Genomic DNA, 107,339 nt, shown 5'->3' with positions numbered 1-107,339 from the left:
CCGCAGCGATCTGGCACAACTGGCACACCGGCCAACCGATCATGCGATCCCTGACCGCCTACGACCACTGACCCCTTGGAATCGATCATCTAGATCTAGACGTGTCCAGGGTCTGAGAACACCGCCGGGCGGTAGCCCTGGCGCATTTGCCGGTGGGGGTCCATCGTTAGCCTCATGGCGCAGACCCCGCACGGGACAGACCGGGACCTTCAAGCGGGCATCGCTGACCTACTGAAACGCATGGCCGGCCAGACCGCGCACGTCGGCGTCTCGGTCAGGGGCGGGATGGTGATGCTCTTCGGCGAGGTGGGCAGCACCGCCGAACGCCTACAGACCAGGCAGGCGGCGATGGGCGTGCTCGGTGTGCGCGGTGTCGCCGACGAGATGGTCGTCCGCGAGCCGGGCGCCCTCGGCGCATCCGACGCCGACCTCACCAAACTCGCCAACCGGCTACTGGCCACAGACGCCGCGGTCCCGGCAGGTGCCGTCCGGGCCGGCGTGCGTGGCTGCGTGCTCACACTCTCGGGCGCGGTAGCCGTGACCGGACAGCGGGACGCCGCCGCACGCGCGGTCCAGAACCTCCCAGGCATCGTCGGTCTGTGCAACGACATCCGCGTCGCCAGGCCGGCGTCAGATGACGAGCGGCGCCTGAGCTGACGACATCGCCGTGCGGCGGCTGGTGAACCACCTCATCCAGACCGGACAGGCGTACAGTCAAAAGCCTCCCGGATCGGCGACATCCCAGCTCCGAGGTGCCCGCCACGCCGGATTCTGAAAGGCGGACCCATGTCCGTCCCCCGCCCGACCGGACCAGCCACAGAGCACGGCGGATCACGCTCGGCTTGGGTACCCGCGTGAAGGATGCGCGCGCCGCCGCGCTGGCCCGCTATCTCTACCAGCGGGCCGCTGCCTTCTCGTTGTCCGCCGATGTCAACGACGCCCACGGGACCGCTCACGCCGGCATGGCGCTGCTCGACGCGGCGGCACTCGCCGAGCAGCTCCGGTCCACGGATGAGAGCCTCAGGACCCTGTCCGAGGCAGGACGCTTCGAAACGATGCCAGACGGCAAGGCGGTCTTTCTGGAAACCAGCGAGCTCCGCGCAGCCATTCAACGGCCCCTGCTCGGCAGCCGGATGACCGGCCAGGAGATCCTCGCCTTGGTGGTCGAGACCGCCGGCCGCCGCCGGTAGGCAGCGAGAGGCTCAGCCGGCGCGGCCCGCTCGGCGTGCCGTGTGTTCGGCGCGGGCTGGTGCGCCGACCTGGTGCAGGTGTTGCAGGGCTTGGCGGTAGGAGGTGATGAGGCTGGTCTGCTCGTAGGCGACACCGATCTCGGCGCAGTACGCCTGCACGATCGGCTGAGCCTTGCGCAGGTTCGGGCTGGGCATGGCGGGGAACAGGTGGTGCTCGATCTGGTAGTTCAGGCCGCCCAGAGCCGTGTCGGTCAGCCAGCCGCCGCGGACGTTTCGGGAGGTCAGCACCTGCTTGCGAAGGTAGTCTTCGTCGCCAACCGGGTGCGGCATGCCTTTGTGGTTGGGTGCGAATGTCATGCCCAGATAGACGCCGAACAGCGCCTGATGCAGGAGCAGGAAGGCGACGGCCTGCGGCGGCGACAGGACGACCAGCAATGCCGCCAGGTATCCGACGGCGTGCAGGATCAGCAGCGCGCTCTCGAGGCGGCGGTGTTTGACCGTGCCGTTGCGCAAGGCCTTGACGCTGGAGACTTTCAGGTCGGCGGCGAGCAGGGTGAGCAGCGGGAAGAACAGACCGGCCTGGTGTCGGGTGATGAAGCCCTTCAGCCCGCGCCGGCCCAGGGCCGACCTGGTGGCCCAGATGAGCACCTCGGGCGCGACGTCGGGGTCGAGGTCGTCGTGGTTGGGGTTGTTGTGGTGGCGGGTGTGCTTGTCCATCCACCAGCCGTAGCTCATCCCGACGCCGAGGTTTCCGGCAAGCCGCCCGGCGACTTCGCTGGGGCGTTTGGTGCGGAACACCTGGCGATGTGCCAGATCATGCGCCACGAGCGCCACCTGGGCGAAGGTGACGGCGAGGAACGCGGCCGTGATCATCTGCCACCAGGAGGAGCCGATGACGAAGAACGCTGCCCATCCGCCGAGGAACATGAGCGTGACCACGCTCAGCCGCGCGATGTAGTAGGCAGGCCGGCGCCGCATCAGCCCGTGGCCGTTGATCCGGCGGGACAGCACGGCGAAGTCGCTGCCGGTCGTCGTCGTTCGCGACGGTGGCATGGTGATCGTCATGGTTCTATCAAACCGGCCGCTGCTCGCATCGTCAGGAGCGCTATGACCTGCGGCCCGGTGGTGCTAGCACTACCATTGAAACGCCCCATGGCGGGCACTATGTGAGCGTGCAGATGTCTGAAACCGGCGTGCGGATGGTGCGGTGGGTCCGACGCGGTGTGCGCTCGGTGCTGGCCGAACTTGCCGCGATCGGTCTGGCGTTCACCAACATTCCGCTGTTCGCCGCATCGGTGGTCGCGTTGGCCCTGGCACCGGTGCCGTTTCTCGGCCTGGCGCTGACGCCGTGGACAATGACACTGGTCCGGATGCGCGCCGATCTCGAGCGCAGACGTGCCTCACGCACCGGTGTCCTGGTGACCGGCCCGTACCATCCGCCCCCGGAACGCGCTGTGGCCGGTGGCTGGCAACGCTTCCGATGGATCGTGACGGACCCGGCCACCTGGCGCGACCTGGCCTGGCTCATGCCCGGCGCGATCGTCGGATTCGCGCTCGGCCTGGTCGCGGTGCTCGTGCCGCTGTACGGCCTGGCCGGCCTGACGTTGACGCCGTTGTGGATCTGGCTCGACGCCGGCTGGTACGGCTACGGCGTCATCTGGTCCATCGACACGTTCAGCGAGGGCTTGCTCTGCCTGCCGCAAGGTGTCCTCATCCTCGCCGCGGGCCTGTGGGTAGCGCCCTGGCTGCGACGCGTCGACGCCCTCTTCGCAAGACTCCTCCTCGCGCCCACCACAGCCGCCGAACTCCGGCTACGGGTCACCCAGTTGACCCTTACCCGCGCTGACACGGTAGACGCCCAAGCCGCCGAGCTGCGCCGCATCGAACGCGACCTGCATGACGGCGTACAGGCCCGCCTCGTCTCGCTGCGGATGGTGATCGGCTTGGCCGACACGCTCATCGACCGGAACCCGGCCCAGGCCCACAAGCTGCTCGCCGAAGCACGAGAATCCAGCGGCGCGGCGCTGGTCGAGCTGCGGCACCTCGTCCGCGGCATTCACCCACCGGTACTCGCCGAACGTGGACTCGGCGGCGCGGTCCACGCGCTGGCGCTCAGCATGCCGGTCCCGATCACGATCGACATCGACCTGCCCGGACGACCCGGCACCCCCGTCGAGTCCGCCGCGTACTTCGCCGTCGCCGAGGCGCTGACCAACATGGTCCGTCACAGCCAGGCCCACACCGGATCGGTGTCCGTACGGTACGCCCACGGGGCGCTGACCATGACGGTCACCGACGATGGCGCCGGCGGCGCCGATCCCGCCGCCGGCACAGGGCTGCACGGCATCGAACGCCGCCTCGCCGCGTTCGATGGCACGATGGCTCTGTCGAGCCCGCCCGGAGGACCCACCGTCATCACCATGGAGCTGCCGTGCGCGTTGTCATCGCCGAGGACCACGCCCTCCTCCGCGACGGACTGACCCGCCTACTACAGGCGTTCGACTTCGACGTGGTCGCCGCCGTCGACAACGGCCCAGCACTGTTCCCGACCCTGATCACTCACAAACCCCACGTCGCGATCATCGACGTGCGCCTCCCGCCGACATTCACGGACGAAGGCCTACAGGCCGCGATCGCGGCGCGAGCCCGAATGCCCGGTTTCCCGGTCCTCATGCTCTCCCAGCACGTCGAGCCCATGTACGCCCGCGAACTGCTCACCGCCCCGAACGGCGGCGTGGGCTACCTACTCAAAGATCGTGTCTCCGACGTCGAGGAGTTCGTCGACGCCGTCCGACGGGTCGCCGCCGGCGGCACCGCCATGGACCCCGAAGTGATCTCACAACTGCTCGTCCGCCGAGAACCCCTGGCGGTGCTCACCACCCGTGAACGTGAAGTGCTCGGTGTCATGGCCGAAGGCCGCTCCAACGCCGCGATCGCCGCCAAGCTCCGTATCACCGAGAAGGCCGTAAGCAAGCACATCAACAACATTCTCACCAAATTGGACATGCCACCGTCCGACGACGACAACCGCCGCGTCCTCGCCGTCCTGGCATACCTCAACGCCTGAGCGCCTGATCCTCCAGGATGGACCGGATGGTGTCGGCGTCGCCGGTGTTGTGGGCCTGTAGGAGCGCGGCGAACCGGTCGGCGGGCAGGACCGGCACGCCGAGCTGCTCCGCCTTGTCGGCCTTGCTGCCGGCGCCGTCACCGACCACGACCAGGTCGGTGCGTTTGGACACCGAGCCGGAGGACTTGCCGCCCAGCGTCTCGACGGCCTCGTTGCCCTCGTTGCGGGTCAGGCCCGGCACCGATCCGGTGACCACCACGGTCATCGGGGTGCCGTCGGGCTTGCACAACGGCAGCAGCCCGGCGGGCACCGCGGGGGCCTCCAGAGCCGGGCTGCCGGGCTCGGTCATGTTGACGCCGCGCTCGGTGAGCTTGGCGATCACCGGGGCCAGCTCGGCCAGCTCCGCGGCGATGGTCACGGCGCGTTCGGGGCCGATGCCGTCGACCCGCTGGAGGTCTTCGGCGGTGGCGGCGGTCAGTGCCGCCATGGTGCCGAAGTGCCGGGCGAGCCGCCGCGAGATCGACCGGCCGGTCATGCGCACGCCCAGGCCGGTCAGCACGCGCGACAGTGGCCGCTGCTTGGACGCCTCGATGTTGGCCACGAGCTTGCCGGCCGAGACCTCACCCATGCGGTCGAGCCCGACGAGCGTGGCCACCTCCAGGTCGTACAGGTCGGCCGGGTCGGTGACGAGCCCTGCGGCCACCAGCATGTTGATGATCTTGTCGCCGAGGCCCTCGATATCCATCGAGTCGCGGGCGGTGTAGTACGCCAGCGACTCGTGGGCGCCGCAGGCCCGGCCCCGCGTGCAGCGCCACCGCTTCTGGGACCGGTCGATCTCGCCGTCGCACCGCGGGCAGACGGCCGGCGGCTCGAACGCCACCGAGTCGGCGGGACGGTCGTCGAGCTTGGCGCCGGTGATCTCGGGGATGACGTCGCCGGCGCGCCGCACGAACACCGTGTCGCCGACGCGCACGTTGCGGCGGGCCAGGTCGTCGAAGTTGTGCAGGGTGGCGGACGTGACGGTGACGCCGCTGACCACCACCGGCTCCAGGACGGCGACCGGCGTGATGATGCCGGTGCGCCCCACCTGGACCTCGATGCCGAGCAGCCGGGTGGTGCGGGTGTCGGCGGGAAACTTGTACGCGATGCCCCAGCGTGGCGCGCGGCTAGAGAAACCGGCCTGCTCGCGATCGGCGGGCAGATCGGCCTTGATCACCGCACCGTCGACGCCGAACCCCAGCTCGCCCCGGCGCGCCTCCAGCGTCGCGACCGCGGCCAGAACCTCGTCGAGGCTCGCGCACAGCGGCATCCCCGCCGAGGACGTCGCCGTGGTCGCCACGCCGAGCTCGCTGAGGCGCGCCATCGCCGCCGAGTGCGGCACCGGCTCGCTGTCGCCGCCCTCGGGCCTCTGCACCGCGTATGCCAGGAAGGACAGCGGCGCGTCGTAGGCACGGTCGACGGCGCGCAGCGTGCCGGCCGCGGCGCTGCGCGGGTGCGCGAACGCCGGCTCGCCCTGCCCGGTGCGCAACCGGTTGGCCTCGACGAAGTCGGCGTCGGTCATGAAGACCTCGCCGCGGATCTCGACGGTGACCGGCTCGGCCAGCCGGGCCGGCAGGCCGACCGCCCGTCGGGCCTGCCCGGTCACGTCCTCCCCCGCGCGGCCGTCGCCGCGCGTGGCCACCAAGGTCAGCGCGCCGTCGACGTAGCGCGCCGCGATCGCCAGACCATCGATCTTCGGCTCCACCGTGTATCCGCCAGCCGGGCGGCCCAGCAGCCGCTCCAGCCGGGCGCCCCACCGCCGCAGCGTCTCCTCGTCGAAGACGTTGTCGAGGCTGAGCATCGGCGAGCTGTGCTCGATATCGCCGATCACCCCGGCGCCGGCGGCGACCACCTCGGTGGGCGTGTCTTCGGCCTTCCACTCCGGGTGCGCCGCCTCGGTCGCCGCGACCCGCGCGATCAGCGCGTCGTAGGTCGCGTCGTCCATGCGCAGCTCGGAACCGCTGTAATACGTCGTGGCGGCCGCCCTGATCTCGGCGATCGCCTCCTCGTAGGCACCCGGCGACTCGAACGGCTCCGCGCGCGCCGCGTCGACGACCGGCCCCACCTCAGCGACCGCCATGATGACCTCCCCGTGTCATTCCGCTCGCCACAGCGTAGTGCCGCCCCCTGACATTGCGTGGTCGTGATACCTAGAACTACTATGCATCGCAGTTCTAGGGTTGGGAGTCGGATGTACATCACGAAGGACCTCGTCGCGGCCTCCGCGACGCCGCTGGTGCTGGGGATCCTCGCCGAGGGCGAGAATTACGGCTACGCGATCCTCAAGCAGGTCAACGAGCTGTCCGGCGGCGAGCTGGAGTGGACCGACGGCCTGCTGTACCCGCTGCTGCACCGCCTGGAGCGGCTCGGCCACGTGGTGTCGGCCTGGCAGACCCCGCCCGGTGAACGCCGCCGCAAGTACTACCGCATCACCGACCAGGGCCTGGCCGAGCTCGCCGAGCAGCGCCGGCAGTGGGCCACCGTCGTCGACGCGCTGCGAGGCGTCTGGAACGCCGCCCAGTCCGTCAAGCCGATCCCGGCGCCGGCGTGGGAGGCGGGGCGATGAGCGTGGACGAACTCGAAGGCCAGATCGCCGAATGGCGTGCCTACACGCACCGCCGCCGCGAGCTGCACAACACCGACGTCGAGGAGCTGGAGGACCACCTCCGCAGCCGCATCTCCGAGCTGACCGAGGCCGGCCTGCGAGCCGACGAGGCGTTCCTGATCGCCGTCAAGCGCATGGGCAGCCTCGACGAGCTGTCGCGGGAGTTCGCCCGCGAGCACTCCGAACGGCTGTGGAAACAGCTCGTACTGCCCGCCGAACCGGACACGCCCGCCGCCACCCGCTCCCGGCGCGAGCTGATCGTCATGGTGCTCTGCGCGGCCGCGGCGGCGCTCGCGGTGAAAGCCCCTGCCCTGTTCGGGCAGGACATGGCGGGCGACGGCGACGTGTTCTACGCGCGAAACGCGAGCCTGTTCGCCCTGCCAGCATTGTCCGTGTACTTCGCGTGGCAGCGCCGGGTCAGCCCGCGTGTGATCGGTGTACTGGCACTACTGTTCGCCGTCGGCGCGGTCGCCGCGAACGCGTACCCGCTCGACGAGGACTCGCAGTCCCTCATACTCTCGGCGATCCACCTGCCGCTCGCGCTGTGGCTGGTCGTCGGCATAGCCTACGTCGGCGGCGACTGGCGTTCCGACCGGCGGCGGATGGACTTCATCCGGTTCACCGGCGAGTGGCTGATCTACTTCGTCCTCATTGGACTGGGCGGCGGCGTGCTGATGGCCTTCACGGCGGGCACCTTCCGGGCCATCGGCCTGAACGCCGAGGAGTTCATCAGCCAATGGCTCCTGCCCTGCGGCGCGGCGGCCGCCGTCGTCGTGGCAGCATGGCTCGTCGAGGCCAAGCAGAGCGTCATCGAAAACATGGCGCCGGTGCTCACCCGCGTCTTCACACCACTGTTCGCGGCCACGCTCCTCGCCTTCCTGGTCGCCATCATCTGGACCACCAACGGCATCGACGTCGAACGCGACGTGCTCATCATCTTCGACCTGCTGCTGGTCGTCGTGCTCGGCCTGCTGCTGTACGCCATCTCCGCCCGCGACCTGACAGCCCGGCCCGGCCTCTTCGACCACGTCCAACTGGCACTCGTCGTCAGCGCCTTGATAATCGACGCGCTCGTACTGCTGGCGATCACCGGCCGAATCACCGAGTGGGGCTTCAGTCCCAACAAGACGGCCGCGCTCGGCGAGAACCTGATCCTGCTCACCAACCTGGCATGGTCGGCGTGGCTATTCCTGTCCTTCGTACGCGGGCGGGCGCCCTTCGCCCGCCTGGAACACTGGCAAACCCGCTACCTCGTCGTGTACGCCGCCTGGGCCTGGACAGTGGTCCTAGCCTTCCCCTTAATCTTCAACTTCACCTAACCCCTACGCCGCTTCCCCACGCCCGTGGGCGCCACACGCACCGCCCGCCCCTCCCGCCCTTCCCGCTCTCCCCGCCGATCAAGGGCGAATGCACGTGGTTGGATCTCTTCTCCGCGCGCGTCCGCTCCCAGGTCAGCCCGGCACGGCGTGTCGCCACGCCCTGTACGCCGATCAAGGGCGAATACACGTGGTTGGATCTCTTTCCGCGTGTATTCGCCCTTGATCCATGCAAAAGCCCTTGATCGGCGCAACCCCCGCGCGCCCCACGCCACGCCGCGCCCTCCGCGCGCCACGCCCGCGCGCCACCCCCACGCCACGCCGCGCCCTCCGCGCGCCACGCCCGCGCGCCACCCCCGCGCCACGCCGCGCCCTCCGCGCGCCGCGCGCCGCGCCCGCGCCCTCCGCGCGCCACGTCCGCGCCACGCCGCCCCGCGCGCGGCGTCCCCTCCCGCCGATCAAGGGCGAATGCACGCGGCACCCGCCGTGACCGACGCGAACTGAGTACGGGCTGAGCCGCCGTGTCCGGCGGTGTTCAGTATCGCGAGCGTCGCGGAACGGACGGTGCGAGCATGACCTCCCGTCCCTTCGCCCACCGCGGAGCATCGATGATCGTCTCCATTATCCGAAGGTTGGCCATCCTCGGCACAGCCGTGTCGTGCGCGCTCGTCGTCGCGGCCCCCGCGCACGCCGCCACACCACTGCCCACGCCCGGAACACCGGTCGCGACGGCGGTCACCACCACGAGCGTGTCGTTCTCCTGGACGCCCTCGGCTGGTCCCGTCGCCGACTACACGATCCAGACCATCGACATGGTCGGCAGGCCCTGGCGCGTCCTCGCCACCACGTCCGGCACCGCGTACACGCACGCGAACCTCAACCCCGACTCGGTCTACGAGTACCGCGTCATCGCCAATCCGGTCGCCGGCTCGGACCACACCGCCAGCAACCCGACGCCCCTGCTTTGGGTCCGCACGCGACCACTACCCGACTCCGTAGCGCCGACCACACCCGGTGTCCCGCGCGCCTTTCCGGTCAGCACGACCTGGGCGACGCTGACGTTCGGCTTCTCGACCGACAACAACCGGGTCGACGCGTACTGGGCGCAGCGCCAGGTCGACGGCGTGTGGACCGACTGGTCGACCAACAACATCACGACGGTCTACCTGCGCGACCTGACGCCGGGCACCACGTACACGGTCGCGGTCGTCGCGGTCGACGCCAACGGCAACCGCTCGCCCCGCTCCGACCCGCTCACCTTCACCGCCCGCGCGCTCGAACCAGCGCCGACGTGCCGCGTGCAACTGCAGACATTCGGTCAGCAGTACCAGATCGGGGTCACGATCGAGAACATGACCGAGGCCACCATCGTGGAGAACTGGACGGTGACGTTCACGTTCCCCGCCGGGCAGACCATCATGTACAGCTTCAGCGCGACCGTCACCCGTGATGGCACCGTGGGCACGGCGACACCGCGGTCGTACATCGCGCGCATCGGGCCGGGCGGCACCGGGAGCTTCGGATTCCTCGCCAACAATACGACCGGTTCGCCGTCGCCCAGTGGCTTCACGCTCAACACCAGCACGGGCACGCACCCCTGCCCGATCACGTAGTGCGGTCGCGGGCCGATGGCCGGAGCACCGCCGACCCCGGCGCCGCGGCCGCCGCCGTAACCCGCGCCGATCAAGGACATTCGCATCGATCAAGGGCAAACGCACGCCGAAAGAGATCCAACCACGTGCATTCGCCCTTGATCGGCGGGGAGAGCGGCGTGCGCGCCCGCGCCGAGCGGGGAGCGCGGGGCGCGCCCGCGCGGATAGGGCGCGCGGGCGGGTGGGAAGGTGAGGTTAGCGGTGGATGAGGTCGAGGAGGCGGGCGGTTGTGGTGCCCAGGCCGGTCGGGCCGGTGGGTGCGGGTGGGCCGACGAGGCGCCATCGGAGCTCGGATTCGGTGTATCGGCTGGTCTTCTGGTGCCACAGCAGCACACCCGACATCCAGTCTTTCAGCTCCTGGATGTATCCATCGAGCGCCGCCCGCGCGGGCGCCTCGAGCGCGAAACTGTCGCACAGCAACGGAATCTCGGTGTCGACAAGGTACTGGAACTGCCGCATCCGCCCGGTCATCAGATCGTTGGCGATCGCGATCGCCCGTGGGGCGTCGCAGTCCAGGAAGTTCTGGATGACGAGCACCCCGTTGTTCAGCTCGCCTTCGAACTCGATCTCCTTCTGGTACGAGAAGATGTCGTTGACCAGGCAGCAGTAGTCGGCGGCGGCGTTGTCGAGTGCGCGCATCGGCCGCGACCGGTAGACCTCCGGCGGCAGTGCCTGGCCGCGGGTGAGGCGTGCCAGGCCCATCGTGAGGTCTGAGCCGAAGGTCAGCCGGCGCATCTCAAGGTAGTCGACCGGATCGGGGATGCGATGCTGGATGTGGTTGGCCAGCTCCCACAGCCAGCTTCGACACATATCCATGATGGACTGTCTGAACTGGAGTCTGCCCGCCGTCGACATTGTGCCCGCGGTGCGTGGCCACAGGTCGGCCAGGCCGCGTTCGACGGCGTTCAGCGGTGGTGGTGTCGCGGTGCCGTCGATCGGCAGGAACGCCTCCAGCCGCTCGGTGAACAGTTTCGCCCCCACCATGTCGCGGGCGCGCCCGAACACCGCCGGGAAGTAGTCGTCGGCGTAGGTGCCCCAGGTGAGCCAGCCGGTCGACACGTCCACGTCGTCGGGCGTACCGGTGGGGTTGATGGCCGCGGCGCAGAGCGCGAAGTCGAAGCCGCGCAGGGTTTCCTCGTTCCAGAGGCCGGCGCCGGTCACTCCCGGCATCGCGTCAAGAAAGCCCATGGCGCGCGCCCATGGGACCACCGCGCGACGCGCGGCGTCCAGGTGCGGGCTGATCGTGTACTGGTACGGCATCGTCATGTCCGGCAGGCGGGACGGGCCGACGCCCTGGTGTGGCACGTGGGTGAAGCTCGCGAAGCGCAACCGGCTGGCCGACATCCCGATGCCGAGCGACTGACCGTGCGCGCCGCTGTTCATGTAGCGGCTGGAGCGCAGGTGCCATTCGTGGCCGCCGGACTGCCAGTCTTGCAGCCCTTTGACGTAGGCCAGTACGGCGGCGCACTGAGCCGGATCGAGGCCATGCTCCACGAACAACGGTGGGAGTTCGGTGAATACGGTGTTTTCGAACTGTTGCAGCCGGGAGGTGAGCAGGTCGTTGACGGCGTTGGCGGCCTCCTGCGGTCCACAGTCGAGGAAGTGTTCGAGTACCAGCACGCCGTTGTTGATTTCCCCTTCCGACTCGGTCTCCCGCTGGTAGGAGAAGATGTCGTTGCGCAGGTGTACGCCGTCGGAGAAGGTGTCCTTCAGCACCCGCATCGGCCGGGTCGCGGCGATCGCGGCCGGCACCTCGGCGCCGACGGCGTATTCGACGAGGTCGGCCGACCAGGGGGCCCCGCCCACCTTCCGGCGCATCTCGACATACTCCACCGGGTTCGGCAGGCGCTTGTCGTTGATGTTGTGCAGTTCCCACAGCGACTCGGCGAGCAGATGGTGGGTGCTGGTCGCGAAGCGTTCCCGCCACGCCGTCGACATCGCCGGGATGGTGCGGGCCCACAGGTCGGCCAGTCCACGTTCGACGGAGTTCGTCGGTTCCGGTGTGGAGCCACCATCGACCGGCATGTAGAGGTGCAGCCGGTCCAGGTACGCCGTGGCGCCGGCCAGGTCGCCGGTGCGCTTGTAGAACTGGAGGAAGTGGTCGTCGAAGAAGAACACCCACACGTACCAGTCGGTCACCAGGTCGAGCGCGTCGCCCCCGCAGTCGGGGTGCGTGTAGGCGCACAGCAGGGCGTAGTCATGCGAGTCGAAGTCGTGCTCGTCCCAGACCTGGGAGCCTTCGATCATCGTCATGTCCCGGGCCCATGCCTTGGAGTGCGTCCGCGCGCGCTCCAGGTGGGGATTCAGTCGCGCCGGGTGCGGCACGTAGAACGTGGGCAGTGTGAACGGCTGGCTCATAAGTCGATCTCATCAGCCGCGCCCGCCGAAGGACATGGTCAATCACTCGTTGGAGTGGGGTGAACGTCCGCAGCAGGTTCTCAGCAGGTCAGGTCCTGTGCGGGCAGGCGCCCGTCGGTCAGGTACCCGGTGACGGCACCGGTCAGGCAGGCGTTGCCCTGGCCACTCAGCAACGGCACGTGCGCCCGCTTGTCCACTGTGACAAGCCGCGAACCCGCGATCGCGCGGGCGGTCGCGACGGAGTTGTCCAGCGGCACCGAGGCGTCGTGTGTCGCGGCGAGCACGAGCGCCGCCGGTGCGCGGTTGCGCCGCAGCGGCACGGTGTTGTCTTCGCTGACCGGCCAGTAGGCGCACGGGTTCACATTGGCCATGGAGGGTCCGTAGACCGGGTACCGGTTGCCAAGGGTGGCCAGGGCCTGCCGGTAGGTCCGCGGATCGCGCGGCCAGGCGTTGTCGCCGCAGCGATAGGCCAGGTTCGCCGCGGTGTGGTTGTCGGCCGGTACGCCGGGTGTGCCGGGCAGCGCGGCGGGTCGTGGGTCGATCGGGATCGGTGGGGGCGCACCGGAGAAGATGGCGGCGAGGTCGGTGGCGACCACGGGCCAGAGCTGCTCGAAGATGGTCGCTACGACGGCCAGGTAGCCGAGTTCGCCGGCGGTCCACGCGTGGTCGCCGGCCGGTATCGGTGTGACCGCCGCCCGCGCGAAGGCCAGCCGCACCGTCTCGCCGACCGCGGCCGGCGTGGCGCCGAGCCCGAACGTGGCGTGGTTGGCGGCGACGTACGCGGTGAACGCCGCGTAGTTGTCCTCGAACGCCGGGATGCGCGCCAGCTCGTACCGATGCCAGGCGCTGTCGTAGTCGACCGGACTGTCCAGCACGAACCGGTCGACGCGGTGCGGAAACAGCGTGCTGTACGCGGCGCCCAGCATCGCGGCGTACGAGCCGCCGAGGAAGGACACCGTTCGCTCGCCGAGGGCGGCCCGGATGACGTCCATGTCGCGAGCGGCCTGTGCGGTGGTGGCGAACGGCAACGCCCAGCCGGCATGCCGGGCGCAGTCGCGCGCGTACGCCCGCGCCTCGCGTGCGGTGTCCTCAAAGGACTGGTAGGTGGCGGTGCGTATCCAGTACCCGCCCGGCTCCTCTTCCGGTTGCCCGCAGGTGATCGGGGTGCTGCGTTCGATGAACCGCATGTCGAAACCGACGATGTCGTATCTCGCCAGCACCGCCGGATCGACCGTTCGCGCGAGATTCAGCGGCTCCGGGACGCCCGCGTTGCCCGGCCCGCCGCCGGTCGTGAAAAGCACACCGCGTCGCGTTGTCGGGTCCGCCGCGGGCAACCGGGAGACCGCGATCTCGATGGTCCGGCCGCCGGGGCGCGCGTGGTCGAGCGGCACCCGCACGGTGGCGCACCGCAGGCGCGGGTCGTCGACGCCCGGGCAGGCGAGCCAGTCGAGGCGCTGACCGCCGGCCAGCGCGGGCACCGCCGGAGCGGCGAGCACCACGCCCGCGACGGCGGCCACGATCCGGGTGACAGCACGCATCGCGCCTCCATACATCGACAGGCATACATAGGCTATCAGTGGGGCGAGTGGGGTCGAAGGTCTGGGGAAGGCGGTGGGTGAGGCCGCGGGAGCGACGGTCTTGCGCACGGCGGACGTCGCGGTAGCTCAAGCCTGTGATCTATTCCCCGGCGTGCCCGCCTGATCGGGACCCGGGCGGCGGGCCGGCGGCGAAGGCGGCCGGGGTGAGACCGGTGCGGTCGCGGAAGAAGCGGCCGAAGTTCGCGGGGTCGGTGAAGCCGAGGTGGGCGGCCACGGTCCGGGCATCCCACCGGGCATTTGCGAGCAGGCGCCGGGCTTCCAGGAGGCGTCGCTCGTCGATGAGTTCGCGTACTCCCCTGCCGGTGGCGTCCCGGGCGGCGCGGCTGAGGGTGCGGACCGAGCAGCGGAGCAGCTCGGCGTAGTCCGCGGCTTGGTGCAGCTGGCGATAGTGCAGCTCCAAGGCGTCCAAGAAGTGTCCGTACCTATCGGCGCGGCCGGTGCCGGCCGGGGCCGTACCGGTGGGGGCGATGTCCGGCGAGTTGGACAGGCGCAGCAGCAGCGATTCGAGGAGGCTGCACCGCAGGGCGTGGTGGATGTCGAGGCGGCGGCGCCCCAGTGCGCGGTGTTCGTCCAGGAGCTGCAGTGCCGTCTGCTGTAGCCAGGCGGTGTCGTCGGGGTGCGGGCTGAGCACGGCGGGGGCCTCGTGCGCGGTCAGCGGAGCCAGCAGACGGGCGAGGTCGGGCCGCAGCACGTCCGGTTCGAACAGGATGAACAGGCCGCGGGCCGCGCCGGGCGGATGCCAGCACTGCGCGTGCCCGGGACGCACCCACAGCCACTGGCCGGGGGCGACGGTCCGCGTGACGTAGTCGACGTCGTGCCGCAGCTCACCCTCGGTCACCGCGATGAGGTAGTGGAACGTGGCTCGGCCCGGACGGGGCGGATTCCACGGCCAGTCGTCATGCCGGGCGAAGAAGTCCTCGACGGTATTCACCTCAAGGCCGTAGGGCGTGCCGACCGGGGGCTGGAAACCGTACAGCGGGACCGCGGCCGGCCCGGCCTGCCTGCGCGACCCGGAATGTCGCCTGTCGACCATCACGTGTCCGCAGCCTACCGGCCCTCTCGGCGGCTTCGACGCAACGATGGGACGTGCCACAGTCCGTCACCACCGGAGAGGGCTCAGCACCCATGAACGGATCGGCCCTGCACAAGAGCGCCGCCAACTGCGCGGAGGAACTCCCCGGCGCGCAGCTGGAGCACCCCTTCGGCCCCGACTGGGAGGTCTTCAAGGTGGGCGGGAAGGTGTTCATGCTGATGACCGAGGTCCCGGGGCGTCCCGTCGTGATCCTCAAGGCGGACCCCGGCGAGGCCCTCGCCCTGCGCGAGCAGTACCGCCACATCACCCCCGGCTACCACATGAACAAGAGGCACTGGATCACCGTGGATGCCGGAGAAGGCATCGACGAGGAACTCGTCAGGGAGTTGGTCACCGACTCCTACCGGCTCGTCGTCGCCCGCCTGCCCAAGGCCGATCGGGAACAATGACGGCTCCGGTATCGCAGCGAGACCCAGCAGGCATCGGCTCAGGAGCTGGTCGTGGTGATGTCCTCGACGATCTCGCAGGTGTTGGAGACCGGATCGAGGCCGTTGACGTGGCTGGCCAGGCGGCGTAGCTGCGACGTGAAGGCTTCGTGCTCGGCCTGGGGCAGGCCGGCGAGCAGGTGGGCCTCGACCTGGGCGAGCCGGGTGTCGAGCTCCTGGAGCAGTTCGTGCCCGTGCGGGGTGGCCACGAGGTGCCGGATCCGCCGATCACCCGGTGCGAGCCTGCGTTCCACGAGCCCGGCCCGCTCCAGGTCGTCGACCAGGTAGGTCATCCCCGTGCGGTCGATCCCGAGCTGTTTTCCCAGCGCGGCCTGGCTGTTGGGTGCCGCCCGCGCGGCCATGAAGAGCACCTGGTAGCCGCGGTGCCCGCCGGGCACGCCATCGGTCACCGTGATCGCCGACCGCAGGTAGACGCGGAAGACCACGCCCAAGGCCCACCCGAGGCCGTCGTCAACGCTCATGCCGACCATCCTACGGTGAGACCTGCAGCACAAGAGATCGTCCGGAATACGGAACATCTGCTGCACTGACGACATGCCCGACTATGGCCACGACCTTCAATTCGGCATCTTCGTTCCGCCCGGCGCCGACACCGCGGGCGATGCGCTTCGCCTGGCCCGGCTGGCCGACACCGCCGGTCTCGACCTGGTCAGCGTGATAGATCACCCCTACCGGGGCGAGCTGCTCGACGCCTGGACACTGCTGTCGGTGATCGCGGCCCGGACCACCAGGGTCAGCGTCTTCCCGAACGTCGCCAACCTCCCGCTACGGGCACCGGCGGTCCTCGCCCGGGCGGCGGCGAGCCTGGACATCCTCAGCGGCGGCCGGGTCGAGCTCGGGCTGGGCGCCGGGGCGTTCTGGGACGGGATCGCCACGATGGGCGGCCCCAGCCGCACGGCAGGCGAGTCGGTCACCGCGCTCGACGAGGCGATCGCCGTGATCCGAGCACTGTGGACGCCCGGGCACCACGGCCGGGTGGAGGGGAAACACTACCGGCTCGCCGGCGCGCGTCCGGGCCCCGCCGCCGCGCACCCGATCGGCATCTGGCTCGGCGCGTACAAGAGGCGCATGCTGCGGCTCACCGGCCGGGCCGCGGACGGCTGGCTGCCCAGCAACCCGTACCTGCCGCCGGACCAGCTCACCGCCGCCAACCGCGTCATCGACGAGGCCGCGGCCGACGCCGGGCGCGACCCCGTCGCGATCCGCCGGCTCTACAACAGCTCAGGTTCGTTCGCCGGCCGCGGGCAGGCGTTCCTGCAAGGCCCGCCGAAGGTGTGGGTCGAGCAGCTCGCCGAACTCGCGGTCACCGAGGGCATGAGCGGGGAGCTGGCGCAGGTGCGCGACCTGGTCGAGCAGGTCGCCGCCCGGCTCGCCACTCCTACCCCTCAGAGGTCTGACAGATGAACGTGTTCCTGTGGATCGTCCAAGCCATCGTGGCCGCCATGTTCGCCATGACCGGTGTCCAGAAGCTCACCCAGTCCGAGGAGAAACTCGCCACCCTCCAAGGCATCCCCCCGAACGCGCTACGGCTGCTCGGCATCGCCGAAATACTGGGCGCGCTCGGGCTCATCCTGCCCGCCGCCACCGGCATCGCACCGGCCCTGACCCCGACCGCCGCGACCGGCCTGGCGATCATCATGGTGGGCGCCGTCACCATCCACATCCGCCGGCGCGAGCCGGCCGCCGGCGTGGTCACCGCGGGCCTGTTCGCGCTCGCCGTCGTCGTCGCCTGGGGCCGGTTCGGACCCTACGGGTCGTAAGCCCGACCCGGCGGGTGCGCGTGGTCGACCTGCTCGCCGAGCTACGCGAGACGCCGAACTGGCGGCGATACGTGCCGCCCTGGTGGAACGCAAGGTACTGTTCTTCCGCGACCAGGACCTCGACCCGGACACGCAGATCGGGCTGGGCCGGCGGCTCGGCGAGCTGACGGCCTCCCATCCGGTCGTAGGCGGGGTCGACGACGACCATCCCGAGATCTGCGCGCTCGACAGCGCCGACAACGGCTTCGCCGACGTCTGGCACACCGACGTCACCTTCATGCCCCGCCCGCCGCTCGGCTCGATCCTGCGCGCCGTGGTCCTGCCGCCCAGTGGCGGCGACACGACCTGGGCGGACAGCCAGATCGCCTACGAGTCGCTGGCCGAGCCGGTACAGCGGCTGGTCGACCAGCTCTCCGCGGTGCACGACGGCAACCGCGAGTTCGGCTACTACCTGGCCCAGCGGCGTGGCGGGAAAGGCAGCGTCTGGGACGGCGAGGTAGTGACCCGTCTGGACCCTGTGGAGCACCCGGTCGCGCGCGTCCACCCGGAGACCGGACGGAAGGGCATCTTCGTCAACTCCGGCTTCACCTCACACATCGTCGGTGTCTCCGAAGCGGAGAGCCGCGGCATCCTCGACCTGCTCTACGCCCACCTGACCAAACCCGAACACCTCGTGCGGCACCGCTGGCGCCCCGGCGACGTCGCGACGTGGGACAACCGGAGCACCGCCCACTACGCCAACCGCGACTACGGCACCGCGCACCGGGTCATGCACCGCATCACGCTACGCGGCGACCGCCCGTACGGACCGGCCGCTCAGCGCTGACACCGCCCGCCACGGCGTATCAGACCGCACTGCACGGGTAGCCTCCCGTGGTGACCACACCGGCTGGCGACTACACCGCGACCCTGCCGCGCAAGCGAATGGGCGCCGCAGTGCTGCTACGCGACCGCACCGACCGGATCCTGGTCGTGGAGCCGGTGGACTGGGTACCGCCACGCGCTGGCCGCACCGAGGGGATCATGTTCGTCTTCGACGGCGGTGTCCTGGACCCTGCCACGGTGCGGTTCCACCTGCCGGCCGACGAGCTACGCGGTTGGGCCTGGTCGACGCTGCCCGAGGCGCAACAGCGGCTCTCGCCGCTGCTGGCTCGGCGTGCCGCCGCCGCGCTGCAGGCGGTCGCCGGCGGCGTCAGCTGGTTCAGCCGGCGTTCCGGATCGGCACCGCAACGGTCCGGGCGCCCCTACGATCCGTACCAGGAGGACTGATCTTTGACTCAGCAGCTTGCGGAGTTGTGCGGTCTGGTCCCACCGCCGGCCGAACCCGTGCGCGCCGACTGGGACGAGGTGGAGCACGACCTCGGGCTGCGCCTACCCACCGACTACAAGGGACTGGTTGACCGGTACGGCGACAGCGAGCTCGGGGAGTTCATACGGCTGCTCGACCCGAGGACACTGGCACCCACCGCGCGCGAGATCCTGGACGACGAGATCCCACTGCGCGCGCAGTGGCCCCACCAGTACCCGTATCCGTTCCACCCGGAGCCCGGCGGCCTGCTGGGCTGGGCGACCAGCCGCAACGGCGACTGGCTCTGCTGGCTGACCGACGGCGACCCGCACGCGTGGCCCGTGATCCTGTGGCAGCGCCGTCCTATGTGGTACCACCGGCATGAGGTGCGCGCGACCGGCTTCCTTCACGGATGGCTGACCGGCCGCATCACGACCCTCGTGCTGCCCGCGCAGGGGTAGCCGCCCGGGGCGATCCGGGCGGCGTCGCGTACACGTCACGGTTGTTCTCGGCACGGGTGTTGCCAGGCATCCAGAACGCACCACCCGCGCTCGCGCCGTGTCAGCCGCCGGCGATCAGCCGGTGCTGGGTGTGGAGTCGGACGCTGTCCGGAGCCGGGCCAGCGCCTGTGGCGTGAGGTGCCGGGCGAGCGTGTCCAAGGCCTCCACGACCTCAGCGATCCGCTGCGGGTCATCGGCGCCCAGCGCAGCGGCGAGGGCGCCGTCGATCGGCGTCGAGCGGACCTGCACGACGCGCGTGGAGACCTGCGCCGCCGGCCGCACCAGCAGCCGACGCCGGTCGGCGGGGTCCACCGCCGTGTCGATCGCGCCGGCCTCGCGGAGCCGGGCGATGCACGCGGACACCTTGCTCTGCGGGAACCCGGTCCGCTCGGCGATCTGTCCGACCGAGCTGTCCGGGTGCGCGCGGATGTCAGTGGCGACGATGAGCACCGACCGGTGGCTGGTGGAGTACGCACCGAACCCTTCGGTCGGGATGGCCTCCTCGCCGATCTTCATCAACGTCCGACCGAGCAGGAACAACTCGATTCCGTTCACGTGACCAACGATACATCCGATCAGATGCATCAGACTAGATGCATCTGATCGGATGCATTAACGTGATCTTCCACGCCACCAAACCCGGAGGACCGATGACCAGCACCCAACCCGCCACGACCGGAACGCTGCCGGTCCCCGGCGCCACCCTCTACTACGAGGTCCGCGGCACCGGCCCGCTGCTGCTGATCAGCCAAAGCGGCGAGGGCGACGCCAACCGCAGCACCGACCTGGTCCACCAGTTGTGCGCCGACTACACCGTGGTCACCTACGACCGCCGCGGCCTGTCTCGCAGCACCCTCACCGACCCCGCACGGCCCGGCACCCTGACCGAGCACGCCGACGACGTGCACCACCTGCTCTCCACTCTGACCGACAAGCCGGCACTCATGCTCGGCTGCAGCCTCGGCGCCGTCATCGGCCTGCACCTCGCCGTCCACCACCCCGGCCAGATCAGCACCCTCATCGCGCACGAACCGGTCGCGCCCTGGCTCCTACCTCCAGCCGAACGCGCCCATCACGAGCGCGAACTGGCCGACCTCCAGCAGACCTACCGCGACAGTGGCCTGGCCGCCGCCCTCCCACAGATCGCCGCCGTTCTCGGCATCGACCCCACCAACCAGGACGCCGAGCCCGACCTGACGCCGCAACCCATGACACCGCAACGGATCGCCAACTTCGACGTATTCATCCGACACGACTTCACCGCGATCGCGCGAGACAGCCTGGACGCCGCCGACATCGCCGCACTGACCGACATCCGCATCGTCCCAGCCGTCGGATGCACCACCCCACGCGCCGTCTTCGACTACCGCTGCGCCCAACAACTCGCGACGCTCCTCGACAATGACCTGATCGAGTTCCCCGGCGGCCACAACGGCAACACCACCCACCCCGAGGCATACGCCACCCGACTACGCCGGACCCTGCGCGACACCGCCTGACTCGAGTCTCAACCTCATCGTTCAGTACGCAGACCTGTGCACCCCCGTTTATCCGTACGACGTCGAACGCATCACCGGCAAACGGCCCTGACCATCGGGGAGTTCGGCGCCGCCCGCACAGCGTGCCGCGCACCGGGTGCAAGGGTTGTTGGGTGCGTCGGATCCATGCCAACCTGGTCCGCCCGGGCGGCGCGCAGGCACGCCCGGGCGCGGAAGGTTCAGGTGGCGGGACCGTACAACCGCGCGACATCGGGTGAGTCGAGCCAGCCGCTGTACGTGGGCTTCTTTGGCCAGCCTTCTGGCGAGTCCTGCCACTGCTCCTGCCGGCCATAGGGCAAGACGTCGGCCAGGGCGAACGTGTATGTGAACTGTTCAACCCCGCGGCCGATGGTGTGCCAGGTGCGGTAGACCGTTTCGCCGTCCCGCAGAAACACGTTCATCGCGAACCCGCCGCCGGGCGGCGCGTCGACGTCGGCGCCGAACGGGCTGTCGGCGGTGGAGTACCACGTCATCGTGTTGCCGACCCGCTTGGCGTAGTCCAGGGCCGCCTCGATCGGCCCCTGGGTGACGATCACGAACCGTGCGTCGTAGTTGTCGAGGAAGCCCAGCCGGGTGAACGAGGAGGTGAAGCTGGTGCAGCCGCCACACTGCCACTCAGCGTCCGGCTCCCACATGTGGTTGTAGACGATCAACTGCGACTTGCCGTCGAAAATGTCGACGAGCCGGACCGGTCCTTCGGCGCCGACCAGGGTGTAGTCGGGCATCCGCACCATGGGGAGCCGTCGCCGCTGCGCCGCGATCGCGTCGAGCTCCCGGGTGGCCGCTTTCTCTCGGGCGCGCAACTTGTCCAGCTCCTCGCGCCAGGTCGTGTAGTCGACAACGGGTGGAATAGCCATGATCAACATCTCCTTGGTTTCGGCCTTCAACCCTATGACCGATCCCAGCACGAAAACTCATCGAAGGGCCGCGGACTCCGCCCCGCTACGCGCGCTCGCGCGCGTTCCTAGGCAGTGGGCACGCGGCCGGTTTCGTCGGACTTCGTCGACGTGGCCGTCCTGCATACACTCCGTCCGTGACGGAGAAGCTTCCGACCTTCCCGTGGAACGACGGTGAGGGCGAAAAAGGCTGGTTCGAAGGAATCGATTCTTCCTTCGACACGTGGAAGCACGACGAGCACATGCCATTCGACGACGCGGAGATGGTGTGGCAGGAGCTCCTCGACCGGCTGGAGGAGGAAGACGTCAGCTTGACCGCTGAGCAACGGCGAACCGTGCGCCCCATCTTCGACAGGCTCTGGGCAAACTACAAGGCCTTGTAGGACAGACGAAGCTCATGTACGGGTCGTTCAGGGCGCCGAGCACACCTCCTGGATGTAGGCGAGGCGCCCCAGGGAGAGCCGGCCGTCGCCAAAGCCGCCCAGGTACATGCTGGCCAGCGCCCTGAGTCGGTCAGGGTCGAGCGACTCCGGCCCGGGTCAGCGGGCATGACGGCGCCGGCCAACTGGGTGGAGCACGACCGTCTCGGCGGACAGCTCAGGAAGCAGGGGTTGGCCAGCAGCCTGGTGCGGTCCGACGCCATCGCAGCGCCATTCAGGGCGACCCGCCGCTCCCATGCCGTGCCGTGGTGATGGATCACAACGATCCCGCTGAAGGACGACGCACCCAGCCTCACTCGATCAAGGCACCGCGGATGTGGCAGCCCTCTCGGCCGCCCAGAACCGACACCACATTATCGGCGGCAGATGAGTGCGCCTCCGCTCGATCTGAGCGGTCACAGTTCTATACGGCGCAGCCACCAATGAAGGTCCTGCCGGGCAAACGGGTTGTTGACCGTGCGCCTCAGATATTTGTCATCGAGAGGTCGAAGCGCGTCGCGGAACTCGCGCCTTGCTTTGCGCCGAAGCGCCCACATGGCGAACTCCAGCAAGGTACGCACGTGGAAGTCACCAGCACGCCAGTTCTCGGGGTAGACGTCATAGCACCGGTTGTCGGTAACGACGGACCGCCGCCGCCCGCTCAGCGCCCATCGACGGAACGCATGTGCCACCTCCCCCTGGTGGAGTCCATTGGCGCGCTCGAAGGAGGCCAACTGGCGGTTGGCTGAGGCAGATAATCCACGGATCAAGGGTGGGCGACCGTATCGGCGTCGCCGAGGTAGCTGAGACCTGATCTCACCCGGAGCCCGGCGGGGCATGGCCACTTCCAGCGTCATCCCGCGATGAAGGTTGCCGCTCATGGTAGAGCAGCCACTTTCGCAGGTGGGACAGCCCCCGGCACGTGCGCTCATGCCGGGTAGCAGCGGCGCATTGCTGCGCCGCCGCCCCTTCAGAGTGAAGTCGACCGCCGGCGAGGTGCCGTTGGTGGGTCCTTTCCGTCGGTCTCTTCCCGAACTGTGCTGGTCACTTTCGCGACACACGGCTCTCCAGTGGTCAATTCCGGGTGGGTGCGTTTGGGCGGCCCGCGTGGATGTCCTTGTGGCAAGGGCGGCAGATGACGATGGGCTTGCGGCGCCGCTTTGCCATGAGGTGAGCCCATGCCGGCCTGTCGGGCCGGTCGTGGCGGTTGAGGTCGGCGAGCTTGCGGATGTGGTGCACTTCGATCTGGTTCCGTGAGTCGCAGATCTCGCAGCAGTCGGCCAGGAACCTGTGGATCAGCTCGTTCTGGCCATGACCGGTGCCAGGTCGGTGAGGACCGCGTGGCGTTCGCGTCGCAGCGGGATCCCGCCGAAGCGGGCGACCAGTGGCTTCCTGCCGCGATCGCGGCGCAGCCAGCGACGGTCATGGCAGTCACCGCCTTTCGGCACCGTCACCGTCACCGTCGCATTCAGGCACATTCGCATTCAGGCACATCACTGATGCCCGCCGATGGAGCCGCTCGGCGCCGTGTCGTCAAGGGGCTGTCGCTCGATGGCATGATGCAGCGATGCTCCGCACCCGGCGTTCCCGCCATGAACGCGTCGCGGCGTCGTTGGCCGCCTGCACCGACGGCGAACTGACGGCGTTGTTGCAGGCCGCATCACTCAACGGCGTGGGCGTGGGCGGCAGCTCCTCGATCGCCGACGTCGACGGCGTGCCCGTGTTCGTCAAGCGGGTCCCGATCACCGACCGGGAACTGGCTCATCCGCACAGCACAGCGAACCTGTTCGGCCTGCCGGCCCGTTGGCAATACGGCATGTACCGCCTGCCCGGCCCGGGCTTCGGCGCGTGGCGCGAGCTGGCTGCGAACCAGAGCATCACGGAGGGCGTCCTGGCCGGGGAGGCGGAATCGTTCCCACTCCTACACCACTGGCGGGTGCTGCCCGGCCGCCCGCCGGTCGCCGCCGAGCACCTCGACATCGACGCCGTCCTCGCCCAGTTCGGTGGTAACCACGCTGTGCGTGCCCGGTTCGAAGCGCTGGCGGGCGCCACTACGAGCCTGGTGCTGTTTCTCGAACATCTCCCCGACGGGCTGCCTCGCTGGCTGAGCGACCCGGTCGGCACAGCCGCGACGGTCGAGCGGCAACTGTTCGAGATAGTGGCGTTCCTGCGTCACCGCGAGGTGCTGCACTTGGACGGACACTTCGGCAACATCCGGGCCGACGACGACCGGCTCTACCTGGTCGACTTCGGGCTCGCCACCTCGCCGCGCTTCGACCTGTCGGACGCCGAACGCGACTTCACCGCCCGCAACGTCGGTCACGATGGCGACTACGCTTCGATGCGGCTGGTGAACTGGCTGGTCACCTCGGTATGCGGGGTATCCGTGCTGGCCGACAGTAGTCCCGTCGCCCGCAACCGGTTTGTGCGCCGATGCGCGACCGGCGACATCCCACCGAACGTGCCGCCGCCCGTGGCGGAGATCATCGCCAGACATGCCCCCGCCGCCGCCCGGATGAACGACTTCTGCTGGCGCCTGTTCGACGGCGACCTCCACGCGGAGTATCCCGGCAGTGAAAACACGGCCCAGATCACTGCGGATCGGGCAGGTTGAGTAAGCAGACGACGCACTCGCCTCGGCACGACAGCGAGTTCCTAGCCCGTCGCCGGTACCGGTAGCGGGCTCCGATGCGACGGGACTTTGCAGAGATCTTGACCGGCCTTATGACCAACCGCAGGCTCACGGCGAGGGTCCTCAGCCGCGCATCCGGGCGAGCCGAGTCGACAATCAGGCAGCTCGTCGCAGGTGCGGTCGCACCCACAGCCGAGATCCTGCAGGACATCGCTCCGGCGCTCGCGATGTCGGTTGCCGACCTACTGGTCATCGCAGGTCTACCTTCGGAACACGACCCGAACAGACCAGCCATTACGCAGCCATTCAGGAGATTGCCAGCCTCGTGGCCGCAGCCACGCATCTCACCACCGAACAGGTAGACCAGGTGACCGCCCTCGCGCGAGAGCTCAGGGCAGAGAACGCATAACCCGGCCTGCGCCAGAAACGCACTATCTTCGGCATTTCAGGACGTTGCGGTCGCGGAGTCGACACGGCCAGGGTGGACATCTGGAGCCCCATGCCGCTGCGTTGCTCCCTCCGCGGTTGCTGGTTGGGTGGCGGCCGTCGTCCCGCAGCCGCACCCGTCGCTACCCTTGACCGGTCATGATGCGTGTTTCGATTGTCGGTAACTCCGGCTCGGGCAAGTCCACGCTGGCCAGAGCCATCGCCGCCCGCCTGGGCGTTCCCTACGTCGAACTCGACGCCATCCATCACCAGCGCAACTGGCAACCAATCCCCACCGACGAGTTCCGGACGCGCGTCGACGCAGCCACCGCGAGCAGCAGATGGGTCGTGGACGGCAACTACTCGGCAGTCCGAGACCTGGTCTGGGCACGTGCCGACACCGTGGTCGTACTCGACCTGCCACGGCACAAGGTCATGCGCCAGGTCATCTCGCGCACCGTTCGCCGGGTCGCGTTTCGAGCCGAGCTGTGGAACGGCAATCGCGAACGGTGGCGCAACCTGTTCACCAGAGACCCGAACGAGTCCGTCATCCTATGGGCCTGGCACCGGCACTCGGTCTACCGGGATCGATACCTGGCCATGGCCAACGACCCCCGCTGGCGCCACCTGACGTTCGTGCGAATCCAGTCCCGCAAAGACATCCGCCGCCTGCTGAACAGCATCAACTCTGTTCCATAGACTCGGGCCCGTCACCACAACATATTTTTCACTGAGACTCACTGTTCTCGGCATGTTAGATCACTATTAGCAGACCTCGCGGCCGTTGCGTACACCTGCGCAACAGCTTCCAGCAACGAGGCTGGTCAATCACCGCGACACCGCAAGACCGCAACCTGACCGAGAGAGCCGAACAGATCCCAGAGACTCTCGGCTTGACATGATCTAGTGGCGGACGGCGATATGGCCCCCATGCCGTGAGGGCGGCATTTAGGGCACCGGCCCGCGCGCATCCCTTCCTGGCTGAGGGCGCGGCAGCCGTCACTGCGCGGCGAGCGTGGGCTTGAACCCTCTTTCACACGCAAGCTGCTCAGACCTTGCGATGATCGCGCTAACGTCCGCCTCGTTCCAGCACAGAACGTCCTTAATACCCACCAACGTCAACACCTTTGCTCCGATCTCTTCGCGGAGCCCAATATCACTGATAGGCACGTCTTCGCCGAGCGCGGCGCGGCGCGGATAAGCAACCCAGCCTCGACGGTCGGGACCTCCTCACCAAACGCCACACGCATCTCGTGCACGAAACCCTCGATCTCATGTGAATCACCGTTAGTGCGGAACTGAAGCCGGACAGCGACATCGAACGCAGCGCGCACCACAGAGTTCGCGTCGACCGAGCCCGTCCGCTTCACTTCGGCGTGAAGCCGGACACGCTCTTCACTCCACCGCAGCATAATCGCCCGCAGCATCTGTCCCATGAACGTGACCGGTTCCCGGCCGGTTCCGCCCGCGCCCGCCTGCTCCGATCGTTTGCCTGTCACGGCTCGCCATCCCTTACGTGCAGTCGCTTCGCGACACACTACCGTCGGCAATTGAGTAGCTTTACTGAGCGGCGTGGCCGTGTTTGCGGTTGACGACCACGCCGCCCGAGCAAGATCGTATCGGTGAAGGTAGGTCCGGCCATACATTGCCTACGGGCCGACGACGCCACAACGACAATCACATACGCGCGGTGGCAGCAGCCACGTTCCGTCCAACACCACGAGCGTCGGACCACCGCGTGGCCATGGCACGTTCTCATGGTGTACGGGACCGCCCGGTGACCATCTGGTGCTGGACGTCCACATCGATCGCGTAGCCCAGCGCCGGCAGGCCCTCGGGCGATGCCAGCCGAAATTCCGGCCCAGCGTCCGCCCCACACTTCACCGTACGAGGCCGGATCAGTCCGATGGGGGTTGCACGTCCACCACGACGACCTTCTCCGACTTGTAGGCGTTCAAGTCGGACAGCACCCAGTCCTCGCCAGCGCGGATGCGGTGGAACCGGAACGTCCCGTTCGTGCGGTTGGTGGCTACCACACACCGAATCGCGATCGGAGTGTCCAATCCGGACACCAGCCGGCATACCTCCAACGCGAACGCCAGGCCATGATGCAGCAGGATCGTCTGATCGGCGTCTGAGATGGCCGGCGCGCCGTCATCGGAAAGGGTGACCTCGACCGGGACGACGTCCTCCAAGTGGAAGCTGTTAACAAAGCACTCCCACCCGGTCAGATCAGGAAAGTTGCCAGGAGCAGGCGCCGCCCACCGCGCGCCGCCCTTCCACACCACAACCTCGCCACGCACCTCAATGCCGTCGGCAACAATCGCGCGCAGCCCAGGCGCAACCCCATCCGGCGGCACCAACAACCCCGGCCCCGTCAACACACCCAACCCCGCCGCGGCAGCGTCATTCATCCGGATCGCAAGCATCAGATCATGATCCCGGATCAACCCAGCCCCATACCGACCCGAGCGGAGCACGTCCAGTCCACATGTCCCCGACAACGTGAACACCAAGCCCCGCCGGACACCGCCCGGAGGGGCTCCCTCATGACGCCACATCCTCACCAACAACGACGCCTACACACTCATCGCGAACGGCGCGCAACACTACGGCCCCCCGAGCGGTGATCCTCTGGGGTGAAACGCAGGATGCCTGAGGTTCCTCGGAGGCGATCTCACACGTCGACCCATTCGCGAGCCCGCGTTAGGGTGAGCAGCACCAGAGCCACGGACTTTCCGCGACGGCCGGGCGGAGAACGGAATGCATGCCGCTAACACAATCATGACGAGGCGAACCCTCCGCAAGGGTGCACATCTTCTGCACCCGGGCGAGATGCTCCTCACTGCACATACGTACTGGAAGGTGGGCTTCCTACGGCGCAGGATGTTCAGCGCACTCACGGGCGGCATCGCGGATGGCGTCGAGGTCGCCTATGGTGTCGTGGCAGGCATTGTCGCCGACGTAGTAGCGCAGGCCGCCGACCACGGTGCCGATCGTATACTCACGAAAGAAGGCGAAGGAATCGCGTCCCGCCTCAACCCGGCGGTCGCGCACGGCATCCTGGCTGCCACGACCGCACGCATCGTATTTCTGCAGTGCGAGGAACTGATTCTTTGCCGTCGCCTGACCATCGGGGCCGAATTCCCTCGCCCGGACGTCAGATACGTGGGTCGAACTCCCAGCCGGGGCCCGATGCGCAATAACCTGATCATAGTCTTCGCTGATGCTTCGGCAGTGTTGGTCCGCCTTTCCCGCTTCGAAGGCGGCGCCGTTCTGCTTGATGGGTGGAGCCGTCCTGCTTGACTGGCTCCAACCCGCCGTACCTGGCGGTTATACGAGTAGGCCAGAGGCGATAACGTCATGTGCATTCGGGCCCCGTTCCGACGCATACCACAGCGGGTGGCCAGATCCTGTAAGGCACGCACATCGGCAGAGGCGTGTGTTGACGAGACCGTGTTTGCGGTGGCTGGACACGTCGCTGGCTGCTCAACCCAAGGACCTGGCGGCCATCGCCCGATGTCAGGCGGTGGCCGGACGGAAGTGGATGCCTTCGGGATCGGGCAGCAGCACGGCGGCGAACCTCCGGTCCCCGGTGATGTCGGTGTCCTGGTCGATTTCGAAACCGATCAGGGCACGTTGGAACGGGACGTCGGCGTGTACGGCGACGGCCACATCGGCGAGCCAACGGTCCAGCGGGGCCCGCCACGCCAGTGACTCGACGCCGCTGCGTTCGTCGAAGGGATAGCCGCCTATCCTGTGGTCGACTCGCGCCAGCGCGCCCAGCGGCAGGTAAAGCTCCAGGCTGTCGATGCCCTCGTACCGGAACGACAATGCACCGCATACCACCCGGTCACCGGACGGCACGGTCAACGTCCCGCGCAGATGCCCATGCTCATGCAATGCGGCCACGCCGGGCGTTAGATCAGTTGGGGCCGACCGCGGGCGGCAATGCTGGATGCCGGCGGCGCGCCACAGCGATCGCACGGCCCGGTCCAGCCTGTGGTCGTCGGCGGCGCCGAAGATGAGACAGAGTTCGTAGAAGCCGCCCGTCCAGTTCTCGTCGTCGCTCATGTCGTCCGCGGTTGCCATCTGACCAAAATCCATGATCCGGCGACCGGCGTCACCTCTATTTCACCGGTACATCCGAACGAACAAAAGGGACTCGCTTGGCCGGACTGGAGGCACACCTTTGGCATTTAAGGGCGTGTCGTTGGGCGGCGCAGCCGTGTTTGCGGATGAGTCGACTACGCCGCGTGTCCTGGCGCCTACCGCCAAGATCAGGGCCATCAGCGAGGCGGGCGTCAGTGGCGCCGTACCGGAACGGTTGATCAGACGGCACTGGCGCAGCCGCATATGACGCGTGACCTGGACCAACGCCCGACATCACCGGTTCCGTCACCCAAGAAACACTCAAATGGGATAAGCCATATTGAGGGCGCGAAGTCGCTGCTCTCACCCACACGCTCACCGCTACCCACCAGCACAAACACACAGACCACTCCCCGCCCGCCACACCCCGCCCATGGGCGGAACGCCCAAGACCCCAGGCGCAGCAACCGAGCCGCCACCGAACGAAAGCCCGGCCCCGAAGCACCGGGCCCAAACCTTCCCCAAAAGGGAAGCCCCCACGAAGCCGAGACGTCCAGCCCGCCTCCCCCGCGCAACCATCCGATGCACCAACCGACCAGGCGAGGCAGCCGCACCCAACCGACCACGATCATGCCAACCAGATGCCGACAGCACTGACGCACCCTCACCACCTGCTTGACCAGCAAAGCGAAGACATACGCTATCCGCGGCATGGCCGAGCCCAGGCGCAGCGCCAGCACAGGGGGTCGCCAGGACTATGCGACGTCTCGAGCACGGCAGGCAAAGGCACCCTGATGGTAGCGAGACAAGATGCTTGTAGCCACTTCCTCCGGAGTCCCTCTTGGCTCGACGATCAGGTGCCGGGCGTCGATCCGGGCTCGCTCGAACTGTTCGTGCATAAACCGCGTACCGAGCTCGTCATCACGGTTGCCCTCCCGAGTGGTCACGTTCTGCACGCAGCGTTCTACCGAGGGCAGCAGGACGGCGTAGTGCAACTCGTTCAGTCCGGTGGCTTCGAAGAACGTCGGCAGGAACCACGGCCCCATGACTCCGTCGAAGACGGCCTCGTATCCCCCCTGCGCGAACTGCCCAGCTGCCGCACCCGAGGCGCGGATGACCGTCTGGTTCTGATCCTTCGCCTCTGGCAGCCACGGCTTCTGCGCACCCTGGTCCAGGAATCGAAAGAAGGCGTCTCCACGGATCAGGACGCTTGGTGACAGACGCGAAGAAGCAATGGAGCTGACGGTCGACTTCCCGGCCCCGGGCGGCCCGGCGATGACAAGCAGAGTGGACATGTGACCCTGTGTATCCGCACCGCACGGCGTTATCAACGCAGTATCGGAGACGCCGACATCCCCATCCGGCGATTGGTGTTCGAGCCCGCGAGGTTCACCGGGCTGCTGACGACGTCAACGGCGCCTTTGGTGACCCCGTCTGCGGCAGGGTGGCCAGACCTCGGGTTGAGATGGCGGTGAGGAGTCCGAGTGCGGCATAGGTCGCGCCGAGTAGGCTCGCGGCTGTCCATCCGGCGGTGCTGTAGGCCCACGTGGTGGTGACCGCGCCGAGCGCGGAGCCGAAGGAATAGAAAGCCATGTAGGTGCCGATGACGCGGCTGCTCTGGTCGGGTCGGGCCGTGGTGAGCAGATGCTGGCTGCTGACGTGGACGGCTTGTACGGCGAAGTCCAGGACAACGATGCCGACGATCAGCAGCCACAGCGATGTCCTCGCCTGGGCGATGAGCAGCCACGAGGCCACCAGCAGGGCCAGAGACCAGCCGGTGACCGAGGACGCCAGGCCTCGATCGGCCCACCGTCCGGCCCGTGCCGCGCCGAGCGCTCCGGTGAGACCGGCGAGGCCGAACAGGCCGATCTCGGTGGTGCCGAGGTGCCACGGCGCGTCGCTCAGCGGGAGTGCCAGGCCGCTCCACAGCGTGCCGAAGGAGGCGAACAGGAAGAACGTGACCAGGCCGCGGCTCAAAAGGAGCCGGTCGCCGACGACCAGGCTGCCCAGTGATGCCAGCAGTTGCCCGTACCGGACCTGGGGACGGCCGACATCGGCCGTGAGCAAGTACCGAGTGGCGATCGCGAGTATCGCGCAGAGTGCGGCGAGCACGACATAGACCACGCGCCAGTCGGTCGCCTCGCCCAGGGCGCCCGCGATCATCCTGACACCGAGGATGCCGATGACCACGCCCGAGGTGACCGCACCGATGTTGCGTCCGCGCTCCTCGGCCGGCGAGACGGCAGCGACGTAGGCCACCGTGGTCTGGACGACCACGGCGAACAGTCCTGCCAATGCCAGTCCCGCGATGGCGATGGCACCGTGGGGAGCGGCGGCGGTCATTCCCGCGCCTGTCGCGGTGAGCAGCAGGTGGGCCGTGATGAGGTTGCGGCGGTCGAACCGGTCGCCGAGCGGCACCAGCAGTACCAGGCCCGCGAGGTAGCCGATCTGGCCGGCGGCGACCAGCCAACCCAGGACTTCGTCGTCCAGGCCCAGGTCGGTGCCCGCAGCAGTGAGGACCGGCTGGATGCCGTAGATGGTCGCCACCGCCACCGCGCACACCAGCGTTAACAGCGTCCGCTGCCTGCCGGTCAATCCCGACGGCATCTCCACCTCCAATAAGTTGCAGAATGCAACCGATTTGAGGTTAGGGCATACTGGTTTCAGATTGCAACTCACCAAGGGAGGGTCGATGGACGTCACACTCGCCGCCGGAAGTGCCTGGAGCGACCCGGCTTGCCCGGTCGCACGGACCGTCGACCTGGTCGGCGACCGATGGAGCCTGCTGATCATCCGCGACGCCATGGACGGGGCCGAGACCTTCACCGAGTTCCACCAGCGGCTGGGGATCGCCCGCAACATCCTCAGCGACCGGCTCCGCAGACTCTTCGAGCACGGCATCCTGGACAAGTACGCCGCCGCCGACGCCCGAAGCCACACCTATCGACTCACCGAAGCCGGAGAGGATCTCTTCACCGCCGTCGTCGCCTTGCGTCAATGGGGCGAGCGACACGCCTTCGCCCCAGGCGAGCCACACTCCATCCTTGTCGACGGCAAAGGACGGGAAATCCCCGAACTCCACACCGTAAGCCAGGACGGCGAGCCACTCTCCACCGCAACCTCGCACGTCCAGAAGATCACCTGAACCCAGTTCCTGGTCACCTCCGTGTGGCTGAAGCGGGTACGCCAGGAACGCTATTCAGAACGCTCCTATCCCCAGGTTCGGCTGCGAGCTGAGCGGCGCTGCCAGAGGTCGGCCGTGACACACAGCGATAACCATCCATGACAAGCCGATCGCGGTGGGGCGGCGAATGGCTCTGGGCTTCTGCGGATACGAACGCCGGTTGCTCGCCACTCTACGATCAGGTCGTGGAAGGCTCGTTCCGGCTCAGACAGATCGTTGGCGGCATACCCCACTGGGCACAGGTCGCAGTTCGGGCCGAGCCCGCTGAGCACGACGACGTCGCCGTTTTGGATGGGATTCTCGCCCGGCGACGGCGAGAGGTCTACGGCCCGACCGCGGCTGTCGACTCCCCGGCTGATCGACGGTTGGTGGCCGAGGCGGTCGACGGCGCACGGTACGCGCTGCGGCGCCGCGGCGATGACGCCACCAGCTACCTGGTGACCGTCACCCAGATCGTGGACGCGCCAGTCGACACCGCAGTCGGCGACGTGAAGCTCGCCGCGGTTGCGGCGACGTGCCAGGCCATCGGCGTGGAGTTGAAACGGCCACCGCTCATGGGTGCGGGTGGCGCGGTGTTTCCAGAAGACCAACCCGGCCCGGGGTAAGTCGGCGTCCGCTGCTGGGCCGGCGGGCGACGCTTGCTGACGACAGCCGCTCACGACACCGGTACCCGCCCGTACTCGGGCACCCTCCACGAAGTACACCCGACAAGCGCAGGTCATGCAGCAACCGACGGCAATGCGCGGATGATGGCTTGATGGACTGGCCCTTGACCCTGCGCACCGCGATGGTCGACGGCGACCTGACGTTGCGTCCATACAACCCGGTGCGGGACGCTCCAGCCCTGTTCGAAGCGCTACACGACCCGATCGTCTGGCAGCACATCCCTGGCGGAGCGCCAGCCTCCGCCACTGCACTCGGTACCCGACTTGCCAGACGACTGACCGGTGGCCTGCGATCCACCTGGGTCATCGACGTCGCCGAGCACGTGGCCGGCACCAGCTCCTTCATCTTCGATCCCACGGACGACGCCGGTCTGGAGATCGGCGCCACGTACCTGTCACCGCCGTTGTGGGGCACCGACGTCAATCGGCGGACAAAGGACTTGATGATCGACGCCGCCTTCGCATGCGGCGCGAACTGGGTGCAGTTACGCACCGACGAACGCAACGCACGCTCCGCCGCGGCAATACTCAAGCTCGGCGCGACCGAGCTACCCGCCCGGCAAGACCGGTGGTTTCGAACCGACGGCACACAGCGAATCAGCCGCTTCTTCAGACTTTATCCACCAGACACAACGCCTCGGACCTGACCGTGCGCCACCGCACAACCCCCGCCCAGTCTTGACCGCCAAGCGGTGACAGCACGCAACCCACCGACGTGCACCCATCCGCGTGCACGCCACGAGATATGCGCAGCTGGTCCAGATCCGCCGTCAGCTTGAGATCCAAGCGCACCTGGATCGGGACAGCCGCCCGGTTACTGTGCGGCCGTGGGGTTCAGCGTGCGCAGCCATGATCACGTAGGGTCGCGGGTATGTCCATGCAGGACAGTCAGCATCCCGAGCACATGCCGAAGGCCCCGCATCGGCAAGCGGCTGGTGCTCATCGAACCTCAGACAAGACGGTGACGACAGCGGCGACAACAGCGAAGTTCGCTGGCCCTTGACCTCGGATCCACAGCAGCGGCGGTAAGGCATCCGCGGTCACGATAGGGTTCGGCAGATCTTCCGGCCAGGGCTCGTCAGGAGCCAGCGTCGTCGCTTCGAGGTCGAAGAACGGGATGTCGCCGCCGGGCAGCCTATGCATGGCGAGGTAGTAGATGTTGCGAATTGACAGGGTGACGTCTGGTTTCGCAGGACCCACCGAAGTCCGATCTCCAACGCATCGGCCGCCCCGATGATCGACAACGACAGCGACTCCAGTCCATAGCCCTGGCACGACATGATCGCTTGGCGCGCGCCGTCGAAGACGGACATCTCCTCACTCACCACGTGAGTGTGCCTGGCTGTTCACCACTCGCGGTCGGGGCCCCAAGCCTGCGCGATCCCCCTGGACCTACCTCAGCCCGGTCAAGTTCGAAGACCCGCGTTCGCTGGTAGCCTCACGGGTTTCGGGATGCCAGCGGTCAATGTCGTCGGGTCAGGGTGCGGGTCGGCCGTCGTCCCAGAAGCCAGTCTCCGTACCGGTTGCAGAGCCGATCTTTTACAGTCCCTCCCACGGGAGGTGCGTCTGTAGAGTGACTGGCATGCGATACCGGGGGTGGCTGCGCCAATCGGTCGTGGTAACCGGGATTTTCGTACTTGCCGTCAGCATGGGGCCGTGGTGGCGGACCCGGTGGGCTGTCGGCGGGGGCAGTGATGTTCGGTATGACGCTTTGGACGTCTCGGCCTGGCGGGCGTCGGTGTGGTGGGCCGTCGGGCTCGTCCTGTGTGTGGTGGCAGTGGTTGGCTGGCTGTCGCTGGACCGTGTGCCGCCGTTGCGGGGTCGGCTGCGTTGGGTTCCGTTCGCCTGCTGCTTGGCGGGTTTGCTGGTTGCGGTGGTTCGGTGGGTAGGTATCGGTCCGCTCGGTACTGGGCGGGGGTTGGGTTGGACGGCGAGCGACGGGGCGTCGGTTGGCGTGGGCGGCGTCGTTCGAGACGAGCTGCTCGTCTACCACTCGTCGGGGCTCGATATGGCTCCGGGCTGGGGTCTCTATGTGGGGGTTGCGGGGATGACGGTGCTGTCCGCGTTGCTGTTCTGCGCGGCGTTGTTTCGTCCCGACGCGCAGATGGCTGGGGCGGAACCTCAGGCATGATGCCGAACCGTCCGTCCAGCCAGACGGTGGAATTCTCGCGGTTACCTGAGCCGAGGATCTGGCCAGACGCGGATGCGGTACTTTTCGACGCCCTGGAGCTGTTGTTCCTGCTCGGCACGTTGGGCGATGGTGAGTCCGGCGCTGGTTCCTGTAGCACCAAGCCGGATCTGGACAAGTCCTGGCACGGCATTCACTACCTGCTTACCGGCACCGCCTGGGCGATGGGTGAAGCAGCGGCCGACGCCGCGATCCTTGGCGGCGACGAGGTCGGCGAGGACAACGGATACGGCCCAGCCCGGCTGTCCGCTTTGCCGCTGGCCAGAATGTTCGGCTCGTCCGGCTGTTGTTCCCATGACCGGGCGAGCCGACACTCGTCGGGCGCTTGGGTGGAACAAAGTGACGGCCGGGGTGTCAGATGGCCGCGGCTTTGGCGCGAATCTCGGCCGCCCGGCGGTGTTCCAGTTCGTCGAGTATGGTCGCCGCGGTCTGCCACGCTTCACGTGCGGCGAGGTTGTCGCCCATGGCATGGTGGGTGTCGCCGACGTGGTCCAGTGTGTAGGCCTCGAAGCACCTGTCGCCGAACTCGCGGAACAGATCGAGGGCGCGCCGGTAGCTGTCCAGCGCGTCGTCGTAGCGGCCCAGATGGTGGTGGGCGTATCCGACGCTGTCCCAGGTGGTGGCCTGGTTGCGCCGGTCACCGGTGAGGCGCAGCTGCCTGATCGCCTCCTGGCAGTTGGTCAGCGCCGTCTCGAACTCGCCGACCAGGGCGTGGTACCAGCCGACCGAGTTGTACGCGTACGCCAGTCTGGCCCGGTCGTTGGTGCCGCGTAGCAGGTCGCGGCTGCGGATGGCGTGTTCGAGGGCGTCGTGGGGGCGTCCTTCACGTTCGAAGGTCAGGCAGAGGTTGCGGTGGCAGCGTGCCTGGCCCACGATGTCACCCAGCTCGCGGTAAAGGTCGAGCGCCTGGCGGGCGTGGTCGCGGCTGTCGTCGTAACGGCCCAGCCAGGCGTACACGCCGATGAGGGCGAGGTGGATTCGGGCGAGCCACGCACGGTCGTCGAACTGGTCGGCTGCGGTCAGCGCGATCCGCAGCCCGGCGAGCCAGTCTTGCCAATAGCTGCGCAGGTTTTGAAACGACCCGACCGTCCAGGCGAGGTGGCGGGCGTGGGCGGGGAGGCCGTGTGCCCGCGCCGCCTCGGTCGCGGCGGTGAGGATTTGGTACTCGGCGGCGTACCAGGTCAGAGCGGCGGTGGTGTCGGTGAGCGGCTCCGGTTGGGCGCCGGCGATCGGCGGCGGTGGTTCGACCTGGTCGCGCAGCGGATCGAGCAGCATTGCGGCGGTGTGCGCGGTGCGTGTGTAGTGGTCCAGGACCCGGGCGAGCGCGTCGTCGGTGTCGCACGTGGCGGCGAGTTCGACGGCGTAGGCGCGGAGCAGGTCGTGGCAGGCGAACCGGCCGGGGCGGTGCTCGGTGAGCAGGTTGGCGCGGGTCAGCTCGCGCAGCAGCGCTTCGGCGGTGGTGGCTGGGACGGCGGCGAGGCTGGCCGCCGCGGCGATCCCGATGTCGGGTCCGGGGTGGACGCCGAGCAGCCGGAACATGCGGGCGGCGCCGTCCGGCAGTAGCCGGTACGACCATGACAGCACGCTGCGCACGTCGGCGGCCGCGTCGCCGGTGGCGAGTGCGTCGAGGGGGCGTCCGAGCTCGGCGGCGAGCCGAGGCAGCGGCACTTCGTCGGCGACCGCCCGCGCCGCGGCGACGGCCAGGCCGAGCGGGAGACCGCCGCAGCGGTCGATGATCTGGTCCACCGCGTCGGGGTGTGCGGCGACGCGGGCGGGGCCGAGTCGGGCGGCGAGCATCTCGGTCGCCTCCTCAGTGGACATTACCGCCAGCCCGATCGCCCGAGCGCCATCGACGGCAACCAGGCCGGTCAGCCGGTGTCGGCTCGTGACGATCACCGCGCAGCCGGACGAGCCGGGCAGCAGCGGGCGGACCTGTGCGGCGTCCGCGGCGTTGTCCAGCAGGATCAGTATCTGGCGGGTGGCCAGCAGGCTGCGGTAGAGGGCGATCCGCTCGTCTGCCTCGGCCGGAATCTGCGCGGCGGGCACGCCGAGCGCGACGAGGAAGCCATGCAGCGCGGCGGCCGGCTCCACCGGCGTACCGGTCGGGTCGAAGCCACGCAGGTTGACGTATAGCTGGCCGTCCGGAAAGGCGTCCACCACCCGGTGCGCCCAATGCGCGGCGATCATGGTCTTGCCCACCCCGGCTGTACCCGACAGGGCCGCGACTCGCGTGCCTGGCCCGGCCAGCAGCGCGTCCAGCGCGGCCAGTTGCTCCACTCGACCGGCGAACGCCGGTGCGACGGCGGGCAGCTGCCGCGGCACCGTGGGGCGGGATCGGCGGACGTGGCCGGTGACCGCCGGATCCTCGTCGGCCGGCCGTGCCGCCTGGGCACCCTGCCGGCGCGGCGCGGTCCGGCGTTCGGCCACCCGGTCCCGCGCGGTGGCCAGCATCCCCTGCTCCGCCACGGTGGTGCCGAGCAACCTGATCAGCGTGTCGAAACGGCTCGTCGACGGCAGGATCTGCCCGGAGAAGTAGCCGCCGATGACACTCACCGACCAGCCGGTCTTGGCAGCCAACTCACGATAGGTCAACTCCGGCAAAGACCGCTCCCGCGCCTCCCTGCGGCGCAAGTGGCGCAACACCCGCGCCAGATCCTCCACCGTGTCGACATCCGACAGCACCACACGTATCCCCGCCCGCCCGGTAGGTCGGTCAACGTTCGCACCCAAGAATAGAACGCCGTCTATGACATTTTGCTCGCCCCTATCGGATCCGCGACAACGAGCTCGAGGCGCTCGACGGCTGGCCGATCTGTGCCGGGCGCCGCGCCGGTGTACTGGTTTCCGGTCGCACGACGGCCAGTCCGCCACGACAGGGTGCCTGCCCCAAGGCGATGGCTGCGCTTGTCAAGTCTGTCGGCCATCGGGACCTCGCCGCGCGGTGGACGGGATGATTGCGGCGCTGCCGGTGGCGAGGGTTCGCGGGCCCGCAACGACCCGGCCGAGCTCGCCACGCTGATCGCGCTCGTGGACGCCGGCGCGGTACGGGTCGAGGTCACGGTCCGGCCGTTCACGGGCAAGACCGTCCTGGTGCCGTAACCCGGCGGTCAGCTCCCGACGACGCAGCTCGTCCCGTTGAGCGTGAAGGCCGTCGGCGCCGGGTTGCTGGCGCTCCACGAACCGTAGATGCCCAACGTGACGCTCCCGCCGACCGGGATCGTCCTGTTCCAGTCCGCGTTCTCGGCCGTGACCACCGCGTTGTCCTGCGTGACCCGGGCGCCCCAAGCGGTGACCACCCGCTGGTCGCCGAGGTACGCGAACCGGAGCATCCAGCCGTTGACCGCCGCGGACGGGCTCGTGTTGCGGATCGTCACCGAGGCCACAAAGCCGCCCCGCCACTGCGACGTGTTCGTATACGTGACCAGGCACTGCCCCGGCGTCTCCGGCGGGTTCGTCGCGCCGACCACGTTGATGGCGGCGGTCGCGATCGACACGTTGCCAGCCGCGTCCCGGGCCCGCACGTAGAACTGGTTGCGCCCCGGGCCCAGCGGCACCCCAGCGCTGGTGCCGGTGACGGTGGCGAGCAGCGTGGAGACGAAGACCCCGTCGAAGCGGTAAACCTCGTAGCCGGTCACCGCCACGTTGTCGGATGCCGGCGACCAGGACAGCTGGGCCGTCAGCGCGGTCTGGCTGACCAGCGTGAAGCCGGGCGGGGTGGTCGGCGGCGTGGTGTCCGGCCCCGTGTCAGTGCTCGGCGTGACGACCACAAGCTGGTTCGAGGAGGCCGAGCGGCGGCCCATCGAGTCGCGCGCGGACACCACGAAGCTGTACTGCCGGGCACGCGAGATGTTCGCCGTGATCGTCGTGGTCGTGACGTTGCCGACCTGGTGGTGGTAGCCGACGTCGTAGAACGCCGGGATGTAGAAGATGTCGTAGCCGACGATCTCGCAACAGCCCCGCTGCGACGGCGTCCAGGTGAGCGTCACCGACGTGGTCGTGACGGCGGTGGCCGCCAGGTCGGTCGGCGCGGTCGGCGGGAAGGGCGAGGTGCCGGGCGTGCTCGGTGTGACCGGCGGGGTCGGTGACGTCGGCGGCGACGTGGTCAGGGCACCCAGCATGGTGCCGGCGCCCGCGCCGGGCACGGCCACGACGACGATCGCGGCGAACGCGACCGCGGGCAGGAGGATGGCTGCCAGGAGACCCGGCAGCAGACGACGGGCCACGGTGGAGCGCACGCCTGACATGTACCGACAATGCGATAGCCATCGATGTACGTCAAGGTGTGATGGCTCAGGTTTCGGTCGAGGACCGCTTGAGTGTGACTCAGGCGGGCTCGGGCGTTGCGTATCGACACGAACCTGTTCAATCCCGTGATCCGGTCCGGCGCGCCCGGCTTCGGCATGGGCATGCAACTTCGGTCGGGGGGCTCCCTCGTTCCGTACGCGGGCGGGGTGCTGCTCACGCAGGACGCGACGGTGGTCGGAGCCCTCGGCGTCTCCGGCGCGGCGCTGGCCGACACCGACCACGAGATCGCTAAGTCCGTGATCGCTGAATACGAGCTCCAGGCGCGATAACCGGATGCTAAGTGCCCCTCGTCGTTAGTTCGTCGGGGGTTGGGTCCAGGCGGTGGGGTCGTTGAGGTAGAGGCCGCAGGCGCAGTCGAGGGCTTGTTCGGGGCTGCCGGCGTGTAGTCCGCTGGGCAGTATCGAGTTTTCGTAGCCGTCGCGGCTGGCCAGGTAGATCGCGAAGCCCCAGGTGCTGGCCGATCCGCCGTACCGTAGCCGGCATAGCGGCAGGGTGATGCCGCCGGGTAGCTGTCCAGCGATGTAGGCGAAGACGCCGTAGCAGCGCACGTGAATCGCGGTCAGGGCCGGCCATCGCTGTTCGGCGTGGCGGGTCAAGCGTTGGCGCAGGCTGGTCTTGGTCGACTCTGGTGGCGGCTTGGGCACAGCCTCCGATAGTGCCCGATCCGGGTGCGGCGTGTTTGGCGTGTGAGCTGCCGGCCGTGCATGGTGTTCCGCTGTCGCGGTGGAGCGCCGCGGACCTGGCCGACGAGGCCGTCTGCGCCGGCATCGCGCAGGACATCTCGGCCTCCACGGTGGCCCGCTGGCTGGCCGCCGACGCGATCCAACCCTGGCGCCACCGCTCGTGGATCTTCCCTCGAGATCCGGACTTCACCGTCAAGGCCAGCACGGTGCTGGACCTCTACGCCGGCCTCTGGCAGGGCGAACCGCTCGGCGACGGCGACTATGTGATTAGCGCCGACGAGAAGACCTCGATCCAGGCCCGCTGCCGCTGCCACCCCACCCTGGCAACCGGCCTGACCCGGCGCATGCGCGTCGAGCACGAGTACGACCGCGGCGGCGCGCTGGCCTGCCTGACCGCCCTGGACGTGCACCCCGGCACCGTGATCAGCCGATGCGCGCCAACCACCGGCATCGCACCGTTCGCCGCCCTGGTCGAGCAGGTCATGACAGCCGAGCCGTACGCCTCAGCACGACGAGTGTTCTGGGTCGTGGACAACGGCTCCTCACACTGCGGCCAAGCCTCCTGCGACCGGATGGTCGACAACTGGCCGAACGCCACGCTGGTGCACCTGGGACGGCACCGGCGAGTCAAGGGTCCACGTGCGCCTTGCGCTGCCCGGGCATGCCTGAACGAGCTCCGCACGAGGCGAGTAATCCGGCATTGAGCTGCAGAAAGACCGAAGATTCCGCCCGACGGCTCCGCTACACCACTCCCCCATTGACCCGGAGTTCTTGTGTCCGCCAGCCCGGAGCGATCTGTCCGCCGATTTCGATTTCTTCGTGTCCGCTGGCATCGTCTTCGGCTGAAGCTGTAATGAAACCGTCCGACGCTACGATGGCGTTTCTTTCAGACCGAGGAAATGAAAGGTTGGTTCCACAATGCTTCGTTGGCGAATCATCGCGACCGCGGTAGCGGCTGTCACCGTCGGGATGCTCGCGTGGGTGGGTTCCGCGTCGGCCGCCGTTGCCGGTGGAATCTGCTGGTAGCCGTGAAGCTGGGAAGGTCGGGGCGTCACGAGTCCGACCTTTCCAGCGCCCGCAGGAACGTGGTCCCGACGGCCAGATACACCAGCGTGCCTACCCCGTCCGTCAGAGCCTGGAGGACCGAACACGCACTGTCATCGGCTAGATCAGGATGTAGAAAGGATCGGCGGCAAGGTGGACCTATGCCGTAGAAGGCGCCTGGGTCTGCGGCCTCAGGAGCCGACAGCTCGGTAGACGCGCTGCTCACGCGGCTCGGGTGGCCCGGGTGAACCGTCGTTCCCGGAGGTACACAGGGGGAAGGTTCACGTAGAGGTCGGTGGCTGTGGCGCGGCAAGATGGCTGGGTGCAGTCGTCACCGGATCAGGCTGGGTCGCCGGCACTGGATGATGATGGGGAACATCGGCGCGAGGTGTGGCGGGAGCGGCACCGACGCTACGGCGAGCCAACCTTTGTGCCCATGGCCGAGGTGTACTCGATCATTGAGGGTGTTCTCTCGCCGTCGTCGCTTGGGTTTGAGCAGGTGCGTGAGCGAGTGTGGGTGCGGCGGGTCGATGGTGAGCACACCAGCATGTGGTCGCTGCAGCCGGTGAAGGGTGCGGCTGTGACGATCGTGTGGGGCACCTCGGTGCCCTACGTACCCGTGAGGTTGGTACCCAGGCTGCGGTGGGCGCGGACACTGAAGCAGTCCACGGCTGCGCTGTGGGAAACCAGCGGTGAGGTCTGGTCGCGTTCAGGCGGGTTGCTCATGCGCGGAGGGATCGACACGGGGCGCGGCCGCCAATGCGTCGAGGACGACGCACAGGAGTTGTGGACAGCTGTGAGAGACAGGGCAGTGGCCTTCTGGAACACCACATCCTCGCCGGCCGGACTGCTGGCCGCCGCGCAGCAGCAGGCGGCCCATCCGTCAATCCACGACCCGGCGCCAGCCCTGACGGCAGTGTTCACCCGCATCCGGCTCGGTGACACCACAGCCGCGCGGACTCGGCTCAGCCAGCTGACCTCCACACTCACTAAGGAAGAACTCGAAGCGGCCAAGCGAGCGATCGACCTACTTCACCATCCATCGCCGGACCGAGCGTGACAGCACACCACCGATTCGAGCGGTCGGCGGCAGACGATCGCACCTGATCTTGGATGAGCAATTCCCTTGGCTGGCCGAAGTGTGCAAGGGCCGCCGGGATCGGCGAAGGCGACGAAAAGCGACCATACCGAAGTGCGGTTGCGCGGCGGACCTTGGGACGGAAGAACCCAGGTTATTCGAATGGACGACCACCCGGGGCAAGCTTCCGGATCGGCTACGTGGGGCCCTGTTCTTGGCAAGACGGCCCTGGTGCAGTAGAGCAGCTCTCAAGTTGAAACAGCTCAATGTGGCTGGATGGACCATTCCCGCCGGCCGGAAGGTCAGCAAGGATGAACGGTCACGTGGCACGCGATGCCGCTGATTCAAGGGAGGCCCAACATGCGTACCGTCAAACGACTCGTCATCGTCGTAGCCGCCGCGGCAGCTACGTTGCTGGCCTGGCAAGCCGCTGCAGCGGCGGCGTCGATGGTCGAGTACGCGCTGCTCTGATCCCGCCAGACCGCGACTCGCGCGGCCCGCTCACGATCAGCCCTGCGCCTCGCGGGTGCGCGGACTGCGCGCAGCGAGCCCCTGCTGATGCGCAAGCGTCCCGGACACCTCGGCCACCACCAGCACCGGACACCGATAGGCACTGAATGCTCTTGCGGTAGCGACTTCCAAGAGGCTTGCTACGACGAGGGCAAGGACCCGGCTGGTGGAAACAACAGCGGCGCGAGGTGCGCGGACGGCCGGGCCTCCTGATCGAGGACGCCGCGCTGATCCGGGCGATGCGTGCACCAAGCAACCAGAGCCAAGCATCGAACGTGACGACCCAGGTTCCGTCGATTGCGCACGACGCGGCATGACAGTGAGTCGATCTTGGGTTTCTCGACGTCACCGAAACATCTGTCCAACCAGCGTGGAGGTGGCTAATAGCGCAGCAGACCACCAACCGCGACCGGATCGACGTGACCACTCGCCGGCCGAGTGCGGTACATCTCCCAAGCGATGTCAATGATGACGGCCCGTTCGAGCTGCCCGACCTCGGACACAGGAATCCAGGCAGCGAGGTCAGTCGAGCCACTGACCTCGCTGCGCAACTCGCCGCCCTTGATACCAACGCCATAGAAGACGCCCACACTGTGCAACTCGCCACCTGAAGGCCCCGCCCAGGCCACATGCCAGGTCCGAGAGTCGACACCAAGAAGACGCTCCACCTCAACGACGTACCCGGTCTCTTCACACACCTCTCGCACGACGGCGTCGTACGGGTCCTCCGCATGCTCGACCTTGCCACCCGGCAGCGTCCAATGCCGCTGCGTCGCGTCCGGCGAGACATACCGAGCCAACAGCATCCGACCATCGCTCACGCACACACCGTAGGCCGCCAAGCGAAGCAGCTGCGAAGTCATGACCCGCGACTCTAGCCCGGCGACAGCAACCAGCCCTGAACTGCACACGGCAGATCCGGACGCCGGGCAGGCAGACCAGCGATGATGATTGCGTGAAGACGATCTACCCAGACAACAGCGACGGCGACCGGGAGGTCCGCCCCGAGGCCGTGCCCGGCCTGCGCCCCGAAACCGAAGGTACGGCCGACGCCACGTCACTCACACTCGAAGTCGATGGAGAGATGTTCGTCCTCCGCTCGAACGAGTTCAGCGGCACCGACTACACGTGGCTTAGCGGGCCGAACCCCGGCTACGGATTCGGCGTGAGCCCGACCCCGAACCTGTCGCTTGCCGAGCACACGGAGCACATCCGCGGCTTCCTGAACATCGTTGACCCCACCACCGGATACATCGAAGACGACTGAACAGTAGGGTCGTCGACGTTCCAGTCGCTCCGCAACCCACCATCGGCGGCATGAGAGTTAATCCGATCATCGACTGCTATGGCGCTGCCAGCCACTGGCGAATCCGAATGAAGTCGGCCTCGGTAAGGCCGACGAGTGGGTCAACGCGGTGCAGTAGCGCCTTACCCTGGTAGTGGGCTTGAACCCATCGCCGGTCGACGTCCGTGATCTCGTCGTCGAGCCACACGAAGGTACGCCCGGCCGCAAACCGGGTCAGGAACGGCGTCTTCCAGTGCAGCCCATGTTCGGGCTCGTCGTCATCGGGAAAATCGACGACGGGTAGTTCCGGCAGCCCGAGTCGTGGCGCCACGAGGTCGTTCGCGTCGGCCATCCAGGTCGTCGCCCATGCCAGCTGGCAACCCAGGACCAAAAGTCTGCGCCCGTCCCCCGGGTCAAGCCGATCCAGCAAGGGATTGCCCGAAGCACCGTCAGCCCACACGAGGGAATGGTTCGCGACCACAGCGGACCCGGCCGGGCGAGAGCGGAATGGGATCAGCGTCCCATCAACATCGAGGAATACGATCGGGTAGTCACCGTCACCGGCCATCATCGGCAGAAGGTACTCGCAGACGCACATCACGATCGCCGGTGGGGTGTACGCGGCCAGCCCTCGCCCGCGCGGACGAGGCTCGGGCATCCACCTCGCGCGGCAGGTGAGCGCGCTTGCGGGTGCCATCACGGCTGATCACGGAGCTTGCCGTCGATGCGTGGCCGGTCGGCTCCATCCACCGCGATGCAGATGCCGTAGACCCTCGCATGATTCGTCCAGCCGTTGACCCGCCCACGATTGTTGCTGATCTGGACACGGCCGGTCGGGTCGACCGCCGACACCAGGTGTAGGTAGATCGTGCCGGCTACCTTCGCCAGCACGATGTCACCGACTTCGACCCTCGCGGGGTCGACCGGGGCCACGGTCACCAGTTGACGACTCCGGATCAACGGAACCATGGATGATCCGCTCGGACGAAACTCGACGGTGGCGCCAGCGGCGACCCGGCTGGCGATCAGACCCAACATGCCCATCGCACACAGCGTGTCGCAGGTGCGCGTGACCGGCCAGTGAGTTTCCACGACACCGCTTGCGCACGACCGCGACCACCGGCGCCTTTGCCCAAGCGCCCAGCGGCAGATAAGTGAGTCTCCAGAGGTATCAGCTGACACTTAGCGCCAGGTGAGGACGAGTAGGAGTACCCAGAGCACGCCAGCGAGGGACGGCAAGGCATATGTGAGAATGGGTAGCGAACTCGCACCACGCTTTCGCCACTGCATTCGCAATGCCCGATATTCCGGAAGGTGCTCGCGAATCCTTACAAATACCAAGCGGTAATATTGGAGATGTCGGTGGCCGACATACATCCAAGCGAGTGTCAGCAGGAGTCCGAATCCTGCTATGACACGATCCGTAACCGCCGGTCGATCAGACCGGAACGTCGGAAGTGCGGCAAGCATGCTGGTGTAAGAAACCAGCAACAAAGATTCTGCAACCAGGAAGATGTTTGCTCGCTGGAACAGCATTGTGCCGAGATGGAGGCCGTGCGCCCAGAGCCGGCCCCTCTCCTCTGGGGTCAACTGTTCGTCGCCCGCTATCTGATCTTGCGATGCTGCCATCGCCCGACAGCCCTCCTCGGCGCTACACCACAACCCTGCTACGACGGCCATGCGTCCGCCGCCCTCACAGTCACCAATGCATCTGAAGATCGGGAGCCTTGAGTCGGATATGCGATGCCGACGCCCTCATCTCGGCAAGAGCGCGCACTTGACGCGGCGCGCCGGGCAGGCCCGTGTCACCCCCCTTGACCCGGCCGGCGCTATCCGGAGGTCCTGGGACGCGCCCGTCACGCGTGTCGTTGGGGCACCCCGATTACGAGCCCGTTATTGGCGCGGACTCCGGCCCGTACGGCCATGAGGAGTCGCTGGTTCCGGCCACACGTGCATACGAGGGCTGACGCGCTCGCCGTCTTCGACGAAGGCTGAAGCCCGCGGGCGCTTGCGATCGACGGCCATAGTTGGAAGAGGTCGTCGAAGGGGGGTGCGCCTTGGCAGAGCCGCCAGCCGCCAAATCCTTCCGGGACTCCCACTGGTGGTACCAACTGGGCGAGGTCGCCGACGGCCTGGGTAAGGTGCTGATCTTCGTGATTCTGTGGTACACGCCGGTCTTCCTGGCAGTCAACGCGCACACCCGCGGGATCGGGTTCGTGTCCGGCACCAGGCCGGTCATCGAGGGCTCGGCGTGCAGCGACATCGAGTCCCCCGGCTGTCTGTGGCGCCGCGAGGACTGGACCTGGACAGTGCCAGCCGGCGCGACGACGGAGACGACCGTCAAGCCGCACAGCCCTGGCGCGGTCCGCGGCACGGCCGGCTACGTGTCCGTCCGCGACGGCTGCGCCGGTGCCCGGGTGGCGTGGCAGATCTTCGTCGGCGACGACCCGGTGGCCTCCGGCACTGTCGAGTACGGACCGCCGCAGGAGGTGACCTCCGAGCCGGTCGCGCCGCCGATCCGGCAGGTGCGGATCACCGCGCGCCGGACGGACACCGCCTCCTGCGCTGCGGTCTTCGTCTGGGGCGACATGCAGATCGACGCCCCGTGGCGGGTATGGCCATGGGAGCTGTGGCCCAAGTGACCGCGGCGGCACAGAGCGCGCGGCCAACTGCCGCGCGTCACCGGCCGGCGCCGCGGGCCCAGCACCGGTCGGTGACTGCGGTGGCGGTGGGGCAACTGGATGGCCGTCCGATCATCGTCTCCGGCAGCGACGACTACACGGTGCGGGTGTGGGACCAAGCCGGCCCACGAACCAACGAGACACACGATCTGTAATTAACGTAGCCTCAACAATCTACGGAACTGCTGTCCGCCATCACTGTCATCGGCAAGAGAGTCCGTTTGCTAGCGGCGTGATCGTGCTGCGTTGCCGAGCGGGCCATTGCTGGTGAACCTCGCCGATGTACGCGCGGCGGGCTCCGGTGACGGGCCGCCCCTGGGGCATGTGTGGTCAGTGAGTCGAGTTGGCTCGCCGGGCGATGTCGAAGCCGCAGATCGTGACGCGGCGGTCGACCATCAGCAGCGGTTCCGGTCGGCTGTAGTCGAGGTTGGTGGTCACCCACGGCGGGTCGGAGCGCCCGGTGTTCTCCCGGATGATGAAACGGCTGTCGTGGACAGCCTCGGGGAAAACGCGCGCCCCGTCGACGAGCAGGTGCTGCTGTCCAGTCGTAACGTCGACGGCGACAAGCCGCCGATACATTTCGTCATCGACGATGTCGTCCAGACCGGCTACAAGGCGATGCTCGTCGAGCCAGGCGCCGTTGGAGGCGTGCGGGATTTCGGCGTCCAGGCGCTGCCACAACACGCTGCCGCCCAGATCAACCACCGAGGTTTGGCAGTACACATCATCACGGTCGGCCACGTACACCAGATAGGTGACGGCGATGTACCGGCCCGTCGGTGACCAGCTGATCGTGCTCTGAGCGGAATGGCCACCGCGGGTGGCCCACAGTCGACGACGCTGTCCAGTCACTGTGTCGGTAAGCCCGATCGCCGCCAGACCACTATCGTCGCTGTCATCGTCGGGATCCCAGGGCGTGCACAGGCTGGCAATCAAAGCTCCATCCGGCGACAGCGCCACGGCGACGTCTCGACCGTCCACATCGCCTGGATACCAGCGCTGCCGGCCGGTGGCCAGATCGTGCACACACAACCCGGTCGGCTTGGGCAGGATCGGGTGTCGCGGCGTGCCGTGGGGCGCGATCAGGAGTAGCCGCCGACCGTCGCCGGAAAGCATGACCTGGTTGGCGATTTCCGCCGGCAGGCCCGGCACGCGCACGAACTCATGACGGCCGGCATCCAACGCCAGCACAGCCGGGACACCTTCAACCGCTAACCGAATCGCCGCAGCCGCCCGGGCCACCGACCCCGCCGCCGCAACACCCGTCAGGTGATACGGGCCACCCAACAAGGTTTCCCCCTCTATTCCCGCGAGTTGTAGCACAGAGAGTAGCGCCACTGCCCCGAGCCAGTAGAGACGGATGGTAAACGTTCACCGTTTGACTGTGGAAGGCCTGATACGACGCGCTAACTTCGGCATGCCTGGCGCTTGTCGGCATCAGCACGAGCGCGGTGATGGGGGCGTCGCGAACGGCGGCGGTGTCGTCTGGCGGGTCAGCGAGCCGACGGTGCTGGACATGTTCACGATCCGCGGCGACGCCGAGCGGCGCAGCAGCGACAGGAAGCCCGGATGACGTCGAAAACGTTGGTGTCCACGGCCATGCGCATGACAGAAATGTCCACTGTGGTCGGTTACTGCGGGCACGCCGCCGCCGGGCCGGACTGGACGTGGTCCCCGAAGCCTGACCACCCCGGCGACCTTGTATGACGGCAATGCCGACCGCACCGACCGGTTCGCGACCCTCATGGGCCTGCCTTCGTCGTCCCCAACGGAAGAACTCCACAAAGGACGATCAGGAGTCCGAGGATGGCCACGGCAGCGACCACGATGATCGTCACGGTTCGTTTGGTCATTTGGTGTGTCTCTTTCACGCGTCGCGGGTGATGAACAGGGCGGCACCGAACAGCAGGGCGGTGCCGGCGTAGGCGGCCAGCGTGCCGAGACCGGTCCACGGTCCGACGGGAACGTCGCCGAGGTTGGTGGTCGCCTGCACGGCGAGCCCGGCGGGCATTGGGGCATACTGTTCGATCCGCGCGTGCCAGCGTTCGTCGCTGATGAGCTGGCCGAACAGTGGAAACAGGTAGAGCAGGCCGAAGACCGTGGTCAGGGCCGGCGCGGTGTGCCGAAGCGCGGTGGCGATGCCGAGGCTGAGCAGGGCGATGAGGCCGAGGTAGAGCACCGTCCCGGCGGCCGCGCGCAGGGTGGGTCCGGCCGTCGCGGTGAATCCCTTATCCTGCAAGAGGATTCGGGCGGCGACCAGCGATCCGGCCACGCCGAGCAGGCCGGCGCCAGCAGCGGTCGCGGTGACCGCCACGGCCTTTGCGATGAGCACCCTTGTCCGGCGCGGTGCGCAGGCGAGGGTGGTGCAGACCAGGCCGCTGGCGTATTCGTTCGTCATGGCCAGGACGGCCAGCACGACGACGACAACCTGTCCGCAGTAGACGCCGGAGAGGCTGGCCTTCGCGAGATCGCCACCGGCCGTCAGTGCCGACGCGGCGGCACCCAGTCCCGTCGTCGTGATGACGGTGGCAAGGGCAAGCCATGCGGTACTGCGTACCGTGTGTAGCTTGGTCCATTCGGCGCGCAGGATCATGCGTCGCGCCTACGCAGGAGCCAGTACCCGACACTCAGGGCGGCCGCGGCATAGCCGGCGAGCACGGCCACGCCGCTCCACGGGTACCCGATCGACATGCCCGCGATCGGCGTGACGCCCAGCAGTCGGGATCCGGCGGTCGGTGGCAGGAACGGCGCGACGACCTGCGGGACGAACACCAGGGCGACGACGCTGGTGATGACACTGGCGGTACGTCGCAAAATCACGCCGACACCGAGGCTGAACAGTGCGATGAGGGCGAGGAACGCCGCGCCGCCGACGATGGCACGCACGACCGTCGTGGTGGACGGGTCCGGGAAGGCCGGCGCGCGGTAGCCGTGGTCACGCAGGATCGGCTGGGAGAGCCAGAACGCGGCCCCGGTGGCGACCAGGCCGGCCAGGAACGTGACGCCGCCGAGGATGAGCGCCTTGGCCGCGAGGACCCGGCCCCGCTGTGGGATCGCGGCGAAGGTCGTCCAGGTCAGGTTCCGCCGATACTCGGCCGTCATGTACAGCGTGCCCGCCGTCACGAAGAGGATCACACTCAGGATGACCGCGCCGAGGACGGCGTCGACGCGGGTGGAGTCTTCGACGGGCTGGGGTCGGCCGAGTTCGCCGGAGCCGGTCACGGTGAACATGTCACCGGCTCGGGACGTGCTGCCGGCCGGTGGCTCGGGAGCCCGCGTTCGTCCGGGCACGGGCGGTTCGGCCGGCGGGGCCACGTCCTGGCTGCTCCACTCGGCGGCCGGTTTCGGGGTGATGGTCACCGCGTCGAACGTGGCCCGTCCGACGGTGTGGATCGCCTGCTGCCGCTTGGCGGTGGGGGTGCCCGAGACCCGTTCCTCGTCAGGCGAGGTGACGAACAGGCCGACCTCGGCCACCTGCGGGAGGCCGTCGAGCGTGACGGCACCGACCGTCCGCCAGGAGGCGCCGTCTGCGGACTCGTAGCCGGTGATGGTGTTGCCGGCGCGAGCGAGTTTGAGCCAGCGCGGCGCGGGTGTACGGCTGCCGGCGAGGTCCGTGGTGGTGCCGGTGCGCATCCGCACGCCGTGGTCGGGGGTGACCATGACCGCCGCGTACGCCGTACCCTCCTTGATGATGACGCCGGCTTTGGCCCACGGGTGGCTCGCGTCCTGGGCGCGCACGTGGGCGACGATCGTGACGTTGCCGGCCGTCGGCTGATACACGAACTGGAACCGGTCGGCGGGCCCGGCGTCGGTCCGCGGCGGGCCGGTGCTTCCCGACGACTGCAGCACCGCGAGTACCACGATCATGCCCACCGCGGCCAGCAGACACCACACGGTCGAGCGCACGGTGCGGAACTTCGTCCACTCGGACCGCAGGACCGCTGTCATGCGACCCTCGCGGCGGTGTACTCGGCCCCGTCGCGGGTGAGTTCCAGGTATGCCTGTTCGAGCGATGCGCGGTACGCGGTCAGCTCGGAAATGGGCAGGCCGGCGAGCAGGGCGGTGATCCGCTCACCGGGCAGGCCGGTGACGGTGACCGTCTCGGGACCGGTCAGCGCGGCCGTGGCGCCGCCGGCGGTGAGGGTGGCGATCGCCTCGGCCGGCCGCGCGGTGCGCAACAAGACCTGGTCGCCGGACGCCCGGGCGAGGAGGTCGGCGACGCTGATGTCGGCGACGAGCCGGCCCCGGGCCACGACGATGAGGTGGTCGGCGGTGTCCTCCAGTTCGCTCATCAGGTGGCTGGAGACGAACACCGCCCGCCCCTGTCCGGCGAGCCCGCGCAGCAGCCCGCGGATCCAGTGGATGCCCTCGGGGTCGAGACCGTTGACCGGTTCGTCGAACAGCAGCACCGGCGCGTCACCGAGCAGCGCCGCCGCGATGCCGAGTCGCTGCTTCATACCGAGGGAGAAGCCACCGGCCCGGCGCCGGGCTACCGACGCCAACCCGACGCCCTCGAGCACCTCGTCCACCCGTTTGGGTGGCAGCCCGTTCGACTGTGCCATCCACAGCAGATGGTCGCGCGCCCGACGCCCGGGGTGGATGGCACCGGCGTCCAGCAGCGCGCCGACCCGGCGCAACGGGGCGCGCAGGCTGCGGTACGGCTGGCCGCAGACCAGGGCGGTCCCGGCGTCCGGCGCGTCCAACCCGAGGATCACGCGCATCGTCGTGGACTTGCCCGCCCCGTTGGGTCCGACGAACCCGGTCACCCGGCCCGGCTCCACGGTGAACGAAAGCCCGTCGACGGCGACCGTGCGCCCGTAGCGTTTGCGCAGCCCTTGGCACTCGATGGAAGTTGTCGTCACGGGCTCCATACAAGCCGTCGAGCCGGGCGGGCACAGGAGCGCGCACCCCCATCTCGGGGGGAGGGCCAGCACCCATGCCCGAACCCACCAGCACGTCTACGGTAGTGGTCATGGCGGACACGGCATGGCAGGCGTTGCGGAGCAAGCCGCTGCGCTTCTTCGCCTCGCTGTGGCCGCTGCGGACACTTGCCTACGTGCTCTCCGGCGCCGTGATTGGCGCCCTGAGTCTGGTTTGGATTCCAGTGGCGCTCGTGCTCGGCGCCGTCGTCGCGGCACCGGCGCTGACACGTCCCCTCGCGGCGCTGGAACGGCGGCGGGTGACGCTGCTCGGCGGCCCACCGCCGCCCGACCCACACCGCCGTCCCGACCGGCCCGGGCCGATCGCGTGGCTGCGTTTCCGGTACAGGGAGGCGGTGACCTGGCGGGAACTGGCCTATCTGGGGCTGCACGCCACGGTGCTGCTGGCGCTCGACGTGGCGGCGCTCGTCCTCCTGGCCGCCCCGATCCTGGCGCTTGGGTCGGTCAACCTGACCGTGAGCCGCACCGCGACCGATCCGGCCACCGGCGTCTCCTCCGACGGGCTCGATGTCGTCGTCGGCGTGCTCGTCGCCGTACTCGCCGGCCTCGCCCTGCTGGTCGTCGCGTTCTTCGCGATCTACGCGGTGCCGCTCGCCGCGATCGCCCACGCCAAGGTGGCCCGCCTGCTGTTGGCACCCGGGCCCGGCGAGACGCTCCGCCTGCTCACCCGGTCACGCGCCCGCCTGGTCGACGCGTTCGAGGTCGAGCGCCGCCGCATCGAACGCGACCTGCACGACGGCGCCCAACAACGCCTGCTCGCGCTGGGCATGACGCTGGTCGGCGCCCAACTGGAGTTCGACGACCGGCCCGAAGCCGCCCGGGCGCTCATCAACCAGGCGGCCGAGGAGGCGAAGGCCGCCCTGGCCGAGCTGCGCGAGCTGATCCGCGGCATCCACCCGCACGTCCTCACCGACCTCGGCCTGCCCGCCGCGGTCGCCGAACTCGTCGACCGCGCGTCCGTGCCGGTGACCGTCGCGCTCGACCTGCCCCACCGCCTACCGTCCACAGTGGAGTCCGCAGCGTACTTCGTCGTCGCCGAGGCGCTGTCGAACGCCGCCAAACACGCCAGCGCGACCCAGATCTTCATCACCGGCGGGCTCACCGGCGCGCACCTCGGCGTCGAGGTACGCGATGACGGGGTCGGCGGCGCGGATCCGGGCGCAGGCACCGGGCTGGCGGGTCTCGCCGACCGAGTCGACGCGCACGGCGGCACGCTCACCCTGTCGAGCCCGCCCGGCGGACCGACAGTCCTGCGAGTCGAACTGCCATGCGCGTAGTCCTCGCGGACGACGCGGTTCTCCTTCGCGAGGGCCTCGTCGCGCTCCTCGCCCGGTTCCACCACCACGTGGTCGCCGTCGGTGACGCCGCCGCACTCGCCGACGCCGTCGACGCCCAACGCCCCGACGTGGTAGTCACCGACGTCCGCATGCCGCCCTCCTACACCGACGAAGGACTACACGCCGCCGTCGCCCTCCGCGTGCGACACCCGGGCCTACCGGTGCTCGTCCTCAGCCAGTACGTCGCCACCGCGTACGCCGCCAAACTCCTCGAATCGACCGAGACCGGCGGGGTCGGCTATCTGCTCAAGGACCGCATCCTCGACGTCGCCGAGTTCGTCGACGGCATCCAGCGGGTCGCCGCCGGCGGCTGCGTCATCGACCCCGAAGTGGTCCGGCAACTGCTCACCCGTCGCCACGACCCGCTGACCCGGCTCACCCCCCGCGAACGCGAAGTCCTCGCCCTGATGGCCGAAGGCCGCTCCAACGCCGCCATCACCACGGCGCTGACCATCAGCGAGAAGGTCGTCGGCAAACACATCAACGCCATTTTCACCAAGCTCGACCTGCCCGCCGACAGCACCGACGACCACCGCCGGGTCCGCGCCGTCCTGACATACCTCCAACGGAAGGAACCATGAACCTCGTCGTGTACGCCGCCGGCGGCTTCTGTAGTACCGCGGTACCGCCTCCGTCCCGACGATGACGACCGCGGTACGACGAGACAAGACGGAATCGGGCCTAGCGTTCGAGTTATGAGGAAACCTGACTGTCCACGGTGGAAGTTCGCGGCGGGCGCCATGACGCTGGTGGCGGCGTTCGCCGCTGTCGCCGCCTGCGGGTCGGACGCCGACAGTGCGGCGCCCCCAGCGGCCGGCCCACACAGCGCGCACTCGGGCGGGTCGTCGGCTCCACCGCAGCCGCTGCGCGCCGGCGAGCGGTTCCTGGACGTGAAGATGGCCGAGGCCTACACGCCCACGCCGCCGGAGGGCGGCACGGACGAGTACCGATGCCAGATGATCGATCCGGGCCTGACCAAGACGGCGTTCCTGACCGGCACCCAATTCGCACCGGAGAACGTCGCCATCGCACACCACGCCATCGTGTACGCGGTGCCGCCGGGCGGCGCTGCCGCGGTGCGCAAGCAGAACGCGAAGACCCCTGGTCTCGGCTGGCAGTGTTTCGGCGGGACCGGCGTGGCCGGCGCCGAGGTCGAAGAGGGGGACGCGGCGTGGGTGGACACCTGGGCGCCGGGCGCCACGGAGACGCTGCTTACCCAGGACGCCGGCTACAAGCTGGAGCCGGGCAGCCTGCTCGTCCTCCAGATCCACTACAACCTGCTCGCGACGGACGGCAAGCCGGCCGGGTCGGACCGCTCGGCGGTGCGGCTGCGGCTGACCGACGGCACGCCGCAGACCCGGGAACTCGAGACGTGGTCGCTCGACGCGCCGACCGACCTGCCCTGCGCCGCCGACGAGTCGGGTCCGCTCTGTGACCGGGCGACCTCGATCGCGGACGTGACGAAGCGGTTCGGGCCGGAGGTCGGCGAGATGGCGGACCGTCAGGTGGAGGAATGCAACCAGGGCGGCGCGCCGAAGCCCGGTGACACCCAGACCTGCGACCACGAGGTGGAGGCGCCGATGACGCTGTTCGCCGGTTTCGGCCACATGCACATGCTCGGGCGGGCCATAAAGGTCGAACTCAACCCGGGCACGCCGAACGCCAAGGTCGTGCTGGACGTGCCGCAGTTCGACTTCGACAACCAGCGGCTGATGAAGCTGCCGTCCCCGGTGGAGATCGGTCCGGGAGACACGCTGCGGGTGACGTGTACGCACGACGCGGGGCTGCGCAAACAGCTGCCGCAGCTGAAGAAGCTGCCGCCCCGCTACGTGGTGTGGGGCGACGGCACCAGCGACGAGATGTGCATTGGCATCATGACAGTCTCCCCCCGCAAGTCCTGAGGACGCGTCGAACGTGTGTGAGCTCACCGAGGTCGACGAGCCGAAAACGGCTCTGAGCTCACACACGTCCGCACTGAACGGGCGGTCGCGCCCTCGACGGACCCGCGAGATGAAGTGCTAAACCGGCCGGGTGAGTCTCAGGTTGTAAGCGAGGATGACGGCCTGGATCCGATCCCGCGCGCCGATCTTGGCGAGGACCCGCCCGACGTGGGTCTTCACCGTCGACTCCGACAGCGTGAACCGTTGCGCGATCTCACCGTTGGTGAGGCCGTGGCCGATGGCGATGAGGACCTCGCGCTCGCGGTCGGTCAGGAAGTCCAGCCGGGGATCCTCCCGCACGGGCCCGCAGAGGTCATCGTCGAGCCGGTCGGCGAACGCGTCGAGCAGCCGCCGAGTCAGCGCCGGCGCGATCACCGCATCCCCGGCGGCGACGGCCCGGATGCCGGCGAGCAGCTCCTCCGGGCGGATGTCCTTGAGCAGGAAACCGCTCGCCCCGGCCCGCAGCGCGGCAAACGCGTACCGGTCCACGTCGAACGTCGTCAGCACCAGGACCCGCGAACGCCCACCGGCAGCGACGATGCGCCGGGTGACCTCGATCCCGTCGACGCCCGGCATGCGGATGTCCATCAGCACCACGTCGGGACGCAGCTCGGTGATCCGACGAACGGCCTCGGCGCCGTTCTCAGCCTCGCCGACGATCTCGGTGTCGGGGGTGTTCTCCAGCAGCATGCGAAAGCCGAAGCGCTGCAGCGGCTGGGCGTCCGCCACGAGTACAGAGATCATGAATGGCTGCCTTTCAGGGTCGCGGCCATCCGGTACGGGGCCGGCGCTGACCGTGCCGCCGTGAAGCGCGGCGCGTTCGGCCATGCCGACGAAGCCGAGACCCGCGTCGGACGGCGATGCCTACTTCATACTGAGCGATCCTGAGACGACTGTTAAAACGACGTTCAGGCCGGTTGTCGGAGGGCGCGGGGTTCGCCGGCGGGCCGCTGTCGTGCACGCGCGGCCTCTGCGACCTACGGACCGAGAATCCGCGGCGTTCCATCCATACTGGATGCTGATCCGATCTCGGTGAACCTGATCTCCGGTGTGATCGGCTTCAGCTCCGGCGCCCCGGTGATTGGCTACGGATTCAACTGGCTACGCGCCCGAGACGCCCGCGTTGCCGTCCGACTGTCGCTCGCGACGATCAAGCGCAACGCCGCCGACGTCCACGACCCACACGCCTCCTTCGCCGAACGCGTCCACGCCGCCCATTCGTTGCGCGCCACCGTCGAGGTTTTCCTGGCCGATACCGTGCCCCCTCGACCGCCCACCTGAGGCCGACCCAACTCTCGCTGATCGCCGTCTACGTCAAAGATGTGGAAGAGAGCCTTCGACTCCTCGACGCCGCCGTGCCCACCGATCCATACGGAAACGGGAGGATCGAGCAGCTCGCCACTGCGGTCGCGCATCGCGCCGACATGCTCGCGCGCAAGCTCACGGAGCGCTGAGTCCATCGCTTCCGGCCACAGGAGTTGGCATCCGCAAGCCGGACCTCCCGAAGCTGATCGGCTCCGTCGCGGAGACGAACGCCGAAGTCTTCGGCTCGCTGCGCATCGAATCTCTCAGCCGCTTCGGAGCACCGAAGCCCGACAACCACTCCCACGGGCTTAGCCCCCGACGGACGTACAAGCAGAGTCGGTGCGAACCACACCCACAAACGCGGCTGATGGGCTCGTAGGGGAGGTTGCCGGCACTTCCCGAGGTGGGCCGGTCGGTGACAGCGGGCCACAGGCGGGTCTGCTCGCCGGTGACGAAGTCGAGCACGATGTCGCGGATACGCGTGTCACGGCCGGCCTGTTCGGGGCTGCGGCCCGGCTGTTCCTGGCCGACCAGGGCGTGCATCTCGGTGCCGTGCACGGCGGGGGCGCCCGCGGCCGGTCCGATCGCAAGGAGATGGGCGTGGCCGCCTGCGGCGGCGTTGGCTAGAGCGCCGCGGGCTGGGGGAGCGTGAAAAATGTAGTCCGTCAGGAGCGCGGCGCGGACCTCGGCAGGGGGTACGGCCGCCCTCGTCAAAGCCATCGACGATCGTCTTGGCACGGGAGCGGGAGTGCGCCACCCCGCGACTTCGTCGGTGACGCGGTCGACGGTGTGCGGGGCGAACGGGTCGAGGTCGTTGGTCACTCACCAGCCCATGTCGTCGCTGGCCGTGCTTCGGCGTCCAGGACGACGCCGAGGCGAGTTCCTCGGCCCACCAGGCCGGGACGAGACGCGATGGCGCGCCGGAGAACCCGGCCAGTCGCCGGTACAGGCCGTCCGCGAAGGATGCCCCGAGCAGCCCGAGGGCGCAGCAGGCGCCGGCGCTGTGGCCGAAGACGGTGACGTCATCGGGGTCGCCTCCGAAGGTGCGCCCCGACGCGGCGAGGCCGGCGGCGTTCGAGGTGATCTGCGTGTTCGCGCGGTGCTCGAATCCGCCGCCATGCAGGTACACGGCCACCGGAAGCGCGTTGGCGGTCGGCCGCTCGGGAGCCCACACGTTCAGATGCAGGCAGTCCGGGGTCCGGATCGAGATCCGCGACCACGGGGCGGCGGTATCGCTCGGCGGTGGCGAACGGGATTCCGCACCAGGACCCCTGGTGCAGTCGGAGCCTTGGGCGTGGTCGCGGTCACCCTCGCGACTACTTGTGTGCGTACTGGCTCAGGAACCCGGCGGCTGCTGAGGTGATAATCTCCATCGCGTCACGAGTGCCAGTGCTAAGCCCCGGCTTGCTGGCCGGCAACCCCCTCGGTCGTGGGTGGGTGCTCCGGGTGATGACCAGGTCCGGCGCATGGGTGCCGGACAAGACACGACTCGGGAGCGCGGCGTGGTCCTGCCCAAACCAGTCCTCGAAGGCTCACTCGTTCGCCTCGAGCCCCTGACCCACGAGCACACTAGCGATCTCGCCGCCGCAGTCGGACGGGACCGGGAAAGCTTCGGCTGGACCTGGGTGCCGACTCCTGAGCAGGTCACCGAGTACATCGATGCGCAACTGCGACGGGCCACCGACGGTTTGCTGACGCCGTACGCTCAGATCGCGATCGAAACCGGTCGAGCGGTCGGCGCCACAGCGTACTGGAATCCGCGACGACGCTCAGGCACCGACGAGCTGTACGCCATCGAGATTGGCTTCACCTGGCTGGCCGCCGAGGCGCAGGGCACCGGCGTCAACACCGAGGCCAAGCTGCTGCTGTTCGCCAACGCCTTCGACAACTGGCGCGTCCAACGGGTCGACCTCAAGACCGACGCCCGCAACGCCCGCTCTCGGGCAAGCATCGCGGCGACCGGCGCGTCGTTCGAGGGTGTGCTCCGCAGGTGGTCACGATCGTGGGCGCCGGGTGAGGACGGGCTACTGCGCGACTCCGCGATCTTCTCGGTCGTCGCGCCGGAGTGGCCGAGCGTTCGCGCCCTCCTGCGGCGACGGCTGGCGGAGCGATGAGCGACTGGCATTCCTGGTTCGTTCTCGGCGCTTCGTTGCCCGTCGCGCCAGGCGTCCACGCGCCTTCGCGGTTCTCGGCTCTGCTCGCGGCCGCCATGGGTGACTGCGTCGGCGGCACGGTCGTCGATGCGGGCTGCGGTGCTGGACTCATCACCATCGCCGCTCTGCGGGCAGGAGCCGACCACGTCTTGGCGATCGACGCCGACCCCGCCGCGGTGGAACTCACGCGCGCCAACGTGGCCCGCACCATCGCAGACCTTTCCCCTGCGCGGCTGACGGCCCGTCAACTCGACTTCCGCGAGCTCGCCCGATTCGACGCCGACCTGCTTGCCGTCAACCCACCGCAGCGCCCAGCGTCCATCCTGGAGGGCGTCGAACCCGACCAACGGCATCTGCACGAGGGTGGCGGGCCCGACGGTCTCGACACCCTACGGCTCATTCTGAGACACACCACCGCGGCCACCGTACGCACCACAGCTGCCGACGTCCTCCCGATTCATAAAGTGGAAGGCAGGACACGCCGCCGCGTGCTGACGGCCACTGTCCCGATGCACCCCGCCTGGCACCGGCTCACTGGTCCGCAGGCGCCGGTCAGCGTGTGGGATCTCAGAGCCATCCCCGAAGCCCAGTGAACAGCGCGGCTGTAGCCGGCCCACACTTCAGCTGGTTACAGAGTTGGCGAACCCGGTGACGCGTTTGCCGCGCACCAGCGGCGTGCCGTCCTCGTTGACCGGTGGCGCAGGACGCCGGGGGCATGACACACCAGGGCGACCGGCTTGCCGGACCGCAGGGTCGTCTCGATCAGCCGTGCGGAGTCCGCGTCCTCGGCCAGGTCCCACAGCGGGCCGTGCACATTCTGGCTGGTCGGCCCCGCGCTTCGCTTCCTCACAAGTCAAGTGGTTCGATGACCTGCTTTCGGGCGTGTTGGTAGATGACCGAGCTGCGGAATCCGACAATTTCGCGGCGTCCGCTGAACTTGTCCATGAGGAATGCGTGCAGGCTGTCCACGCTGGGCACCGCGACGTGAACGAGGAAGTCGTCGCCACCGGCCACGACGAACACCGACACCACCTCGGGCAGCCCCATCGTGTACTTCTTGAAGCCGTCGATCACCGTGCGGCTCAAAGGCCGGACCTGTACGTGCAGCAGGGCCTGAACCCCGCGGTTCAGAGCGGTGAGATTGATCTCGGCGTGGTATCCGGTGATCACGCCGCGCTCCCGTAGGGAGCGCACGCGCTCGAGGCACGTGGACGGTGCGATGCCGACCGCGCGGGCCAATTCGCGGTTGGTCTGTCGCGCATGTGTTTGCAGGTGCTGGATGATCGCCGTATCAAGTTCGTCCACGACCGAAATCTTGCCATCTCCTCCGAATAACGTTCGCTGAGCGCCGGCCTACGCCGGCCATCTCACTACTGTCGGTGTCGTTTCGACGAGCGCAAGACAGGGAGCCATCGTGGTCGCGACCGACATCGACACCGAGGTTATGCACGAACACGTCGTCGTCAGGCGGGGCGCGCGGTCCAGCCTGCCGATCGTGGTGGCGGTGCACTCCACCGCGCTCGGGCAGGCCATCGGTGGTTGCCGGCTCGCGCACTACCCGCACTGGCGGGACGGGCTCACCGACGCGCTGCGGCTCTCCGCCGCTATGTCCGACAAGTGCGCACTGGCCGGACTACCCAATGGTGGCGGCAAGACCGTCGTCGCCCTACCCCCGGGCAGGACACTCGACGCGGCCGGTCGCAGGGCTGTGCTGCACGACGTGGGCGACGTCATCGCCGGCCTGGCCGGCACCTACGCCACCGGTCCCGACGTGGGCACCGGACCGGCCGATATGGTCACGATCGCCGAACGGACCCCGCATGCGTTCTGCCGACCGGTGGACCACGGCGGCAGCGGCGACTCCTCTGAGCACACCGCCGTCGGTGTGCTCGCCGCGCTGCACGCTCTGTGTGCTGAGCGATTCGGCTCGGCCGACCTGTCCGCACGCAGCTTCGCCGTACTCGGCCTCGGTCGCGTCGGCGGCCACGTGCTACGGATGCTCGCCGACGCCGGCGCGACCCTGATCGCCGGTGACATCGACGAGGGTCGACGTACGCTCACCGACGCTGCCGGTGCCGCCTGGGCCAGCCCGCAGGGCTGCCTGACAGCCGATGTAGACGTGCTCGTTCCCGCGGCGCTCGGCGGCGTGCTGACGGCGCGCTCGGTGCCGACGCTGCGCTGCGCCGCGATCGCCGGACCAGCCAACAATCAACTCGACGCCGCGGCCACCGCCGACCTGCTGCACGAGCGTGGCATCCTCTGGGCACCGGACGTCGTCGTCAGCGCGGGCGGCATCATCCACGCCACCGCCGTGGAGCTGCACCATGAGACCTCCGCCCAGGCCGCCGTCCGGCTCCGCGGCATCGCTAGCACCCTCACCGACATCCTGCATACCGCCCGCGCCACCGGCTCGACCCCGGCCGACGCCGCCCGCTCCTGGGCCCGCCAACGCATCCGGGATGGCCACCGTTGACCTTAGCCACCACTCGCCGACGCAGCCGCACCATCAATCTCCGACCGCTCTGGAGTACAGCCCCGTGACCCTGACAACAAAACTCGTGATCGTCCTGCGTGCCGACCTGCCGGCCGCATCGGCGGCCAACGCCGCAGCGGTGCTGGCGTTGAGCCTCGGCGGACGGCTGCCCCATCCAGCAGCGGCCGACGCCAAGGACGGATCCGGCGAGCTGCACGCGGGGCTGAACCCCCATCCGGTGCCCATCCTGAGCGCCACCGCCGATCAACTCCGCGACCTGCACCGCATCGCTCGCGCCAACGGCGACCTGATCACTGTGGGCTTCAACGAGGTCGCCCGACAGGCCCGGACCTACGACGGCTACATGGCCGCCCTCGCCGCAACGCCCGCGGACGAGATCGACTACGTCGCCGTCGCGGCGTACGGCCCGCGTAACCGGATTACCGCTCTGACGAAGCGACTCCCGCTCTACGCCGCCGAGGCGCCGGTCAATGCACAGCCGTACAGCACGCGTAGGAGGGCAGGGCTGTTCCCCGCCGTCGACGACCGCCGCTTCACCACACCCGCCAACGGCAACGAACGGCAGCTACTGCACGACATGCTGCGAGCCCAGCGCAACACACTCACGCTGAAATGCTCCGACGTCGAGAAGGCCCTGGCCAGCCGTACAGTGCCGCCATCAACCCTGTCGCTTCTCGGCCTCATCCGACATCTCGCCGACGTGGAGCGCCGCTGGTTCCGCCAGGTCCTGGCAGGGCAACACGCGCCCCCGCGGTTCTCGTCCCAAACCAACCCGGACGGCGACTTCGACGACGCGGTACCCGACCCCACCGTCATCGCCGCAGCCCGCCGAGCCTGGCACGACGAGGTCACGTTCGCCGACACGTTCATCGCCAAAGCCCGCGACCTGGACGTCGAAGGCCACGACACCTGGCGCGGCACCGTCTCACTGCGTTGGGTCCTCATTCACATGATCGAGGAGTACGCCCGCCACAACGGGCACGCCGACCTCCTCCGCGAACGAATCGACGGAACCATCGGCATGTAGACCCGCCCGCCATTTGACCAGGCGCGCACACCGCGGCTTGCTGGCCGGCATCCGCCGCTCGCCGGCGGGGTGCCCGGTAAGCCGCGAGTAGAGGAGTTTGTCACTGTGTCCCACTCCCCCGCACCCCGGTCGCTCGCCCTGACCGCCCGATCATCTTCAGCCCTGCCGGAGTCGGTGATGCCGGACGCGTCGCCGCGCTGCATGCCGACACCTATCTCGACACCGATCTGCTCGGCGAACGCACTGCGGTGTGGTCGGCGCGCCTCGCTTCCCCCCGCCAGCACCGCCACGATCATTGCCGAGCGCCGTCGGCCGTCTGACGGGCTTCGTTCACGTGGTTTTCGACGTGGACCAGCGCGGGACCGGATAGCACCACGCGGATCGCTTCGAGTGCGCTGATGTCGTGGGCAGCGGCGTGGTCCAGATAGGTTCGGCCACTGGCGCCAGCGGGCGGGTAGCCAGTCCACCTGCGTGGCAGGATCGCACCATGGAAGACAAGACCGGAGGGCAGTTGCGTGTTATTCGCGAGGTCGTCGCGGTCCTGGAGGCGGGCGATATCCCAGCGTGGCTGTTCGGAGGCTGGGGACTTGATGCGAGGATCGGCCGGATTACGCGTGAGCACGGCGACGTGGAGTTCTGGGTTGAGCGTATTCATGCCGAGCGCTCCAAGGCGCTTCTCGTAGAAGCGGGCGCCACGGCTCTGCCGACTCAACCGCCAGAGGAGGCTTGCGAGTTCACGTCGGGCGAGGTTTCGTTCAGCACCGCTTACTTTGATCGTTGGCCAGACGGAACGTTCAGCCAGCCCCTTGGGCGGTTCTCCGACTGGCTGTTCCCGCCAGGCTCGTTCGGCGAGGAGCCCGTGACGCTCGACGGCACGCCGGTCCTGGCCATGAGTGTCTCCGGCATGCTCGCCATGAAGGAGCAGTTCCCCCGCCTGCGCAACGGCCGGCCATGGCGACAGAAGGACATCACCGACATGGCGATACTCCGAAGGCTGGCCTCCGCGGAGACGACCGACGGCCGCCTCGGAGCGGCCGACGTACGCTACGGCATGTGATGAGCAGCGGACTGCGACAAGAGCGGGTATCGCGAAGGCTGGAACGCTATGCGCTTCACCTCTGAGACGTCGTCCGATGGCGTCCGCGAACAGCTCTTCACGCTCGGTGAGATCCCGGGCATGCTGTGGACGCCGGATGGCGCCGCTGGTGCGCGTGCCCTGATCCTGATGGGACACGGCGGCGGGCAGCACAAGATGGCCCCCGGCATCACGGTTCGTGCCCGCCGCTTCGCGGCCGAGTGTGGTTTCGCGGTGGTGGCGGTCGACGTGACGGGCCATGGTGACCGGCCCAGGGATGAGGAATTCGACCGGATCGCGACCGAGCATCAGGCGCGCATGGATGCCGGAGAGGATCTGGCTTCGCTGATCGCTGATTTCCAGGCGCTCGTGGCTGGCCCGACCGTCGTGGAGTGGCGGGCGGTCCTGGACGCGGTCCAAAAACTCGACCATGTCGGCGCGGGTCCGGTGGGCTATTGGGGTTTGTCGTTGGGTTGTGGACTCGGTGTTCCGTTCGTTGCCGCCGAGCCCCGGGTCCGCGCGGCGGTGCTGGGCCTGGCCGGGGCCGTAGTGTCGGCCGAGACCGCCGCACGGATCACCGTCCCGGTGGAGTTCCTGGTGCAGTGGGACGATGAGCGGGTACCGCGAGCCGAGAGCTTGGCGCTGTTCGACGCCTTTGCTTCCACGCAGAAGACGCTGCACGCCAACCCCGGCAAGCACGGGGACATCCCGGCATTCGAGCTGGACAGCACCGTGCGGTTCTTCGCCCGGCACCTGGGCTGACGTCTCTCCGTGTCCGCGAGACGCCGATCGGGAACCGCACCCAATCGGCGCGTTCAGCGAGCAACGAAAGCCCCTCACCCGTACATCGAGGGCCGGTGGCGAACCCGAGGTCGAGTCTGCGCGACGTACTAACCTCCGCGCTGTCGCGCTAGAACGTCATGCCGGGCGCCGGTACCGGTAGCGTGCGCTGATGCGACAGGACTTCACAGAGATATTGACCGGCCTTATGGCCAACCGCAGGCTCACGCCGAGGGTGCTCAGCCGCGCATCCGGACGCGCCGAGTCGACGGTCAGGCAGCTCGTCGCCGGAGCAGTCGCCCCCTCGTCCCCGCCATGATGCATGTCGCCGTCCACAACCGGATCCCTCGCTGCCATTTCGGCCGCCAACGAGCTCGACCAGTGCGACCAGCATCCGCACCATACGGCGGAGTCCGACAGCACCGGGCCAACTCGCAGCATGGCCTACCAGAGCGACAGTCCGGTCGATCTTGCTGGGCGTCCGAGGTGGCGCCGGCAGGATGGCCAGCGTGTCCGCCAGCAGTCCGGGCCGCCGAACTCCACGCGAGGTCGAGGACGAGGTCTATCCGTCCAGCGACCATCGTGGCCGCCCGGTGTATCGGGCGATCGATCCCGCGCGCGAGATCGACGGCGGTGGGGCCCCCAGCGGGCTCCGTGCCGCGGGGCCGGTGTTCGGCGCCGCCTGGACGGTAGCCACAGCCTGGTGGATGCCTTGGTCGTCGCCGTGTCCCGCCACGAGCATGCGGAAGAATCGGGTCACGTCGGCGACACGTACCAGGCTCCCGACGACAGCTGGAACGTTGCCATCGTCGCGACGGACGGCATGATGTGTCGATGGCCTCGACAGCAGAGCACGACACCTACGAGGCGGTCGGACCAAGGGAGTACCTCGATCGCCTCCTGGCGGAGTATCACCTGCGCGAAGAGGATCTGGGGGATCAGATTCGGGTACGCACGCCTCCGCAGTGGGTGTCAGGGACGGTTCCCCGCAGGAGTATCTGGTGCACGAGTCGGTGTTCCGCTCGCACGGCCCATTCCCCTGCGCCGGCGACAACCAGGCTCTGGCCTTCTGCGAGGAAATCGTTGACGCGATGGCGCGTGGCTACGGTATTTCCCGTGGCGAGGCGGTGGCACGCGTCAACCGGCAATGGTCACATGCTGGTTCGCCAGGTCGCGTCCCACGCGTCTGGATTGTCGGCTTGGACCTCGTGTATCACGAGGACGCGCATCACTGGGCCGGGGCCATCTACTACGGCCCCGACACATACTGGTGGAAGCCGGACGCCAACCTTCAGCCGCTGCCGCCACCCTGAGCACAACTCCACCCGCGTACCAGCGCAATCGCATGGACCATAGGCAGCACCTGCCTCTCGGTGCCACACGCCGCGCGCGGCCGTGCCACCGCGACACTCGGTCGGCGGCAGATCCGGATGGCGGTGCCGGTTGTCGGACGGGAAGATCTGACTATGGGGCGTAGGGCTTCCAGATGGATGTGGTCCAAGGTGAGCACCGTCCATGGAACTCGTCCCGCGCACGGCAACGCGTGCAACGGCAAGATTCGCTCCTACAGATCCCGCCACTACGCACCGTCCGACAAGTCCTACGAACGCTGCATCGGCTTGACCTGGTGCTCAACCTGCCGCGAATATTCGACCGCCATGGTGTACGTGCCGCGTGAGGAACACCTTACGGACGCTCTTGTCGCCCTGCCGGAAGTCGATCGGAGGAGGCTGACTCGAAGCGAGACGGCACTCCTCGACCATCTTGATCACCTCGCGCGTCGCGGCGCATGGCCGCCACGCTAATCCGAACTACGCACGATCGCTGTCAGGCAGCCCACGCGCTATGTCAGCGCGCAGATCAGTGCACCTCGATCTCCCCGTTGCGGCATGCTACCCAAGTTTCCTGCGCTACGACTGCTCAAGAACCTCTTCGCCCTCATCAACGGGCTCTTCCCAGTTAGCGGCCGTCCAGTCCAGCATTTGCGGCGTAACGTCGCCGACGCCGCCTCTGGCATACCGACACGCCAGCCGACGGAGCAACGTACCTCTATCGGCTTTGAAGTACATCAAGCGCCAGTTCCCGCCGTTAGCGGATACCAGACTCTTGTACGCCTCACGCTCTGATCGGCGATCCAACGCGTGATCCAGCACAGCAGAGCGTCCACACCGGACAAGTCGCGTCAGCTCCTGCCGGACCTCGTCGACTATCGGTCTCGCCAGCTCGAAGTGCACGCTCGCGGGATAGTCGGCACCCAGCACACCATGCCGAGCAATGATCCTCTCATCGACCGATAGCCGTGTGACGCCGTCCTTCTCCAGTGCCCGTGCGTAGGTCGACTTGCCGGAACCGGGAAGACCAGCAAGTAGGTGGACGACCGGTTTCGTGGATGTGCCGACCATCAGACAACCTATCGAGGAAGAGTCGCGTATGGCAGCGCCGCTGGACACGCTAGGGCCCCATCCACGCTACGGTCGACGGGGCCACGAAGGGAGACCCATCTTGCGGGTCGCAGTCGCCGGCGCCACCGGCAATATCGGAACGCTCACCGTCGCCGCCCTAGAACGCGACGGCCACGACGTCGTGCGCATCAGCCGGTCGCTCGGCATCGACCTCGTGACCGGCGAAGGACTGGACGCCGCCCTGAACAGTGTCGAGTCGGTCGTGGACGTCACGAACGGGCCAGCCGGCGACCGGGCGCAGGCGGTGGCCTACTTCGGCACCGCCACGCGAAACCTGCTCGCCGCCGAGCACCGCGCCGGAGTACGCCACCACGTGCTGCTGTCCATCGCCGGCACCGACCGAATCGAAGGCAACGCACACTACGCCGGCAAACGGGAACAGGAAAGCATCGTCAGCACCGGCCCACTGCCGTGGACAATCGTCCCGGCCACGCAATTCCACGACTTCGCCGCCACGGTGACCAGCTGGACCGAACACGACGGCGTCGCCACCATCGCACCACTGCTCGTACAACCGATCGCGCCCGCGGACGTGGCAGACATCCTCGCCGAAATCGCAGTGGGTGATCCACACGGCCGCTACGTCGACGTGGCCGGACCGCAGACACAAGACCTCGTCGACATGGCCAGGCGCACCAACCAGGCCCGCGGCCACGCGGTACGGCTCGTGCCGACGTGGTCAGCGCTGTTCGGCCCGGAATGGGCCGGAAACGTGTTACTACCAGCCGAGGACGCACGCATCGCCACGACCACCTTCGACGACTGGCTCACACAACAGCGATAGCTCACCAGCGTCAGGCTCTACAACGAGCTGGTCGCGGCGTAAGCGGTTCCGCCGTCCTGGTTCGCTTGATTGCCGCGCCGCCCGCAGCGCGTCGCCGCCGACGCCGAGCCGGACGGTCCGGCGTATCGTGTGGCCGGCGAGGCCCTCCTGCGACCAGTTGGGGGCGAAGCCGGCACCCGGTCGCTGCGGAGAGGTGGTCCAGGCGGCGGTCCAGCCGTGCTCGTGCCGGCTCATGCGAATAACCCGACGATGCTGCGGATGCGGTCTCCGGCAAACTCCACCGCGTCGTAGCCGGTGGCGACCGCCGAACAGGCCCCAGACGACGCTGCCCGCGCCGGTCCCGACCGTCGAGACGGCGAGCGTGGTGCTACGTCCCCACCCGCGACGACCTGGTCACAACGCTGGTCGGCGACGTCTACACCTCGCTCGTCGAAGCCGCCGAGTCCACCCGGGACGCCGTGCCGGAAAGCGACCCGGGAGGCCGGATCCTGGCCTGGGGACATGCCGTGCGGGACTGGGCACTCGCCAACCCCGAGGGCTTCCGGCTGATCTACGGCGACCCCGTACCCGGGTACCGCCCACCCGACGACGGCCCCGGCAAAGAGGCTGAACGGCGCGCCTGCGGCGACCTCATCGGCCTCGTCGCCGCCGCCTGGCCGGCCGCCCGCGTGCACCAGGCCGACGACCGGGAATACGAATGGACCCACTTCGACCCGGGCCTGGTCGCCCACGCCCGCGCGGATTTCCCGGACCTGCCACCCGCAGCCATCGCCCTCACCCTGCGCGTCTGGGGACGCATGCACGGCCTGATGCCCCTGGAGATCTACGGCCACCTGCGCACGCTCGTCCACGACCCAGCCACCATCTACCGCGACGAGATGCGCAGCCTCATCGCCTCCCTGGGTCTCACCGCCTGAAACCGCGCCCCAAAGACAGCGGCGACGCCCTGTCGTTCGAGGGCGCTGTGGACGACCGGCCCTCGGTTGGCGCAGGTGCCGGCTGGCGGCCGGCTCGCCCGAAAGGGCGAGGCTGATTGATTCCGCCTGGCTGCGGTCGCTTCACGCCCATAGACGAACCTTGACACGGCCATGCTCGGACTCTAGATTTTCCGCAAGTATCGGGTGACGACCGAAAGTTTCGGCGCTGGCCACGCCGCACAGCCAGCAGGGTGGGTGGAACTCCGGGAAGTTGGCAGCGAGGCGGTTGGTCGCCAATGCGGGCCCTGGACCGCTTGACGCACCACGTTCACACCATGTTGCCTTGAGAAATGGAGCAACTGAAAAATGAAGAGTGATAGATCGTTCGTCAAAACCTACCGCTGTCTCGCTGTCATCATACTGTTCTCCGTATTCACGGTTGCCCCCGTCCCTGCCGCCGCGGCCGAAAAAGTTGACGCCGTGGAGCTTGGGAGCGGCCGACATTCCGAAATTATGGATGAACTGAGGAAGCTCATCGCACAAGCCCAAGCTCTGCGGACCGGCAACGCGGAATTCCCGCTCCAGATTTCCCGTACTCGCAACGGATCCGATGTAAACAAGGCTTTCCCCTGGGTGTACGCCCATGAAACCATAGATCTTGATCTCGCGCTTTGGTTCGCCCGGAGGGCGCCAGTTTCCCGGGCTCAAGATGCCATAGACTGGCTTGAAAACGCAATGGAACGGTTCGCCGGCAAGATCAAAGCGGACGGTTCGGATCCTTATTTTCGCCTTGACCCGGGCCCCGGAAAATTAGCTATAGAAATTTCCGCGCCGACCAACGCCTGGACCGCAAGAACCCCGCTTGACAGCCGTGTCCCCGCCGACTTTGCCGGTGGCACATTCGGAATGATCCCGTATCCTTTTGCGGATTCCGAAGGCAAAGCCGATTTGCTCAAGATCAATTATGCCCATAACGGGACGAGCACGTTCGGCGGAATCACTGTTCAATCTCCGTTGTCTCCGGCGGTAGATGTCCCCGAAGGCTCAACTATCGAGTTTGATGTGTACTACCCCAAGAGCGCGCAGGGCAAGTACATGAGGTGGCGGATAAGAAACATCGACTCCAACCTCGATAGCTACCTCAGAGATTACGAGTACAACAACCTCAACCCCGACTGGGTCGGCAGCTACAACGGTGAAAGCTGGTTGCGGGCACACCACAGCGTTACCTCCTCGGTAGGCATGTCCTCGAACTTCGTTCTTGAGCTCCATGGCGAGACAAGCCGTCCCGCAGAAACTGGCACGCTTCTTGTCGCCGATATCAAGATAACCGCACCCGACCCCAACGGCGTTGCGCTTCCCGACGTAGTCAACAGGGAAAACCAGAGTGTCGTAGCGCCTTTGAAGAGTGTTTACAACAGGGAAAATGAGCGGTTCATGGTCGGCGCGATCGGAACCGGACCTGTAACCGGAACCAGAGCCCAGCACTATGAGATCTTTGTCGACGGCAACAATCTCAAGGCCGAGAGCACGCATTCTCTCGGCCCAAGCTGGCTGAAGAGCGTTACTGGCGAGGCATTGAGCGGTGCAGACACCACGCCTGGCCTAGGTGAATACAATTTCCCGACCGCGGCTTATCAAACGATCAGGGATTCCGGAGCTCCCGGAGAGTACAAGTCTCACGCTCATGTCCTGGCATGGTACAACCAGGCCCCCGCATGGATGAGACAGATTATCCCCGCGAACCTTCCCCTCGGCTATAACGGCACAACCAATTTCTACGGATTGGGCAACGGCGTTACAACCAAGGTTCCGGTAGACAAAGAAATGTCCAGAAGGGTGCAGTTCAATCACACAATGTATGTGATGCGGCACTTCCTGACCACAGATGCGAAGTACGGCTCAAGCGCATCCCGCGGAGTAATCCCATTCAATTCATGGGACGTACTCAACGAAGAGGTCCACGAAAGTCGCCACAGCGAACTCATCCCCCAGGATCCGAACAACTGGAGAACCAGCCTCAAACACACCAACTGGCTTGCCGCGATGTCGGACGATCTAATTGGCGGCGACCTCGAAGAGCATTACATCTACCAGCTCTTCAAGTACGCGCACATCGCGGCCCCCAACGCCGAGATGGCGGCGGCCTACAAAGCCAACTACGCTGGTCTTCCCGAGTACATGACGCTCGACGGTCACGACATCGGCGGCAGCATTGACGCCTACGTTGTCGACAATCCTCCAAAGCTGACCTACAACGATTACGGTATCGCTACCCGCAGCAAAGCGAGGACCGTGTACAACATGGTCCGCGAACTGAACACCGCATGGCTCTCGGATCCGCTGTACGACGGAAGACCACTTATCGAGGACATCGGTATCCAGGGACACGATTCGGTTGCCAAGACCCTGGCCAGCGATAACCAATACGCCATGGCCCTCTATGCCAGTCTCGTTGACCAGGGCCTTATTTCTGGTATTTCCTACTCCGAGTTTGACTTGAGGATGCCGACCAGCGCCCCCGGCGGCGGCGCGATCGCTCCGGCGGTGCTCAATGTCAGGCAGTCCGATGCCCTTGGGTACGAGTACGCGCTGATGTACAAACTCTTCACCAAGTTCGCCCCGTACATCGATCACATCATCAGCTGGGGCGTATCCGGTTCGGGGTGGCAGGGAAGCTATGTGCTGTTCGACAGTGAGGACAACGCCAATGCCGGCTACTACGGCGCCGTGAAGCCGGACAGATTCATTCTTGGCCATTCATATCTAGACAATTACTTTGACGGCGAGTACGAGAAGCTCCAGGACGGCTATCAGATCGACCTTGGCGATCTTGGAACCTACACACGCTGATTTACGGGCAGGCACCACCGGATTCGTCGGTGGTGCCTGTGTCACCACCAGTAGTTGTCCTGCGGCGTGTAGGGCTTTTCCAGTTCGGTGGTCTCGCGTTCGGTGAGGTCGAGGTCCAAGGCGGCGACGGCGTCGGTCAGGTGGTGCGGCTTGGTGGCGCCCACGATCGGGCAGGAGACCACCGGCTTGGACAACACCCAGGCCAGGGCCACCTGAGCCATCGGCACACCGCGCGCCGCGGCGACGGCCTGGACCGCGTCGACTACCGGCCTGTCGACGTCGCGGTCGAATTCCTTGGCCACGGCGTCCGACGACGAGCGTGCGGTCTGTTCCCCCCACGGCCGGGCCGCGCGACCCTTGGCCAGCGGCGAGTACGGGGTCAGGCCCACGCCCTGGTCGAGGCACATCGGGATCATGTCCCGCTCCTCCTCGCGCTTGAGCACGTTGTACTGGTCCTGCATCGCCGTGAATGGCGTCCAGCCGCCCAGCACCGCGGCGTGCTGCATCTTCGCGAACTGCCATGCCCACATCGACGACGCGCCGAGGTAGCGCACCTTCCCGGCGCGCGCCAGGTGGTCCAAAGCCGACATCGTCTCCTCAACCGGAGTGTCGGGGTCGAAGCGGTGGACGTAGTACACGTCGATGTAGTCGGTGCCGAGCCGCCGCAACGACGCGTCCATCTGCTCCAGGATCGCCCTGCGTGACAGGCCGCTGCCGCCGGGCCCGTCGTGCATCTTCCCGCTGACCTTGGTGGCCAGCACGATGTCCTCCCTGCGGGAGAACCGGGTGATCGCCCGTCCGACGAACTCCTCCGACGTGCCGCCCTGGTAGACGTTCGCCGTGTCCCAGAACGTGACCCCGAGTTCGACCGCCTGGCGGAAGAACACCGCTGCGGCGTCCTCGTTCAGGGTCCACTGGTGCAGGCCGGTGGCGGCGTTGCCGTAGCTCATGCACCCCAACCCGATCCGGCTCACCCGAAGCCCGGTGCGACCCAACCGCGCGTACTCCACCCCGACCACCTCCAACAGATGCCCTACCCAGCCATCGTCCCGGAGCGGCGCGCAGCCGGGCGGTCGTTATGAGGCCGCCGCCGCCGCGAGGCGCTGGAATTCGTCGGACGCGCCGTTGAAGATGAAGTCGACGGTCTGGGTCAGCGCGATCGCGGTCAGGTCGCGGTGCGGGTCGTTGAACCAGCAGGTGCCGTACCCGCCCTCCCAGCCGTAGCGACCGGGCGCCGAGACCGCGTCGGGCGTGACGCTGACGGCCATGCCGTAGCCCCAGCCGCGGCCGGCGAGCAGGACCGGGCCGGCATCGGCGAGCTGCCGCGGCGTGAGGTGGTTGGTCGTCAGCGCCCGGATCGATCGGGCCGACAGCAGCCGCCGGCTCCGGTGCACTCCCCCGTTGCGCAGGAATCGGCTGAACGCCAGGTAGTCGTCGATGGTCGAGGCCAGCCCGCTGGCGCCGGAGGGGAACGCGGGCGGCCGGGTCCACTCGTCCGGCGGCGAGCTGGCTTGAAGCTCCAGCTGTCCCGTGCCCGGGTTTCCCAGGTACAGGCCGGGCAGCCGCGAGGCGTCGGCGCGCGGTAGGGAGAACCCGGTGTGGCGCATGCCCAGCGGACGGAAGACGCGCCGTTGGAGGATTGTCTCCAGCGCCTGGCCCGCGGCCCGGGCGATGAGCACGCCCAGCACGAGCGCGCCGGTGTTGTACTGCCATCGCTGGCCGGGCTGCCACATCAGGGGAAGAGTGCCGAACCGGCGGATCCACTCGTCCGGCCCGAGCGTCGTGCGGGGGTCCGGCTGGTCCATGACCAGTCGCAGCTCCTTGGCGGCCGTGATGACCGGGTACGGCGGCTGGAAGCTGGGTTCGAAGATCATGCCGTGGCCCATCCGGAAGGTCAGCAGGTCTTCGACCGTGATGGGGCGCGCCGCCGGGACCGTCTGGTCGAGCGGGCCGTCGATCCGGGTGAGCACCCGCCGGTCGGCCAGCTCGGGCAGCAGCCGGTCGACCGGCTCGTCCAGCGCGAGCCGACCATCCTCGACCAGCATCATCGTGGCCACCGCGATGATCGGCTTGGTCAGCGACGCGATCCGGAACGGGGTGTCCCGCCGCATCGGCTCGCCGCCGTCCAGCGACAAGGTCCCGATCGTGTCGACGTGTAGCCGGCCGCGACGCTCGACGGCGTAGACGATGCCGGCCAGCTCGCGCCGCGCGACGCGAGCCGCCATCGCGTCGTGCAGGCCAGCGATTCCGGTCCGCCATAGCCGTCCGCCGGTGCCGGCCGACGCCGCCGCCGGACGGCCCGGTAGGGCGCCGGTCAGCGCCGACGCGCCGACCGCGGCGGCACCCGCAAGCAGTGTTCGCCTGTCCATGTCTGGGTTCCCTCTATCTCGTGTCGATGGATGATGCCGTCAGCGGTCCTCGCGGGCGCGGTCGTAGAGCAGGCACAGCCCGCCGCTTTCGGTGGCGGTCGTGTCGACCAGCCGCCAGGAGCGGGCGGCGGGGCCGTCCTCGAAGAGGCGGGTGCCGCCGCCGACGGTCTCCGGACAGAGGGTGACGCTGAGCCGGTCGAGCTCGTCGGCGTCGAGCAGCTGCCGGATGATGCTGCCGCTGGCGAGGACGATGATGTCGCCGCCCTCCTGCTGCCGCAGCTGCTTGACGGTGGTGACCGGGTCCGCGGTGGCGACGCGCGCCTGGTCCCACTCCACCTCGCGCAGCGTAGTGGAGAAGACCACCTTCTCGACGCCGTTGAGCCACCGGGAGAAGGTGCGGTCGGCCGGATCGGCGTTCTCGTCCTCGGCGACGGCCGGCCAGAAGCCGGCGAAGCCCTGGTAGTTCTTGCGGCCCAGCAATGCGGTGGTGGCCGTGCCGGTGACGCGCACCATGTGCGCGCGGGCACCGCCGCTGATCGCGTGCGGGACTATCCAGCCCATGTCGTACTCGCCACCGGGGCCGCACACACGCCCGTCGAGGGAGAGGGCGATGTTGCCGACGACGGTACGCGCGTGCCGCGTGATGCTCATCGTTGCTCCTTGAAATGTTGTCTGACCTGCGTGCGGATAAGGTTCTCCTGCTGGGCGCCGGGCTGTCGTCGTCAGACCTGATGACATCCCGTCCGGGATTGGGGGGTGCGGCGGGTGACAACGGGGGTCGTCAGCCCGGTCCTGGTCGGCCGGGTCGCCGAGGGCGCATCCATCCGGGCCGTCTACGAGCGGGCCCGCTCGCGTCAGGCCGCGACCGTGTTGATCTCCGGCGAGGCGGGCATCGGAAAGTCCCGGCTCGTCGCGGAGACCGTGCGGCACCTGCCGGACTCGCCGCTCACGCTGGTCGGGGGCTGCCTGGAGCGAGGCTCGCAGGGCGCACCGTTCGTACCGTTCGTCGCTATCTTGCGTGATCTGGTGCGGCAGCTTGGCCGGGACCAGGTGACACCCCTGCTGCCGCCCGGCGGCTCGGCCCTCGGCGACTGGCTGCCGGATTTGGGCCCGGCGCCGGAGCGGTACAGCCGCACCAGGCTCCTCGAAGAGGTCCTGACGCTCGTCAGCCGGGTCGCGCGGACCCGGCCGGTCGTGGTGGTGGTCGAAGACCTGCACTGGGCCGACGAGTCCACCGGCGAGCTGTTCGCCTACCTGACCCGCAACATGACCGACGCCGCCGTCCTGCTCATCGGCACGCTGCGCACCGGCGAGCACCCACACCGGCAGCTCTTCGCCGAGCTGGACCGCCGCCCGGAGATGGTGCACATCGCCCTCGATCCGCTGGACGAGCGGCAGGTGAGCGAGCTGCTCGCCGCTATCGACGGGCAGCCGCCGGACCCCGCCCGCGGCCGGCGCGTGCACCAGCGCAGTGGCGGCAACCCGATGTTCGTCGAGGCGCTCAGTGACGTCGACGAGGCCCCCGCCGAGGACCTGCGCGGCCTGCTGCTGGCCCGCATCACCGACCTGGGCGACGCGAGCCGTGACCTGCTGTCCGCCATGGCCGTCGCCGGGACCGAGGTCTCCGACGAACTGCTCCTGGACGTATGCGGCCTGCCTGAGCGGCAGACCCACGAGGCGCTGCGCGATCTCGTCGAGCTGGGCCACGCGGTGCCGCGCGACGAGCGATACTCCATCCGGCACGACCTGATCAGGGAAGTCGTGTACACCTCGCTGCTGCCGGGCGAACGCCGCCTGCTGCACCGGCGGTGCGCCGCCGCCCTCACCGACCGCGAGCCGGACAGCGCCGCCCTGGCCGAGCACTGGATGGCCGCCGGGCAGGTCGACGCCGCCCTGCCGGTCGCGTGGCGGGCCGCCTGTCACGCCGCCCGGCTGCACGCCCGCGACGAAGAGCTCCAACTGCTCGAACTGATCCTCGCGAACTGGGAGCGCGTCGTGGACCCGGCCGGCCTCGTCGGTGCCGGCCGGGCGGAGGTGCTGCGGCGCGCCGCCTCCGCCGCGTTCGCGACCGGCCGCTCCAACCGGGGCGTCGCGCTCAGCACGGCCGCGCTGGACGAGCTCGACCCGACCGCCGGGCCCGAGCGGAGGGCGACGCTGCTCGGCCTGCGCGGCCAGCTGCGGCAGCGCCTCGACGGCACCGGCACGCAGGACCTGGAACACGCGCTCACGCTGCTGCCGCCCGGCACGTCAACCGATGTCCGCAGCCGCCTGCTGTCCACACTCGCCATCGTCGGTATCGGCGCGCACCGGCACGGCGAGAGCCGCCGGCACGCGATCGAGGCCCTGCGCCTCGCCGACCAGCTCGACGACGACGGCCTGCGGGCACCCGCCCTGCTCGTGCTCGCCATGCTCGTCCTGCACGACGTGTTTTCCGGCACGGACGGCGACACCGAGCTGTCCCGGCGCAGGTTCGCCGAGTCGCGCCGCCTCGCGGAAAGCGTCGGAGACGACCACACCTTCCTGACCTCGTTCCAGTGGGAGTCGCTGATGCTCGGCTACAGCGGCAGGTACGAGGAAGCGGTGGAGCTCGCCCGCACCGGCCAGCGGGAGGCCGATCGGCTCGGTCACGCCCGCTCGCGCGGCAGCATGCTGGCCATGGCTCGCGCGGCGAACCTGCGCACGCTAGGGCGCTGGGACGAGGCCGTGGAGGTGGTGCAGAACGCGCTGGCCGACGGCCCGCCCCCGCTGTACGCCGCGGCGCTGCGCCTGGTCACCGCCGACATCGCGTACTGCCGCGGCGAAGCGGACCAGTTCGAGCTGCTGCTTCGCCAGCTGGTCGAGTTCGCCCGGCACGCACACTCGGCCGACGAGGTGAAGGCCGAGATCGCGATCCTGCGGATCTCCTGGGCGGCCGAGCAGGGTGACCACGACCTGGCGGACCGCGTCCTCGGCGAGCACCTCGCACCGGCGCGGGCGGCCTGGCTGCCGCCCGAGGTGATGCGTCTCGCGCTGGTCGGCGCCAGGGCGCAGCGAGCCCGGCGCGTGGCCGCACCCCGCAACCGGCAGGTGGCCGCCGCGGTAACCGCCCGATTCGCGGAGATCACCGCGCTCGTCGAAGCCCGGTACGCCGCGACGCCCGAACTCGCCGCGCACCGCCTCACCATCGAGGCGATCGCGGCGGACCAGCTGCCCGCCTGGGATCGGGCCGCCGAGGCGTGGCGCCACCTCCACAACCCGTACCAGACCGCGGTGGTCCTGACCGACGCGGCCGCCACCGCGCTCGCCTCGAACAACCGTCCCGGCGCACTGTCACGGCTGCGCGAGGCCGGCGCACTGGCGGCCCGCCTGCGTGCCACGCCGCTACTGACCCGGATGGATGACCTGAAACGGCGCGGACGGCTGGTCGACAACGACGACGGCCCGACGGTCAACGACTTCGGCCTGACCCGCCGCGAGCTCGACGTGCTGCAGGTACTGGCTCGGGGCCGCTCCAACACTCAGATCGCCGACGAGCTCTTCATCAGCGGCAACACGGTGGCCACTCACGTCGCGCGGATCCTCACCAAGCTCGGCGTCACGACCCGCACCGAGGCCGCCGCCCGAGCCCACGAATCCGGGCTGCTCTAGCCACACCGCCGGGCTGATCCCGTGAAGTCCCGGCCACCGATGGCCACCGGGACTTCACGGGAACCGGTCACCGTCCGTCTTCGCCGGCGACCAGCACGACGCGGCGACGGCGGCTGACCACGAACAGCACCGCGCCAGCGGCCAGCAACACGGCACCGCCGCCGACGATGGCGCCCGTCTGCACGCCGGTCACCGGCAGGCCACCACCGGCACCGCCTGAACCCGCGACCGTCACCGGCGCGGTGTCGTTGGCGTGGTTGGCGTCATCCTTGCGGGGGTCCTCCCCCATGCGGGTAGCGAAGCGGGACACTTCACCAGCGGCCGCGTCCAAAGACGTGATCTTCAAACCGAACTCGACGAGAAAACTCTCACCGACGCCGAGGAAGGTCCGCGGGTCGCGGCAGTAGTAGTAGTCACCGCCGGGTTCGGCCGGCACGGGGCGGACCGAGCCGTCGCCGTTGTCCAGAATCAGCTCGCAGGTCTCCCGCGGCACCGACACGACCTTCGCACCCGCCGGTACGGTGAGGGCGAAGGAGGCGACGGGTTCCTGCGAACGGGTGCTGTCCAGAGCGGCCGGGCCGTTGTTCTTGACCCCGATCCGCACCGGAACGATCTGGCCGACCGTGCCCTTCACCGCGACGCCGACCGCAGCGACGTCGAAGGTGTTGGGGACCTTGTTGATGTAGTAGGACCCCCAGTTGTCCCGGTTGTCGATCTCGACGCGTTCCGCATTGGTCATGCTCTTCGCCGGTGCCCACTTCAGGGCCTTGCCGCCTCGGCTGGTGAAGGTCAGCCCGTCGGGCAGTTCGCTGGCGATACCGAGGGGTTCCAGGGTGTGGTCCAGGCTCTCAAAGCCCATCGCGTGCGGCCGGACCGTGGCCTGGAAGCCGCCTGTCAGCTCGTACTTTTGATCCGGTTCGAATACTCCGTCGAACTCGCACGCGACGATCGTGCCGCCCGATCCGTCGTTCGCGTAAACGCAGTCCTGGTAGGACGCTGGCGTCAGGCCGCTGGAGACGAAGAACAGCGCCCGGATGCCGTCACCGGCACGGTTGCCAGCGTTGTAGGTCACGACGCGGGTCGTGATCGTTTCGCCGATCTTCGCGGAGTCGATCTCGTCGTGGACGAGGGCGACGAGGTCGACTCCGTCCGCGACGGTGACCGTGGTCTGCTGCTCGTACGGGTCTACGTCGTCAGCCGACGTGGTGTATGTAAGCGTGCCCTTGTCGCCGACGGCCGCACCGGGCGCGGGCCGGAAGTGCAGCGGCAAGTAGGTCGCGATGCCACTGTCGTCGTCCAGCGGAACGGGGCAGGTAGTGGTGGAACCGCTGGTCGAGCAGGTGTCCGGAAACTCCACTGTGGCGACGCCGGCCAGACCCGATACGTCGATAGCGACTTTGGGGTTGATCGCGTCCCAGGCGCCCACGTACATCGGCAGCGCCTTGCCAGGTGCGCCGACCGCGCCGATCACGAGGTCGTCGATTTGAGCCGACACACCGCCGGACTGCTGCGCCCACGCCGGAGCGGCAGCAGCCAGGACAATGACCGTACCTGCCACGGCGGCGAGTCTCAGGCTTGCTCGGCGCCTGCGCGCAACACTCATCGTCGTCCTTCTGTCGAATCGGTCACCCTGTCTGCGTCAAGGGCAAGCCCAGGATCTTAAGCAAGAATTCGAGTTCCCGCTGTCCCGTCGCCGTCGTCATTGGTCTTTGTCGGCGCGGCGGGTTGCCGCGTCGGTGGCGCGCGGGCTCCACTGGCCGACCCGCCACCGAGATCGCCGACCTGACCGGCGGTACGCGGCCCAAGCTGTACCGCGCTCACCGCCGCGTCTTCAACAGCCGCGCGCGAGCAGCTGGTGCGGGTCTTCTCAGGCGAGGCGCTACCTGTCGCATGCAGAAGGGCCTTCGGGTACGCGCAAAGGCGACGGACGCGGGGTTGTCGGGTCGGGGGTGAGGAGTTGGGTTGCCGCCAGTTGCGCGTACAGCTGGTCCTGGACGACCAGTTCAGCGTGGGTGCCGATCGCCTGGATTCGTCCGGCGTCCATGACGATGATGCGGTCGGCGTTGGTGACTGTGGACAGTCGGTGGGCCACTACGAGCACGGTGGTCTGGGTGGCGGTTTCGGCGATGGCGTCGCGGATTGCCAGTTCGTTGACGGCGTCGAGCTGTGCGGTGGCCTCGTCCAGCAGCAGCAGTCGGGGTCTGCGCAGCAGTGCGCGGGCGATCGCGATGCGCTGCCGTTCGCCGCCGGACAGGGTGCAGCCGCGGTGTCCGACCGGCGTGTCCAAGCCATCGGCAAGGCGGTCGACGAGGGCGTCGAGTTTCGTGCGGCGCACAACGTCGCGGATGTCGGCGTCGGTGACGTCGGGTGCGGCGAAGGTCAGGTTCTCTCGCAGGGTGCCGGCCAGCACCGGGGCGTCCTGCTCCACGTAGCCGATCTGTGATCGCAGGTCGTGCAGCGGCCAGTGTCGTACGTCTTGTCCGTCGAGCAGGATTCGGCCGCTGGTCGTTTCGTAGAACCGTTCGATGAGCGCGAAGACGGTTGACTTGCCGGCGCCGGAGGGGCCGACGATGGCGGTCGTCCCGGTGGCCGGTACCTCGAAGCTCACCTGCTGGTGGGCGTAGGGCACGTCGGGTCGGTGGCGGAAGGACACGTCGGCGAAGCGGACCGATGCCGGGCCCGACAGTGCTGTGGGCAGCCGGGGCGGCGCGGAGCGGTGCTGGGTCGGCGGTTCTGTCGACAGGCGCTGGACCTGCGTGATCCGCCAGATCGCGGCCGCGCCCTCCTGGTACTGCGAGGCGGCGTCGATCAGCTGGGACACCGGTTCGATGAGGTAGAACAGGTAGAGCAGGAACGCGATGAGCGTGGACACGGGGATCGCTCCGGACGACACGCGGGCGCCGCCGACGGCGAGCACCGCGAGGAATGCCAGCTGCACGGCGAGTCCGTCGGCCGATCCGGCCAGGGCCTCCCATTTCGCGCTGGTCACGCCGTGCCGCCAGGCCCGTCGTGCCGCCGCCTCCACCCGGGCGGTCTCCCGCTGCTCGGCGCCGGATGCCTTGACCGTGCGAAACGCGCCGAAGACCCGCTCCAGCGCGGTGGAGATCTCCCCGACCGCCTCCTGCGACCGCTCGGTGGCCTGCGCGATCCTGGGCATCACCAGGGCCACGAGGCCGCCGGTCACCACCAGCACCCCGAGCGTCACGCCCAGGAGCACGACGTCCAGGATCGCCATCATCACGACCGCCGCCACGAAGGCCACCGCACCGGTAGCCGCGCCCACGACCGCCTGGGTACTGACCGCCCGCAGTAGCGTCGTGTCGGAGGTGACCCGGGACATCAGGTCACCCGGCGGGATCCGCTCCGCCTCGGTCAGGCGTAGCCGTAGCAGCCGGCCGATGAGGGTCCGCCGTGCGGCCAGGACGACCGACTCCGCGGTCCGTTCCAGTACGTAGGCGCCGACCGCGTCGGCGACCGCGCCGAGCACCACCAGCACGGTGAGGGCCAGCAGGACGGTGGTGATGGTCTGGCCGGAGGTCAGCCGGTCCACCAACGCCTTGGTGGCCAGGGGTTGCATCAGCCCTCCGGTGGCACCGGCCAGCGCACACAACAGGCCCAGCGCGACGACCCACCGGTGGGGCCGGACATGCGCGTACAGCGCCTTGACCGTCGCCCGCGCGGAGCCATCCGTCGACGGTTGGGATGCGGTGTTCACGAGACTCTTTCTCCTGCTAGTTGTCGGGCACGGCGCCGACGGGCCCGGAAGCCGGGAAAGCGGAACGGACGGCGCTGCCTGGGCCCGCGCTCAGCGAAGGCGCCTCGCTGGTCTGGTGGCGGTGTTGAGCAGGTGCTCCAGTGGTCCGCGCTGGAAGAAGCGTGACCAGAGCGCCGCGAACACGACGGCGCCGACGACGAATCCGAGCAGCAGACCGGTCGAGTTGGCGTCCGGCGGGGTGGCGCTCTGGCCGGGTAGCGCGAGGATGGCCAGGATGTGGGCCACGTAGATGGTCAGGGACATGGTGCCCACGGCGATGACCGGGCCGGCGAGCCGGCGCAGCTCTGGCAGTCTGGCCATCGCCACCATCGCGCACAGCAGCACGGTGATCGCCACCCCGAGGCAGCCGATCACGTCGAAGGTCGACCCGCTGTGCGGCTGGGCGGCCAGCAGCGACCAGGCATCGGGCTCGAAGCCCCACTTCGCCGGCGGCGGCCCGGCGCCGGCCGCCAGGTCGGCCATGGCGTCCTTCGCGGGCATGCCGTCCGGCATACGGTCGGAGACGCCGCCGCGCAGCACCTTGAGAGCCAGCCAGGACGTACCGTATCCGAGCACGATCAGCGCGGGACCGAGCACTGCCAGCCGCCGCTGCACCGCGCCGGCGGCCAGGTCGAGCCGGCCCAGCGCCATGCCCGCGATCACGAACGGCATCCAGGTGATCGCCGGGTAGAAGCCGGTGAGCAGCAGATCCAGCACGCCGACGCCGCTGAGCCGCTCGAGCGGGTCGTATGCGTTGATGCTGTGCAGGACCGGCTCGCTCAGCCACGTCCGCAGGCCGAACGCGACCTGCGGAGCCACCAGCGCGAGCACGGCCGCCGTGATGGCCAGCGTCCGGGCGCGCAGCCGGGTCAGCGGCAGCGCGAGCAGGAAGTACACCGCGTAGGCGTTGAGGATCACCGCGTCGCCGAAGTTCGTCATCGTCAACGCGGTGCCCACAATCAGCAGAATCACCGCGCGGATCACGATCCGGGCCTTCGCCTGCCGACCGGTCAGGCCGGTCTTCGGCTCGAAACGACCGGCGATCAGCATCAGCGAGAACCCGGCGAGCGTCGCGAACAACGCCGACGCCCGGCCCTCCGACACAGTCCGGAACCAACCGCCGACGTCACCCCGCGCCGCCTCGAACGGGCCGACATGCACGGCGAACATCCCGAACACGGCCAACGCGCGGGCCAGGTCGACGCCGACCAGCCTGCCCATCGACCGACCGGGCTCAACCGCCGCCGCGGGCGCGGACCCCGGGGCAGGCCGCGGCGCTGACGTCTCCTGCGCGGGCTCGATCGCTGTCATGCAGACACCGTCGCCTCGCCGCGCCCCACCCGACCATCCGTCAGGCTTCGGCACCAACCCCGCCGAGCCACCGGGCTACCCCCGCCGCCCGGCGGGGTCACCCCGCTGACCGGGGAAAACTCACCCCGCCCGGCGGCTGCGACCGTCGTGCCGGCAGCGGCCCGGCCACACCCCAGCGGTTAAGGTCAAGCGGTCGGTGACCGCCGACCGGGGTGATCGAGTGGAGCGCAATGTGATCCGGGTCGTGGTGGTAGACGACGAGGCGCTCGTCCGCTCCGGTTTCCAGCTCATCCTGCGCGCGGCAGCCGACATCGACGTGGTGGCCACCGCCGGCGGCGGCCAGGCGATCCAGGAGATCACCCGGCACCGGCCCGACGTGGTCCTGCTCGACATCCGCATGCCCGACGTCGACGGCCTCACCATCCTGCGCCAGCTACGCGCCATGCCGCACCCGCCCACGGTGGCGATGCTGACCACCTTCGACGCCGACGAGTACATCGCGACCGCGCTGCGCGAGGGAGCGGACGGATTCATCCTCAAGGACACCGATCCCGAGCAGTTGGCCCACCTGGTCCGCACCCTCGCCGCCGGTGCGGTGGTGCTCTCGCCCAAGGTCTCCCGGGCCGTCGTCGGCGGGTATCTGGACAACACCGCCGGTGCGGACGCCACCGGCGCGGCGGAGGCCGACGCGGTCGCTCGGCTGACCGACCGCGAACGCCAGGTACTGGTGCTCGTCGCAGGCGGGCTGAGCAACGCCGAAATCGGCAAGCAGATGTACCTGAGCGCGGGCACCGTCAAGGACCACGTCAGCGCCATCCTCACCAAGCTGAGAGTGACCAGCCGGGTCCAGGCCGCCCTCATCGCCCAGCGTGCCGGGCTGCTGACACAGGCGGACGGCACGTCGTGAAGTCCGGCCGGACTTCCGCCCCGTTCGTCGACGCCGCCCTGGTCATGGTCGCCCTCCTCGATGCCGTGGTGATGACCGACCCTGACCGCCCGTATGCCGACATCGTCGCCGTCGTCGCCGCACTCGCGCTCGCCGTCCGGCGCCGATGGCCGTACCTGGTCTTCGCGCTCACCCTGCCCGCCGCCGCGGTTTCCCCCGCGTCCGCAGCCAGCGCGGTCGCCCTGTACACGGTCTCGGCGACCACCCGCAACCGGCGCACAATCGCGGTCTGCGCCGCCCTCTACAGCCTCGCCTGTATCGCGCAGCTGCCCGACTACGGCTTCCCCACGGCCGCCCACGTCGAGCTGCTGGTCTCCCTCGGCTACAACATCGCGACCGGGGCCGCCGCGATCTTCCTCGGCCAGCTCGTGCAGGCCCGCCGCGATCTGCAACAGCGCCTGGCCGAGATCCACCAGGCCCGCGAACACGAACAGCAACTCCTCGCCCAAACCGTGCTCGCCAAGGAACGCGCCCAACTCGCCCGCGAAATGCACGACGTCGTCTCCCACCAGGTCAGCCTCATCGCGGTCCAGGCTGGAGCCCTCCAGGTCAACACCAGCGACCCAGACACCAAAACGACAGCCAAGACCATCCGCGAACTGAGCGTGCGCACCCTGGACGAACTCCGGCACATGGTCACCGTCCTGCGCGCCTCCGGCACCGCGCCCACCGAACTCACCCCACAGCCGACCCTCGCCGGGCTAGGGCAGCTGATCGCGAACAGCGGCATCGAAACCCGCCTCCTCGGAGACCTGCCAGCCGACATCAGCGCCGCCACACAACGCGCCATCTACCGCACCGTGCAAGAAGCACTGACCAACATCCGCAAACACGCCCCAGGCGCCACAGCAACCATCCACATCCAGCGCCACAACGCCACCATCGAAGTCGCCATCACCAACACCCCGGCAACCCGCCCCACCCAACCCCTGCCCGGCGCCCGCCACGGCCTCATCGGCCTGCGTGAACGCACCGAACTCCTCGGCGGCACCATCACCTGCGGCCCCACAGCCGGCAACGGCTACCAGATCCAGCTCCGCCTCCCCACCACAATCCACTAAAGAACGCATCACGGCACGGTCAGCGGCTGAGCGCGGCGAAGGGATCGGCTCGACGCCCTCGCCGCCATACCGATGCCGGCACCGCCACGGTGCCAGTGATCGGTTACGAGGTGGCCCCGGCTCTGGCCGCGGCGCCCGCGATGACCACCGCCAGACAGTCGCGGAACAGGTCGTCCACAGTGCGGCCGGGGCTGAAGTACTCGGCGATCGCGACCGTCACGGTCGGGTGCTGCTCGGCGAATGCGGCCATGTCGAAGTTTTTCAGTGCGTCCGCGTCCGGGCGGGGGGCCTGTTCTTCCAGGACGTGGCCGACGGTGAAGCGCTCGACGGTCAGGACGATCACGCGGGCCTGTCGCAGCGGGATGCCGCGTGCCACCAGGGTGCTCATGGCCAGTTCGGAGATCGCTGCCATGGTGACGGAGAGCTGGGCGGTGGAGATGACCCGGGCGCCGTCCGGGTGGGCGAGCAGCGCTCGGCGCAGTCGCTCGGCGAGGCCGCTGAGCCAGTCCTGCCAGTGTTGATCCGGCTCGGGCGGCGCCATGTCGCGGAACTGCTGGTCGAGGATCGCGTCGGCGATCGCGGTGACCAGCGCCGCTTTGTTGGGCAGATGCCAGTAGAGGGTCGGCGACTGCACGCCGAGCCGTGCGGCGAGTTTGCGGGTCGTAACGCCGTCGAGCCCCTCGGCGTCGAGCAGGGTGACGGCTTCCGCGACGATCCGCTGTCGGTCTAGCGCCAATTCGGTACCTCCCGCCGGCACTCTATCAGTGCTAGAGTTTCCCTATCACCGATAGAGAGGGAGACGGAGATGGCAAACGAGCACTCGTTCCGGGGCCTGCTGCACCGGGCGACCCATCGCATCCCAGGGATCTCGCCGCACGCGGAGCGGCCGGCTGGACACCAGGGCAAGGCGGTCCACGGCCAGGGCCTCGCGCCGCATCCTTCGCCGAACCACGGGTGGAACCACTCACCCGACCGCCCTCCCCGGTTCCTGCCGGCCTGGCAGCGACGGATCGCGGCGTTCTTCGGACGGGAGCGGTGATGAAGGCGGCGGTGTTGCACGAGGTCGGTGGCATCCCTCGCTACGAGGACTTCCCCGATCCCGTGGCCGGCCACGACGAGGTGGTCGTCGACGTGAAGGCGGTCGCGGTCGAAAACGTCGACAAGCGCGTCGCGGCCGGCACGCACTACGCGAGCCAGCGGTACACCGCGCAGTTGCCGGCGATTCCCGCCTTCGACGGCATCGGCACGCTGCCGGACGGCACCCTGGTCGGCTTCGGCAACCCGCGCCAGCCCTACGGCGCGCTCGCCGAGAAGACCGTGGTGTCCAAGGGCGCCCACGTGCCGGTACCGGAGGGTATCGATCCGGCGATCGCGACCGTGCTGGGCACGGCGATCACCGGCATGTCCGTCAAGACAGCCGCTGGCTTCGTGCCCGGCGAGACGGTGCTCGTGCAGGGCGCCACCGGCGTCGCGGGGCGACTCGCGGTGAAGGTTGCCCGGCTGCTCGGCGCCGGACGGATCGTCGCGACCGGTCGCGACGACGACCAACTGCGTGAGGTACAAGCCCTCGGCGCCGATACGGTGATCAACACCGCCGTCCCGGACGAATCGCTGGCGCAGGCGTACCTTGACGCCAAGGGGGATGGCTACGACGTCGTACTGGACTATCTCTGGGGCCGGCCCACCGAGGTCCTGTTGCGATCGCTGGTCCCCACGTCGTTCGCGTTACCGAAGCCGACCCGACTGATCCAGGTCGGCGAATCGGCCGGCGGCGCGTTCGTTCTCGCCGCGGAGAGCCTGCGCACCTCCGGGGTCGAGATCTACGGTGCGGCCAAAGGGCTCAGCCCGCAGACCATGCGGGAGGTCTACAGCCAGGTCGTGACGTGGACGCGGTCCGGCGACCTGACCTTCGACGTGGTGAAGGTGCCACTGAGCGATATCGAGACCGCCTGGCAACGCTCCGATCTGCGGGGCAGCAGGCTCGTCGTGGTGCCGTGACAGTCAGACCGAGTCGGGGCCAGGAGTGAAAGACGGCATTGTCCTTCAGCCGATGAACAGGTGCAGGACCGGCACGTCGAGAAGGTGCCCCGCTACGGGTCGCGTCGCTGGAGCGCGCCGGGTTGTACGCCACCGGCCAGCATCGGATTGGCCGCGTACGGCGCGCTACTGAGCGCCGGACGGAAGGCCCGGCCGCCGCGGCGGCCGGGCCTTCCGTCCGATCTGGATGGTCAGCGGACGTTGAGGAACCATTCGCCGATGTACCCGTCGCAGAAGTACTCGTAGTAGTCGGGCGTGGCGACCAGGCGGTCACCCTCGGCCTGGCATTCCTGCTCGCCCTGGAACGGGCCGAAGATGTCCCACTCGGGTGCGGCCTTCAGGTAGTTGGCGGCGACGTGGTCCGCCACCCGGGTCCCCGTGGCCATGCCCTGGTCGGCGTCGAACTGGTAGTGCACCCCGAGGTAGATGCGGCTCCGCGCGTCCTCGGTCGCGGCCGCGCTGAAGGTGGTGAACGTGCGGGTCACGCCGATGGCGTGCGGGTCCTCAGTGGTCGCGGTGAACGTGATGTTGTCGGTGCCGAAGTAGTGCCGCATGGCACCCGCCCAGGCCGCGCCGAGGGTCGCGTGACCCGAGACGTACGCGGGGAACGGCGGTGAGAAGTTGACTCCGGCGGCCGTTGCGGACAGCGGCTCCCAGCCCGGCTCGGCCGTAGTAGCTGAGTTGTTGTCGGTGTCGGCGAGGCGGATCGCGGACTCCGGCCGCCACAGGTCCACCGCCGTCTGGTACTTCGCGTCCCACGACGCGATGCCCGCGTCGGCCATGGACAGCGCCACGAGGGCGAAAAGGCGCGCGTTCTGGAACTCGGTTAGCTGCCGCTGCTTGGCCACGATCTGGGTGTGCGCGTAGTGCTGGCCCGGCGGCTTGTACGTGCCGTCCAGGTCGTTGGCCCAGAACCACGCGATCCGCGTCTGCTCGGCGGTCCGGGTCGAGCCGGTCTCCCGCCCGAGCTGCTTGACCTCGTTGACCTGCGCGGCGTAAAGCGGGCTGGCCAGCAGTTGGGCCGTGCTGGCGAAGCCGCCCGGCAGCGGCGGCCGTACCTGGGAGCCGGAGGTCAGCGCGAACGGTCGCACCAGGCCCCAGTTCGGCGAGGCCGCGTTGCCGGACCCGGTGGGTCGCCAGTCACCCGGATTGGTGCCCGGCGTGTAGGGGGTGTTGTTCGCCGAGCCGTCGTTGGCCCGCGCGTTGAGCATCGCCTGGGCGGCCGCATTGCCGACCCGGATCGACTCGGTCTGCCCGGTCGACGGCGTCCGCCCCTCCTGCGCGGCGGCGAGGTCGGCGTCGAAGTTGAACTGAGGGAAAACCGACCGAAGCACCGACACGGCGGCGTAGTCGATCATCGTGACGTGGAAAAGGTTGACGTTGTTCGGGATGTCGACGCGCACCAGGTACGGCTCGGAGTCGCAGCCGAGCCCCCGCCGCTCGTTCTCCTCGCAGGTGAACGACGTCACCGCGTCGTAGATCGCGCCGTGCATCATCGCGCCCGCCCGGGACAGCGTGGTGGGCGGCCCGCCGGCCTGGCGGTACGTGCGCAGCAGGACATCGTTCCAGAACAGCACATGGTCGGCGGGCGGTGCGGCGGCGGCCGGACCCGGCGTCGCCAGAAGCATGGCCGCCGCGGCGCAGACGGCCGCGAGCAGCACCGCACCCACTCTGCGTTTGATCGCTCTGTGAGCCACTGGTTCCCCTCCCCGTTTCGTTCACGTCGTCGGTGCGCAGTCTTGGTGTAGGCACTACGGGTCCACTACGTCCCGGCTACGGCGTCACTATCGGTTCGCTATCCACGTCGGCGGTTCGCTTTCCACGCCGGGTCTTACCGGTTGCTTACGGCGATCCGTGGGCCCAGGCGGATCGGCGGCGGCCGTGCTGCACTGACTGAGACATTCACGGCCATCCACCTAGGGAAGGAGCCCAACGATGTCCGTAGCCAAGACCTGGACCGCTGCCGGCAGTGCCGTCCTCGGCCTGGTGGTCGGCCTCGCGCCGGCGCCCGCCGCGCAGGCCGCCCCGCGCCCCGGCGTGCCGGCCACGCTGCGCCTGTCCTCCGGTCCGTACGCCGGCTTCGACCTCTGCGGCGGCGGCGCACCGACCGCCACGACGAGCGGTCCGGCGCTCGCCGCCACGCCGACCGCGCCCGGCGGCGGCTCGCCACCCGGGACGCCGTACCCGACCGTGGGCGCCACCTTCGAGGTCGCCCGGCCCGGCGCCGCGGCCTTCCTACGGCAGGACGTGCGGCCGTTCAACGGCTTCACCCTGCTGTACGAGGTGCCCGCCGGCACCCTGGCCGACGGCGGCTACCGGTGGCGGCTGCGCGCCGTCGACCGCGGTGTGGCGTCGGCGTGGTCCGCCTGGTGCGACTTCGAAGTTCGCACGTGATCGATTCGTAGCGATGCCGTAACGGTCCGCGTCGGACTTGTCGGATCTGCCTCGTAGCGCGACCAGTGATCGCCTCGTACGCTTCCATACAAAGCACACTCGCGCTTACGGGGAGCTCGGGGAGGGCTGCGTGGGGGCTATCGCTTCGCCATTTTCGGTGCCGGTTACCAATGTTCGGCAAGACCCTCCTTCCGACGTGGCCTTCCGCGTCCTCGGTCCCGTGGAGGTGCTGCGCCAAGGGGTGCTGGTGCCGGTCCGCGGTGGCCGGGCCCGCGCGCTCCTGGCGCTGCTGCTGGTCAACGCCAACACGATCGTCAGCGGCGCGCAGATCGTCGACGCGGTGTGGGGCGAGCGCCCGCCCTCGACCGTGCGTACGCAGGTGCACGTCAGCGTCTCGAGCCTGCGCAAGCTGCTCGCCGGCGTGGGTGGGGCTTCGATCCAGACCCACCCCGCCGGCTACCGGCTGGCGACCGATCCGCAGCGGATCGACCTGTCGGTCTTCCTCGACATGTCCCGGTCCGGCCGGGCCGCGCTGCGCCAGCAGCGGGTCGCCGAGGCGGCGCGGACCCTGCACCGGGCGCTGGAGCTGTGGCGAGGCACGGCGCTAGGCGGCGTCCGCGCGTCGTTCGTCCCGTCCACAGTGGTCCGTCTGGAGGAGCACCGGCTCACCGCCTTCGCCGACCGAGTGGCCGCCGACCTCGGGCTGGGCCGCCACCACGACGTCATCCCCGAGCTGCGCTCGCTCCTCGACGAGCGGCCACTGCTCGAACGCGCCCGCGCCCAGCTCATGGTCGCGCTACACCTGGCCGGTCGACGAGGCGACGCGCTCGCCGTGTACCGGGAGGGGTGCGCGCTGCTCCGCACCGAGCTCGGCGTGGATCCCGGCCCCGAGCTGGCCCGCGCCCATGGCCACCTGCTACGAGCTCACGTCCCACTGCCGCAAAGAATCAATGGCATCCCGTAGATCCTGACCAATCAGTGACGTGTCGTCTCAGCGGTGCTCGGGGTTTTCGAAGTCGAACCGGCAGCCGGCATCCCACTCCGAGCGCTGGTTGCCGTACGCGGGCACGCCACCGGCCTGCTTGAGCATCCAGCCCAGGTGCATGAGGTTCCACGTCATGAAGGTGGTGTTGCGGTTGGTGAAGTCGTTGTCGGGACCGCCCGAGCCTTCATCCAGATAGGACGGTCCTGGTCCGGCTTCACCGATCCAGCCCGCGTCGGCTTGCGGCGGGATCGTGTACCCCAGATGTTGCAGGCTGTAGAGTACGTTCATCGCGCAGTGCTTGACCCCGTCCTCGTTGCCGGTGATCAGGCAGCCGCCGACCCGGCCGTAGTAGGCGTACTGGCCGTTGTCGTTGAGCAACGACGAGCAGGCGTACAGCCGCTCGATGACCCGCTTCATCACCGAACTGTTGTCGCCGAGCCAGATCGGGCCCGCCAGCACCAGGATGTCGGCGGCGAGCACCCGCTGGTACAGGGCGGGCCACTCGTCGCTGGCCCAGCCGTGCTCGGTCATGTCCGGCCAGACACCGGTGGCGATGTCGTGGTCGACGGCCCGGATCAGCTCGGTCGCCACTCCGCGCCCGTCCATGATGGCCATGCTGCGATCGATCAGACCCTGGGTGTGGCTCCGGTCCGGCGACCGCTTGAGCGTGCAGTTGACGAACAGCGCTCGCATCCCGTCGAACCGGATGTCAGTCATGCGACTCATCGTGGCACCCGCCCGGGCACGCGCGCGGCCAATCCGCAAAGCGCCTACCTGAGCCGGTAGAACCGCCAGAACGGGTGCTCGATCGGGAGCACGTCGACCTGTGTGAAGCCGGCCTCGACGGCCAGCGTGCGCAGCGCCGCCGGGCGCATGACGGTGCCGACCGGGTCCGCGTCCGGGGTGGGGCGGCCCTGGGGCAGGCACCACAGCGGGCTGGCGTTGGCGAAGAACCGCTGCACGGGGTCGCCGCTGGGGGCTACGAGTTCCTCGTCGACCGCCTCGTCCATGACGACGACCCACCCACCATCGAAGGTCTGCCGACGGACATTGCGCAGCACCCGGTCCGGGTACGCCATGTCGTGCAGGCACTCGAACAGCAAGATCAGGTCGTAGCCGGCCACGCCGGATGCGGGGGCGGTGAGGTCGCGTACCTCGAAGTGGATCCGCTCGCCGACGCCCTGGGCGGCGGCGTTGCGGCGCGCGTGCGCGATCGACGCCTCGTCGGCGTCGAGGCCGTCGATCGACAGGTGTGGGAACGCCTTGGCCAGCTCGATCGACGCCCAGCCGGCGCCGCAGCCCAGGTCGGCGACGCGGGCAGGGCTGGCAGCGTCGGACAGCCGCGCGTGGAGCTCCGGCAGCGCCGGCAGCCAGGTCGCCACCAGATCATTCGTGTACGCCGGACGGTTGAGCGCCGCCTGGGCGCTGACGGCGTCCGGGCCGTACTCGGAGTAGGGCACGCCTTCGCCAGTGCGGAACGCCTCCACCAACCGCGGCAGGACACCGCCGACCGAGGCCAGGCACTGGCCCAGCGGCGCCAGGTATGCCGGCGACAGCTCGTCGACCAGCACCTCCCGCACACCGGCCGCCAGCGCGTACGCCTTCCCCGCCTCGACGGTGACGAACCCGGACACGGCCTGCGCCTGCAACCACTCGCGCACGTACCGCTCATCCAGACCGGCGCGGGCCGCGAGCTCGGCGCCGGTGAGCGGACCGTCCGCGAGCACCGCGTACAGCCCGAGGGTGTGACCAAGATAGATGTTCGCCAGTTCCATGGCTTCGACGCCGGTAACCAGCAAGCGCCCGGCGAGCGCCTCGACCGCAGCGGTTGTCGTCATGATTGATCACCTGCTTCAGGCATTGGCGGAGTAGCGAAGCCCGCAGTCCGCATACACGAACCAAACCACCGTCGTCCAGGCGGCCCTCCCGAACCGGGTACTTGTTCACCAGCTCGTAAGAAATCGCGCACGTACGGAATCGCGCCGTTCTTACGAGGCGGTTACGTGGTACCGCCGGCCTCATCGGCGAGTCCGGGCCGGTCGTACCTCGGAGCGTGAGTTGATCCGAGGCACGGAGGGTTTGCGACGTGAGAGAAACGTTGAATCGACGTTTTACCCGGGCCCGCGGGCAGGAGCTGAGGGTTCTGGGGGTAGTGGTCGTGTTGGCGGCGACAGCAGCCGTGACGGCCGGGGTGGTGACGAGCTCGCGCGACGGGCAGGCGTTCGCGGAGGCGGCGCCGTTGGCGAGCTTCACACCGATCGAACGGGTAGCAGCGAATGTGAAGGCGCCACCGGTGCGCCGGGGCGGTTCCACCGGCGTCGTTACCGTCGACTGTGGAACGAACGGGAACCGGAAGTTCAGTCCCGACAACCCAGTCGCGCAGCCCGGAGTGCGTAACGGCGCGCAGCACGTGCACGACTTCGTGGGCAACCTGTCGATCAGCGCGGACTCCACGGACGAGAGCCTTGCCGCGTCGGACACGACGTGCCGCAACGGCGACCGGTCGTCGTACTTCTGGCCGGTGGTCCGCATCGATCGGAAGGCGAACCGGCAAGCCAACCCGGTCGGCGCCAACGCCGACACCCTCAAAGCCGCCGGCCCGGGAACGGTGAAATGCCCAACGGTGCGGGACAAACTGCCGGCAGTGCCGGCGCAGGCAGCGGCCGAGGTGAACCGGAACCTCCGCCTACTGGATCAGCAGCTCGCCGAGGCCAACCGGCGCCTCGTTACCAGCCAGGGTCAGGGTGGCCCCAACTTCGTCGACAACGCCATCCTCGGCCCACTACGCGACAAACGAGTAGCCACATTGGACCGCATCGCCATCGCCATCGGCCGCCAAGGTGCCCGCCCGACTGGCCTGGTCTCGCTGGCCGAGTGCGACCTGAGCTACGACGGCGCGCACGCCAACCACGGTGGCGGCTCCTCAACGGGCGGGTCGGCTGGCAACGAAGTGACACCGACAGTGAACTGCCCCAGCGTGCGGGACAAGCTGCCGGCGGTGCCGGCGCGTGCGGCCTCGGAGGTCAACCAAGACCTGAACCTGCTGGACAAGCAGATCGCGGAAGCGAACCAGCGCCTGGTCACCAGCCAGGGTCAGGGCGGCCCCAATTTCGTCGACAACGCCATCCTCGGCCCACTACGCGACAAACGAGTAGCCACATTGGACCGCATCGCCATCGCCATCGGCCGCCAGGGCACCCGACCGACCGGCCTGACCGAACTCGCGCCATGCACGCTGACCAATGCCGACCCCAACCCGGAGCCGAGCCCCAGCGCGAGCACCGGCGGCCAACTGCCGGGCGTGCAGGGCCCAAACCTGGAGATCGCGGGAAACCTGGGCACGATCGTGCGGCCGGCCAGTGTGAAAATCGAGTACCGGGGCAACCCCACCAGCAAAGTGGTGGCGATGCCGCGATTCCTGCGCGCGCTGACCGGTGAATCGAAACCGACCAGCCGAGGACCGGCCAACGCCCGCGCCTCATGGACATGCGGCGGCTTCGAGGATCGGCTCACCGACCAGTACCCGATCTGCCCCGCCGGCAGCCAGGTGATGCGCGTGCACGACTTCCCCAGCTGCTGGGACGGCGAGAACATCGACAGCGCCAACCACCGCACCCACATCCAGTTCCCCGACCGGACCACCGGCGCCTGCCCAGCCGGCACCGTGGCCGTGCCACAACTACGAATCAGCATCAGCTACAACATCCCAGTACAGGTGCAGCAACGCGGGCAGTACCAGCTGGACTCGTTCCCGGAGGAGAACCACAACCCGACCTCCGACCACAACGACTTCCTGAACGTCAACTCCACCCGACAAACGGCCAAGATCGTCCAATGTGTCAACGGCGGCCGCCGCTGCCGCTGACGCGGCTGGTTCAACCGATCAGGGCTCCCTCGAGGCACGCTTCGTGGGAGCCCTGATAACGCGCTCACACCCTGGGAACTCGATCCGGGGCCGACGGTTGATTATCTATTTCGGATCCCTTACGTAATCACCCAACGGGCGGTGCCGCGCATACCGTGGCAGTGTGCGGATTCTGATCACCGGCGGCGCCGGTTTCATCGGTTCACACGTCGCCGACGCGGTTGTCGCGGCAGGCCACGAGGCGGTACTTCTCGACGCGCTGCTTCCGCAGGCCCATCACGGGAAGCCGCCGCCGTGGACCGCGCAACACCAGATGGTGCGCGCCGACGTCCGCGACGCCGGCGTACTGGCCGGCTTGCTACGCGGAGTCGACGCGGTGTGCCACCAGGCCGCGATGGTGGGCCACGGCGTCGACCCGTCCGATGCGCCGCTGTACGCCAGCCACAACGACCACGGCACAGCGGTGCTGCTCGCGGCCATGTACGCGGCGAAGGTGCGGCGGCTGGTGCTGGCCAGTTCGATGGTGGTCTACGGCGAGGGTCGGTACATCTGCCCGGAGCACGCCGTCGTGCCACCCGCCGCACGTCGGCCCGAGGACATCGCAGCCGGCCGGTTCGATCCGACGTGCCCGCGCTGCGGCACCACCCTGACGCCAGCTCTGGTGCCGGAGGACGCTCCACTGCGGCCCCGCAGCATCTACGCCGCCACGAAGGTGGCGCAAGAGCACCTGGCCACGGCGTGGGCCGCGCAGGCCGGCGGTGCGGTGTACGCCCTGCGATACCACAACGTGTACGGCCCTCGCATGCCCCGCGACACCCCGTACGCTGGCGTGGCGTCGATCTTCCGGTCGGCGCTGGCACGGGGGCACGCGCCGCGGGTGCTGGAGGATGGTGAGCAACGCCGCGACTTCGTACACGTCACCGACGTCGCCCGCGCCAACCTCCTGGCGTTGACCGCGCCCAGTCCGCCTGAGGGGTTTGCGGCGCTCAACGTCTGCTCGGGTGAGCCGCACACGGTCGGCGACATGGCGCGGGTCCTCGCGGCAGCGCTCGGTGGTCCGGAGCCGATCGTGGTCGGCGGTGCCCGCGCCGCCGACGTGCGCCACGTGATGGCCTCGCCGGAAGGCGCGGCCCAGATACTGGGCTTCCGGGCCCGGGTCGGGTTCGCCGAGGGGGTTACCGCGTTCGCCTCCGACCCGCTGCGCGAGCCGTCGGCCGTCACCACCACGTCCACAGTAGATGGTTGACGGCGAGCGCGGTCGCCGCCTGCGCGGCGAGCCAGCCGCGGCGGTGCCGCTCGGGTAGGGCGGCCGTGGCGACCATCAGCCATACCACGAACGGCAGCCAGATCCGCTCCACCTCGGCCTTGCTCAGGCCAGACAGGTCCGCGGCCAGGACCGCCACCCCGGCCGCCACCGGTAGCCACAAGGCCGCGCCGCGCGCGGTTGCCACGAGGGTATGGCGCAGTGCCGGCCCGATGGCGGGGCCGGCGCACAGGACCAGCGCCGCGAGGTTGGCCCACACCCAGTAGGCGTACGGTCGATCGGCGGCCCAGCCCTGGTAGTAACGCTCGACGACCAGCCGGTAGCCATCCAGCCACCAGAAACCCGCCACCATGAACGCGGCGGCCACGGCAGCGACGCCAGCGGCACCTGAGGCCAGCGCGGCGACCCGATGCCGGGCGCGCAGCCAGAGCACCGCAAGCGCCGGAAGCACCAGCAGCACGAACCCGTATGACAGGTACAGGGCGAAGCCCAGCAGCAGCCCGCCGAGCGGGGCCAGCCACCAGCGCCGCGCGGCCAGCAGCGCCAGCCCAGCCGCCGCCACGCCCGCGAAGATCGCGTCGGCGGACGCGCCCATCCACACCGCCCCGGGAAGCAGCACCAGAAAGGGCAGCCCAGCGCGTGCCTGCGCCTCGGCACCCAGCGAGCGCAGGGCGAGCGGCACCGACACGACGACCGTGGCGCCGGCCAGCACGCACACCAGCGCGGCCGGTCCGCCGCCGCCCAGGCCGATTCGGTCGAGCGCGACGAAGACCAGCAGCGCGCCGGGCGGATGACCGGCGGTGTGTGTCGACCACGACCCGGCCCGGAAGTCCAGGATCCGGTCCGTGAATCCGGACAGCATCGCGCCGATGTCGGTGATCCGGGGCACCTCGGTCAGGTACTCGGCCTGCGGCGTAAGCCGTCCGGCCAGGCCGCCGGACCAGCCGTCGATCAGCGCCAGCGACAGCGTCCAGGCAACCGCTACGGCGTACGCGAACGCGAGCAGCCGGCCCCACGGCGCCCGCCGCGCGATGTCGACGCCGCGCCACACCACCGCGGCGGCGACCGCCAGCGCCGCTGGCGTGCCCCAGCCGGCGTGCGGCCGCCACACCGCGAACAGCGGCGCCGCGTCCGCCCACAAGCGCACCCCGCGCCCGTTGAGCACCGCGCCCACCGCGACCGCCGCCACCACGAGCGCCGCCTCGACGCCCAGCACTATCAGATCCGCCCGCCAGCCCCTGCCCATGATGACGGCCGACGCTACGCCGGCGTGACCGGCCCCGCACGCGGACGGCGCGCAGCGTCATCGATTCGTAAGAACCATCGTGTCCGTAAGGATTCCGTAAGCAACCAGGCCGTCTCGGACCGTCCACCATCGACCTACGGTGCGGTTATGGACGGATGTGTGGACGTGGTCCTGCCCTGCCTGGACGAGGCGGCGGCGCTGCCCGGCGTGCTGGCCGGCATGCCACCCGGCTTTCGGGCGATCGTGGTCGACAACGGCTCCGCCGACGGTTCCCCACAGGTCGCCGCCGACCTGGGTGCCATAGTCCTGCACGAGCCAAGACGCGGTTACGGCGCCGCTGTGCATACCGGCTTGTCGGCGGCCACCGCCGACGTGGTGTGTTTTCTGGACGCCGACGGCTCGCTCGACCCGGCCGAGTTGGCTCCCCTGGCAAGCCTAGTCGCGACCGGCCGCGCGGACCTGGCCGTCGGCCGGCGCGTCCCCGCCGAGCGCGCGGCATGGCCGTGGCACGCGCGCGCCGGCAACGCGTTGCTCGCCGCGCTACTGCGCCGCCGCGGCGTGCCGGTGCACGACATCGCGCCAGCACGGGCCGCCCGCCGGCTGGCGCTGCTCGACCTCGGGGTCGCGGACCGTGCCTTCGGGTACCCGCTGGAGTTGCTGCTGCGGGCCGGCGCGGCCGGCTGGCGGATCGCCGAACTCGACGTGGCGTACCGGCGGCGGACGGCTGGCACGCGGTCGAAGGTCTCCGGCTCGGTGCGCGGCACGCTGCGCGCGGTGCGTGACATGGCGGGGGTACTGCGGTGATCGTCATCGTGGTCGCCAAGGCGCCCGTGCCCGGCCGGGTGAAGACCCGGCTCTGCCCGCCGGCGACGCCCCGGCAGGCGGCCGCCATCGCGGCGGCGGCGCTGCTGGACACCATCGACGCGGTACGGGCAACCCCGGACGTGACACCGGTCCTGGCATACGCGGGCCGGCTGGCCGATGCCGAGCGGTCCGGCGACATCCGCTCCGCGCTGGCAGGCTGGCATCTGGTGCCGCAGCACGGCGCCACCTTCGCGGACCGGCTTGCCCGCGCCCACGCCGACGCCGCCGCGCAGGTGCCCGGGCAGCCGGTGCTGCAGATCGGGATGGATACCCCGCAGGTACGCCCGGCAACGCTCACCGCCTCGCTGGATCGGCTGTCCGTCGCGGACGCGGTCCTCGGTCCCGCCACGGACGGCGGCTGGTGGGCACTCGGCCTGCGCGACCCGCACCACGCCGAGGCCCTACGAGCGGTACCCATGTCCACACCGGAGACCGGCGCGCGGACCCGCACCGCGCTCACCGCGCGCGGGCTGCACGTGACCAACGCGCCAGTGCTGTCCGATGTGGACCGTTGGGCCGACGCGCTGGCCGTAGCGGCCACCACTCCCGGCAGCCGGTTCGCCGCCGCCGTAGCGCAGTGCCACGCGGGAGCCGCCCGATGACGGCCGGCTTCGAGGCGGTGTACGCCCGGCACGGCGCGCGCCACTGGTTGGTCGAGACCGGCGGCCGGCGTACCCTGCTGCCGCTGCGACGCTGGCACGGTCCCGCCGAACCCGCCGTGCGGACGCTGGTCGACCGCTGCACCGGCCCCGCCGTCGACGTGGGCTGCGGCCCCGGTCGCGTCGCCGCCGAACTGGCCATCCGTGGCCTGATCAGCTTCGGCATCGACACATCGGCGGCGGCGGTGCGGCTCACCCGCCGGCGCGGCGCGGCCGCACTACGCCGGAACGTGTTCGACCCGCTGCCCGGCGAGGGCCACTGGGCCAACGTCCTGCTCGTCGACGGCAACATCGGCATCGGCGGCGACCCGCTCACACTGCTGCGGCGGTGCGCGCAGTTGCTACGCCGAGGCGGCACCGTGCTGGTCGAACTGGACCCGCCCGGCACCGGTATGTGGCGCAGCCAGGCACACGTGACCGAAGAACCCACGGCCGCGCCGCCCCGCCACGGTCCGCGGTTCCGGTGGGCCAGGGTGAGTGTCGACGCCGCCCGGTGGCTCGCCGACGAGGCCGGCCTGCAAGTGCGCACCGTCTTCACCATAGACGCGCGCTGGTTCGCCGACCTGGAACGGCCGTGAGACTCCGCCCGCCCCGGCCGGAGGACTTCCACTCCCCCGCGCACACGCCCGCCGTCACCGCCCGGCTCGGCCTGTGGCTGGGCGTCGCGTTCACCGTCTGCTTCCTCACGGGACTGGCCAGCCACGCCGCCCAGCACCCGCCGGGCTGGTTCACCTGGCCCACCCGCCCCATCAGCCTCTACCGGATCACCCAGAGCGCCCACGTGCTCTCCGGCGTGGCCGCGATCCCGCTGCTGCTGGCCAAGCTTTGGAGCGTGTACCCGCGCCTGTTCATCCGCCCACCGCTGCGCCCGCCGGCCCGGCTGCTGTCACACGCCGCTGAGCGGCTGTCCATCCTGGTGCTGCTGTGCGCGGCCTTCTTCGAGCTGGCCAGCGGCCTGTTCAACGCCGCCCAGTCGTACCCGTGGCGGTTCTTCTTCGTCGAGACCCACTACGCCGTCGGCTGGATCGCCGCCGGCGCGCTCGCGGTCCACATCGGAGTGAAGCTGTCCCGGACCGGTACCGGCCTGGCCGAGCGCCCCGACCCGCGGCGCCGCGCCATCCTCCGGATCGCGTGGCTGTCCACCGGGGCCGTCGTGCTGGCCACGGCCGGCGCCACGGTGCCCTGGCTCAGCCGGGTATCGGTGCTTGCGTGGCGCTCGCCCGGAGGGCCGCAAGGGCTGCCGGTCAACCGCACCGCGGCAGCGGCCGGCATCCGCGTCCCGGCGCACTGGAGCCTGACCATCGCCTGGCCCGGCGGTACCGCCCAGCTGACCCTGGACGAGCTCGCCGCGCTGCGCCAGCGCACCGCCACCCTACCGATCGCCTGCGTCGAAGGTTGGAGCGCGAGCGCGAACTGGACCGGCGTGCCCATAGCCGCGCTGCTGACCGCCGCCGGCGCGCCCACCGGCCGTGCCCTACGAGTGTCCTCATTGGAACCCGCTGGCCTGTACGCGACGAGCCTCCTACCGGCCCGGCACGCCGCAGACCCGCTCACCCTGCTGGCCCTACGCGTCAACGGCCAGACACTCAGCCCCGACCACGGCTATCCATGCCGGATCATCGCGCCCAGCAGGCCCGGCGTGCTCCAGACCAAATGGGTGACCCGGCTGGAGGTCCTACCGTGAACGCCGTCGCCGCCGTCCGCGCCGCGCTCGTGTTGGGCGGCGCCGCTGCCGCCGGATACGGCGGCTGGCACCTCTGGCCGCAGTTACCCACCGCCTGGACCTGGCTGATCGCCGGGCCGATCCTGCACGACGCGGTCGTCGCGCCCGCCGTCGGCGTGGCCGGGCTGCTGCTCGGACGCCTCGTCACCGATCCGGCACGGCGGGCCTGGGCCGCCACGGGCCTGGCCACCTCAGCCATCCTGGCACTGATCGCGGTGCCCCTGCTATGGCGACCGCAACCTGCGCCCATCAACCCCGGCCTGCACGACCGCGACTACGGCCTCGGCCTGCTCCTAGCGGTGATCGCCGCTTTGATCGGGGCCGCCATCGGCGCGGCGAGCGTCTCGTGGACCGACCGGCCGAAGCCAACCGCTCCATCCACGAGACAGCCACCGGAACAAGGTCAATAGCCATATCCCTACCAGGCCGGCGCGAGGACACCGACGGTCACCAGCGGTGTGGCGACCAAAGCGTGCAGCCGCGCCAATGGCGTGTACGCAACGGGTTAGCCGCCCCAGCCCGGTGATGTTGGACGCTTCCCCTGGGCCTGGGGCTGCTGCTGTGCGGCTGGATCGCCGCCGCCGGCCGAGCTGTCGGCGCTGGCGGGTGACGTTCGATTGCCGACCAGGCTTCCCGGCGCTCCTCCCGGCAGCGTAGTAGCCCAGATCCGTCCGGTGGCGCGGCCCCGAAAATTTTGGCGAGGCGTACGGGCGTGTGCACGGTATGGTGTGGCTCTGGAGTGCCGGGAAGCCTGGTCGGCGATGGGGATCGTCGACGGCTGGAGGCACTACCCATGGTTACTCAAATCCTGCTCGCCGCCGTGGGTTTGGCGCTGCTGACCGTGGCCGCTGACCACCTCGTGCTCGGGTCGTCCCGGTTGGCGACGCGGCTGCGGATCCCCCCGGTGGTGGTCGGCGTGGTCGTCATCGGGTTGGGCACCTCGGCACCGGAGTTCCTGGTATCCGGGGTCGCGGCGGCTCGCGGCGACGCCGGCATCGCGGTCGGCAACATCGTCGGATCCAATATTCTGAACCTGACTTTGATCCTCGGCGTCGCCGCGCTGGTGGCGCCGGTGGCGGTGACCTCCGCGCTCGTTCGGCGTGAAGTGCCCCTCGCGGTCGCCGCGATGGTGGTGTTCGCGTTCCTGGCGTGGGCGGGACTGTCGCCGCTGACCGGTGCGGTGCTGACGGTTTTGGCGGTCGCCGCGGTGCTGCTGTTGCTGCGCTGGGCCGGTCACGGTCGCGCCGAGATGGGCCTTGCCAGCGAGGTGCAAGAGTTTACCGCCAGTCCGGCCACTGTGGACGTTCCGGTCCCGGCCTCAAGGTTGCGGGGCTGGGTCGAGCCGGTCCGTGCCTTGGCCGCGTTGCTCGCGGTGTTGGCCGGGGCGCAGTTGCTGGTCGGTAACGCCGCCGCGATCGCCGCTGACTTCGGCGTCAGCCAGGTGATCATTGGGTTCACGTTGGTGGCGGTGGGCACGTCGCTGCCGGAGCTGGTCACCGCTCTCGCGGCGCAGCGGCGCGGCGAATCGGATCTGGTGGTCGGGAACCTGTTCGGCAGCAACTTGTTCAACAGCCTGATCGGCGGCGCGATCGTCGGGTTCGCCTCCGCCGGTACGCCGGCCAAGGCGGGGGTCGCGCTGCTGGTCACGATGATCCTGTCCGGCGGGCTGGCGTGGGCGCTGCTGCGCCGGGGCCTGATCCTGAACCGGGTCGAAGGGGCCGCGTTGCTGGCCGCCTACATCGTGACCCTGCCGTTGCTGCTGTTCCCCTGACCCGTCGGCCACCGCGGGCTGCGGTTTTGCCGAGACCCGGAAGACCAACCGCGTCGATGTCGGCCGCACGCCGCCCTAGAACCACAACCGGAAGGAGTTTGACGATGTCGGGCATGAGCAGCGACATCGCCATCCACGCCGAGGACTTGACCAAGTTCTACGGCAGCCGCCGCGGCGTCGAAGGACTGACCCTGGACGTCAAAGCCGGCGAAGTGTTGGGGTTCTTAGGCCCGAACGGGGCCGGCAAAACCACCACCATCCGGCTGCTGCTGGACTTCCTACGCCCGACCCGCGGCGACGCCACGATTCTCGGGCTCGATCCGCGTCGGGACAAAGCCGCCCTGCACCGGCAGATCGGCTACCTACCCGGCGAGCTCGCCTTCCCCGGCCGGGAAAAGGCCGCCGACCTGCTGCGGTTCTTCGCCGCCGCCCGAGGCGGCGTCGCCTGGAGCCAGGTCACCGCCCTCGCCGACCGGCTGGAACTGGACCTGACCCGCCCGATCCGCACCATGTCCAAAGGCAACAAGCAGAAAGTCGGTCTGGTACAGGCGTTCATGCACCAGCCGGCCCTGCTGATCCTGGACGAGCCCACCAGCGGCCTCGATCCGTTGATGCAGCAGGAGTTTCTGGCCATGGTCGCCGACGCCCGCGCCGACGGGCAGACCGTGTTCATGTCCTCCCACGTGCTGGCCGAGGTGCAGCAGGCCGCCGACCGCGTCGCGATCATCCGCGACGGCCGCCTCGCCGCCCTGGAACGGGTCGAATCGCTGGGCCGGCGCGCGATCCGCACCGTCGAGATCCACTTCGACGACCCGGTCGACGCCGCCGAGTTCACCGGCCTGCCCGGCGTGTCCGACGTGATGGTGTCCGGGCCGATCCTGCGCTGCACCGTCGACGGCCGGCTCAGCCCGCTGATCAAAGCCGTCGCCCGACACGAGGTCATCGACCTGCTCTCGGCCGAACCCGACCTGGAAGAAACCTTCCTGTCCTACTACTACACCCAGCCCGACCAGCACACCCAGATCGAAGGAGCCCGCTGATGGTGCCCGCCCTCGTGGTCAAAACCTGGCGCGACGACCGCCGGGCCATCATCGGCTGGTCCGTCGGCATCGCCGCGTTCACCACCCTCTACACCGGCTTCTACTCCCAGTTCCAAGGGACCGCCGAACTGAAAGAGGACGCGCTGCCACCGGACATGCTCGAATTCCTCGGCATCGCGGACATGACCTCTGCCATCGGCTACCTCCAAGCCACCATCTACAGCCTCATCGGACCCCTGTTGGTCATCATGGCCGCGATCACCCTCACCACCCGCACGATCGCCCGCCCCGAGGAAGACGGCGGCATGGAACTGTTGCTGGCCAACCCGCTGACCCGCCGCGCGTTCGCCACCCAACGCCTCACCGCCGCCGCCACAGCGATCACCACCATCACGGCGGTGCCGTGGCTGCTGGTCGCCATCCTCGCCCCCACCGTCGACATGAACGTCCCCCAAGGAAACATCGCCGCGACCAACGCCGGGCTGATCCTGCTGGTGTGGTGCTTCGCCGGCATCGCGTTCCTGATCGGCGCCTGGACCGGACGCCGTACCCCCGTCCTGGTCGTCACCGGCACCCTCGCCGTGGCCACCTACCTAGCCAACGCCATCTCCGGCCTACTCGACGGCGGCGACTGGCTCAAATGGCTCTCACCGTTCCACTACTTCATCGGCACCGACCCGCTGCGCACCGGCTGGCACCCCGCCCACCTGGCCGTCCTGGCCGCCATCGCCGTGGTCACCGCCGTCGCCGGGATCCGCGTGTTCGACCGACGCGACATCGGTGTCTAACAGCAACCGCGTGGACCAGAAAGCCGAGCCGATGACCGACACCACACCGGACTGGCTGCGCCAGGAGGCCGACCGTCTGTTCGCGGCGGCCTCCACACCCTCGAACGCCGCCCACCGGGCCGCGGCCGCCGCCATCGGGCAACGAGCCGCCGCCGACAGCATCTCACTACCGGCCCTCGTCACCGCGTTCCTGACCGCCGCGGCCCGCCGCTGGGACACCACTGCCACCTCTGCGTCGGCGGACGCTCGCCACGTCCAAACCGGGGCGACCAATCTTCTGAACGCCATCCAAACCCTCACCGCCTCGGCAATGCACGGCTATCACCAGCACGCCCGCGACGAACTGTCCCAGCAAGACGCTGAACGCGCCCAGTTCATCAGTGACCTGCTGTCCGGACGGGCCGACCCTGGCCGGCTGGCGCAACGGGCGCACCGCTACGGCATCCGAGTATCCGGCACCCACACCGTCCTGGTCGCCCGCGCCGACACGATCACCGACGCCGTCACCGGCCGCATCGACGAGGCGCTCGCCACCCGCTACGGCGCCGGCAACACCCTCACCAGCCGACGCGACGGACAGCTCATCTGCCTGGCCACCGGCGGCCTACGCGGCCTCCCCGCCGAACTCGCCCACCACTTACTCACCCACCTAGGCCCCACCGGCTGGCAAATCGGCGTCGGCCGCCCCCACCCAGCGGCCCAGGGCATCGTCACCTCTCTCGACGAAGCCACGGGCGCCCTCGACCTCGCCACCAAACTCGGCTTCACCACCCCCGTTCTGCACGCCGCCGACCTGCTGGTCTTTCCCGTGCTACTGCGCGACCGGGACGCCATCACCGACTTGGTCACCACCGTCCTCGGCCCCCTCGCCGCCGCCCGCGGCGGCCCACAACCCTTCCTCGACACCCTCACCGCCCTGTTCGACAACCAGGGCAACCACACCGCGACCGCCCGCCAACTCCACCTCTCGGTCCGCGCTGTCACCTACCGCCTCGACCGCATCCACACCCTCACCGGCTACCACCCCGGCGAACCCACCCAACGCTTCACCCTCCAAACCGCCGTCCTCGGTGCCCGCCTGCTCGGCTGGCCACCACCGGACTAAACGCCCGACGAACCTCGCGGCTGCCGCAATCCAGGTCGTACCCACTTCGCCGTCGATCACCGTCTGCGCCCGTGCAGCGTAAATGCCGCCGCTGCGCTTCATCAGCTAAGCAGGCGGACTCGGGCTCAGGTCACCACTGGGTGATGAGCGGCGTGTCCGGTTCGTGCCGCCGCCAGGCCTCCGTGAGGCGGATAAGGCGGGTAGGAGCGGCGATGCCGCGCACGGTTGCGATCTTGCCGTTGGCGATGTCGAACGTCACGGCGCCGACGACCTGGTCGCCGAGCACGAACAGGATGGCGGGGGCGCCGTTGACCAACGCGTAGTGCACGGCCGGCGTACCACCGGCAAATCGCCGCTTCGCGGGCGTGGGTTTGAAGCCCGCCCGCGCAACGGCGGCGAAGCGCTGCGCGGTGTCGTACCGCAGCAGCGTTTCGGTCAGGCCGGCACCGTCGGAGACCGCGATCGCGTCGTCGGTGAGCAGCGCCACCAGCCGTTCGGTGCGGCCCGAAGAGGCAGCCGCGAGGAACTCCTCGACGATCCTACGGGCCGATGCCAGGTCGACTTCGCCGCCGCCACGGCGCGCGGCGGTGACACGGCGCCGAGCCCGGTGCAGGTGCTGCTGGCTTGCCGATTCGGTGATGTCGAGGATATCGGCGATCTCGGCGTGGCTGTAGGAGAACACCTCACGCAGAACGTAGACGGCCCGCTCGACCGGTGACAGGCGCTCCATGAGCGTCAACACGGCCAGGGACACCGATTCGCGCTGCTCGAAACTGTCGGCCGGACCGAGCATCGGGTCGCCGTCCAGCAGCGGTTCCGGCAACCAGGCGACGGTGCGTTCGCGGCGGGACTGTGCCGAGCGAAGCCGGTCCAGGCACAGGTTGGTGACGACCTTGGTCAGCCAGGCCTCCGGCACCTTGATCTGCTGCCGGTCGGCGGCCTGCCAGTGCAGGAACGCGTCCTGCACGGCGTCTTCGGCGTCGGCGGCGGAGCCCAGCAGACGGTACGCCAGCGAGGCCAGCCGCTTCCGGCTGGCCTCGAACCGGCTGGTGTCGAAGCGATCGGTGGTGCTGCTGTCCACGGGTACCAACCTAGGCGGCTGCGCGACGACCTTCTCGGCGCAACTCATCCGGCACGGCGGCCAGGCGGTGCCTACGCTTGGGCAGGCCGAAAGTCGGGTGCGAGATGGTCCACAACGCGATCCGGTTGATGCCCTCCTTGATCAGCGCAGCCGTCCGGCCACCCTGATGCTTCGGCTTTGCCCGCCCTTGATCGTCGACGAGCTGCAACATCCCGTCGCGCCGCCCGAGGGTGACGTAGTTATACGTGTAGACCAGCTTGGTGGTCGCGACCTCGCGGCCGGTCAGACGCGCCACGATCGCCTCCATGGCCTGCCGGCCGGTGAAGCCAGCCGAACCGCAGGACATCGGCAACGGCCGGCCGTTGTCGCCGATGGCGTGGACGCTGTCGCCGATGGCGTACACGTTCGGGTGCGAGACCGACCGCATGGTGCGATCCACGACGATCTGACCGTTCTCGGTGACCTCCAGCCCGCTGGCGGCGGCGATCGGGTTGACCGCGAACCCGGCCGTCCACACGGTGGCGTCGGACGCCAGGGCAGAACCGTCGGCGCACAGCACCCGCGTCGCTTCGACAGCTTCGACGCTGGTGTGCTCCACGACGGTGACACCCAGCCGGTCGAACGCCTGCCGCAGGTGACCGCGGGCCCCAGCGGAGAGCCGGGCACCCAACTCACCACGGGCGACCAACGCCACCGACAGCCCGGGCCGGGACTCGGCGATCTCAGCGGCGCACTCGATACCGGTCAACCCGTCACCGACGACCAGCACCCTTCCTCCCGCGCCCAGGCTGTCCAGGCGCTCACGCAGGCGCAGCGCCGCTGGCCGGCCGGCGACGTTGAAGGCGTGCTCGGCCACACCGGGAACGCCGCGATCGTCGACGCGGCTGCCGAGCGCGTAGACCAGCGTGTCGTAGCCGAGCTCTCCGCCGCCGTTGGCGTCGGCCAGGGCAACGACACGGCGCTCAGGGTCGACGGCGGTTACCAGGGCAACGCGCAGCCGGATCGCCGTGCCCGCGAACGCGTCGGCGAGCTTCAGAGCCTCGATCTGCCGGCCGGCCGCGACCTGATGCAGCCGCATCCGCTCGACAAAGTACGGTTCAGCGTTGACCACGGTGATCTCCGTGTCCTCCGGCGACAACTGACGGGCCAGGTTTCCGGCCACATAGGCCCCGGCATAGCCTGCGCCCAGAACCACGATGCGGTGCTTCATGTGTTGCTCCTGTCGGGTCGCTTGCTCTTTGTGAGTTGAGCGGCGCAGCCCACCGATTCCTGACAGGACCTCCATGTGCCTTGGGTCACACCGGCACCAGCGGGACGGGGATCCCGCCAGTGGGTCGCTGAGGCGGCAACCGATTACCGGGCCAGGCCGGACGCCCTGGGGTCGTCCCGCTGTCGATAGAAGACGGCCGGCTGCCGCCGGAGCCGGCTCCGCTCCGCCTCGGGATGGTTCAGCTGAACGAGGATGGTCGTGGTCTCGCGCCATGCGCGCTCGGCCGGTTCCGGGTAACCGGCGGCGTACAGCGTATCGCCGAGCCGGGTGAGGGTCATCGCCTCGTAGTAGCGCTCACCGCGGTTGCGGAACAGTTCCAGCGCCCGCCGGTAGCACTGAATGGCCTCGCCGTGCTCGCCCCGGTGGTGGCGGACGCAGCCGATGGTGTCCCACGTGTCGGCCTCGCCGTACAGGTTTCCCGCCGTCCGGTGCAGCGCCAGAGCCTGCCGGCCGACGGCGAGGGCTTCGTCGTACCTGCACAGCTGAAGGTTCTTCCACGCGGTGTTGTTCAGCGTGAGTGCCTGGCCGGCCAGGTCTCCGGTAGCCCGATACAGCACCAGTGCGCGGCGGTCCTCAGCCAGTGCGTCCTCCACCCGGCCCAGGCGAACCAGCAGGCTCCCGAGCGTGCGGTGCGTGGCCGCGCGCCCGGACAGGTCGTCGAGTCGCGCGTACAGTTCCAGGGCCTGCGACAGGTGCCTCTGCGCCCGGTCGTGATCCCCCATCATGGAGCAGGCGTACCCGAGGTTGCGGTGCAACTGCGCCTGGGCGGCCATGGCGCCGTCGCGTCGGGCGGCCGACAACCCGATCGTCGACGTGTCGTGCCAGTCGCGCCAGTGCCCGCGCCGTTGCAGGAAGTCCGCGGCTGTCCACGCGAGCTGCCACGCGTGCGAGTCGAGATCGGCCAGCGCGGCCATTGGGACCGCGGCCGTCAGAACGGCATGCTCCCGGCTGAACCACGCCAGGCACCCGTCGACTCCCGGTGGCGGCTCGACCGTGGCACCGGGACGGGGCGCGGGCAGCTCAACCCGGTCGCGGCCCGGGTACAGGGCGGCGGCGGCCGCGGACGCCGTATGCAGCAGATGGTCCAGGAGGCGGCCCAGCGCGTCGGGGCGTTCGGCGTCGGTCACCAACCCGGTGGCGTACGCGCGCAAGAGGTCGTGCATGGCGAACCTGCCGGGCGCCACCTCGACAAGCACGTTCGCGTCGCGCAGCGCCGCGAGCTCGCGCGCCGTCACGCGCACGGGCCGGCCGGCGAGGCTGGCCGCCGCGGCGACGCCGACCTCCGGACCGGGATGTAGCGACAGCAGCCGGAACAGCCGCGCGGCCGCCGGGTCGAGGGCCCGGTACGACCAGGAGAACACGATCCACAGGTCCGAACGGGACTCCCCGCGGGCCAGGATGTCTGCGCGGGCGTGCTCCTCACCCAACTGCGTGGCGAGGTCAGCCAACGTCAGTTCCGGTCTGATCGCCGCGTGCGCCGCCACCACGCACAGTGCGAGAGGGAGCGCCGCGCACGCGGCTACGATCCGGTCAACCACCGCCGGTTCAGCCACGAGACGCTCGGCGCCGATCCG

The 107,339-nt window shown here is 68.9% G+C and carries 109 protein-coding genes, 4 pseudogenes and 1 riboswitch (1 of these 114 cut by a window edge); of the genes and pseudogenes, 68 read left to right on the top strand and 45 right to left on the bottom strand.

Going from position 1 to position 107,339, the window contains the following annotated elements; all coding sequences use genetic code 11:
• Nucleotides 1-174: 174 nt before the first annotated feature.
• A complete protein-coding gene (locus tag QMG73_RS19880; protein WP_281897790.1) occupies nt 175-657 on the top strand; it encodes a BON domain-containing protein in 483 nt (160 codons plus the stop codon).
• Between the two features lie 197 nt (nt 658-854).
• Nucleotides 855-1,190 carry a hypothetical protein gene (locus QMG73_RS19875; RefSeq protein WP_281897789.1) on the top strand — a complete coding sequence of 112 codons (336 nt, stop codon included), beginning with the start codon at nt 855-857 and terminating at the stop codon, nt 1,188-1,190.
• 12 nt (nt 1,191-1,202) lie between these two features.
• Here QMG73_RS19875 and QMG73_RS19870 read toward each other — a convergent pair whose 3' ends face one another.
• Entirely contained in the window at nt 1,203-2,255 is a 1,053-nt protein-coding gene (locus QMG73_RS19870) for a fatty acid desaturase family protein (protein WP_281897788.1), read from the bottom strand.
• A 113-nt stretch (nt 2,256-2,368) separates the two neighbouring features.
• Between QMG73_RS19870 and QMG73_RS19865 the strand changes: the two genes are divergently transcribed.
• Nucleotides 2,369-3,670, top strand: coding sequence for a sensor histidine kinase (locus QMG73_RS19865; RefSeq protein ID WP_281897803.1), 1,302 nt, complete (start codon nt 2,369-2,371; stop codon nt 3,668-3,670).
• Nucleotides 3,622-4,257 carry a LuxR C-terminal-related transcriptional regulator gene (locus QMG73_RS19860; protein WP_281897786.1) on the top strand — a complete coding sequence of 212 codons (636 nt, stop codon included), beginning with the start codon at nt 3,622-3,624 and terminating at the stop codon, nt 4,255-4,257. The genes QMG73_RS19865 and QMG73_RS19860 overlap by 49 nt, the downstream gene beginning before the upstream one ends.
• Here the strand turns inward: QMG73_RS19860 and ligA are convergent.
• Complete coding sequence (gene ligA / locus QMG73_RS19855; protein WP_281897785.1) at nt 4,247-6,376, bottom strand: NAD-dependent DNA ligase LigA; 2,130 nt, start codon at nt 6,374-6,376, stop codon at nt 4,247-4,249. The two genes, QMG73_RS19860 and ligA, sit on opposite strands and share 11 nt — an antisense overlap.
• A 111-nt stretch (nt 6,377-6,487) precedes the next feature.
• Between ligA and QMG73_RS19850 the strand changes: the two genes are divergently transcribed.
• From QMG73_RS19850 to QMG73_RS19840, 3 genes are all read left to right on the top strand, one after another.
• A complete protein-coding gene (locus QMG73_RS19850) occupies nt 6,488-6,862 on the top strand; it encodes a PadR family transcriptional regulator (RefSeq protein ID WP_281897783.1) in 375 nt (124 codons plus the stop codon).
• Nucleotides 6,859-8,220, top strand: coding sequence for a permease prefix domain 1-containing protein (locus tag QMG73_RS19845; protein ID WP_281897782.1), 1,362 nt, complete (start codon nt 6,859-6,861; stop codon nt 8,218-8,220). Before QMG73_RS19850 ends, QMG73_RS19845 begins: the two co-directional genes overlap by 4 nt.
• Before the next feature lie 605 nt (nt 8,221-8,825).
• Nucleotides 8,826-9,830 carry a fibronectin type III domain-containing protein gene (locus tag QMG73_RS19840; protein WP_281897781.1) on the top strand — a complete coding sequence of 335 codons (1,005 nt, stop codon included), beginning with the start codon at nt 8,826-8,828 and terminating at the stop codon, nt 9,828-9,830.
• Between the two features lie 234 nt (nt 9,831-10,064).
• Here QMG73_RS19840 and QMG73_RS19835 read toward each other — a convergent pair whose 3' ends face one another.
• From QMG73_RS19835 to QMG73_RS19825, 3 genes are all read right to left on the bottom strand, one after another.
• The gene (locus QMG73_RS19835; protein WP_281897779.1) at nt 10,065-12,227 is read right to left on the bottom strand and encodes a terpene synthase family protein; all 2,163 of its coding nucleotides are present in this window, start codon (nt 12,225-12,227) and stop codon (nt 10,065-10,067) included.
• A gap of 80 nt (nt 12,228-12,307) precedes the next feature.
• Nucleotides 12,308-13,765, bottom strand: coding sequence for an alpha/beta fold hydrolase (locus tag QMG73_RS19830; RefSeq protein ID WP_281897777.1), 1,458 nt, complete (start codon nt 13,763-13,765; stop codon nt 12,308-12,310).
• A gap of 139 nt (nt 13,766-13,904) precedes the next feature.
• Nucleotides 13,905-14,858, bottom strand: a complete 954-nt coding sequence (locus QMG73_RS19825) for a helix-turn-helix domain-containing protein (protein WP_281897801.1) — start codon at nt 14,856-14,858, stop codon at nt 13,905-13,907.
• Nucleotides 14,859-14,911: 53 nt separating this feature from the next.
• Here QMG73_RS19825 and QMG73_RS19820 point away from each other — a divergent pair, with 53 nt between their 5' ends.
• Complete coding sequence (locus QMG73_RS19820; RefSeq protein ID WP_281897776.1) at nt 14,912-15,307, top strand: MmcQ/YjbR family DNA-binding protein; 396 nt, start codon at nt 14,912-14,914, stop codon at nt 15,305-15,307.
• 38 nt (nt 15,308-15,345) lie between these two features.
• Here QMG73_RS19820 and QMG73_RS19815 read toward each other — a convergent pair whose 3' ends face one another.
• Nucleotides 15,346-15,825, bottom strand: a complete 480-nt coding sequence (locus QMG73_RS19815) for a MarR family winged helix-turn-helix transcriptional regulator (protein WP_281897774.1) — start codon at nt 15,823-15,825, stop codon at nt 15,346-15,348.
• A gap of 73 nt (nt 15,826-15,898) precedes the next feature.
• On the opposite strand from QMG73_RS19815, the gene QMG73_RS19810 reads away from it, so the two are divergent.
• The 5 genes and pseudogenes from QMG73_RS19810 (at nt 15,899) to QMG73_RS19790 (ending at nt 18,873) form a co-directional block, all read left to right on the top strand.
• Nucleotides 15,899-16,768, top strand: a complete 870-nt coding sequence (locus QMG73_RS19810) for an LLM class flavin-dependent oxidoreductase (protein WP_281897772.1) — start codon at nt 15,899-15,901, stop codon at nt 16,766-16,768.
• On the top strand, nt 16,765-17,124 hold the full coding sequence (locus QMG73_RS19805) for a DoxX family protein (protein ID WP_281897771.1): 360 nt from the start codon (nt 16,765-16,767) through the stop codon (nt 17,122-17,124). The genes QMG73_RS19810 and QMG73_RS19805 overlap by 4 nt, the downstream gene beginning before the upstream one ends.
• A gap of 49 nt (nt 17,125-17,173) precedes the next feature.
• A pseudogene (locus tag QMG73_RS19800) lies at nt 17,174-17,950 on the top strand (TauD/TfdA dioxygenase family protein); the annotation flags it as partial.
• A 50-nt stretch (nt 17,951-18,000) separates the two neighbouring features.
• The gene (locus QMG73_RS19795) at nt 18,001-18,393 is read left to right on the top strand and encodes an NUDIX hydrolase (protein ID WP_309299499.1); all 393 of its coding nucleotides are present in this window, start codon (nt 18,001-18,003) and stop codon (nt 18,391-18,393) included.
• A gap of 3 nt (nt 18,394-18,396) precedes the next feature.
• The gene (locus QMG73_RS19790; protein ID WP_281897769.1) at nt 18,397-18,873 is read left to right on the top strand and encodes an SMI1/KNR4 family protein; all 477 of its coding nucleotides are present in this window, start codon (nt 18,397-18,399) and stop codon (nt 18,871-18,873) included.
• A gap of 114 nt (nt 18,874-18,987) precedes the next feature.
• On the opposite strand, the gene QMG73_RS19785 is transcribed toward QMG73_RS19790, so the two are convergent.
• Entirely contained in the window at nt 18,988-19,467 is a 480-nt protein-coding gene (locus QMG73_RS19785; RefSeq protein ID WP_281897767.1) for a MarR family transcriptional regulator, read from the bottom strand.
• A gap of 95 nt (nt 19,468-19,562) precedes the next feature.
• Here QMG73_RS19785 and QMG73_RS19780 point away from each other — a divergent pair, with 95 nt between their 5' ends.
• A complete protein-coding gene (locus QMG73_RS19780; protein ID WP_281897764.1) occupies nt 19,563-20,411 on the top strand; it encodes an alpha/beta fold hydrolase in 849 nt (282 codons plus the stop codon).
• Nucleotides 20,412-20,629: 218 nt separating this feature from the next.
• Here the strand turns inward: QMG73_RS19780 and QMG73_RS19775 are convergent, their stop codons facing one another.
• On the bottom strand, nt 20,630-21,307 hold the full coding sequence (locus QMG73_RS19775; protein WP_281897762.1) for a DUF899 domain-containing protein: 678 nt from the start codon (nt 21,305-21,307) through the stop codon (nt 20,630-20,632).
• A 176-nt stretch (nt 21,308-21,483) separates the two neighbouring features.
• On the opposite strand from QMG73_RS19775, the gene QMG73_RS19770 reads away from it, so the two are divergent.
• Entirely contained in the window at nt 21,484-21,729 is a 246-nt protein-coding gene (locus QMG73_RS19770; protein WP_281897760.1) for a hypothetical protein, read from the top strand.
• Nucleotides 21,730-22,181: 452 nt separating this feature from the next.
• On the opposite strand, the gene QMG73_RS19765 is transcribed toward QMG73_RS19770, so the two are convergent.
• The 3 genes from QMG73_RS19765 to QMG73_RS19760 form a co-directional block, all read right to left on the bottom strand.
• The gene (locus QMG73_RS19765; RefSeq protein WP_281897758.1) at nt 22,182-22,535 is read right to left on the bottom strand and encodes a hypothetical protein; all 354 of its coding nucleotides are present in this window, start codon (nt 22,533-22,535) and stop codon (nt 22,182-22,184) included.
• A 304-nt stretch (nt 22,536-22,839) separates the two neighbouring features.
• Nucleotides 22,840-23,031, bottom strand: coding sequence for an HNH endonuclease (locus QMG73_RS46400; RefSeq protein ID WP_407676827.1), 192 nt, complete (start codon nt 23,029-23,031; stop codon nt 22,840-22,842).
• A gap of 29 nt (nt 23,032-23,060) precedes the next feature.
• Nucleotides 23,061-23,225 carry a hypothetical protein gene (locus QMG73_RS19760; protein WP_281897756.1) on the bottom strand — a complete coding sequence of 55 codons (165 nt, stop codon included), beginning with the start codon at nt 23,223-23,225 and terminating at the stop codon, nt 23,061-23,063.
• A gap of 107 nt (nt 23,226-23,332) precedes the next feature.
• Between QMG73_RS19760 and QMG73_RS19755 the strand changes: the two genes are divergently transcribed.
• The 3 genes from QMG73_RS19755 (at nt 23,333) to QMG73_RS19750 (ending at nt 25,522) form a co-directional block, all read left to right on the top strand.
• On the top strand, nt 23,333-24,379 hold the full coding sequence (locus QMG73_RS19755) for an aminoglycoside phosphotransferase family protein (protein ID WP_281897754.1): 1,047 nt from the start codon (nt 23,333-23,335) through the stop codon (nt 24,377-24,379).
• Nucleotides 24,380-24,453: 74 nt separating this feature from the next.
• A complete protein-coding gene (locus tag QMG73_RS46395) occupies nt 24,454-24,759 on the top strand; it encodes a helix-turn-helix domain-containing protein (protein WP_407676825.1) in 306 nt (101 codons plus the stop codon).
• A gap of 223 nt (nt 24,760-24,982) precedes the next feature.
• Entirely contained in the window at nt 24,983-25,522 is a 540-nt protein-coding gene (locus tag QMG73_RS19750) for a shikimate kinase (RefSeq protein WP_281897752.1), read from the top strand.
• A gap of 419 nt (nt 25,523-25,941) precedes the next feature.
• On the opposite strand, the gene QMG73_RS19745 is transcribed toward QMG73_RS19750, so the two are convergent.
• Nucleotides 25,942-26,322 carry a hypothetical protein gene (locus tag QMG73_RS19745; RefSeq protein ID WP_281897751.1) on the bottom strand — a complete coding sequence of 127 codons (381 nt, stop codon included), beginning with the start codon at nt 26,320-26,322 and terminating at the stop codon, nt 25,942-25,944.
• A gap of 399 nt (nt 26,323-26,721) precedes the next feature.
• On the bottom strand, nt 26,722-27,252 hold the full coding sequence (locus QMG73_RS19740; protein ID WP_281897750.1) for a hypothetical protein: 531 nt from the start codon (nt 27,250-27,252) through the stop codon (nt 26,722-26,724).
• Between the two features lie 334 nt (nt 27,253-27,586).
• On the opposite strand from QMG73_RS19740, the gene QMG73_RS19735 reads away from it, so the two are divergent.
• A complete protein-coding gene (locus tag QMG73_RS19735) occupies nt 27,587-28,129 on the top strand; it encodes a hypothetical protein (RefSeq protein ID WP_281897747.1) in 543 nt (180 codons plus the stop codon).
• Nucleotides 28,130-28,345: 216 nt separating this feature from the next.
• Here the strand turns inward: QMG73_RS19735 and QMG73_RS19730 are convergent, their stop codons facing one another.
• The 3 genes from QMG73_RS19730 to QMG73_RS19720 all read right to left on the bottom strand — a co-directional run bounded on the left by QMG73_RS19730 (nt 28,346) and on the right by QMG73_RS19720 (nt 31,522).
• Nucleotides 28,346-28,930 carry a hypothetical protein gene (locus QMG73_RS19730; protein ID WP_281897745.1) on the bottom strand — a complete coding sequence of 195 codons (585 nt, stop codon included), beginning with the start codon at nt 28,928-28,930 and terminating at the stop codon, nt 28,346-28,348.
• 740 nt (nt 28,931-29,670) lie between these two features.
• Nucleotides 29,671-30,210 carry an ATP-binding protein gene (locus QMG73_RS19725; RefSeq protein ID WP_281897743.1) on the bottom strand — a complete coding sequence of 180 codons (540 nt, stop codon included), beginning with the start codon at nt 30,208-30,210 and terminating at the stop codon, nt 29,671-29,673.
• Nucleotides 30,211-30,304: 94 nt separating this feature from the next.
• Nucleotides 30,305-31,522, bottom strand: coding sequence for an MFS transporter (locus QMG73_RS19720; RefSeq protein ID WP_281897740.1), 1,218 nt, complete (start codon nt 31,520-31,522; stop codon nt 30,305-30,307).
• Between the two features lie 85 nt (nt 31,523-31,607).
• Here QMG73_RS19720 and QMG73_RS19715 point away from each other — a divergent pair, with 85 nt between their 5' ends.
• From QMG73_RS19715 to QMG73_RS19705, 3 genes are all read left to right on the top strand, one after another.
• Complete coding sequence (locus QMG73_RS19715) at nt 31,608-32,060, top strand: winged helix-turn-helix transcriptional regulator (protein WP_281897738.1); 453 nt, start codon at nt 31,608-31,610, stop codon at nt 32,058-32,060.
• Between the two features lie 224 nt (nt 32,061-32,284).
• Nucleotides 32,285-32,704, top strand: a complete 420-nt coding sequence (locus QMG73_RS19710) for a hypothetical protein (RefSeq protein ID WP_281897735.1) — start codon at nt 32,285-32,287, stop codon at nt 32,702-32,704.
• Between the two features lie 152 nt (nt 32,705-32,856).
• Complete coding sequence (locus QMG73_RS19705; RefSeq protein ID WP_281897732.1) at nt 32,857-33,411, top strand: GNAT family N-acetyltransferase; 555 nt, start codon at nt 32,857-32,859, stop codon at nt 33,409-33,411.
• Nucleotides 33,412-33,703: 292 nt separating this feature from the next.
• Here QMG73_RS19705 and QMG73_RS19700 read toward each other — a convergent pair whose 3' ends face one another.
• Nucleotides 33,704-33,964 (bottom strand): hypothetical protein, encoded by a 261-nt coding sequence (locus QMG73_RS19700; RefSeq protein ID WP_281897730.1) that lies wholly within the window; start codon nt 33,962-33,964, stop codon nt 33,704-33,706.
• Nucleotides 33,965-34,637: 673 nt separating this feature from the next.
• Here QMG73_RS19700 and QMG73_RS19695 point away from each other — a divergent pair.
• Together QMG73_RS19695 and QMG73_RS19690 are read left to right on the top strand one after the other, a co-directional pair.
• Entirely contained in the window at nt 34,638-34,895 is a 258-nt protein-coding gene (locus tag QMG73_RS19695; protein WP_281897728.1) for a hypothetical protein, read from the top strand.
• Nucleotides 34,892-35,185 (top strand): annotated as a pseudogene (locus tag QMG73_RS19690) (DUF1877 family protein); the annotation flags it as partial. The gene QMG73_RS19695 and the pseudogene QMG73_RS19690, both read left to right, overlap by 4 nt.
• A gap of 121 nt (nt 35,186-35,306) precedes the next feature.
• Here QMG73_RS19690 and QMG73_RS19685 read toward each other — a convergent pair.
• The gene (locus QMG73_RS19685) at nt 35,307-37,634 is read right to left on the bottom strand and encodes an ATP-binding protein (RefSeq protein ID WP_281897724.1); all 2,328 of its coding nucleotides are present in this window, start codon (nt 37,632-37,634) and stop codon (nt 35,307-35,309) included.
• 222 nt (nt 37,635-37,856) lie between these two features.
• On the opposite strand from QMG73_RS19685, the gene QMG73_RS19680 reads away from it, so the two are divergent.
• Nucleotides 37,857-38,051 carry a hypothetical protein gene (locus tag QMG73_RS19680; RefSeq protein ID WP_281897722.1) on the top strand — a complete coding sequence of 65 codons (195 nt, stop codon included), beginning with the start codon at nt 37,857-37,859 and terminating at the stop codon, nt 38,049-38,051.
• 8 nt (nt 38,052-38,059) lie between these two features.
• Here QMG73_RS19680 and QMG73_RS19675 read toward each other — a convergent pair whose 3' ends face one another.
• On the bottom strand, nt 38,060-39,196 hold the full coding sequence (locus QMG73_RS19675) for a cellulose-binding domain-containing protein (protein ID WP_281897719.1): 1,137 nt from the start codon (nt 39,194-39,196) through the stop codon (nt 38,060-38,062).
• Between the two features lie 96 nt (nt 39,197-39,292).
• On the opposite strand from QMG73_RS19675, the gene QMG73_RS19670 reads away from it, so the two are divergent.
• A complete protein-coding gene (locus QMG73_RS19670; protein WP_281897717.1) occupies nt 39,293-39,526 on the top strand; it encodes a heme-binding protein in 234 nt (77 codons plus the stop codon).
• A gap of 24 nt (nt 39,527-39,550) precedes the next feature.
• Here the strand turns inward: QMG73_RS19670 and QMG73_RS19665 are convergent, their stop codons facing one another.
• On the bottom strand, nt 39,551-39,901 hold the full coding sequence (locus QMG73_RS19665) for a hypothetical protein (protein ID WP_281897715.1): 351 nt from the start codon (nt 39,899-39,901) through the stop codon (nt 39,551-39,553).
• Between the two features lie 56 nt (nt 39,902-39,957).
• Between QMG73_RS19665 and QMG73_RS19660 the strand changes: the two genes are divergently transcribed.
• Together QMG73_RS19660 and QMG73_RS19655 are read left to right on the top strand one after the other, a co-directional pair.
• The gene (locus QMG73_RS19660) at nt 39,958-40,644 is read left to right on the top strand and encodes a hypothetical protein (RefSeq protein WP_281897713.1); all 687 of its coding nucleotides are present in this window, start codon (nt 39,958-39,960) and stop codon (nt 40,642-40,644) included.
• Between the two features lie 776 nt (nt 40,645-41,420).
• Nucleotides 41,421-42,044, top strand: a complete 624-nt coding sequence (locus QMG73_RS19655; protein WP_281897711.1) for a hypothetical protein — start codon at nt 41,421-41,423, stop codon at nt 42,042-42,044.
• Nucleotides 42,045-42,952: 908 nt separating this feature from the next.
• On the opposite strand, the gene QMG73_RS19650 is transcribed toward QMG73_RS19655, so the two are convergent.
• Nucleotides 42,953-43,435 carry an NUDIX domain-containing protein gene (locus QMG73_RS19650; protein ID WP_281897709.1) on the bottom strand — a complete coding sequence of 161 codons (483 nt, stop codon included), beginning with the start codon at nt 43,433-43,435 and terminating at the stop codon, nt 42,953-42,955.
• Nucleotides 43,436-43,527: 92 nt separating this feature from the next.
• On the opposite strand from QMG73_RS19650, the gene QMG73_RS19645 reads away from it, so the two are divergent.
• Complete coding sequence (locus QMG73_RS19645) at nt 43,528-43,839, top strand: hypothetical protein (RefSeq protein WP_281897707.1); 312 nt, start codon at nt 43,528-43,530, stop codon at nt 43,837-43,839.
• A 76-nt stretch (nt 43,840-43,915) separates the two neighbouring features.
• Here the strand turns inward: QMG73_RS19645 and QMG73_RS19640 are convergent, their stop codons facing one another.
• Together QMG73_RS19640 and QMG73_RS19635 are read right to left on the bottom strand one after the other, a co-directional pair.
• On the bottom strand, nt 43,916-44,425 hold the full coding sequence (locus tag QMG73_RS19640; RefSeq protein ID WP_309299500.1) for an HAD domain-containing protein: 510 nt from the start codon (nt 44,423-44,425) through the stop codon (nt 43,916-43,918).
• Nucleotides 44,426-44,553: 128 nt separating this feature from the next.
• Complete coding sequence (locus QMG73_RS19635) at nt 44,554-44,901, bottom strand: hypothetical protein (RefSeq protein ID WP_281897704.1); 348 nt, start codon at nt 44,899-44,901, stop codon at nt 44,554-44,556.
• 1,013 nt (nt 44,902-45,914) lie between these two features.
• Here QMG73_RS19635 and QMG73_RS19630 point away from each other — a divergent pair.
• Nucleotides 45,915-46,499 (top strand): hypothetical protein, encoded by a 585-nt coding sequence (locus QMG73_RS19630; RefSeq protein WP_281897702.1) that lies wholly within the window; start codon nt 45,915-45,917, stop codon nt 46,497-46,499.
• 71 nt (nt 46,500-46,570) lie between these two features.
• Nucleotides 46,571-46,693, top strand: coding sequence for a hypothetical protein (locus QMG73_RS19625; RefSeq protein WP_281897701.1), 123 nt, complete (start codon nt 46,571-46,573; stop codon nt 46,691-46,693).
• Nucleotides 46,694-46,868: 175 nt separating this feature from the next.
• On the opposite strand, the gene QMG73_RS19620 is transcribed toward QMG73_RS19625, so the two are convergent.
• Nucleotides 46,869-47,825, bottom strand: coding sequence for a WD40 repeat domain-containing protein (locus tag QMG73_RS19620; protein ID WP_281897699.1), 957 nt, complete (start codon nt 47,823-47,825; stop codon nt 46,869-46,871).
• A gap of 97 nt (nt 47,826-47,922) precedes the next feature.
• Here QMG73_RS19620 and QMG73_RS19615 point away from each other — a divergent pair, with 97 nt between their 5' ends.
• Together QMG73_RS19615 and QMG73_RS19610 are read left to right on the top strand one after the other, a co-directional pair.
• On the top strand, nt 47,923-48,111 hold the full coding sequence (locus tag QMG73_RS19615; protein ID WP_281897697.1) for a hypothetical protein: 189 nt from the start codon (nt 47,923-47,925) through the stop codon (nt 48,109-48,111).
• Complete coding sequence (locus tag QMG73_RS19610; protein WP_281897694.1) at nt 48,108-48,245, top strand: hypothetical protein; 138 nt, start codon at nt 48,108-48,110, stop codon at nt 48,243-48,245. Before QMG73_RS19615 ends, QMG73_RS19610 begins: the two co-directional genes overlap by 4 nt.
• Before the next feature lie 160 nt (nt 48,246-48,405).
• Here the strand turns inward: QMG73_RS19610 and QMG73_RS19605 are convergent, their stop codons facing one another.
• Genes QMG73_RS19605 through QMG73_RS19595 form a run of 3 tightly spaced genes read right to left on the bottom strand, consistent with a single transcriptional unit; the run spans nt 48,406 to nt 51,400 of the window.
• Nucleotides 48,406-49,131, bottom strand: a complete 726-nt coding sequence (locus tag QMG73_RS19605; protein ID WP_281897693.1) for an ABC transporter permease — start codon at nt 49,129-49,131, stop codon at nt 48,406-48,408.
• Entirely contained in the window at nt 49,128-50,486 is a 1,359-nt protein-coding gene (locus tag QMG73_RS19600) for a DUF1349 domain-containing protein (RefSeq protein WP_281897691.1), read from the bottom strand. Before QMG73_RS19600 ends, QMG73_RS19605 begins: the two co-directional genes overlap by 4 nt.
• Complete coding sequence (locus QMG73_RS19595) at nt 50,483-51,400, bottom strand: ABC transporter ATP-binding protein (protein WP_281897689.1); 918 nt, start codon at nt 51,398-51,400, stop codon at nt 50,483-50,485. Before QMG73_RS19595 ends, QMG73_RS19600 begins: the two co-directional genes overlap by 4 nt.
• A 110-nt stretch (nt 51,401-51,510) precedes the next feature.
• Between QMG73_RS19595 and QMG73_RS19590 the strand changes: the two genes are divergently transcribed.
• From QMG73_RS19590 to QMG73_RS19580, 3 genes are all read left to right on the top strand, one after another.
• Nucleotides 51,511-52,755, top strand: a complete 1,245-nt coding sequence (locus tag QMG73_RS19590; protein ID WP_281897687.1) for a sensor histidine kinase — start codon at nt 51,511-51,513, stop codon at nt 52,753-52,755.
• Nucleotides 52,746-53,396, top strand: a complete 651-nt coding sequence (locus QMG73_RS19585; RefSeq protein ID WP_281897685.1) for a response regulator — start codon at nt 52,746-52,748, stop codon at nt 53,394-53,396. Before QMG73_RS19590 ends, QMG73_RS19585 begins: the two co-directional genes overlap by 10 nt.
• 114 nt (nt 53,397-53,510) lie before the next feature.
• Complete coding sequence (locus QMG73_RS19580; RefSeq protein ID WP_281897683.1) at nt 53,511-54,716, top strand: monooxygenase; 1,206 nt, start codon at nt 53,511-53,513, stop codon at nt 54,714-54,716.
• A gap of 117 nt (nt 54,717-54,833) precedes the next feature.
• On the opposite strand, the gene QMG73_RS19575 is transcribed toward QMG73_RS19580, so the two are convergent.
• Entirely contained in the window at nt 54,834-55,499 is a 666-nt protein-coding gene (locus QMG73_RS19575; RefSeq protein ID WP_281897680.1) for a response regulator, read from the bottom strand.
• Nucleotides 55,500-55,787: 288 nt separating this feature from the next.
• Between QMG73_RS19575 and QMG73_RS19570 the strand changes: the two genes are divergently transcribed.
• The 3 genes from QMG73_RS19570 (at nt 55,788) to QMG73_RS19560 (ending at nt 56,687) form a co-directional block, all read left to right on the top strand.
• Nucleotides 55,788-56,036 carry a hypothetical protein gene (locus QMG73_RS19570; RefSeq protein ID WP_281897677.1) on the top strand — a complete coding sequence of 83 codons (249 nt, stop codon included), beginning with the start codon at nt 55,788-55,790 and terminating at the stop codon, nt 56,034-56,036.
• 41 nt (nt 56,037-56,077) lie between these two features.
• On the top strand, nt 56,078-56,209 hold the full coding sequence (locus QMG73_RS19565) for a hypothetical protein (protein ID WP_281897676.1): 132 nt from the start codon (nt 56,078-56,080) through the stop codon (nt 56,207-56,209).
• A 190-nt stretch (nt 56,210-56,399) separates the two neighbouring features.
• Nucleotides 56,400-56,687 carry a hypothetical protein gene (locus tag QMG73_RS19560; protein ID WP_281897674.1) on the top strand — a complete coding sequence of 96 codons (288 nt, stop codon included), beginning with the start codon at nt 56,400-56,402 and terminating at the stop codon, nt 56,685-56,687.
• A gap of 298 nt (nt 56,688-56,985) precedes the next feature.
• Here the strand turns inward: QMG73_RS19560 and QMG73_RS46390 are convergent.
• Nucleotides 56,986-57,264: pseudogene (locus QMG73_RS46390) on the bottom strand (carboxylesterase family protein); the annotation flags it as partial.
• A 171-nt stretch (nt 57,265-57,435) separates the two neighbouring features.
• Nucleotides 57,436-57,550: riboswitch (SAM riboswitch) on the top strand.
• Between QMG73_RS46390 and QMG73_RS19555 the strand changes: the two are divergent.
• Together QMG73_RS19555 and QMG73_RS19550 are read left to right on the top strand one after the other, a co-directional pair.
• Nucleotides 57,527-58,174 (top strand): GNAT family N-acetyltransferase, encoded by a 648-nt coding sequence (locus QMG73_RS19555; RefSeq protein ID WP_281897671.1) that lies wholly within the window; start codon nt 57,527-57,529, stop codon nt 58,172-58,174. It overlaps the preceding riboswitch by 24 nt.
• Nucleotides 58,171-58,806 (top strand): 50S ribosomal protein L11 methyltransferase, encoded by a 636-nt coding sequence (locus tag QMG73_RS19550; RefSeq protein ID WP_281897669.1) that lies wholly within the window; start codon nt 58,171-58,173, stop codon nt 58,804-58,806. Before QMG73_RS19555 ends, QMG73_RS19550 begins: the two co-directional genes overlap by 4 nt.
• Nucleotides 58,807-59,059: 253 nt before the next feature.
• Here QMG73_RS19550 and QMG73_RS19545 read toward each other — a convergent pair whose 3' ends face one another.
• Nucleotides 59,060-59,518 carry an Lrp/AsnC family transcriptional regulator gene (locus QMG73_RS19545; RefSeq protein WP_281897667.1) on the bottom strand — a complete coding sequence of 153 codons (459 nt, stop codon included), beginning with the start codon at nt 59,516-59,518 and terminating at the stop codon, nt 59,060-59,062.
• A 109-nt stretch (nt 59,519-59,627) separates the two neighbouring features.
• Between QMG73_RS19545 and QMG73_RS19540 the strand changes: the two genes are divergently transcribed.
• The 6 genes and pseudogenes from QMG73_RS19540 to QMG73_RS19520 all read left to right on the top strand — a co-directional run bounded on the left by QMG73_RS19540 (nt 59,628) and on the right by QMG73_RS19520 (nt 64,902).
• Nucleotides 59,628-60,686 carry a Glu/Leu/Phe/Val dehydrogenase dimerization domain-containing protein gene (locus tag QMG73_RS19540; protein WP_281897665.1) on the top strand — a complete coding sequence of 353 codons (1,059 nt, stop codon included), beginning with the start codon at nt 59,628-59,630 and terminating at the stop codon, nt 60,684-60,686.
• Nucleotides 60,673-61,146: pseudogene (locus QMG73_RS46600) on the top strand (DUF2000 domain-containing protein); the annotation flags it as partial. The gene QMG73_RS19540 and the pseudogene QMG73_RS46600, both read left to right, overlap by 14 nt.
• A gap of 66 nt (nt 61,147-61,212) precedes the next feature.
• Nucleotides 61,213-61,734, top strand: coding sequence for a DinB family protein (locus tag QMG73_RS46595; protein WP_456107253.1), 522 nt, complete (start codon nt 61,213-61,215; stop codon nt 61,732-61,734).
• 487 nt (nt 61,735-62,221) lie between these two features.
• Complete coding sequence (locus tag QMG73_RS19530; RefSeq protein ID WP_281897660.1) at nt 62,222-62,791, top strand: nucleotidyltransferase domain-containing protein; 570 nt, start codon at nt 62,222-62,224, stop codon at nt 62,789-62,791.
• 120 nt (nt 62,792-62,911) lie between these two features.
• On the top strand, nt 62,912-63,571 hold the full coding sequence (locus tag QMG73_RS19525; protein ID WP_281897657.1) for a dienelactone hydrolase family protein: 660 nt from the start codon (nt 62,912-62,914) through the stop codon (nt 63,569-63,571).
• A 1,019-nt stretch (nt 63,572-64,590) separates the two neighbouring features.
• A complete protein-coding gene (locus QMG73_RS19520) occupies nt 64,591-64,902 on the top strand; it encodes a hypothetical protein (protein WP_281897655.1) in 312 nt (103 codons plus the stop codon).
• Nucleotides 64,903-65,499: 597 nt separating this feature from the next.
• Here QMG73_RS19520 and QMG73_RS19515 read toward each other — a convergent pair.
• Nucleotides 65,500-65,991: an AAA family ATPase gene (locus tag QMG73_RS19515; RefSeq protein ID WP_281897653.1), complete on the bottom strand. Its 492-nt coding sequence runs from the start codon at nt 65,989-65,991 to the stop codon at nt 65,500-65,502.
• A gap of 100 nt (nt 65,992-66,091) precedes the next feature.
• Here QMG73_RS19515 and QMG73_RS19510 point away from each other — a divergent pair, with 100 nt between their 5' ends.
• From QMG73_RS19510 to QMG73_RS19500, 3 genes are all read left to right on the top strand, one after another.
• Nucleotides 66,092-66,835, top strand: a complete 744-nt coding sequence (locus tag QMG73_RS19510) for an SDR family oxidoreductase (protein WP_281897650.1) — start codon at nt 66,092-66,094, stop codon at nt 66,833-66,835.
• Nucleotides 66,836-67,293: 458 nt separating this feature from the next.
• Nucleotides 67,294-67,752 carry a TetR-like C-terminal domain-containing protein gene (locus tag QMG73_RS19505; protein ID WP_281897648.1) on the top strand — a complete coding sequence of 153 codons (459 nt, stop codon included), beginning with the start codon at nt 67,294-67,296 and terminating at the stop codon, nt 67,750-67,752.
• Nucleotides 67,753-68,487: 735 nt separating this feature from the next.
• Nucleotides 68,488-70,605 (top strand): endo-1,4-beta-xylanase, encoded by a 2,118-nt coding sequence (locus QMG73_RS19500; RefSeq protein ID WP_407676826.1) that lies wholly within the window; start codon nt 68,488-68,490, stop codon nt 70,603-70,605.
• 41 nt (nt 70,606-70,646) lie between these two features.
• Here the strand turns inward: QMG73_RS19500 and QMG73_RS19495 are convergent, their stop codons facing one another.
• From QMG73_RS19495 to QMG73_RS19485, 3 genes are all read right to left on the bottom strand, one after another.
• Nucleotides 70,647-71,615, bottom strand: a complete 969-nt coding sequence (locus QMG73_RS19495; protein ID WP_281897642.1) for an aldo/keto reductase — start codon at nt 71,613-71,615, stop codon at nt 70,647-70,649.
• A gap of 66 nt (nt 71,616-71,681) precedes the next feature.
• Nucleotides 71,682-72,974 (bottom strand): serine hydrolase domain-containing protein, encoded by a 1,293-nt coding sequence (locus QMG73_RS19490; protein ID WP_281897639.1) that lies wholly within the window; start codon nt 72,972-72,974, stop codon nt 71,682-71,684.
• Nucleotides 72,975-73,013: 39 nt separating this feature from the next.
• The gene (locus QMG73_RS19485) at nt 73,014-73,625 is read right to left on the bottom strand and encodes a dihydrofolate reductase family protein (RefSeq protein WP_281897636.1); all 612 of its coding nucleotides are present in this window, start codon (nt 73,623-73,625) and stop codon (nt 73,014-73,016) included.
• Nucleotides 73,626-73,739: 114 nt separating this feature from the next.
• Between QMG73_RS19485 and QMG73_RS19480 the strand changes: the two genes are divergently transcribed.
• Nucleotides 73,740-76,601: a helix-turn-helix transcriptional regulator gene (locus tag QMG73_RS19480; protein ID WP_281897633.1), complete on the top strand. Its 2,862-nt coding sequence runs from the start codon at nt 73,740-73,742 to the stop codon at nt 76,599-76,601.
• A 67-nt stretch (nt 76,602-76,668) separates the two neighbouring features.
• On the opposite strand, the gene QMG73_RS19475 is transcribed toward QMG73_RS19480, so the two are convergent.
• The 3 genes from QMG73_RS19475 to QMG73_RS19465 form a co-directional block, all read right to left on the bottom strand.
• Complete coding sequence (locus QMG73_RS19475) at nt 76,669-78,159, bottom strand: hypothetical protein (protein ID WP_281897631.1); 1,491 nt, start codon at nt 78,157-78,159, stop codon at nt 76,669-76,671.
• A 321-nt stretch (nt 78,160-78,480) separates the two neighbouring features.
• A complete protein-coding gene (locus QMG73_RS19470) occupies nt 78,481-80,316 on the bottom strand; it encodes an ABC transporter ATP-binding protein (protein WP_281897629.1) in 1,836 nt (611 codons plus the stop codon).
• Between the two features lie 90 nt (nt 80,317-80,406).
• Nucleotides 80,407-81,576, bottom strand: coding sequence for a DUF418 domain-containing protein (locus QMG73_RS19465; RefSeq protein ID WP_281897626.1), 1,170 nt, complete (start codon nt 81,574-81,576; stop codon nt 80,407-80,409).
• A 310-nt stretch (nt 81,577-81,886) separates the two neighbouring features.
• Here QMG73_RS19465 and QMG73_RS19460 point away from each other — a divergent pair, with 310 nt between their 5' ends.
• Both QMG73_RS19460 and QMG73_RS19455 read left to right on the top strand, forming a co-directional pair.
• The gene (locus tag QMG73_RS19460) at nt 81,887-82,573 is read left to right on the top strand and encodes a response regulator (RefSeq protein ID WP_281897624.1); all 687 of its coding nucleotides are present in this window, start codon (nt 81,887-81,889) and stop codon (nt 82,571-82,573) included.
• On the top strand, nt 82,570-83,673 hold the full coding sequence (locus tag QMG73_RS19455; RefSeq protein WP_281897622.1) for a sensor histidine kinase: 1,104 nt from the start codon (nt 82,570-82,572) through the stop codon (nt 83,671-83,673). Before QMG73_RS19460 ends, QMG73_RS19455 begins: the two co-directional genes overlap by 4 nt.
• Before the next feature lie 103 nt (nt 83,674-83,776).
• Here QMG73_RS19455 and QMG73_RS19450 read toward each other — a convergent pair whose 3' ends face one another.
• The gene (locus tag QMG73_RS19450) at nt 83,777-84,409 is read right to left on the bottom strand and encodes a TetR/AcrR family transcriptional regulator C-terminal domain-containing protein (protein ID WP_281897621.1); all 633 of its coding nucleotides are present in this window, start codon (nt 84,407-84,409) and stop codon (nt 83,777-83,779) included.
• A gap of 69 nt (nt 84,410-84,478) precedes the next feature.
• On the opposite strand from QMG73_RS19450, the gene QMG73_RS19445 reads away from it, so the two are divergent.
• Entirely contained in the window at nt 84,479-84,712 is a 234-nt protein-coding gene (locus tag QMG73_RS19445) for a hypothetical protein (RefSeq protein WP_281897620.1), read from the top strand.
• Complete coding sequence (locus QMG73_RS19440; protein ID WP_281897618.1) at nt 84,712-85,671, top strand: quinone oxidoreductase family protein; 960 nt, start codon at nt 84,712-84,714, stop codon at nt 85,669-85,671. Before QMG73_RS19445 ends, QMG73_RS19440 begins: the two co-directional genes overlap by 1 nt.
• A gap of 230 nt (nt 85,672-85,901) precedes the next feature.
• Here QMG73_RS19440 and QMG73_RS19435 read toward each other — a convergent pair whose 3' ends face one another.
• Complete coding sequence (locus tag QMG73_RS19435; protein WP_281897616.1) at nt 85,902-87,407, bottom strand: vanadium-dependent haloperoxidase; 1,506 nt, start codon at nt 87,405-87,407, stop codon at nt 85,902-85,904.
• 238 nt (nt 87,408-87,645) lie between these two features.
• Here QMG73_RS19435 and QMG73_RS19430 point away from each other — a divergent pair, with 238 nt between their 5' ends.
• Together QMG73_RS19430 and QMG73_RS19425 are read left to right on the top strand one after the other, a co-directional pair.
• A complete protein-coding gene (locus tag QMG73_RS19430) occupies nt 87,646-88,104 on the top strand; it encodes a hypothetical protein (RefSeq protein WP_281897615.1) in 459 nt (152 codons plus the stop codon).
• A gap of 196 nt (nt 88,105-88,300) precedes the next feature.
• The gene (locus tag QMG73_RS19425; RefSeq protein WP_281897612.1) at nt 88,301-89,068 is read left to right on the top strand and encodes an AfsR/SARP family transcriptional regulator; all 768 of its coding nucleotides are present in this window, start codon (nt 88,301-88,303) and stop codon (nt 89,066-89,068) included.
• A gap of 27 nt (nt 89,069-89,095) precedes the next feature.
• Here QMG73_RS19425 and QMG73_RS19420 read toward each other — a convergent pair whose 3' ends face one another.
• Both QMG73_RS19420 and QMG73_RS19415 read right to left on the bottom strand, forming a co-directional pair.
• Nucleotides 89,096-89,806 (bottom strand): flavodoxin family protein, encoded by a 711-nt coding sequence (locus QMG73_RS19420; RefSeq protein ID WP_281897611.1) that lies wholly within the window; start codon nt 89,804-89,806, stop codon nt 89,096-89,098.
• Between the two features lie 53 nt (nt 89,807-89,859).
• Nucleotides 89,860-90,927 (bottom strand): class I SAM-dependent methyltransferase, encoded by a 1,068-nt coding sequence (locus tag QMG73_RS19415; protein WP_281897608.1) that lies wholly within the window; start codon nt 90,925-90,927, stop codon nt 89,860-89,862.
• 320 nt (nt 90,928-91,247) lie between these two features.
• Between QMG73_RS19415 and QMG73_RS19410 the strand changes: the two genes are divergently transcribed.
• Nucleotides 91,248-92,954, top strand: a complete 1,707-nt coding sequence (locus QMG73_RS19410) for a DUF1996 domain-containing protein (RefSeq protein ID WP_281897605.1) — start codon at nt 91,248-91,250, stop codon at nt 92,952-92,954.
• A gap of 163 nt (nt 92,955-93,117) precedes the next feature.
• Nucleotides 93,118-94,200 carry an NAD-dependent epimerase/dehydratase family protein gene (locus tag QMG73_RS19405; protein ID WP_281897604.1) on the top strand — a complete coding sequence of 361 codons (1,083 nt, stop codon included), beginning with the start codon at nt 93,118-93,120 and terminating at the stop codon, nt 94,198-94,200.
• Here the strand turns inward: QMG73_RS19405 and QMG73_RS19400 are convergent.
• Complete coding sequence (locus QMG73_RS19400; protein WP_281897601.1) at nt 94,172-95,464, bottom strand: hypothetical protein; 1,293 nt, start codon at nt 95,462-95,464, stop codon at nt 94,172-94,174. The genes QMG73_RS19405 and QMG73_RS19400 overlap by 29 nt on opposite strands.
• A gap of 147 nt (nt 95,465-95,611) precedes the next feature.
• Between QMG73_RS19400 and QMG73_RS19395 the strand changes: the two genes are divergently transcribed.
• From QMG73_RS19395 to QMG73_RS19355, 9 genes are all read left to right on the top strand, one after another.
• Complete coding sequence (locus tag QMG73_RS19395) at nt 95,612-96,268, top strand: glycosyltransferase family 2 protein (RefSeq protein ID WP_281897599.1); 657 nt, start codon at nt 95,612-95,614, stop codon at nt 96,266-96,268.
• Entirely contained in the window at nt 96,265-96,930 is a 666-nt protein-coding gene (locus QMG73_RS19390; RefSeq protein WP_281897598.1) for a TIGR04282 family arsenosugar biosynthesis glycosyltransferase, read from the top strand. The genes QMG73_RS19395 and QMG73_RS19390 overlap by 4 nt, the downstream gene beginning before the upstream one ends.
• Entirely contained in the window at nt 96,927-97,565 is a 639-nt protein-coding gene (locus tag QMG73_RS19385; protein WP_281897596.1) for a class I SAM-dependent methyltransferase, read from the top strand. The genes QMG73_RS19390 and QMG73_RS19385 overlap by 4 nt, the downstream gene beginning before the upstream one ends.
• Entirely contained in the window at nt 97,562-98,671 is a 1,110-nt protein-coding gene (locus QMG73_RS19380; RefSeq protein ID WP_281897595.1) for a molybdopterin-dependent oxidoreductase, read from the top strand. The genes QMG73_RS19385 and QMG73_RS19380 overlap by 4 nt, the downstream gene beginning before the upstream one ends.
• The gene (locus tag QMG73_RS19375; protein WP_281897593.1) at nt 98,668-99,120 is read left to right on the top strand and encodes a hypothetical protein; all 453 of its coding nucleotides are present in this window, start codon (nt 98,668-98,670) and stop codon (nt 99,118-99,120) included. The genes QMG73_RS19380 and QMG73_RS19375 overlap by 4 nt, the downstream gene beginning before the upstream one ends.
• Before the next feature lie 383 nt (nt 99,121-99,503).
• Nucleotides 99,504-100,481 carry a calcium/sodium antiporter gene (locus tag QMG73_RS19370; RefSeq protein WP_281897590.1) on the top strand — a complete coding sequence of 326 codons (978 nt, stop codon included), beginning with the start codon at nt 99,504-99,506 and terminating at the stop codon, nt 100,479-100,481.
• 113 nt (nt 100,482-100,594) lie between these two features.
• Nucleotides 100,595-101,521 (top strand): ABC transporter ATP-binding protein, encoded by a 927-nt coding sequence (locus QMG73_RS19365; RefSeq protein WP_281897588.1) that lies wholly within the window; start codon nt 100,595-100,597, stop codon nt 101,519-101,521.
• Nucleotides 101,521-102,309 carry an ABC transporter permease subunit gene (locus QMG73_RS19360; RefSeq protein WP_281897586.1) on the top strand — a complete coding sequence of 263 codons (789 nt, stop codon included), beginning with the start codon at nt 101,521-101,523 and terminating at the stop codon, nt 102,307-102,309. Before QMG73_RS19365 ends, QMG73_RS19360 begins: the two co-directional genes overlap by 1 nt.
• Before the next feature lie 10 nt (nt 102,310-102,319).
• Nucleotides 102,320-103,414 (top strand): PucR family transcriptional regulator, encoded by a 1,095-nt coding sequence (locus tag QMG73_RS19355; protein ID WP_281897584.1) that lies wholly within the window; start codon nt 102,320-102,322, stop codon nt 103,412-103,414.
• 130 nt (nt 103,415-103,544) lie between these two features.
• On the opposite strand, the gene QMG73_RS19350 is transcribed toward QMG73_RS19355, so the two are convergent.
• The 3 genes from QMG73_RS19350 to QMG73_RS19340 form a co-directional block, all read right to left on the bottom strand.
• Nucleotides 103,545-104,495, bottom strand: a complete 951-nt coding sequence (locus tag QMG73_RS19350) for a sigma-70 family RNA polymerase sigma factor (protein ID WP_281897582.1) — start codon at nt 104,493-104,495, stop codon at nt 103,545-103,547.
• Nucleotides 104,496-104,505: 10 nt separating this feature from the next.
• Complete coding sequence (locus QMG73_RS19345) at nt 104,506-105,705, bottom strand: NAD(P)/FAD-dependent oxidoreductase (protein ID WP_281897579.1); 1,200 nt, start codon at nt 105,703-105,705, stop codon at nt 104,506-104,508.
• Nucleotides 105,706-105,848: 143 nt separating this feature from the next.
• On the bottom strand, nt 105,849-107,339 hold the 3' portion of the coding sequence (locus QMG73_RS19340) for an ATP-binding protein (protein WP_281897576.1). The gene runs 900 nt beyond the window's last position; the window shows 1,491 of its 2,391 coding nt (coding positions 901-2,391); its start codon lies off the right edge, out of view; the stop codon is at nt 105,849-105,851.

It is taken from the genome of Phytohabitans aurantiacus (assembly GCF_027923225.1).
GTDB lineage: Bacteria > Actinomycetota > Actinomycetes > Mycobacteriales > Micromonosporaceae > Phytohabitans > Phytohabitans aurantiacus.
Note: the sequence above shows the minus strand (reverse complement) of the source record. Positions and strands in the feature narration are given on the sequence as shown.

Bases quoted from the DNA above. Each gene is read 5' to 3' on its own strand.
- QMG73_RS19880 (WP_281897790.1), top strand. From the start codon at position 175: ATGGCGCAGACCCCGCACGGGACAGACCGGGACCTTCAAGCGGGCATC.
- QMG73_RS19870 (WP_281897788.1), bottom strand. From the start codon at position 2,255: ATGACGATCACCATGCCACCGTCGCGAACGACGACGACCGGCAGCGAC.
- QMG73_RS19865 (WP_281897803.1), top strand. From the start codon at position 2,369: ATGTCTGAAACCGGCGTGCGGATGGTGCGGTGGGTCCGACGCGGTGTG.
- ligA (WP_281897785.1), bottom strand. From the start codon at position 6,376: ATGGCGGTCGCTGAGGTGGGGCCGGTCGTCGACGCGGCGCGCGCGGAG.
- QMG73_RS19850 (WP_281897783.1), top strand. From the start codon at position 6,488: ATGTACATCACGAAGGACCTCGTCGCGGCCTCCGCGACGCCGCTGGTG.
- QMG73_RS19845 (WP_281897782.1), top strand. From the start codon at position 6,859: ATGAGCGTGGACGAACTCGAAGGCCAGATCGCCGAATGGCGTGCCTAC.
- QMG73_RS19840 (WP_281897781.1), top strand. From the start codon at position 8,826: ATGATCGTCTCCATTATCCGAAGGTTGGCCATCCTCGGCACAGCCGTG.
- QMG73_RS19835 (WP_281897779.1), bottom strand. From the start codon at position 12,227: ATGAGCCAGCCGTTCACACTGCCCACGTTCTACGTGCCGCACCCGGCG.
- QMG73_RS19830 (WP_281897777.1), bottom strand. From the start codon at position 13,765: ATGCGTGCTGTCACCCGGATCGTGGCCGCCGTCGCGGGCGTGGTGCTC.
- QMG73_RS19825 (WP_281897801.1), bottom strand. From the start codon at position 14,858: ATGGTCGACAGGCGACATTCCGGGTCGCGCAGGCAGGCCGGGCCGGCC.
- QMG73_RS19815 (WP_281897774.1), bottom strand. From the start codon at position 15,825: ATGAGCGTTGACGACGGCCTCGGGTGGGCCTTGGGCGTGGTCTTCCGC.
- QMG73_RS19810 (WP_281897772.1), top strand. From the start codon at position 15,899: ATGCCCGACTATGGCCACGACCTTCAATTCGGCATCTTCGTTCCGCCC.
- QMG73_RS19805 (WP_281897771.1), top strand. From the start codon at position 16,765: ATGAACGTGTTCCTGTGGATCGTCCAAGCCATCGTGGCCGCCATGTTC.
- QMG73_RS19780 (WP_281897764.1), top strand. From the start codon at position 19,563: ATGACCAGCACCCAACCCGCCACGACCGGAACGCTGCCGGTCCCCGGC.
- QMG73_RS19775 (WP_281897762.1), bottom strand. From the start codon at position 21,307: ATGGCTATTCCACCCGTTGTCGACTACACGACCTGGCGCGAGGAGCTG.
- QMG73_RS19755 (WP_281897754.1), top strand. From the start codon at position 23,333: ATGCTCCGCACCCGGCGTTCCCGCCATGAACGCGTCGCGGCGTCGTTG.
- QMG73_RS46395 (WP_407676825.1), top strand. From the start codon at position 24,454: ATGCGACGGGACTTTGCAGAGATCTTGACCGGCCTTATGACCAACCGC.
- QMG73_RS19750 (WP_281897752.1), top strand. From the start codon at position 24,983: ATGATGCGTGTTTCGATTGTCGGTAACTCCGGCTCGGGCAAGTCCACG.
- QMG73_RS19740 (WP_281897750.1), bottom strand. From the start codon at position 27,252: ATGCTTGCGATCCGGATGAATGACGCTGCCGCGGCGGGGTTGGGTGTG.
- QMG73_RS19735 (WP_281897747.1), top strand. From the start codon at position 27,587: ATGCATGCCGCTAACACAATCATGACGAGGCGAACCCTCCGCAAGGGT.
- QMG73_RS19730 (WP_281897745.1), bottom strand. From the start codon at position 28,930: ATGGATTTTGGTCAGATGGCAACCGCGGACGACATGAGCGACGACGAG.
- QMG73_RS19725 (WP_281897743.1), bottom strand. From the start codon at position 30,210: ATGTCCACTCTGCTTGTCATCGCCGGGCCGCCCGGGGCCGGGAAGTCG.
- QMG73_RS19720 (WP_281897740.1), bottom strand. From the start codon at position 31,522: ATGCCGTCGGGATTGACCGGCAGGCAGCGGACGCTGTTAACGCTGGTG.
- QMG73_RS19715 (WP_281897738.1), top strand. From the start codon at position 31,608: ATGGACGTCACACTCGCCGCCGGAAGTGCCTGGAGCGACCCGGCTTGC.
- QMG73_RS19705 (WP_281897732.1), top strand. From the start codon at position 32,857: ATGGACTGGCCCTTGACCCTGCGCACCGCGATGGTCGACGGCGACCTG.
- QMG73_RS19675 (WP_281897719.1), bottom strand. From the start codon at position 39,196: ATGTCAGGCGTGCGCTCCACCGTGGCCCGTCGTCTGCTGCCGGGTCTC.
- QMG73_RS19655 (WP_281897711.1), top strand. From the start codon at position 41,421: ATGGCCGAGGTGTACTCGATCATTGAGGGTGTTCTCTCGCCGTCGTCG.
- QMG73_RS19650 (WP_281897709.1), bottom strand. From the start codon at position 43,435: ATGACTTCGCAGCTGCTTCGCTTGGCGGCCTACGGTGTGTGCGTGAGC.
- QMG73_RS19640 (WP_309299500.1), bottom strand. From the start codon at position 44,425: ATGGCCGGTGACGGTGACTACCCGATCGTATTCCTCGATGTTGATGGG.
- QMG73_RS19635 (WP_281897704.1), bottom strand. From the start codon at position 44,901: ATGGGCATGTTGGGTCTGATCGCCAGCCGGGTCGCCGCTGGCGCCACC.
- QMG73_RS19610 (WP_281897694.1), top strand. From the start codon at position 48,108: ATGACGTCGAAAACGTTGGTGTCCACGGCCATGCGCATGACAGAAATG.
- QMG73_RS19605 (WP_281897693.1), bottom strand. From the start codon at position 49,131: ATGATCCTGCGCGCCGAATGGACCAAGCTACACACGGTACGCAGTACC.
- QMG73_RS19600 (WP_281897691.1), bottom strand. From the start codon at position 50,486: ATGACAGCGGTCCTGCGGTCCGAGTGGACGAAGTTCCGCACCGTGCGC.
- QMG73_RS19590 (WP_281897687.1), top strand. From the start codon at position 51,511: ATGGCGGACACGGCATGGCAGGCGTTGCGGAGCAAGCCGCTGCGCTTC.
- QMG73_RS19585 (WP_281897685.1), top strand. From the start codon at position 52,746: ATGCGCGTAGTCCTCGCGGACGACGCGGTTCTCCTTCGCGAGGGCCTC.
- QMG73_RS19580 (WP_281897683.1), top strand. From the start codon at position 53,511: ATGAGGAAACCTGACTGTCCACGGTGGAAGTTCGCGGCGGGCGCCATG.
- QMG73_RS19575 (WP_281897680.1), bottom strand. From the start codon at position 55,499: ATGATCTCTGTACTCGTGGCGGACGCCCAGCCGCTGCAGCGCTTCGGC.
- QMG73_RS19555 (WP_281897671.1), top strand. From the start codon at position 57,527: ATGGGTGCCGGACAAGACACGACTCGGGAGCGCGGCGTGGTCCTGCCC.
- QMG73_RS19550 (WP_281897669.1), top strand. From the start codon at position 58,171: ATGAGCGACTGGCATTCCTGGTTCGTTCTCGGCGCTTCGTTGCCCGTC.
- QMG73_RS19530 (WP_281897660.1), top strand. From the start codon at position 62,222: ATGGAAGACAAGACCGGAGGGCAGTTGCGTGTTATTCGCGAGGTCGTC.
- QMG73_RS19525 (WP_281897657.1), top strand. From the start codon at position 62,912: ATGCTGTGGACGCCGGATGGCGCCGCTGGTGCGCGTGCCCTGATCCTG.
- QMG73_RS19515 (WP_281897653.1), bottom strand. From the start codon at position 65,991: ATGGTCGGCACATCCACGAAACCGGTCGTCCACCTACTTGCTGGTCTT.
- QMG73_RS19500 (WP_407676826.1), top strand. From the start codon at position 68,488: ATGGAACGGTTCGCCGGCAAGATCAAAGCGGACGGTTCGGATCCTTAT.
- QMG73_RS19490 (WP_281897639.1), bottom strand. From the start codon at position 72,974: ATGGACAGGCGAACACTGCTTGCGGGTGCCGCCGCGGTCGGCGCGTCG.
- QMG73_RS19485 (WP_281897636.1), bottom strand. From the start codon at position 73,625: ATGAGCATCACGCGGCACGCGCGTACCGTCGTCGGCAACATCGCCCTC.
- QMG73_RS19465 (WP_281897626.1), bottom strand. From the start codon at position 81,576: ATGGGCAGGCTGGTCGGCGTCGACCTGGCCCGCGCGTTGGCCGTGTTC.
- QMG73_RS19445 (WP_281897620.1), top strand. From the start codon at position 84,479: ATGGCAAACGAGCACTCGTTCCGGGGCCTGCTGCACCGGGCGACCCAT.
- QMG73_RS19440 (WP_281897618.1), top strand. From the start codon at position 84,712: ATGAAGGCGGCGGTGTTGCACGAGGTCGGTGGCATCCCTCGCTACGAG.
- QMG73_RS19430 (WP_281897615.1), top strand. From the start codon at position 87,646: ATGTCCGTAGCCAAGACCTGGACCGCTGCCGGCAGTGCCGTCCTCGGC.
- QMG73_RS19420 (WP_281897611.1), bottom strand. From the start codon at position 89,806: ATGACTGACATCCGGTTCGACGGGATGCGAGCGCTGTTCGTCAACTGC.
- QMG73_RS19415 (WP_281897608.1), bottom strand. From the start codon at position 90,927: ATGACGACAACCGCTGCGGTCGAGGCGCTCGCCGGGCGCTTGCTGGTT.
- QMG73_RS19400 (WP_281897601.1), bottom strand. From the start codon at position 95,464: ATGGGCAGGGGCTGGCGGGCGGATCTGATAGTGCTGGGCGTCGAGGCG.
- QMG73_RS19395 (WP_281897599.1), top strand. From the start codon at position 95,612: ATGGACGGATGTGTGGACGTGGTCCTGCCCTGCCTGGACGAGGCGGCG.
- QMG73_RS19385 (WP_281897596.1), top strand. From the start codon at position 96,927: ATGACGGCCGGCTTCGAGGCGGTGTACGCCCGGCACGGCGCGCGCCAC.
- QMG73_RS19370 (WP_281897590.1), top strand. From the start codon at position 99,504: ATGGTTACTCAAATCCTGCTCGCCGCCGTGGGTTTGGCGCTGCTGACC.
- QMG73_RS19365 (WP_281897588.1), top strand. From the start codon at position 100,595: ATGAGCAGCGACATCGCCATCCACGCCGAGGACTTGACCAAGTTCTAC.
- QMG73_RS19360 (WP_281897586.1), top strand. From the start codon at position 101,521: ATGGTGCCCGCCCTCGTGGTCAAAACCTGGCGCGACGACCGCCGGGCC.
- QMG73_RS19345 (WP_281897579.1), bottom strand. From the start codon at position 105,705: ATGAAGCACCGCATCGTGGTTCTGGGCGCAGGCTATGCCGGGGCCTAT.